Source organism: Enterococcus sp. ZJ1622, assembly GCF_011038845.1.
Lineage (GTDB): Bacteria > Bacillota > Bacilli > Lactobacillales > Enterococcaceae > Enterococcus_B.
This window is the reverse complement of the sequence record NZ_JAAKDW010000006.1, coordinates 62,672-178,014: the sequence shown is the minus strand read 5'-3', so window position 1 is coordinate 178,014 and position 115,343 is coordinate 62,672. Positions and strand designations below refer to the sequence as shown.

104 protein-coding genes, 1 tRNA gene, 1 pseudogene, 1 riboswitch and 1 other annotated feature (2 of these 108 running past the window's edge) are annotated in these 115,343 nt (G+C 41.6%); of the genes and pseudogenes, 26 read left to right on the top strand and 80 right to left on the bottom strand.

Translation table 11 applies throughout. From position 1 onward, the window contains the following. Together G7Y42_RS07675 and G7Y42_RS07670 are read right to left on the bottom strand one after the other, a co-directional pair. Nucleotides 1-375: the 5' portion of a hypothetical protein gene (locus G7Y42_RS07675; RefSeq protein ID WP_165005295.1), read on the bottom strand. It extends 186 nt beyond the left edge of the window; the window shows 375 of its 561 coding nt (coding positions 1-375); its start codon is at nt 373-375; its stop codon lies beyond the left edge, outside the window. A gap of 519 nt (nt 376-894) precedes the next feature. After that, complete coding sequence (locus G7Y42_RS07670) at nt 895-1,629, bottom strand: hypothetical protein (RefSeq protein ID WP_241161930.1); 735 nt, start codon at nt 1,627-1,629, stop codon at nt 895-897. 574 nt (nt 1,630-2,203) lie between these two features. On the opposite strand from G7Y42_RS07670, the gene G7Y42_RS07665 reads away from it, so the two are divergent. The 3 genes from G7Y42_RS07665 (at nt 2,204) to G7Y42_RS07655 (ending at nt 6,701) form a co-directional block, all read left to right on the top strand. After that, complete coding sequence (locus G7Y42_RS07665) at nt 2,204-2,767, top strand: hypothetical protein (RefSeq protein WP_165005296.1); 564 nt, start codon at nt 2,204-2,206, stop codon at nt 2,765-2,767. 1,890 nt (nt 2,768-4,657) lie between these two features. After that, entirely contained in the window at nt 4,658-6,010 is a 1,353-nt protein-coding gene (locus G7Y42_RS07660; RefSeq protein WP_165005297.1) for a Mur ligase family protein, read from the top strand. Next, nucleotides 6,003-6,701, top strand: a complete 699-nt coding sequence (locus G7Y42_RS07655; protein ID WP_165005298.1) for a type 1 glutamine amidotransferase — start codon at nt 6,003-6,005, stop codon at nt 6,699-6,701. The genes G7Y42_RS07660 and G7Y42_RS07655 overlap by 8 nt, the downstream gene beginning before the upstream one ends. Nucleotides 6,702-6,783: 82 nt before the next feature. Here G7Y42_RS07655 and G7Y42_RS07650 read toward each other — a convergent pair whose 3' ends face one another. The 3 genes from G7Y42_RS07650 to G7Y42_RS07640 are packed head-to-tail and all read right to left on the bottom strand — an operon-like array spanning nt 6,784 to nt 10,183. Then, entirely contained in the window at nt 6,784-7,935 is a 1,152-nt protein-coding gene (locus G7Y42_RS07650) for a mannitol-1-phosphate 5-dehydrogenase (protein WP_165005299.1), read from the bottom strand. A 13-nt stretch (nt 7,936-7,948) separates the two neighbouring features. Continuing rightward, nucleotides 7,949-8,386 carry a PTS sugar transporter subunit IIA gene (locus G7Y42_RS07645; protein ID WP_165005300.1) on the bottom strand — a complete coding sequence of 146 codons (438 nt, stop codon included), beginning with the start codon at nt 8,384-8,386 and terminating at the stop codon, nt 7,949-7,951. 12 nt (nt 8,387-8,398) lie between these two features. Further along, on the bottom strand, nt 8,399-10,183 hold the full coding sequence (locus tag G7Y42_RS07640) for a PTS mannitol-specific transporter subunit IIBC (RefSeq protein WP_165005301.1): 1,785 nt from the start codon (nt 10,181-10,183) through the stop codon (nt 8,399-8,401). A 276-nt stretch (nt 10,184-10,459) separates the two neighbouring features. On the opposite strand from G7Y42_RS07640, the gene G7Y42_RS07635 reads away from it, so the two are divergent. The 3 genes from G7Y42_RS07635 to G7Y42_RS07625 all read left to right on the top strand — a co-directional run bounded on the left by G7Y42_RS07635 (nt 10,460) and on the right by G7Y42_RS07625 (nt 12,689). After that, a complete protein-coding gene (locus tag G7Y42_RS07635) occupies nt 10,460-10,780 on the top strand; it encodes a hypothetical protein (RefSeq protein ID WP_165005302.1) in 321 nt (106 codons plus the stop codon). Nucleotides 10,781-10,881: 101 nt separating this feature from the next. Continuing rightward, the gene (locus G7Y42_RS07630) at nt 10,882-11,559 is read left to right on the top strand and encodes an ATP-binding cassette domain-containing protein (protein ID WP_165005303.1); all 678 of its coding nucleotides are present in this window, start codon (nt 10,882-10,884) and stop codon (nt 11,557-11,559) included. 2 nt (nt 11,560-11,561) lie between these two features. Continuing rightward, nucleotides 11,562-12,689 carry an ABC transporter permease gene (locus tag G7Y42_RS07625; RefSeq protein WP_165005304.1) on the top strand — a complete coding sequence of 376 codons (1,128 nt, stop codon included), beginning with the start codon at nt 11,562-11,564 and terminating at the stop codon, nt 12,687-12,689. A 195-nt stretch (nt 12,690-12,884) separates the two neighbouring features. On the opposite strand, the gene G7Y42_RS07620 is transcribed toward G7Y42_RS07625, so the two are convergent. The 9 genes from G7Y42_RS07620 to G7Y42_RS07580 all read right to left on the bottom strand — a co-directional run bounded on the left by G7Y42_RS07620 (nt 12,885) and on the right by G7Y42_RS07580 (nt 25,156). Then, entirely contained in the window at nt 12,885-13,325 is a 441-nt protein-coding gene (locus G7Y42_RS07620) for a PTS sugar transporter subunit IIA (protein WP_165005305.1), read from the bottom strand. A 13-nt stretch (nt 13,326-13,338) separates the two neighbouring features. Beyond that, on the bottom strand, nt 13,339-15,366 hold the full coding sequence (locus G7Y42_RS07615; protein WP_165005306.1) for a BglG family transcription antiterminator: 2,028 nt from the start codon (nt 15,364-15,366) through the stop codon (nt 13,339-13,341). Further along, on the bottom strand, nt 15,320-17,074 hold the full coding sequence (locus tag G7Y42_RS07610) for a PTS transporter subunit EIIC (protein WP_165005307.1): 1,755 nt from the start codon (nt 17,072-17,074) through the stop codon (nt 15,320-15,322). Before G7Y42_RS07610 ends, G7Y42_RS07615 begins: the two co-directional genes overlap by 47 nt. A gap of 502 nt (nt 17,075-17,576) precedes the next feature. Then, a complete protein-coding gene (gene manA, locus G7Y42_RS07605; RefSeq protein WP_165005308.1) occupies nt 17,577-18,527 on the bottom strand; it encodes a mannose-6-phosphate isomerase, class I in 951 nt (316 codons plus the stop codon). Nucleotides 18,528-18,565: 38 nt separating this feature from the next. Beyond that, the gene (locus G7Y42_RS07600; protein ID WP_165005309.1) at nt 18,566-19,591 is read right to left on the bottom strand and encodes a serine hydrolase domain-containing protein; all 1,026 of its coding nucleotides are present in this window, start codon (nt 19,589-19,591) and stop codon (nt 18,566-18,568) included. Between the two features lie 171 nt (nt 19,592-19,762). Then, nucleotides 19,763-20,647 carry a VOC family protein gene (locus G7Y42_RS07595; protein WP_165005310.1) on the bottom strand — a complete coding sequence of 295 codons (885 nt, stop codon included), beginning with the start codon at nt 20,645-20,647 and terminating at the stop codon, nt 19,763-19,765. 229 nt (nt 20,648-20,876) lie between these two features. Next, nucleotides 20,877-22,769, bottom strand: a complete 1,893-nt coding sequence (locus tag G7Y42_RS07590; protein ID WP_165005311.1) for an ABC transporter ATP-binding protein — start codon at nt 22,767-22,769, stop codon at nt 20,877-20,879. Beyond that, a complete protein-coding gene (locus tag G7Y42_RS07585; protein WP_165005312.1) occupies nt 22,766-24,493 on the bottom strand; it encodes an ABC transporter ATP-binding protein in 1,728 nt (575 codons plus the stop codon). Before G7Y42_RS07585 ends, G7Y42_RS07590 begins: the two co-directional genes overlap by 4 nt. 15 nt (nt 24,494-24,508) lie before the next feature. Continuing rightward, complete coding sequence (locus G7Y42_RS07580; protein WP_165005313.1) at nt 24,509-25,156, bottom strand: TetR family transcriptional regulator; 648 nt, start codon at nt 25,154-25,156, stop codon at nt 24,509-24,511. Nucleotides 25,157-25,362: 206 nt separating this feature from the next. Here G7Y42_RS07580 and G7Y42_RS07575 point away from each other — a divergent pair, with 206 nt between their 5' ends. Both G7Y42_RS07575 and G7Y42_RS07570 read left to right on the top strand, forming a co-directional pair. After that, a complete protein-coding gene (locus G7Y42_RS07575; RefSeq protein WP_165005314.1) occupies nt 25,363-25,659 on the top strand; it encodes a rhodanese-like domain-containing protein in 297 nt (98 codons plus the stop codon). A 791-nt stretch (nt 25,660-26,450) separates the two neighbouring features. Further along, nucleotides 26,451-27,071: an NAD(P)H-dependent oxidoreductase gene (locus G7Y42_RS07570; protein ID WP_165005315.1), complete on the top strand. Its 621-nt coding sequence runs from the start codon at nt 26,451-26,453 to the stop codon at nt 27,069-27,071. Between the two features lie 94 nt (nt 27,072-27,165). Here G7Y42_RS07570 and G7Y42_RS07565 read toward each other — a convergent pair whose 3' ends face one another. Next, a complete protein-coding gene (locus G7Y42_RS07565) occupies nt 27,166-28,332 on the bottom strand; it encodes an AI-2E family transporter (protein WP_165005316.1) in 1,167 nt (388 codons plus the stop codon). A gap of 15 nt (nt 28,333-28,347) precedes the next feature. Beyond that, nucleotides 28,348-28,701, bottom strand: a complete 354-nt coding sequence (locus G7Y42_RS07560) for a PTS glucitol/sorbitol transporter subunit IIA (RefSeq protein WP_165005317.1) — start codon at nt 28,699-28,701, stop codon at nt 28,348-28,350. Between the two features lie 133 nt (nt 28,702-28,834). Between G7Y42_RS07560 and G7Y42_RS07555 the strand changes: the two genes are divergently transcribed. Next, nucleotides 28,835-29,863, top strand: a complete 1,029-nt coding sequence (locus G7Y42_RS07555) for a lactonase family protein (protein ID WP_165005318.1) — start codon at nt 28,835-28,837, stop codon at nt 29,861-29,863. 15 nt (nt 29,864-29,878) lie between these two features. Next, nucleotides 29,879-30,040, top strand: coding sequence for a hypothetical protein (locus G7Y42_RS07550; RefSeq protein ID WP_165005319.1), 162 nt, complete (start codon nt 29,879-29,881; stop codon nt 30,038-30,040). 575 nt (nt 30,041-30,615) lie between these two features. Here the strand turns inward: G7Y42_RS07550 and G7Y42_RS07545 are convergent. From G7Y42_RS07545 to G7Y42_RS07520, 6 genes are all read right to left on the bottom strand, one after another. Beyond that, the gene (locus G7Y42_RS07545; RefSeq protein ID WP_165005320.1) at nt 30,616-31,050 is read right to left on the bottom strand and encodes a hypothetical protein; all 435 of its coding nucleotides are present in this window, start codon (nt 31,048-31,050) and stop codon (nt 30,616-30,618) included. Nucleotides 31,051-31,168: 118 nt separating this feature from the next. Then, nucleotides 31,169-33,025, bottom strand: coding sequence for an LTA synthase family protein (locus G7Y42_RS07540; RefSeq protein WP_165005321.1), 1,857 nt, complete (start codon nt 33,023-33,025; stop codon nt 31,169-31,171). A gap of 131 nt (nt 33,026-33,156) precedes the next feature. Next, a complete protein-coding gene (locus G7Y42_RS07535; protein WP_165005322.1) occupies nt 33,157-34,314 on the bottom strand; it encodes an NAD(P)-dependent oxidoreductase in 1,158 nt (385 codons plus the stop codon). 386 nt (nt 34,315-34,700) lie between these two features. Then, nucleotides 34,701-36,125, bottom strand: a complete 1,425-nt coding sequence (gene araA, locus G7Y42_RS07530; RefSeq protein ID WP_165005323.1) for an L-arabinose isomerase — start codon at nt 36,123-36,125, stop codon at nt 34,701-34,703. A gap of 16 nt (nt 36,126-36,141) precedes the next feature. Further along, complete coding sequence (locus tag G7Y42_RS07525; protein WP_165005324.1) at nt 36,142-36,840, bottom strand: L-ribulose-5-phosphate 4-epimerase; 699 nt, start codon at nt 36,838-36,840, stop codon at nt 36,142-36,144. 18 nt (nt 36,841-36,858) lie between these two features. Beyond that, on the bottom strand, nt 36,859-38,460 hold the full coding sequence (locus tag G7Y42_RS07520) for an FGGY-family carbohydrate kinase (protein WP_165005440.1): 1,602 nt from the start codon (nt 38,458-38,460) through the stop codon (nt 36,859-36,861). Between the two features lie 219 nt (nt 38,461-38,679). Between G7Y42_RS07520 and G7Y42_RS07515 the strand changes: the two genes are divergently transcribed. Next, nucleotides 38,680-40,080: a sugar porter family MFS transporter gene (locus G7Y42_RS07515; RefSeq protein WP_165005325.1), complete on the top strand. Its 1,401-nt coding sequence runs from the start codon at nt 38,680-38,682 to the stop codon at nt 40,078-40,080. A 58-nt stretch (nt 40,081-40,138) separates the two neighbouring features. Here G7Y42_RS07515 and G7Y42_RS07510 read toward each other — a convergent pair whose 3' ends face one another. The 3 genes from G7Y42_RS07510 to G7Y42_RS07500 form a co-directional block, all read right to left on the bottom strand. Further along, a complete protein-coding gene (locus G7Y42_RS07510) occupies nt 40,139-41,209 on the bottom strand; it encodes a GntR family transcriptional regulator (RefSeq protein WP_165005326.1) in 1,071 nt (356 codons plus the stop codon). A gap of 116 nt (nt 41,210-41,325) precedes the next feature. Then, nucleotides 41,326-42,567 (bottom strand): oligosaccharide MFS transporter, encoded by a 1,242-nt coding sequence (locus tag G7Y42_RS07505; protein ID WP_165005327.1) that lies wholly within the window; start codon nt 42,565-42,567, stop codon nt 41,326-41,328. Between the two features lie 17 nt (nt 42,568-42,584). Next, complete coding sequence (locus G7Y42_RS07500) at nt 42,585-43,586, bottom strand: family 43 glycosylhydrolase (RefSeq protein WP_165005328.1); 1,002 nt, start codon at nt 43,584-43,586, stop codon at nt 42,585-42,587. A 201-nt stretch (nt 43,587-43,787) separates the two neighbouring features. Here G7Y42_RS07500 and G7Y42_RS07495 point away from each other — a divergent pair, with 201 nt between their 5' ends. Next, nucleotides 43,788-44,678: a helix-turn-helix domain-containing protein gene (locus G7Y42_RS07495; RefSeq protein WP_165005329.1), complete on the top strand. Its 891-nt coding sequence runs from the start codon at nt 43,788-43,790 to the stop codon at nt 44,676-44,678. 73 nt (nt 44,679-44,751) lie between these two features. On the opposite strand, the gene nadE is transcribed toward G7Y42_RS07495, so the two are convergent. From nadE to G7Y42_RS07460, 8 genes are all read right to left on the bottom strand, one after another. Then, on the bottom strand, nt 44,752-45,576 hold the full coding sequence (gene nadE, locus G7Y42_RS07490; RefSeq protein WP_165005330.1) for an ammonia-dependent NAD(+) synthetase: 825 nt from the start codon (nt 45,574-45,576) through the stop codon (nt 44,752-44,754). A 36-nt stretch (nt 45,577-45,612) separates the two neighbouring features. Further along, nucleotides 45,613-47,085 carry a nicotinate phosphoribosyltransferase gene (locus G7Y42_RS07485; RefSeq protein ID WP_165005331.1) on the bottom strand — a complete coding sequence of 491 codons (1,473 nt, stop codon included), beginning with the start codon at nt 47,083-47,085 and terminating at the stop codon, nt 45,613-45,615. 220 nt (nt 47,086-47,305) lie between these two features. Next, on the bottom strand, nt 47,306-48,334 hold the full coding sequence (locus G7Y42_RS07480) for a DUF916 and DUF3324 domain-containing protein (RefSeq protein ID WP_165005332.1): 1,029 nt from the start codon (nt 48,332-48,334) through the stop codon (nt 47,306-47,308). Nucleotides 48,335-48,739: 405 nt separating this feature from the next. Then, nucleotides 48,740-49,378: a hypothetical protein gene (locus G7Y42_RS07475; RefSeq protein WP_165005333.1), complete on the bottom strand. Its 639-nt coding sequence runs from the start codon at nt 49,376-49,378 to the stop codon at nt 48,740-48,742. 30 nt (nt 49,379-49,408) lie between these two features. After that, a complete protein-coding gene (locus tag G7Y42_RS07470) occupies nt 49,409-49,981 on the bottom strand; it encodes a hypothetical protein (protein WP_165005334.1) in 573 nt (190 codons plus the stop codon). Continuing rightward, nucleotides 49,971-50,300 (bottom strand): hypothetical protein, encoded by a 330-nt coding sequence (locus G7Y42_RS07465; protein WP_165005335.1) that lies wholly within the window; start codon nt 50,298-50,300, stop codon nt 49,971-49,973. Before G7Y42_RS07465 ends, G7Y42_RS07470 begins: the two co-directional genes overlap by 11 nt. 87 nt (nt 50,301-50,387) lie before the next feature. Beyond that, complete coding sequence (locus G7Y42_RS14985; RefSeq protein WP_241161929.1) at nt 50,388-50,777, bottom strand: hypothetical protein; 390 nt, start codon at nt 50,775-50,777, stop codon at nt 50,388-50,390. Then, a complete protein-coding gene (locus G7Y42_RS07460) occupies nt 50,778-53,168 on the bottom strand; it encodes a hypothetical protein (RefSeq protein ID WP_241161928.1) in 2,391 nt (796 codons plus the stop codon). Nucleotides 53,169-53,605: 437 nt separating this feature from the next. Between G7Y42_RS07460 and G7Y42_RS07455 the strand changes: the two genes are divergently transcribed. After that, entirely contained in the window at nt 53,606-55,138 is a 1,533-nt protein-coding gene (locus G7Y42_RS07455) for a helix-turn-helix domain-containing protein (protein WP_165005336.1), read from the top strand. 158 nt (nt 55,139-55,296) lie between these two features. Here G7Y42_RS07455 and G7Y42_RS07450 read toward each other — a convergent pair whose 3' ends face one another. Next, on the bottom strand, nt 55,297-55,662 hold the full coding sequence (locus G7Y42_RS07450) for a DUF1827 family protein (protein ID WP_165005337.1): 366 nt from the start codon (nt 55,660-55,662) through the stop codon (nt 55,297-55,299). 211 nt (nt 55,663-55,873) lie between these two features. Between G7Y42_RS07450 and G7Y42_RS07445 the strand changes: the two genes are divergently transcribed. Beyond that, nucleotides 55,874-56,626, top strand: coding sequence for a MerR family transcriptional regulator (locus tag G7Y42_RS07445; protein ID WP_165005338.1), 753 nt, complete (start codon nt 55,874-55,876; stop codon nt 56,624-56,626). Nucleotides 56,627-56,712: 86 nt separating this feature from the next. Here the strand turns inward: G7Y42_RS07445 and G7Y42_RS07440 are convergent, their stop codons facing one another. The 5 genes from G7Y42_RS07440 to groES form a co-directional block, all read right to left on the bottom strand. Next, entirely contained in the window at nt 56,713-57,636 is a 924-nt protein-coding gene (locus G7Y42_RS07440; protein ID WP_165005339.1) for a LacI family DNA-binding transcriptional regulator, read from the bottom strand. Between the two features lie 14 nt (nt 57,637-57,650). Continuing rightward, entirely contained in the window at nt 57,651-57,923 is a 273-nt protein-coding gene (locus G7Y42_RS07435; RefSeq protein WP_165005340.1) for a hypothetical protein, read from the bottom strand. Between the two features lie 101 nt (nt 57,924-58,024). Beyond that, on the bottom strand, nt 58,025-59,431 hold the full coding sequence (locus tag G7Y42_RS07430) for a PTS sugar transporter subunit IIC (protein WP_165005341.1): 1,407 nt from the start codon (nt 59,429-59,431) through the stop codon (nt 58,025-58,027). A 330-nt stretch (nt 59,432-59,761) separates the two neighbouring features. After that, complete coding sequence (groL, locus tag G7Y42_RS07425; protein ID WP_165005342.1) at nt 59,762-61,387, bottom strand: chaperonin GroEL; 1,626 nt, start codon at nt 61,385-61,387, stop codon at nt 59,762-59,764. 60 nt (nt 61,388-61,447) lie between these two features. Further along, nucleotides 61,448-61,732, bottom strand: coding sequence for a co-chaperone GroES (gene groES, locus G7Y42_RS07420; protein WP_165005343.1), 285 nt, complete (start codon nt 61,730-61,732; stop codon nt 61,448-61,450). 201 nt (nt 61,733-61,933) lie between these two features. Here groES and G7Y42_RS07415 point away from each other — a divergent pair. Continuing rightward, nucleotides 61,934-62,586: pseudogene (locus G7Y42_RS07415) on the top strand (type II CAAX endopeptidase family protein). 57 nt (nt 62,587-62,643) lie between these two features. Here the strand turns inward: G7Y42_RS07415 and G7Y42_RS07410 are convergent. Then, nucleotides 62,644-63,897 carry a PTS transporter subunit EIIC gene (locus G7Y42_RS07410; RefSeq protein WP_165005344.1) on the bottom strand — a complete coding sequence of 418 codons (1,254 nt, stop codon included), beginning with the start codon at nt 63,895-63,897 and terminating at the stop codon, nt 62,644-62,646. A gap of 184 nt (nt 63,898-64,081) precedes the next feature. Here G7Y42_RS07410 and G7Y42_RS07405 point away from each other — a divergent pair, with 184 nt between their 5' ends. Continuing rightward, nucleotides 64,082-64,711 (top strand): NAD(P)-dependent oxidoreductase, encoded by a 630-nt coding sequence (locus G7Y42_RS07405; protein ID WP_165005345.1) that lies wholly within the window; start codon nt 64,082-64,084, stop codon nt 64,709-64,711. 91 nt (nt 64,712-64,802) lie between these two features. On the opposite strand, the gene G7Y42_RS07400 is transcribed toward G7Y42_RS07405, so the two are convergent. From G7Y42_RS07400 to G7Y42_RS07370, 7 genes are all read right to left on the bottom strand, one after another. After that, a complete protein-coding gene (locus G7Y42_RS07400; protein WP_165005346.1) occupies nt 64,803-65,612 on the bottom strand; it encodes an MBL fold metallo-hydrolase in 810 nt (269 codons plus the stop codon). A 54-nt stretch (nt 65,613-65,666) separates the two neighbouring features. Beyond that, a complete protein-coding gene (locus G7Y42_RS07395; protein ID WP_165005347.1) occupies nt 65,667-66,539 on the bottom strand; it encodes a two-component system regulatory protein YycI in 873 nt (290 codons plus the stop codon). Further along, nucleotides 66,540-67,847 carry a two-component system activity regulator YycH gene (gene yycH / locus G7Y42_RS07390; RefSeq protein WP_165005348.1) on the bottom strand — a complete coding sequence of 436 codons (1,308 nt, stop codon included), beginning with the start codon at nt 67,845-67,847 and terminating at the stop codon, nt 66,540-66,542. Then, the gene (walK, locus tag G7Y42_RS07385; protein WP_165005349.1) at nt 67,844-69,679 is read right to left on the bottom strand and encodes a cell wall metabolism sensor histidine kinase WalK; all 1,836 of its coding nucleotides are present in this window, start codon (nt 69,677-69,679) and stop codon (nt 67,844-67,846) included. Before walK ends, yycH begins: the two co-directional genes overlap by 4 nt. A 4-nt stretch (nt 69,680-69,683) precedes the next feature. Then, nucleotides 69,684-70,388, bottom strand: coding sequence for a response regulator YycF (gene yycF, locus G7Y42_RS07380; RefSeq protein WP_165005350.1), 705 nt, complete (start codon nt 70,386-70,388; stop codon nt 69,684-69,686). A 233-nt stretch (nt 70,389-70,621) separates the two neighbouring features. Continuing rightward, the gene (locus G7Y42_RS07375; protein ID WP_165005351.1) at nt 70,622-71,482 is read right to left on the bottom strand and encodes a DegV family protein; all 861 of its coding nucleotides are present in this window, start codon (nt 71,480-71,482) and stop codon (nt 70,622-70,624) included. Then, nucleotides 71,469-72,038: a DUF1836 domain-containing protein gene (locus G7Y42_RS07370; protein WP_165005352.1), complete on the bottom strand. Its 570-nt coding sequence runs from the start codon at nt 72,036-72,038 to the stop codon at nt 71,469-71,471. The genes G7Y42_RS07375 and G7Y42_RS07370 overlap by 14 nt, the downstream gene beginning before the upstream one ends. A gap of 386 nt (nt 72,039-72,424) precedes the next feature. Here G7Y42_RS07370 and G7Y42_RS07365 point away from each other — a divergent pair. Further along, nucleotides 72,425-72,497, top strand: a tRNA-Lys gene (locus G7Y42_RS07365). A 316-nt stretch (nt 72,498-72,813) separates the two neighbouring features. Here G7Y42_RS07365 and G7Y42_RS07360 read toward each other — a convergent pair. From G7Y42_RS07360 to G7Y42_RS07335, 6 genes are all read right to left on the bottom strand, one after another. After that, the gene (locus G7Y42_RS07360; protein ID WP_165005353.1) at nt 72,814-74,541 is read right to left on the bottom strand and encodes an ABC transporter permease/substrate binding protein; all 1,728 of its coding nucleotides are present in this window, start codon (nt 74,539-74,541) and stop codon (nt 72,814-72,816) included. Next, entirely contained in the window at nt 74,534-75,727 is a 1,194-nt protein-coding gene (locus G7Y42_RS07355; protein ID WP_165005354.1) for a glycine betaine/L-proline ABC transporter ATP-binding protein, read from the bottom strand. Before G7Y42_RS07355 ends, G7Y42_RS07360 begins: the two co-directional genes overlap by 8 nt. A 200-nt stretch (nt 75,728-75,927) precedes the next feature. After that, nucleotides 75,928-76,560 (bottom strand): GntR family transcriptional regulator, encoded by a 633-nt coding sequence (locus G7Y42_RS07350; RefSeq protein ID WP_165005355.1) that lies wholly within the window; start codon nt 76,558-76,560, stop codon nt 75,928-75,930. A gap of 137 nt (nt 76,561-76,697) precedes the next feature. Further along, nucleotides 76,698-76,832: a FeoB-associated Cys-rich membrane protein gene (locus G7Y42_RS07345; RefSeq protein WP_165005356.1), complete on the bottom strand. Its 135-nt coding sequence runs from the start codon at nt 76,830-76,832 to the stop codon at nt 76,698-76,700. A 1-nt stretch (nt 76,833) separates the two neighbouring features. Continuing rightward, on the bottom strand, nt 76,834-78,972 hold the full coding sequence (feoB, locus tag G7Y42_RS07340) for a ferrous iron transport protein B (protein ID WP_165005357.1): 2,139 nt from the start codon (nt 78,970-78,972) through the stop codon (nt 76,834-76,836). Further along, nucleotides 78,969-79,442, bottom strand: coding sequence for a ferrous iron transport protein A (locus tag G7Y42_RS07335; RefSeq protein ID WP_165005358.1), 474 nt, complete (start codon nt 79,440-79,442; stop codon nt 78,969-78,971). The genes feoB and G7Y42_RS07335 overlap by 4 nt, the downstream gene beginning before the upstream one ends. A gap of 408 nt (nt 79,443-79,850) precedes the next feature. Here G7Y42_RS07335 and nrdH point away from each other — a divergent pair, with 408 nt between their 5' ends. From nrdH to nrdF, 3 genes are all read left to right on the top strand, one after another. Beyond that, nucleotides 79,851-80,075 (top strand): glutaredoxin-like protein NrdH, encoded by a 225-nt coding sequence (nrdH, locus tag G7Y42_RS07330; RefSeq protein ID WP_165005359.1) that lies wholly within the window; start codon nt 79,851-79,853, stop codon nt 80,073-80,075. 162 nt (nt 80,076-80,237) lie between these two features. Further along, a complete protein-coding gene (nrdE, locus tag G7Y42_RS07325) occupies nt 80,238-82,397 on the top strand; it encodes a class 1b ribonucleoside-diphosphate reductase subunit alpha (RefSeq protein WP_165005360.1) in 2,160 nt (719 codons plus the stop codon). A 53-nt stretch (nt 82,398-82,450) separates the two neighbouring features. Further along, nucleotides 82,451-83,416 carry a class 1b ribonucleoside-diphosphate reductase subunit beta gene (gene nrdF / locus G7Y42_RS07320; RefSeq protein ID WP_165005361.1) on the top strand — a complete coding sequence of 322 codons (966 nt, stop codon included), beginning with the start codon at nt 82,451-82,453 and terminating at the stop codon, nt 83,414-83,416. A gap of 143 nt (nt 83,417-83,559) precedes the next feature. Here nrdF and G7Y42_RS07315 read toward each other — a convergent pair whose 3' ends face one another. The 10 genes from G7Y42_RS07315 to nagB all read right to left on the bottom strand — a co-directional run bounded on the left by G7Y42_RS07315 (nt 83,560) and on the right by nagB (nt 93,877). Continuing rightward, a complete protein-coding gene (locus tag G7Y42_RS07315; protein ID WP_165005362.1) occupies nt 83,560-84,180 on the bottom strand; it encodes an HAD family phosphatase in 621 nt (206 codons plus the stop codon). Between the two features lie 3 nt (nt 84,181-84,183). Beyond that, complete coding sequence (locus G7Y42_RS07310; RefSeq protein WP_165005363.1) at nt 84,184-86,931, bottom strand: sigma 54-interacting transcriptional regulator; 2,748 nt, start codon at nt 86,929-86,931, stop codon at nt 84,184-84,186. A gap of 143 nt (nt 86,932-87,074) precedes the next feature. Beyond that, entirely contained in the window at nt 87,075-88,031 is a 957-nt protein-coding gene (locus G7Y42_RS07305; RefSeq protein WP_165005364.1) for an SIS domain-containing protein, read from the bottom strand. Between the two features lie 45 nt (nt 88,032-88,076). Further along, nucleotides 88,077-88,892 (bottom strand): PTS system mannose/fructose/sorbose family transporter subunit IID, encoded by an 816-nt coding sequence (locus G7Y42_RS07300; RefSeq protein ID WP_165005365.1) that lies wholly within the window; start codon nt 88,890-88,892, stop codon nt 88,077-88,079. A gap of 12 nt (nt 88,893-88,904) precedes the next feature. Next, complete coding sequence (locus G7Y42_RS07295) at nt 88,905-89,672, bottom strand: PTS sugar transporter subunit IIC (protein ID WP_165005366.1); 768 nt, start codon at nt 89,670-89,672, stop codon at nt 88,905-88,907. A gap of 20 nt (nt 89,673-89,692) precedes the next feature. Next, nucleotides 89,693-90,163 carry a PTS sugar transporter subunit IIB gene (locus G7Y42_RS07290; protein ID WP_165005367.1) on the bottom strand — a complete coding sequence of 157 codons (471 nt, stop codon included), beginning with the start codon at nt 90,161-90,163 and terminating at the stop codon, nt 89,693-89,695. After that, the gene (locus tag G7Y42_RS07285; RefSeq protein ID WP_165005368.1) at nt 90,160-90,576 is read right to left on the bottom strand and encodes a PTS fructose transporter subunit IIA; all 417 of its coding nucleotides are present in this window, start codon (nt 90,574-90,576) and stop codon (nt 90,160-90,162) included. The genes G7Y42_RS07290 and G7Y42_RS07285 overlap by 4 nt, the downstream gene beginning before the upstream one ends. Before the next feature lie 281 nt (nt 90,577-90,857). Continuing rightward, complete coding sequence (locus G7Y42_RS07280) at nt 90,858-91,970, bottom strand: AI-2E family transporter (protein WP_165005369.1); 1,113 nt, start codon at nt 91,968-91,970, stop codon at nt 90,858-90,860. Between the two features lie 236 nt (nt 91,971-92,206). After that, nucleotides 92,207-92,920, bottom strand: coding sequence for an MgtC/SapB family protein (locus G7Y42_RS07275; RefSeq protein ID WP_165005370.1), 714 nt, complete (start codon nt 92,918-92,920; stop codon nt 92,207-92,209). Nucleotides 92,921-93,175: 255 nt separating this feature from the next. Further along, the gene (gene nagB, locus G7Y42_RS07270; protein ID WP_165005371.1) at nt 93,176-93,877 is read right to left on the bottom strand and encodes a glucosamine-6-phosphate deaminase; all 702 of its coding nucleotides are present in this window, start codon (nt 93,875-93,877) and stop codon (nt 93,176-93,178) included. 235 nt (nt 93,878-94,112) lie between these two features. Between nagB and G7Y42_RS07265 the strand changes: the two genes are divergently transcribed. Further along, nucleotides 94,113-95,648, top strand: coding sequence for an ABC-F family ATP-binding cassette domain-containing protein (locus tag G7Y42_RS07265; RefSeq protein WP_165005372.1), 1,536 nt, complete (start codon nt 94,113-94,115; stop codon nt 95,646-95,648). Between the two features lie 149 nt (nt 95,649-95,797). Here G7Y42_RS07265 and G7Y42_RS07260 read toward each other — a convergent pair whose 3' ends face one another. The 6 genes from G7Y42_RS07260 to rplK form a co-directional block, all read right to left on the bottom strand. Continuing rightward, a complete protein-coding gene (locus G7Y42_RS07260) occupies nt 95,798-96,988 on the bottom strand; it encodes an MFS transporter (RefSeq protein ID WP_165005373.1) in 1,191 nt (396 codons plus the stop codon). Nucleotides 96,989-97,069: 81 nt separating this feature from the next. Continuing rightward, on the bottom strand, nt 97,070-97,759 hold the full coding sequence (locus tag G7Y42_RS07255; RefSeq protein WP_165005374.1) for a VTT domain-containing protein: 690 nt from the start codon (nt 97,757-97,759) through the stop codon (nt 97,070-97,072). A 108-nt stretch (nt 97,760-97,867) separates the two neighbouring features. Beyond that, nucleotides 97,868-98,236: a 50S ribosomal protein L7/L12 gene (gene rplL, locus G7Y42_RS07250; RefSeq protein WP_165005375.1), complete on the bottom strand. Its 369-nt coding sequence runs from the start codon at nt 98,234-98,236 to the stop codon at nt 97,868-97,870. A gap of 52 nt (nt 98,237-98,288) precedes the next feature. Beyond that, nucleotides 98,289-98,792, bottom strand: a complete 504-nt coding sequence (gene rplJ / locus G7Y42_RS07245) for a 50S ribosomal protein L10 (RefSeq protein WP_165005376.1) — start codon at nt 98,790-98,792, stop codon at nt 98,289-98,291. Nucleotides 98,793-98,912: 120 nt separating this feature from the next. Next, nucleotides 98,913-99,039, bottom strand: a sequence feature (ribosomal protein L10 leader region). Between the two features lie 77 nt (nt 99,040-99,116). Further along, entirely contained in the window at nt 99,117-99,806 is a 690-nt protein-coding gene (rplA, locus tag G7Y42_RS07240) for a 50S ribosomal protein L1 (RefSeq protein ID WP_165005377.1), read from the bottom strand. Between the two features lie 99 nt (nt 99,807-99,905). Further along, nucleotides 99,906-100,328 carry a 50S ribosomal protein L11 gene (gene rplK, locus G7Y42_RS07235; protein WP_165005378.1) on the bottom strand — a complete coding sequence of 141 codons (423 nt, stop codon included), beginning with the start codon at nt 100,326-100,328 and terminating at the stop codon, nt 99,906-99,908. Between the two features lie 330 nt (nt 100,329-100,658). Here rplK and sdaAB point away from each other — a divergent pair, with 330 nt between their 5' ends. Continuing rightward, a complete protein-coding gene (gene sdaAB / locus G7Y42_RS07230) occupies nt 100,659-101,327 on the top strand; it encodes an L-serine ammonia-lyase, iron-sulfur-dependent subunit beta (RefSeq protein ID WP_165005379.1) in 669 nt (222 codons plus the stop codon). Nucleotides 101,328-101,341: 14 nt separating this feature from the next. Further along, nucleotides 101,342-102,214 carry an L-serine ammonia-lyase, iron-sulfur-dependent, subunit alpha gene (sdaAA, locus tag G7Y42_RS07225; protein WP_165005380.1) on the top strand — a complete coding sequence of 291 codons (873 nt, stop codon included), beginning with the start codon at nt 101,342-101,344 and terminating at the stop codon, nt 102,212-102,214. 119 nt (nt 102,215-102,333) lie between these two features. Here sdaAA and G7Y42_RS07220 read toward each other — a convergent pair whose 3' ends face one another. The 5 genes from G7Y42_RS07220 to rpmG all read right to left on the bottom strand — a co-directional run bounded on the left by G7Y42_RS07220 (nt 102,334) and on the right by rpmG (nt 105,629). Further along, a complete protein-coding gene (locus G7Y42_RS07220) occupies nt 102,334-103,434 on the bottom strand; it encodes a lactate oxidase (RefSeq protein ID WP_165005381.1) in 1,101 nt (366 codons plus the stop codon). A 104-nt stretch (nt 103,435-103,538) separates the two neighbouring features. Beyond that, the gene (locus G7Y42_RS07215) at nt 103,539-104,432 is read right to left on the bottom strand and encodes an alpha/beta fold hydrolase (RefSeq protein ID WP_165005382.1); all 894 of its coding nucleotides are present in this window, start codon (nt 104,430-104,432) and stop codon (nt 103,539-103,541) included. A gap of 210 nt (nt 104,433-104,642) precedes the next feature. Continuing rightward, the gene (nusG, locus tag G7Y42_RS07210; protein WP_165005383.1) at nt 104,643-105,188 is read right to left on the bottom strand and encodes a transcription termination/antitermination protein NusG; all 546 of its coding nucleotides are present in this window, start codon (nt 105,186-105,188) and stop codon (nt 104,643-104,645) included. A gap of 99 nt (nt 105,189-105,287) precedes the next feature. Beyond that, entirely contained in the window at nt 105,288-105,458 is a 171-nt protein-coding gene (gene secE, locus G7Y42_RS07205) for a preprotein translocase subunit SecE (RefSeq protein ID WP_165005384.1), read from the bottom strand. An 18-nt stretch (nt 105,459-105,476) separates the two neighbouring features. Further along, nucleotides 105,477-105,629, bottom strand: a complete 153-nt coding sequence (gene rpmG / locus G7Y42_RS07200; RefSeq protein ID WP_002294578.1) for a 50S ribosomal protein L33 — start codon at nt 105,627-105,629, stop codon at nt 105,477-105,479. A gap of 161 nt (nt 105,630-105,790) precedes the next feature. On the opposite strand from rpmG, the gene cbpA reads away from it, so the two are divergent. Next, on the top strand, nt 105,791-106,432 hold the full coding sequence (gene cbpA, locus G7Y42_RS07195) for a cyclic di-AMP binding protein CbpA (protein WP_165005385.1): 642 nt from the start codon (nt 105,791-105,793) through the stop codon (nt 106,430-106,432). Between the two features lie 305 nt (nt 106,433-106,737). On the opposite strand, the gene G7Y42_RS07190 is transcribed toward cbpA, so the two are convergent. Next, on the bottom strand, nt 106,738-107,241 hold the full coding sequence (locus tag G7Y42_RS07190; RefSeq protein WP_165005386.1) for a QueT transporter family protein: 504 nt from the start codon (nt 107,239-107,241) through the stop codon (nt 106,738-106,740). A gap of 12 nt (nt 107,242-107,253) precedes the next feature. Then, nucleotides 107,254-107,300: riboswitch (PreQ1 riboswitch) on the bottom strand. Nucleotides 107,301-107,794: 494 nt separating this feature from the next. Here G7Y42_RS07190 and G7Y42_RS07185 point away from each other — a divergent pair. Beyond that, nucleotides 107,795-108,790: a diacylglycerol kinase family protein gene (locus G7Y42_RS07185; protein ID WP_165005387.1), complete on the top strand. Its 996-nt coding sequence runs from the start codon at nt 107,795-107,797 to the stop codon at nt 108,788-108,790. Nucleotides 108,791-109,393: 603 nt separating this feature from the next. Here G7Y42_RS07185 and G7Y42_RS07180 read toward each other — a convergent pair. The 4 genes from G7Y42_RS07180 to G7Y42_RS07165 all read right to left on the bottom strand — a co-directional run bounded on the left by G7Y42_RS07180 (nt 109,394) and on the right by G7Y42_RS07165 (nt 114,303). After that, nucleotides 109,394-111,982 carry an ATP-dependent RecD-like DNA helicase gene (locus G7Y42_RS07180; RefSeq protein WP_165005388.1) on the bottom strand — a complete coding sequence of 863 codons (2,589 nt, stop codon included), beginning with the start codon at nt 111,980-111,982 and terminating at the stop codon, nt 109,394-109,396. 18 nt (nt 111,983-112,000) lie between these two features. Further along, on the bottom strand, nt 112,001-112,660 hold the full coding sequence (locus G7Y42_RS07175; RefSeq protein WP_165005389.1) for a histidine phosphatase family protein: 660 nt from the start codon (nt 112,658-112,660) through the stop codon (nt 112,001-112,003). A gap of 49 nt (nt 112,661-112,709) precedes the next feature. Then, nucleotides 112,710-113,213, bottom strand: coding sequence for a tRNA (uridine(34)/cytosine(34)/5-carboxymethylaminomethyluridine(34)-2'-O)-methyltransferase TrmL (gene trmL, locus G7Y42_RS07170; protein ID WP_165005441.1), 504 nt, complete (start codon nt 113,211-113,213; stop codon nt 112,710-112,712). 232 nt (nt 113,214-113,445) lie between these two features. Next, nucleotides 113,446-114,303, bottom strand: a complete 858-nt coding sequence (locus G7Y42_RS07165; protein WP_165005390.1) for a methyltransferase domain-containing protein — start codon at nt 114,301-114,303, stop codon at nt 113,446-113,448. Between the two features lie 108 nt (nt 114,304-114,411). Between G7Y42_RS07165 and G7Y42_RS07160 the strand changes: the two genes are divergently transcribed. Further along, nucleotides 114,412-115,053: a copper homeostasis protein CutC gene (locus G7Y42_RS07160; RefSeq protein ID WP_165005391.1), complete on the top strand. Its 642-nt coding sequence runs from the start codon at nt 114,412-114,414 to the stop codon at nt 115,051-115,053. A 70-nt stretch (nt 115,054-115,123) separates the two neighbouring features. Here G7Y42_RS07160 and mgtE read toward each other — a convergent pair whose 3' ends face one another. Continuing rightward, a protein-coding gene (gene mgtE / locus G7Y42_RS07155; protein ID WP_165005392.1) for a magnesium transporter crosses the window boundary here: on the bottom strand, nt 115,124-115,343 show its final stretch. Its footprint extends 1,142 nt past the window's final position; the window shows 220 of its 1,362 coding nt (coding positions 1,143-1,362); its start codon lies beyond the right edge, outside the window; the stop codon is at nt 115,124-115,126.

Below are 115,343 nucleotides of genomic sequence, written 5' to 3'. Positions count from 1 at the left end.
CTGCGTCAATATAAAAATAGAAATCAAACAGAAAGTAAGAGACAATAGCAACAACGATAGATTTCCATCTTTTGTAAATAATGCAATTATAAATATCGCTATCATCCCTATGAATGAACCGACTAGAGCAGTCATTTGAAGTTTGTATTTGAAGTCACTATTAAGATATAGTTGCTGATAGTTGCCTATTTTAATTTGACGATATTGTAAATCTTTCTTTGTCAGTTCAGGAAATTTTTCCTTTATATATTGTTTTTTCCTAAAGTTCAATCTGTGCTGTACTATTGTAAATTTCATTATCATAATAAAACTAATAATCATAGTAATTAATATAGCCAGAGAAAGAATAGAAAAAATCAATTTAATGAATGCCATTTGTTCACCTCAGTATTTTTATAGAAATCAATTGTAACACTTTTTATACTAAAACATCTGAACCTTAAAAAATTCATAGGAATAACCCAATTCAATTGCTATAATGCATTCATCTACTTGCCTCATTGTTATAAAAACATTTACATGCTATAAACTGTATTATTTCATTTGTCCTATTTAGCTGCACCCTCATCCCTTTTTGTATGTCTGTATCTACAAGGTCACATCTTTTCTGAATATCGATCTTACTTTAGTATTTTTGGCGAAAATGAAAGAGTATTTGACTAATCACCATAAAAATAATCTGAGTGCTTCTATTGACTCAAAATCATGTTTTGATAATGCATAAAAGAAACGAATCAGTCAGGAATTACCGCTATATTATTAGTTTTATTTTTACTATCTTTAATTCCTATTATCTAGAAATATGTTTTGCTTACTACAAATCGTGAAAACATTCATTACATAATCTAGATTTACAAGAAGATCAGTAAAATAAATAGTCCATTCACTCATCTATTAATTCAATATTTGAGAAGCTGTGGTCCCAATATATCGTGCGCTTTCTTCATCGACCATGGCTATCGCTTCATCAAAGTCAATCATGCCATAATAGTTAAGGAATGCTGTTTCATTTTTTCCCGGGTCCACTAGGTACTCTTTTATGAGTGATATCCCTTTATCATTCATCTTATTCTTATCAAGCTTAACAAGTGAAAAAGAGTTCAACCCCGGTTCTTCACTACCATTATAGTCTATGATTACTCGCAGTTTATCGTTTTCCTTGCTTGCATATAGCAAAGGGGCGGCTGCCTTATTTTCACCAGATAATTCAGCAATGCTAGACCAGTAGATAGGTCCTTGACCAAATACAGATAAATGATCCAATAATTTATCTGGTGCTTTGTTACTTAGTTCATTCGTCAAAGCATCATAAGAGTCACCAGCCAATGTGGAAGAATCAAGCGTCAGATACGTCATATTTGCTTGTGGTGTTTCTGAAGCTTTTGGATAAAATTTTTGTATTCTAAAAAAAACAAGCTGTTTTTCAGAAACGCTGCTGGCTACTTTCGTAAATCCTAGATAATACCCATCTAATTGGGAAAAATTAATCGTCTTTGTTGCGACACTCTCATTTTGTAATGTATCCTCTTGCTTTGTTCCATTATAAAAAAAGAAAATACTTCCTGATAGTAAAATAATCAATAACACCAGGAATAAATAAATAGATTGTTTTTTGACTTTATTTTGCATCACATGGACTCCATTCTATAGTTTAAATACTTGTACTATTTTAACGCATGTTACAGTACTTGTGGAATCTAATTGCAAATCATAGCCACCCTTCAAATTGGATTCAATTATTTCAATCATGTTAATCAATTCGGACTGGCAATAATATAAAAAGGATGGAATATTAAAACTACCCAAAATAACGAAATAAAGACCCCAGTACAGTATCCAGCCTACAGGAAAAAGATCTTTGCTAGAACCCCCATCGAACATTTCTCTTTATTGAAGACTAATGGAATTGAGGGAGTTAACTTATATTTACAGCTAGTTTTTTCTAGAGTTAGGTAAGCGTTTCAATTAGAAAAAACCAATCAATCCGAATTGTTTTTGCTGGAATCAATACTAGTGAAAGTCGATATCCACTCTAACACTCAGCTTCACTGGAAACGTTCCGACAATCATTAAGTAATCAATTATTACTTGGCTTTTCAAACTCTAGCAGCTAGGAGGGAGTTAGAACCTTCTTGTTCTCTTTTCTTTCAATTCGTATAACAGATTATTCAACTTTTTAAATTTTTTGAATCGAGGTATTTTTATGCAGACAATATTTTCCCAAATAATAATTAATATTTTCCTTTTTCTCTTGATTGTAGAGATCATTCTGTCAATTTTAGATAGAGTCATAGTTAATATCTTGAAAAAAGAAAAATCTAGAAGTATACAGGCGATTTTCCCGGAATTATCAAAAGAAGAATTAAAGTTCAGAAGAGAAAGCCTTGCTTCCTATTACAAAATCAATTCTAATAACTCATTTAGAATCAAAATTGGGTACTTTTTTATGATAGTACTACTAATCGCAATTGTAGCGACGACGATATGTGCATTTTCTGATAATTATTCTGGAATATGCTTTGGCTTAGCAGCTCTCTTCATTTCTATGGGAATGATTTCCTTAAGCGCACCTACTTATCAAAATGCACAGGCTTTTTGGAAAAAATATCTTATAGAGAATCCAGATAATCCTTTAAAGTTTGTCCTTCTCCCTGATAAAAAGGATCTTAAGTATGTCAAATTTTCGACAATCAATTCTTATTTTCGTATTTTTTGTGGACTTTATTCTCTTTTAGTTGCTATCATGCTCTTCCAACAAAATCTATAAAGTTATGATCTTGCGAAAAGTAAGACAAAAAAACTCCTTGTTAATAGATGACTGATTAGAATCAGTGTTAATCTATATTAACGTAATCTAATCAACTACTTTTGATCGTATGCACGCGATAATGAATATTGCCTTTATCTACTTTGATGTAAAGCATATCATGTTTACTAAATGGGATACCTGCAAACCCAATCGAATCTACGTTGTTAAAGTTAGTGACTTCACTTAATCATTCTCCTCCAAGAACGTGCAAGCTATAACAGAAATCCGTCGAAATAGAAACTGGTTTAGAAGGAGCAGAATAAACAGGATCTTCAGACGTTCTCCACACTTCGTAGTAATAGAATTCACCGGCTAAGTAATTGGCATGGAGCAGTAGTTCTTGAATAGCCGTATTTACTTCTCATTTCGTATAGTAGCAGGTAGATGTGATATTCTTGCCACCACTAATATAACCAATAACCATAGTATGACCATCGGAATCAAACATGGACGATCCGCTTGTTAAGAGAATAATATCTTCGCCCTGAATTTGATCGAAGTTTGAACTACTAGAACTTTCGGTTGAACCCAGACTATATCCACATCGTGCTGTATAAGTAATTATACGGAAGTGCCTGTCGATACATAGACGCTTGTGTGATACTTCTGCTACAGTACGCTGTTCAATCTATATTAATCAGTACGTTTTTTGTTAAAATGATACCACACCACTCAACCCTTACTTCTCTTTCTTCCATTCTTTTCAACAAAAAAAGCATGCAGTCGCATACCTTTTTTGTACTTATTTTACTTTCACTTCTTCATTCAATTATTTATTAATTTATTTTTCCAATACTCTAGAAGAAATAATATCCTTAAGATAATTTTTATTTATCGAGAGCTTTTTATACGATTAATTCGATCTTCATTTTGAAAAAAGAACCAAAGTGTCCCCAGTATTATACTTAAACGTAAGGTAAATTTTAACCAGTCAAATGTCACGACTCTAACTGCAGTCGCATCTTTATAATATAGAAATGTAAACACTAGTAAACCCATTGCTATTAATATTTTTATGTAATTCCTTTGTAAGAACCCTTTTATTAATGTTTGGATACTTGAAAAAATAAAAACTGCTGGAATAAAAAAGACGCTTAATCCTATGACAAGAAAAAAATTATCCATAGACGACTTAAAATAGGAGATAGCTATAGAAAAGAAGTAAGGATTATTCCAATAAAGGATTCCAAAAATCCAAAAACTATATTTGATTTTTGGTTTTACACTTATAAAATAAATTAGTGGTAATATAAATATAATAAGTATGATTAATATCAACATAACAAGCATTTCCCATCTAAAAGTCTTTTATGGATTTATTTTAACAACAAACTAAAGGTCACAGCTATATATAACTGTGGCCTTATGAAATTTATAAGTTATAAAATACTGATTATCAGCGGTTGCTAAATAAATCATTTTATTTTTAAAAGCTTTGCGGAATGTTGTGAGAATGGGATTATCTGCGAGGGGACTTAAAAGTGTCTCTTGTGAACGCCTTAGAATGTTGTTCTCTGAAGCAACATACCTTGTAGCAATGAAATTAGTATATCAATAATTTTGTAGTTAAGCAGTATGTATAACAAAAAAATGACGATAGAGATATCTCCTTCGTCATTTTTATGCAAGATCTTTCATTCAATCCTCAGATAGAAGATAACACAAATAGGACACTACCCGCCTTGTTGTCCCACACTGCATTCCCATTTCCATATATTTTCATCTCTATCTTCATTCTCTCTGACATAACCTTTTCTTAAGAAAAAGAAAAGCAATTTAACCTTTTTTTCAACATATGGTATGATTAGTTGAATTTACTCTTCGCAAAACGTTTTTGGAGGTTACATAATGGGAATACGCAGTCAATTCGCGATTGCAGTCGGAAAAACATCACAATGGGCATTGAAAACTTTTTTTAAAGGCGGGTCTAGCCTACCAGGGAAACTAGCGCTTAAAGTTGATCCGCATATTTTAGATAGTTTAGCCAAAGACTACCAGGTCGTTGTAGTTACTGGTACCAATGGGAAGACCCTTACCACTGCATTGACCGTTAATATTTTACGTCAGCAATTCGATGAAGTGCTGACAAATCCTACAGGCGCAAATATGGTTCAAGGGATCGTTTCTACCTTCTTGCAGGCAAAACCGAAAAAAGGACAGAAAAAATTTGCTGTTCTTGAAATAGATGAAGCAAGTCTAAGCAAAGTCACAGAGTACATGAAACCGGAATTGTTCTTGTTCACGAACATCTTCCGTGATCAGATGGACCGTTATGGAGAAATCTATACTACCTATAAAATGATCGTGGACGGCGCTGCAAAATCACCCGAAGCAACGATCATCAGCAATGGGGACTCACCGATCTTCAATTCAGTCGAGACAGTCAATCCCCGAAAATATTACGGGTTCGATCACGAAGAAGACCACGAACAAATGGCGCATTACAATACAGATGGAGTCCTCTGTCCAAAATGCCACCACATCTTGCATTATAAAATGATCACGTACGCCAACTTAGGGAAATACTACTGTCCAAACTGTGATTTCAAGCGTCCTGCACTTGATTACCGTTTGACGGATATGGTTCGAATGGATAACGTTTCAGCGGATTTTGTGATCGATGGTCATGAATACGGGATCGAAGTCGGCGGGATGTACAATGTATACAATGCACTTGCTGCGACAGCTGTTGCTGAATACTTCAATGTAGAACCTGAGAAAATCAAGCAAGGATTAGGTTACGACGAGAAAGTATTCGGTCGACAAGAAGTGATCGATATCAACGGTAAAAAATGTACCTTGGTACTTGTCAAGAATCCTGTTGGTATCAATCAGGTGATCGATATGATCGGTTTAGCCCCTTACCCATTTTCACTTGTGGCTTTATTGAACGCGAATTATGCAGACGGTATCGATGTCAGCTGGATCTGGGATGGGAATTTTGAGAACTTTGCTGAGATGGATATCCCAGCGGTCATTTCTGGTGGAGACCGTCATTCAGATATGACTCTACGGATGAAAGTTGCAGGAATCCCTGAAGATAAATTGACAGAGACCAAAGAACTGACAGAAGTGATCGACAAAATCAAAGAACTGCCAACGGAGCATGTTTATATCCTAGCTACCTACACGGCTGTCTTACAATTGAGAAAAGAGCTGGCAGCACAAGGATTTATCAAAGGAGGAATGAATCGTGCCTAAATACGAACTCAACATTGCACATCTTTACGGAAATTTGATGAATACTTATGGAGATAACGGCAATCTGCTGATGCTCAAATACGTAGCAAAGAAATTAGGCGTTACTTGTCATACAGAAATCGTCAGCATCCATGAACCTTTTCAGGCAGAGAAATATGATTTGGTCTTTTTCGGTGGTGGACAAGATTTTGAACAGCTGATCATCTCTAAAGATATCCAGGAAAAAAAAGAAGATCTGATCGATTATATCGAAAACGATGGGGTCATGCTGGCGATCTGTGGCGGATACCAACTTTTAGGCCACTATTATATGGGCGCTAACGGAGAAAAGATCCAAGGAATCAGTGCATTGGATCATTACACATTGAGTCAGGAAAACAATCGTTTTATCGGAGACATCGTGATCCATAACGAAGAATTCGATGAAACTTACTACGGATTTGAAAATCACAACGGCCGGACATTTTTAGGAGAAGGCGAACGTCCTCTTGGGAAGATCGTGCAAGGACAAGGAAACAATGGAGAAGATCAGTCAGAAGGCGTGATCTATCGAAATGTCTATGGTTCTTACTTCCACGGACCGATCCTTGCCAGAAATGAAAAGCTTGCTGAACGCTTGATCCGCTTGGCTTTAGAACAACGTTATGGAAAAGATTTGGATCTGCCAACTATCCAAGAACAACCCGCATAACTAGATCATAAGAATCCGATTGATTGAGAGCAAAAAGAAACAGCTGACTGTTCGCAGCTGTTTCTTTTTGGCTTCATTTATCTTATGCGACTTGTTTTGCATAGCGATCGACGTTTTGTTTGATATTGCCGATCGTTTTCGGATCGTTGATTCCTGTTACTTCCTGTATCAGCTGTTCTAAGTTTTCGTGGATCTTCATTTCGTGGAGCTGACGGCTTTGTTCATCATTTGGATCATAGTAATTGAAGATGATCCCCATGGTTGCTGTCAAATGCGGACACACCAAGTTATGTTCTTGCAATTCTCTGACTGGACGCGTGAACCGTTCTTGATACCCTAGTTTACGCAATGGAGTACGCGCTACGCGAGTGATTGCATCTGAAATATATTTGTTCTGGAAGCGATGGATGATCTTTTCGATATATTCGTCATGCTGCTGCGGATCGAAACCCCATTTCGCAACGAGCAGACTACCAGTTTCCTGCAATACAGATTTCAATTGCGCAACGACTAATGCATCCTGCATCGCTTCATCGATTGTCTGATAACCGAGCAATGCACCGGTATAGGCAACTGTCGCATGTCCTGTATTCACACTGAACAATTTTCGTTCGATGTAAGGTTCTAGGTTTTCTACATATAGTACGTCATTCAACGTGATTTCTTTATTCTTTCGCTGACTATTGTCGATGACCCATTCTTTAAACGGTTCGACTTGGACAAACAAAGGATCTTCATGCTGTTGTAATGGGACGATCCGGTCGACTGCGGCATTCGGAAATCCGATATGCTGGTCTGCAAAGGCTTTGTCAGATAGATATTTGCAGACTTCTTTTTCTAAAAACTCGGAGCCGCCGATCATATTTTCACAAGCAATGATATCTAGAGATGCTGTATTTCCCATTAATTTTCTTTGTTCGATCCCTTTTGCGATCAATTCGGCGATAAATGGCAAGATGTTTGGTCCGATCGCTGTTGTCACTAGATCTGTCTTCGCGATTGCTTCGATCACTTTGTCTGGATCTGTTTGGTTATTGATCCCTTTTACGTTTTTCACTGTGATTTGCTTCTTTGATTCGTCGGCCAGTTCGATCGTGTAAGATGCTCGTTCGTTCAAGGCATCAATAATCGTTTTGTTCACGTCCACGAATGTGATCTCAAATCCGTTATCTGCTAATACTTCTCCAATAAATCCGCGTCCGATATTCCCTGCTCCAAAATGTACTGCTCTCATTGTTTCTCTCTCCTTAAGCGATTGCTAGATTTTCTGTTACTTCTTCTTTGCTCAGCGCATCCGCAAGCTGGACTACGTTATCCATATCACTGCAGTAAAGTGCGATTTGCTGTACGAGCTGCAGATGGTCTTCACCGACTCCTGCGATCCCGAATAGAACTGTGGCGATTTTTTCATCTTCTTCTGTACCGAAGTTCACACCGTCAGGCACTTGTACTACACAAATACATGATTTTTTCACATATTTTTTTGCTTCATCTGTCCCGTGTGGAATCGCAATGAAGTTTCCCATATATACAGATAACATGGCATCTCTTTCCACCATGGCATCGATATAGGCTTCATCGACACAGCCTGCCTCTACCAGTTTTTTGCCGCAATAGCGGATCGCTTCTTCTTTTGTGGTAAATGACTGATTCAACTCGATCATGTCGAAAGATAATTTTTGCATGTCCTTTCCTCCTTAAGCTGTTTTTTTCAAGTATTGAGCAATCGATTCGTATTTTTGCGGGTTGACCATGCTGTTGACCGATAGATGGATCGATTTTGGTGAGGCGAGACGTACTTTCTCTGCCAAACTTGCTTTTGAAACGACCAATGAATCCTCACGCCCTTCCAAATCTTGGATACTGACTTTTTTCAGTGGGATATTCAAATGATTTTTTTCTAAGATCTCCTTCAATACCGTCATTCCCATCGTGGCAGAACCTGCTCGATCATCATGTACAAGTAAAATCTCTTTGATCGTTTTAGGACTAGACGAATCAAATAGACTTTGTTCTGTTTGTTTCTGTCCAAATTCGTTCTTTTCAGCGATTGGCTGATCCGTTGTCTCGTTTCTTAACTGCTGGATGATTTCGTCATAACGAGGTGAATTCAAAAAGTTTTCGACAGCGACAAATTGTGCACTTGGTGACTTTTGTTTTGCTCGTTCCTGTAATTCTACTTGCGTGACGATCAATGTGTTCGGTTCATCAGACAATTGGCTGATCGCTTGATTTGTGACTGTTTGCGGTAAGTCGGATTCCTGAACTTTCTTGCGCAAAATCGAAGCCCCCATTGCACTTGATCCCATTCCGGCATCACAAGCAAAAATGATTTTTTGAACGCCGGCTAATGCTGGTTGTCCTGCAGGGCTGTTTTTCCCTTTTGCTGCTTGTTTCGCTGCTTTCGTTTCTTGTACTGATTTTTCAAAATCTTTATTTGTTTCGTGAGCATCCGCTTTCAAAATCACTGATGAGATACCAAATGAAACAGCAGCTGCTGCTAAAACCCCTAAAATGACTGGCAGATAAGAACTAAGTGGCGCCATCGCTAAAATCGCAATGATCGACCCTGGAGAAGCTGGTGCTCTTAAACCTGCATCCATCAGTTGGAAGATAAAGCTTCCAGACATTCCTCCACCTATAACTGCCAAGAATAATAACGGTTTCATCATGACATATGGGAAGTAGATTTCATGGATCCCACCTAGAAAGTGGATGATCATCGCACCTGGTGCAGAAGATTTTGCTGCGCCTTTTCCAAATAACGTGAAGGCAAGCAATACGCCAAGTCCTGGCCCAGGATTTGCTTCAAGCAGGAACAAAATGGATTTTCCTGCAGTTGCTACTTGTTCCGTTCCTAAAGGTGTGAGTATGCCATGGTTGATAGCGTTATTTAAGAACAATATTTTGGCTGGTTCGATAAAAATACTTGTCAATGGGATCAAATGTGCGTTCAAGATGATCTCTACACCTTTAGCCATTGCTTGTGTCAATGCATCGACGATCGGACCGATTGCTGAAAATCCGAGTAATGCTAACGCGAAACCGATCAATCCAGCTGAGAAGTTATTCACCAGCATCTCAAATCCGGATTTGATCCGTTTCTGGAACAATTGATCGAACTTCTTGATAGCATATCCGCCAAGAGGTCCCATGATCATCGCACCAAGCATCATCGGGATATCTGTCCCAACGATTACCCCCATCGTGGCGATTGCCCCAACGACCGATCCTCGATCTCCTGCGATCACTTTCCCGCCGGTATATCCGATCAGAAGTGGGATCAAGTAAGTCAGCATCGGACTGACCATTTTGGCAAATGATTCATTCGGCAGATAGCCGTCTGGGATAAAAAGCGCTGTCAAAACGCCCCAAGCGATCAGTGCGCCGATGTTCGGCATCACCATACTGGATAACGTACTTCCTAATTTTTGGACTCTCGCTTTAAGCGAAACTTTATTCTTGGGAGTTGTCTGTTCCATTTTTCTCTATCTCCTTCTCTTCTTTTGATACTCAAATTGTATTCGCTTTCTAAAACTAAAAAAAGTCGTACTTTGGCACAAAGCATTGTGCCAAAAGATGGAAGGCTATAAAAATTGGAAGAAATGGGCAGAACTAGATTAGGAAAGAAACACACAGAAATATATAAATTTGTTATTAAAAGAGTTTTTTTATACTTTAAAGATAACCTTTGTAATAGCTTTCTTTTGATCTCTATATGTTTTATTATGGTATCGTAATCAAATATGAAAGGACGTATGACAGTGAAAAAAACATTGATTTCCATCCTTCTTCTTGTTGTCCTTGTCAATTGCTTATTACCTACTACCACTTTTGCCGCAGAGAATCAATATGAAGAAATAGACTTATTTAGACAAAGAGAAGCAACCGTTCGAAATACTGGCAGACAGTCTTTTTATCGTGATCCTTCTATTGGCTGGGGAACAGTCACTGTTTTAACTTGGCGTTCTTACTGGTTTACAAATAGTTTACGCGAAAGCAATCGCAGAACGACCAGAATTGATAGAGGATTTAGTTTAGATACCTATTACTATGCATGGGAGTATCAGGCACGTTAGTTAGTTTCTTTCGCGAATAGTGTTACTTGTATGGCAATGATGATAAAAACTGTGTACTACCGCACAGTTTTTATTATCTAATTAGTATTGGAGGCCTAATTATGTCAGTATTGATCCAAAACATGAGTATGCGCCGCGGGAAAAAACGTGTCATCCAACAATTAGATCTTTTAGTTGAAACTGGAGAAGTAGCGGCTTTGATTGCCCCAAACGGTTATGGGAAAACTACTTTGCTGAATGGGATCGCCCAGTTATTACCAGCGGCTTATGATCGATTATCACTTTGCGGCATCTCTCCTATTTCTTATAAGGATTACCGCCACTCGCTGTTTTTTTTAGAGTCAACAGCTCAATTATCCGACTATTTATCAGCATTTGATTATTTAACTTTGATCAAACATTATTGGAAAAGTAAGATGGACTGTCAGACTGTTTTTCAGAGATTGAAAATGACTGAATATACCACTTTGCCAATTGGGAAAATGTCTTTAGGGATGAAACAGCATGTACTGCTTGCTGCTTATTTGATCAGTGATACACCTGTGATGTTGTTTGATGAACCTTTGAATGGGCTAGATCCGGGAAGCATTGCTATCTTTGATCATCTGATCAGTCAGTGGCGTGCAGAAGGGAAAACGATCCTCCTCTCTACGCACGCTATCGCGAACGTTCAATCCATTTGCTCAAGAGCATTCTTCCTGAAAAATGGAAAAATCATCGTAGAATCTTCTGATATGAAAGAGATTTTGCCGACTTACCACAGATTATATGAGGTGTAGCCATGGTTTTATTTGAATTCGAACGAAATCTGTTATTAAAAAATAAAATAAATTATTTATTTCCGCTACTTCTGACTCTTCTGTTCCTATTCCTCCTCTTCTTTGATTACGAACTGGCCTACACAGAATTCGATGAATTAAATCACAATTATACCGAGAACCAGCGTTTGATCGAAATCTTGAAAGAGGATGAAAATGAAAAAGAATTTGTAGAAAGTTTAGAAACAAGTACTAAACTGATCGAAGAAATCTTACATGCGAAAAATGCAAATGATGCACACCGGATTGTTGAAGCAACGTATCATTATGAAAAAGATTTGCTAGATCGTCTGACCTCTGGGCAAAGACAAGGAATACCAATTATCGAACAGCAAAAACGAGTGGAATTGCTCAGTTATCTGAAGGAACACCAGATCCGAAGATATTCTATTTTCGATCTTCCAGCAAATGTCCCTTTGGCGAATTATTATGAATCTATTTTTTCAGGAATGATTTCTAGTTTTCTGATTTTATGTATAAGCGCATTATTTCTTTCATCGATCATTTCTTATGAAAAAAGAAAACGCGTCATTCCACTTGTCAATCTTTTACCAGATAGTATCCTCAAAAAACACGCCATTCGCTTTTTCAGTTATTTTAGTGCCACAGTTTTATGCATGATTTTTCCATTGATCGTGGTTTCTGTGATCATAGTCATGAAAAATGGGCTTGGGGATTTTCGCTATCCTGTGGGGACGATCATCGATCAGGAGATCCGAATTCTTCCGATGTATGTCTATCTTCTCCAAACTTTTCTGTTCTTAGTATTCTGGTTATTGTTTTTGACTACGATCAGCTTTCTTCTTTCTGCGCTCTTCGAACACTATCTAGTCAATCTTTTGGGGACACTTCTTTGTCTTTTTTTAGCAGAATATCGATTATTTTCTTCGATCGGGTTCATGGAAGAGATCCGCCATTACTTACCGACTTCTTATGTTGATTTTCAACACGTGATCATAGGAGGAGATCTGTTCGAACCATTAGCTTCGGGAAAAATCACTTTTACTAACGGGATCTTGACGCTTAGTACATGGAGTGCCTTGCTATTAGTCATATGTATTGTCGTTATTCGCCGAAAAAAATGTTATTGAACGCGAAAAAAGAGAGTATGACAAAATCTTGTCATACCCTCTTTTTCTAAATAAACGGTATTCCACTGCCAGCTTTTCGGTGGTAAACCAGATTTATGCAAAAATATGAGAAGCTGTTTTTATCTGTTCATTCTTACTGCTTGACGCAGAACAGCTTCTTCACAACCTCTCAATCTTTCTTTGGATCGCCTTATTCTATGTGTGTGCTTGTGCAAAGATCATTTGGATCTCTTCTACTGTATTTGCATCACTGAGTGCCATGACTTGATCGATGTCCGAGCAGAAAAAAGCCAATTCCTGCAGCACGGAAAGCTGATGCTCTTTTTTAAGCGCAGCTGCAAATAGGATCGTAGCGATTTTCGGTTCGTCTTTCGTGCCAAAGTTGATGCCATCGGGTACTTGGATCAGGAAGATGCCTTCTTCGATCACAGATTCGTCCGTTCCTTCAGCATGGGGAAGTGCCACGAAATTCCCGATGTACACACTCATCCGTTTTTGTCTATCGATCATTGATTGGATATAGTCAGGTGTGACATTTCCTTTTACAACCATCCACTCGCCGATCTTTCTCAATGCGTCCTCCCAATTCTGGAAGGATCGATCCAGCAAGATTCTTTCTTTCGGCAGTTCGATCATCTACACCGCTCCTTTACTTTTTGATTTCTTCGATCAAGATTTTTGCTAGTAACTGGTAGACGATCTCTTTATTTCCAGAACGAAAAATCTCTGTATTCAGGTCATTCATGATGATCGCTCCGCTGATTTTTCCTAGGAGTTTTTTATCTGTCTCATCGATCGGCGAGGGAGCCAGCATGACGAGCATCCGTGATAAATCGATCGTTTGTTTGTCCATACTCTCGATTTTTAACGCGTTTTTTAGATTGAAAATACAAAAAATCGGTTTTGAAACAGCTGAACTTGATGTATGGAACAAACCCATATTGGTGTGCGGAATACCGATTGGCGCTTGTTTATATCTCTTCATCAGCTTGTAACGGACTACTGATTGGTCATTTATCACTTCAGGAAAGTACGCGAACAATCCATCTATTGTTTCTGAGATAGTTGATGGATTATCGATTGTCTGGATAAAAAAACTACTCAGCAAGATATTGATCCGATCCATGACAGACATGGTCTGTTCATATGTATCTTCAATCAACGAGGCCGGCTTTTCGTTTTCCTTGGCATGACGATGCTTTTTTGTGATATGAGAAAACTCTTCTCTCAGCTGTTTGACCTCGTCTTCCAATAGTAAAGGTGAGACTAGAATATATTTGCCATCATAACCTGGTAGAATAGAGGTCGAGATGACAAGGTCATAGTTATCCTGCAGATCGATTTTCTTCAAATCGGCGATCCGGTAAAAATGGATCTGCTGGATAAACGGGAAATATCTTTTCAATCTCATCTCGAGCATACTTGTCGATGCAAGTCCACTAGGTGAAAAACCGGCAATACTGATGGTACTTTCTTTTGGACTTTTTTCTAATGAATTGGCAAAATGAAGCACCATATAGGCAATTTCTTCTTCTGACAATTTCTTTTCTTGGAAAATATGTCCGACTGCATGCCGTAGCGCTTGTGCAATCTCTTCATACTGCACCATGATTTTTTCTAAAATCGGGTTAGATAACACTTCTTCTTGTAAAACTGCTCTTGAAAACACACCAGATAGATGCGTCAAAAGCATTTTATATAATGTTTCGTCTTCATAAAAATGGACATTGGTCTCATCGCTCACTTCTTGGATCAGCTTTTTGACTAGGTAAGCCAATTGCGTATCAAAGGTTTCTTCAAAGAAATTCTGGTCGAAGGAATTCGAGAAATCATTCAATAGACTGGCAAAAAACACGATCTCATTGACTGGATACAATTGTTTCGTCTCTGCTCCGATTTTCGAAAACAACTGTTTGGCTGTGCCTAGCAGGTCTTTGTTGACTAAACCTGTATAGGTCTCATTCGTCAGTAAATGGTTGTTTGTGACCCGATCCATTGTGATAGCCAGCATCAGCACCAGATGTTCGAGTTTACGATCACTTAGATCTGTTTTTTGCTGGACTAGTTCTTCTCCTACTACTTTTTGGGCCAGTGCCAAATGCTGTGTTGCCACAAATCTGAAAAAATAATTGGAAGAAGGATCGGATTCTGAGTGATGAAAAATTTCATATTCATTGATTTCAAGTTCGAGGACGTTTGCAACGAGTAGTCTTCGATATTTTTCCGGTCCAGTGACCTCATACCCGCGATTACGGATGATCTCTAATGGAAGCTGGCTGATACTTGCTTCCAGCTGTTTGATATCTGCATAAAAAGTGGTATTGCTGATGAGATACTTCTCTAGAAAATAGGTCAAGCTAAGCGGATCATCTGTCAAAAGCAATTCAGCTAATATCGCGTGCTGTCTTTGGGCGGTGGATAACTCCTCGCTTTTTTCCTGGCCTTCTTCCTGTAGTTTCTTTCTTATTTCTTCTGTTGCGTTAATGACAAAAGCCCCTCTGCCAACTTTTTGCAGATGTGCCCCTTCTGACTTTAGCGACAACTCCAAATTATCCAGTTCTCGGTAGACGGTCCTTCTGCTGACTTTCAGCAAATTCATCATCCGTTTGATAGAAACTGGTGATGGACTGTTAATGAGTTCTGTCAGCAGCTGTTTCTCTCTTGGTGACAAATACACTGCAGTCTTCTCCTCTCAATAACTTTTCATATTCCTGATTGATGACTAGATGATCGACAACGATCAAACATTCGAGCTTTTCTGCCAATTGATAGCGTGCGGCGATGTTTTTCGTTGTGATATAAATAGTATTTTGATCAGGTCTGATTTGCTCCACAGGTTTTTTCTCGACAAACAATGACTGATGATATTTTTCTGCCAATTGTCGAAACACAGTCATTCCCATCGTTTGTGAACCTCTTCTGTCTTTTTCATACAGGAAAACCACTGCAGCTTTTTTTGAAGCCTGAGCTCTCACTGTTTGGTTGTGTACTGGATCGACTTCTACTGACTGATGGATTCTTCTTTTGATTTCAGGAAGATAATCCTCGATCTCCAAAAAATGGTCCACTGGCAAAATCTCATTGTCTGACACTTTTTCACGAGCCAAGCTTGCCAGTTCTTTTTGTACGATTATCAGCTGATTTTGCCGTTTTTCTAATGTATAGATAGAACCATAGTCTACTGGGATCTCTTCTTGGAGGGCTTTTCTCAATAAGGCCGCCCCCATCGCACTGGAGCCCATCCCTGAATCACAGGCGAATATGATATGATTGATCAATGGTTTTTCCACGACAGCCTTCCTTTCATCAATTAAGAGTTGTTTTTCTGTTTTTTTCGATTTTTCTGGCAGTTTCATCAAAAGAGCGGCGCAGACAAACATGACTGCCGTACTGATGAAAATCCCCATAGCCACTCCTAACAACTGCGCACGAGGTGTATTAGCAAAAATAACAAGCAAAGACCCTGGCGAAACTGGCGCAGTCAACCCTGCATCTAGCAATTGGAACACTAGCGTTCCGGCCGTACCACCTGCCATTACTGCTAAGAACAAACGAGGCTGCATCAGTACAAATGGAAAGTATATTTCGTGGATACCGCCAAACGCCTGGATCATGAGAGCACCACCTGCGTTTACTTTCGCTGACTTCTTTGCAAAAAGGATGTTAGCAAGTAAAATACCGACACCAGGACCAGGATTCGCCTCCATCAAAAACAGGATCGACCGTCCATTTGTTCGGGAAAATTCGATACCTAACGGCGTCAATATGCCATGGTTGATCGCGTTGTTGAAAAATAGGACTTTCAAAGGTTCGACGAGTAGATTAACGAATGGAAGTGCATTTCGCTTGATCAGCCAGAAGACGGCATCGGCTAATTGCTGATGGATGGTTCCAATGAGTGGCTCGACCGCTACGATTCCTACAATACAGCAGATCCCACCGATCATACCAACCAGCAAATTACCGGCAAGCATCTCATATCCAGCTTTTAATCTGGGAGAAAGCCATTTGTCACTATAGGAATAAACCGCTCCTGCCACAGGTCCTACTAGCATTGCCCCTACGATTTGCGGGACATCAGAAGCTGCGATGATCCCTAGTGAAGCGATTGCTCCTGTTATAGCACCTTTTTGTCCGCCAGAAGCTTTTCCGCCTAAATAACTGATCAATATCGGTAGCAGAAGTCTGATCATCCAGTCGCATACTTCGGTCAATGTACGATGGAGCTCCCCCGATACGTGATTCGCTAGTAAAGATAACAGCCCCCATGCAATGAAAAGGCTGAGATTTGGCATGATCATTTCATTCAAATGATGACCAAATTTCCGTAACTGCTGGATAGTGATCAGACGATTGATAGAAAACGCATCCATTTTCTGTTTCATTAGTTTTTGCTGCAATGTTTTCACCACACTTTGGTAACTCTCAGATTTTTTTCCTCTGCTTGTTTGTCTCTAAATGTCTAAAAGAGGTTGTGAGCCTGCCGTTTAACTCTGAGGCACAAGGAACAATTTCAACAAACAGCTTCTCATGTTTGTTGAATATTGTGACTTGTGCCCGAGGAGTTGGCAGGAGAACACCGTGAATCAGAGGTTGTGACAACTGCGTTCTGCTTTAAGGAATAAGGACACTGAGCAGAAAATAGCTCCTCATATTTTCTTGTTCAGTGAACTTATTGCCGAGAAGCAGCAGTTGGAACACCGTTTATAGAGGTTGTGAAAATGCTGTCCTACATCAAGTAACAAGAATAGCCAAACAAAAATAGTTCTCCATATTTTTCGTTTGGTTGGGCTTATTACCGCAGATGCAAGCTTTGGAACACCATGTATTCGGAAAAAGGAGCTGCAGTCACAGCTCCTTTTGAATCACTTCATGACAAACAACAACTTATTTGCCAGGTTCAGAAGCAATGATTGCTAATTCGCCTTGTACGGTCCATTCTTCCACACCATCTGGGATAATACAGCTTGTTCCTTTTTCTAGTGTGTAGGTTTTTCCTGCAACGACAAGTTCGCCAGCCCCGTCAATAACAGTCATCAATGTATAAGGTGCTTGTTTTTTGAAATTCGTGATTCCTTTGATATCCCACTCGTAGACATTGAAAAATTCTGTTTCTAAATAGGTAACGATCGATGAATTTCCTTTGCGTACTTCTTTGACTTGCAACTCAGGCGTTTTTGCCGGAACAGTCGTCACATCGATAGACTGTTGGATGTGCAATTCACGTGTTTTTCCTTGATTGTCTTTACGGTCATAATCATAAACACGATAAGTAGTGTCAGAGCTTTGCTGTGTTTCTAAGATCATGATCCCTTTGCCGATCGCGTGGATCGTTCCACTTGGTACGTAGAAGAAATCTCCTTTTTTCACAGGCACTTTCTTCAGCAGATCATCCCAACGTCCATCTTCGATCATTTCTGCTAGTTCTTCTCTCGTTTGCGCATGGTGACCATAAATGATCTCTGCACCTGGTTCTGCATCGATAATATACCAGCATTCTGTCTTTCCAAGCTCTCCTTCGTGTTCCATGCCGTAAGCATCATCTGGATGGACTTGTACGGAAAGTTCATCTTCTGCATCTAAGATCTTGATAAGCAAAGGAAAAACGGGTTCTGAAGGATGTCCGAACAATTCTTTATGCTCTGCCCATAGATCATCTAACTTTTGACCTTTGAATTCTCCGTTTTCTACAACACTTACGCCATGAGGATGTGCACTGATTGCCCAATCTTCCCCAATTTTATCATTTGGCAAGTCAAAACCGAAGACAGAATGCAGCCGATTTCCTCCCCAAATCTTTTCTTGAAAAACTGGTTTTAAAAACATAGGTTCTTGCATGACTAAAACTCCTCTCAATTTTCATAGCTATTATAGCACTATTTCTGTAATAACGCTTTCTCTTTCAAAAAATTTTCAATGATTTCGTCTCGATTTTGAATATACACTTCTCGATGATCGACTGGATGGATCCGATTGGACAGGAATACGAACGCTTCTTGATCAATGATATCAATAAGGAAGAACGTTCCGGTATACCCTGTATGAAAAAGTATGGGATGCTGATCATTATAGTTCCTCTTCAAATCCCATCCTAACGAACGATCCCCGTTTTTTTCTGGTGTCTGATCCTGCAAAAGAGCTTCGATCGTTTGTTCTTCAAAAAAACGTCCGTCCTTGACAAGTCCTTTATTCAAATACATTTCTATGAATGAAAGACTGTCTTTCAAATCAATGAAAAGTCCCGCATTGCCCGCATGTTCTGCCAGTACTCGTGCTTTTGGATCATGCGTGATCCCTCGCAGAACTTCGCCAGTCGGCAGCTGTTCTGTTGGGACGATTTTTTTGGATGGAAAGGGAAGGAACAAACTGTCCATCATCCCGAGAGGTTCCAAGACCTGTTCTTGGAATACTTCGACAAGCGGTTCCTGATAGATCTCTTCTAACATCAAACCTAACAAGATCGTTCCGGCGTCTGTATATTTCACCGTTTTTCCCAATTGATCTCCCGGCTGTAATTTCAAATACGCAGCAATCAATTCTTCCTGAGATAACTGGTCACGATCAGGGATCCAAGTTTTGATATCAGAAGTATGCGTCAGCAGATGTCTCAAGGTGATCGTCCGATTCTCAAATGCTGGTAAATATTCATGCAAAGACTGGTCTAAATCGATCTTCCCGTCTTCCCATAACCGCAGGATCAAGCTCGTTGTCGCGATGACTTTTGTAAGAGAAGCCGCATCAAAAAGAAGGTCTTCTTCCATCAGTTGCTTTTCGGGGACAAGTTGAGCGAAGCCGGCTGAAAATGACTCGGTTTCCCCTTGACTGACAAAAGCCGCGACTACCCCGGGATAAACGCCTTCTTCTAGTTTTTTCAAAATCAGTTGTTTGGTTTCTGGATACATCTTTTCCTCCTTCTGTCATGAAGAAAATCATTGCATTTCTTCTTGCACTATCAGCCCAAGCATATAGCTTTCTGCAAAAGGAATCAATAGTTTTATCAAAAAGAACGGAGGTCACTCAGAAAAATTCTGAATGACCTCCGCCCTTAGAAATGACATCAAGTACAACTATCGTTAAGAAAGAAATGGTTCATCGTCACACTTGATATCTGTTCTACTTTTTTCATTTGGCTCACTGACAAACCACCATTCGATCCCGATCGAATCATAGATCGTCAATACCGTGTGTTTTTTATCTAAAAAGAAATCGATCGCTAACTCTTCCAAGTGAGTGATCAGATTTTCCATGCTATCTGGATCGATCACGAATTTCAGGAAGTCCAACCCGATCACTTCGTCTGTCGGCAAATTGAGCGCCTCGCCTTGTGCTTCTGTCAGACCGACATGAAAGTCGCCTTCATTCAATACGTAAAGTTTGTTTTCTTCATTTTGTACCTTCAAACCAAGGACGTGCTCAAGAAATTTACGTTCTTTCGTCAAATCCGTCACATTCAAATGGATCTTTTCGAAATAAGAACCTGCGGACAATTTACTGAATTTTTCTTCTGATTTACGCAGCAAAGCTTCCTGATCCATTCTCTCTGGTGTTTCTTTCTGGTCATCTTTGCGCTCTTCATGATAGATCTCGATCTCGTTTTCTTCCGGATCACTTAGTAAAATCCCTAAACGACCATGATCTTCTAACGCATCTTTAATCGGATAATTCGTTTTTCGGATACGGCACAAGATGTCTGCCATTTCCTCTACGCTAGGAATGATCAGTGAGAACCGATTCAGCTTTTTGATCTCCCCGATGTGATCATTTGCTCTTGGGCTTTCTTCCAACAGCAACATTTCGCTTCCGTTTTCTTCTGTTCCTAAAATCGCCAGTTCATTTTCTTCCCGTTTCAAGTCAAAACCGATCGTGTTTTTGTAAAAATCGATCATCTTATCCCGGTCTTTGACCCGGATCGCCACACTTTTCAAAGAGGTGGCAGCCCCCAATTTAAAATCTTTCATATTCTTGCTCCCCTCCACGTCAGCTTTATTTTAACGATGCTTCTCTCTTCTTTCAAGCAATAACACAGTTTTTGTTAAAAAAAATGTGAGAACCTTCGCATTTACAGGGAAATACGTCTAAAAACAATCAAAAAACAAAAAAAAACGAACAGGGAATGTCACATCACTTTGTTCCATTCCCTGTCATTTTACTTGTTCGAAGTAATACCTATTGTCCTATGCTCGGTGTTCAGACCGCTTCTTCTTCTGAAAACTGGCTATTATAAAGATCGGCATAAAACCCGTCTTTTTCCATCAATTGATCATGGTTGCCGGTTTCCACGATCGATCCGTGGTTCATTACGATGATATTGTCTGCATCACGTATCGTTGACAAACGGTGAGCAACGACGAAGCTTGTCCGGTTTTCCAATAAACGGTTCATCGCTTTTTGGATCAGGATCTCCGTACGTGTATCCACACTAGAGGTTGCTTCATCAAGAATCAGTACGTCAGGATTTGCTAAGAAAGCGCGAGCGATCGTGATCAATTGACGTTGTCCTTGCGAGATATTGCTTGCTTCTTCATTTAATACTGTGTTGTAGCCATCTGGCAATTTACGGACAAATTCGTCCACGTGAGCGGCTTTAGCTGCTTCAATCACTTGTTCTTCCGTTGCGTCGTCATTTCCGTATTTGATATTGTCATAGATACTTCCTGTAAATAACCAAGTATCCTGCAAGACCATCGAGAATTGGGCGCGCAGTACATCTCGAGAAAGGTCACGGGTATCTACGCCATCATAACGAATACTTCCACCTGACACATCATAAAAGCGTTCTAGCAAGTTGATCAAGGTCGTTTTCCCTGCACCAGTCGGACCAACGATAGCGACCATCTCTCCCGGTTTGACATCAAGATTGAAATCAGTCATCAACAGGTTATCTGGTGTATAGCCAAATTGGACATTTTGAAAACGGACTTTATATGGTGTATCTTTTTCTACTGGAAGTCCGGATTTTTCTTCTGTCATCTCTTCTTCATCTAGCACTTGGAATACCCGTTCTGCCGAAGCCACTGTTGATTGGATCGTATTCATCAAGCTTGCCAGCTGAGTGATCGGTTGTGAAAATTGAGTCGTATATTGTAAGAAAGCCTGTACGTCCCCAAGTGTCATATTCCCATTTGCGACTTTTACCCCGCCTAGTACAGCTACAAAGACATAGCCCAAGTTTTTGACGAAGTTCATCAAAGGCATGATGATCGCTGAGATGAATTGTGCTTTCCAGCCTGCAGCATACAGCTTCTGGTTTTCTTCTTCAAATACTTCCTGGTCTTTTTCTGTATGGTTGAACGTTTTGACGATGGTATGGCCGCCGTAGGTTTCTTCGACTTGGTTATTCAAAAGACCAAGGCTCTTTTGCTGATCAGCAAAGAATACTTGCGATTTTGGCGCAATGATCATAACGATGATCAAACTCAATGGGATCATCAATAAGGCTACGAGCGTCAATTGCCAACTGATAGACAACATCATCACGATCACACCGATCAGTGTGACTGCGCTGGTGACAAATTGCGTAAGGTTCTGCTGCAGTGTACTTGCGATATTATCCATATCATTGATTGCCCGAGACATGATGTCCCCGTTCGTATGTGTATCATAATAAGAAATCGGCACCCGATTCATTTTTGCTTCTAGGTCATGACGCAATTCATAAACGGTCCGTTGTGAAACACGTGTCATGATAAATTGCTGCAGGAAATTGAACACTGCCGAGATCAGATACATGACGATCACGGTAAAAATGATTTGCGCGATCTTATCGAAATCGATCGGTAATTTCGTGATCTGCTGTCCCTGCTGCATTTGCTGTGCACCAGTCATCACACCTTTGAAGATCTCTGTTGTTGCTTTCCCCAAGACTTTCGGTGTCTGGATCTGGAAAACGACTGCGGCAATCGCCAGTACGAAAACTGTAATGATCGCTACCAACCGTTTTGACATATAACCGAACAATCGACGGACAGTTCCCCAGAAATTTTTAGGTTTCTCTCCTTTGGCACCGATATTTCTGCCTGGTCCGCCATGTCCTGGCCCAGCTGCTGGTCCATGAGAGGTTTTTGTGTTTGTTTTACTCATGCTAGATCCTCCTCTCTCAATTGTGAATGAACGATTTCCTGGTACGTTTCATTTGTTTCAAGTAATTCATCGTGTGTTCCTTTGCCGACTAGCTTGCCTTCATCGAGAACTAAGATCGTGTCAGCATCCATTACGGTACTTACTCGCTGTGCGACTAAGACTGTGATGCTTTCTTTCATATTGACCTTCAAGGCTTGGCGCAGTTTCGCATCCGTTTTGAAGTCCAATGCTGAAAAAGAATCATCGAATACATAGACATCTGCTGGTTTGACTAAAGCACGCGCAATAGCTAAACGTTGTCTTTGTCCACCGGAGAAGTTCCCTCCGCCTTGTTCTACATGACTGTCCAGTCCATCTTCAAGTTCTGAAACAAAGTCTTTTGCCTGAGCGATCTCCAAGGCTTTCCAAATCATTTCATCTGTGGCATCAGATTTCCCGTACTGCATATTGTCGCGGATCGTTCCAGAAAACAGCATCGACTTTTGAGGAACGAAGCCCATCAGTTCGCGTAGATTGTGCTGTGTCATCTCACTGATACTTGTTCCATTGATCCTGATTTCTCCAGATTCGATATCATATAAACGAGGGATCAGATTGACTAAAGTCGATTTCCCTGACCCTGTTCCACCGATGATTGCCACGATTTCGCCGGATTTCGCCGAAAAATCGATGTCTTCAAGTGCAAGTTTTTCTGCGCCACGATAGCGGTAATTGACATGATCGAATACTAAAGAAGCCTCTTTTCCAGCTAAAGAAACAGTTTTCGGATCTTTTGGATCATTGATACCGATCTCTTCATCCAGTACTTCGTTGATCCGATCAGCAGATGCTTGCGCACGCGGCACCATGATAAATATGGCAGAAAGCATCATAAAACTGATCAGAATCTGCATGGCATAAGTCATAAAAGCAATCAGGTTCCCAACTTCAAGCGTCATATCAGCTATGTAGTGTCCGCCAAACCATGTGATTGCAACGTTCGTTCCACTCATGATCAATGTCATTACTGGCATCATCAAGGCAACGATCGTGTTTACTTTGATTGCTGTGTTCGTATAATCTTTGTTCGCTAGATCGAACCGATTTTCTTCAAAACGTGTTTTATCAAATGCCCGGATCACACGGACACCTGTCAAACCTTCACGAAATACCAGATTCAACCGGTCTGTTTTCTTTTGCATGCTCTTGAATAGCGGCACGGCAAAATACATGATCCCGCCGACTAATACCAGCATCACAGGAATCACGACTAAGAAGATTTTCGTCAGCTGATGATCCTTCTGATAAGCTAAAAAGCTGGCACCGATCAATGTGATTGGTGCATTGATCATCATACGCAAGAACATCTGAGTCACCATTTGGATTTGAGTGACATCATTCGTCGTACGTGTGATCAAAGAAGCTGTACCATATTTGTCAAAAGCATCATTCGTCAAGCTTTCTGATTTTTTGTAAACATCCGTACGCAATTGTTTCCCTAATTTTTGAGATTCTCGTGTAGCGAAAAATGTATTAGCGATCGCTGCGAAAATGCTGATCAAAGAAAATCCGATCATCACAAATCCAGTTTGCCAGATATAATCGACATCTCCTTGTGCGACCCCTTTATCGATGATGTTAGAGGTAAGTGTCGGCAAATACAGGTCTGCGAATACTTGGATAACCATGAAAACCGCAGCTGCAATAGCCGAAGTCAAGGAGATCCGTTTTACGATTTTTAGCATCTTATTCCCTTCTTTCTATTTATATGCTCCGTTTTTTAGCCAGGAGAGCTTTAATTTGAATTCTTTGATTGCTTCGTCCGCCGAGTAATCCTCAGATGTAGAAAAAGATTTATAAGAATGAGCGATCGTTGTGAATACCGTATTCATGACTAATTGGATCAGTAATTCCAATTCATGGGAATCATTGACTTTCAACTTTGTCTGATCGATCAATTCGATCAATTCCTTGGCATCTTGCTTGTGGTTCTTATGCGGACTTAGTCGATGATCCTTTGATGTATGAGGAACGACTTTTCGAGAAGCTCGATAGTCCATATTCATAAACAGATTTCGATAAAAAGAAGCATTCTCGCCTTCTAATGTATCGCGGATCATCTTGGTAAAATACAACTCGAATCCTTTGAATAGATCGCCTTTTGCTTCTTTCATCAATTGAAGCATGTCCTTAGAGCTATCTCTTCTGACTGTTTCAAAATAATAAAAGTAAAGATCTTCTTTATCTTCGAAATACTGATAAAAGCTGCCACGGGGAATATCTGCTAGTTTCACGATGTTTGCGATCGAAGCTTCATTCAATGGCACTCTGGAAAATTCTACCCGAGCGGCTTCTAAAAGTCGTTTTTGCTTTTCTTCAGGTAAATGAAAAAATGTTTGAGTCGGCATTTTTTTCCTCCTTTCTGTCGATTTATGACACCTTGTCATATGACGCTATGTCATTATAACACCTTGATGATGTTTTGCAAGATATTTGCAACATTTTTTTCAGTCGGGCTACATTACTTAAAAAAAGTGTAAGACCGATCCTTCTATTTGAATAAATACAAGCGTACCTTTAGAATAGCTCCATACTAAACAAAGGATGACGATAAATGGCCAAATCAATTACTGTCCAAGACTTCAATCAGCTGACACTAGGAACAGATGCAGTTGTCCTGGATACTCGAAATACATTGGATTATACAAAAAAACACCTTAGTCACTCACTCTCTATCCCTGCTGCTCACTTGCCGAAACAATTGAAAAATCTAGATCCTTTTAAACACTATTACATCCTCAGCTACACGGGAAGACGTTCTGAAATACTTGCAGATCAGCTGACCGAGCAAGGATTCCATGCGGTCTACATCGTTGGAGGGATGGAAGCGTTACAGGGGAGTGTGGCGTAGGAAAAGGTTGTGACAACTGCGTTCTGCTTTAAGGAATAAGGACACTGAACAGAAAATAGCTTCCCATATTTTCTTGTTCAGTGAACTTATTGCCGAGAAGCAGCAGTTGGAACACCGTGTATGAGGTTGTGAAAAAGCTGTTCTGCATCAAGCAGTAAGAACAAACAGATAAAAACAGCTCCTCATGTTTTTCATCTGTTTGGGCTTAGTGCCGCAGATGCAAGCTTTTGAACACCGTGTAGAAGGTTGTGAAAGCAGCGCTTTGACCTGAGTATTAGAGAAGAAAAATGTAAAATAGCTCTTCATATTTTGTATTTTTCTGAGCTAATATCGAAGGTCAGCTGATTGAACACCGTAAATCAGAGGTCGTGAGCCTGCCGTTTAACTCTGAGGCACAAGGAACAATTTCAACAAACAGCTTCTCATGTTTGATGAATATTGTGACTTGTGCCCGAGGAGTTGGCAGGAGAACACCGTGTGTGAGGTTGTGAAAGCAGCGCTTTGACCTAAGCATTAGCAAGGAAAAATGAAAAATAGCTTCCCATATTTTGCATTTTTCTGAACTAATGCCGAAGGTCAGCTACTTGAACACCGTGTATGAAGTTGTCACAACTTCGCCCTGATTTGAATGCAGATAATGACGCTTTATCATCGGATCACTTTTCTTCTTCCGGATACCACCATAACCACCGTCAATGGAAAAAAACTTGATAGCCTTTTCTTTTTCAAGTAAACTAACCTTGTTGGTCTTAGACATAACAAACAGGCAAAAAAAAGGAGAAGGTAGGATTATGGCATCTGTATTAGTAATCAAAGGACATCCTTTAACTGCTCAAGAATCACGTTCAGTTAAAGCATTAACTACATTTTTAACAAGTTATCAAGAAAATCATCCTAATGATGAAGTCACTCTTTTAGAACTTTATCGTGATGATATCCCAGAAATCGATGAAGAACTTTTATCTGGCTGGGAAGCGCTTCGTGCAGGAGCAGAGTTTTCTTCATTATCAGAAAGCCAGCAGCAGAAAATCTCCCGCTTCAACGAACTGACAGAGCAGTTTCTTGCAGCCGATAAGATCGTTATTGCAAATGCATTGTGGAATTTGAATATCCCTACAAAATTAAAAGCATGGTTTGACACAGTCAATGTTGCCGGCAAAACCTTCCGTTATACCGAAAACGGACCAGAAGGATTAGTTTCAGGGAAAAAAGCATTGCACATCCAATCAAATGGCGGTGTATATAACGGACAAGATTTTGCTTCTCAATATGTAAAAGGGATCTTGAACTTTGTCGGAATCGATGACGTACAGCAATTATTCATCGAAGGAATCGACTATGCGCCAGACCGTGCAGATGAACTGATGCAAGCGGCTTTGGATCAAGCAACAGAACTAGGAAAAACTTTCTAGAACAGATATGTTTCGATCGTGAAAAAGACAAAAAGACCAGGGCAGAAACTGCCTTGGCCTTTTTGATTTTTGTCCACGGACGTTTTCGCCCTCTTTATTCTTTATGCTGATCCGGTGTCTTTTCTTCATAAAGCGTCGAAATCGTCGTATACCACTCGAAAATATGCGTAATGACTACTTTTGCTGCTGCATATACTGGTATCCCAAGTATGACACCGATAATACCGAACAATTTTCCTGACGTCAGCAATACGAGCAAGATCGTCACTGGATGAATCGATAGCTGGTTGCCCAAGACTAACGGCGAAATCAGTCTTCCTTCAATCGTCTGCTCTGCCGCAAATACGACTAGCACCTTGATGATCATGACGGGTCCGGCAACGATGGCTAAAAACAAAGCAGGAATCATTGCCAAAAACGATCCTAGATAAGGGATCAAATTCAAAAAACCGGCAATGATCCCAAGTGTGACCGCATAATCTAAGCCAATGATCGCAAACCCGATCATGAACATGATCGCTACCGCAAATGCGACCGTCAACTGCCCTCTTATATAAGAAGAAACTTGACTGTTCATTTCACTCAATACCTTCAAAGTCGGTTTCCGCATACGCGTCGGCAGGAATTTCACGAAATAAGGCGCTAACTGCTTCCCGTCTTTCAATAAATAAAACAAGATGAACGGCATCGTCAATAAAGCAACGAGGATCGTCGCGACTGCTCCGACAAAACTGCCTAGACTCTGGACTGTGCTTTTCGATATATCTTGGATCATGTCTCCCGCAGAGCTCATAAAACGATCGCCTGCGGTCTCTAGCTGTTCACGGAATTGGTTGAACAACGGATCGCGTAAGATTTCCGTTAATTTCTCATCGATCGTGTCGACGTATTGCGGAAAATTACTGATAAAGCTCACGGTCTGTTCCTGGATCTTCGGAATGATCACAAACGATCCCCATACGATCAAGGCAACGACCACAACGAACAGCCCAATGATACTGTATAACCGAGGGACCTTTCTTTTTTCTAAATAATCCACCACCGGATTCATCAGATAATATAAAATCCCCGCTAAAATGATTGGCAGTCCAACGATCGCCAAAAATTGCCATACCGGCTCAAAAAGATAAGAAACCTTGGTGAATAAAAAGACGATCAGCAAGATCAAAAGGACGACCAGTAAAGAGGTGACGACTTGATTATTTAAAAACCACCGCCAAAACCAGGAAACAGGTCTTGGCTTCTTGTTCTTCCCTTCCATCTGTGATCCCTCCTTTTAAGAATAACTGATTTGTGTACCTACTTGGAGCTCAGGAAGTTTGTACGGAGATAGATATACCCCATTGACGATTCTTCCTTCTTCCGGATATTGATCAAAAATCAGCGTAACATGCCCTACTGTATCAAGGTTTTGATTCGCTGTTGCGCCGACATATTCGATTTGGTATTCTTGTTCATCAAAAGTAATCTTTCCGCCTGGTTGAAGCGAGAACGCTTTTTTCGTGTCGATTTCTTGAATGACCGAATACTTTCGCAGTGCGTCTGTAGCTGTTTCATTGAATAGGATCACCATCGGCTCTTCTTCATTCACAGCTTCCGGCCCGATCTCTGTTATAGTTGCATGAATCATATTATTCTCTCCTTTACTGCTTTAAACATCGCTTTCAAAACAAGTATAACATATTCTTTTTCTTTCACCTTCATGAACGGTTGTATGTTAGAATAAAAAAGGAATCTAGAAATCGATCTTTAGGAGGGATACAATGATTGAAACAATCATTTTAGGAACATACACCAGACGCGAAAGCGAAGGCATCTACACTATCCAGCTCGACACTGAAAAAGAAGCATTGACCAATCTTTCGCTAGCTACCAAAGAAACCAGTCCGACCTATCTTGTCAAGAGCAAAGCTGGAAATCTATATACGGTCACGAGCATAGATGGTTTAGGCGGTGCAGGAGCGTATGATCCTTCTTTTCACTTTTTGAATGCGGTAACAGAGTCCGGTGCACCCTTATGTTATGTAGCAGTGGATGAGCCCCGCCAGCTTTTATATGGTGCCAATTATCATAAAGGTGAAGTGAATGTCTATCATATTCTCAAAGATGGCGAATTAGAAGCGGCAGACGCTGTTTTCCATCAGGAACCTACTGGACCTCACAAAAACCAAGACCATGCACATGTCCACTATACGGATCTAACTCCTGATCAGCGCCTAGCTGTCTGCGATCTAGGGACAGACCGCGTATATACGTATGATGTCTCAGAAAACGGAAAACTAACTGAAAAAGCCGTATTCATAGCAGAACCCGGCACTGGGCCTCGTCACTTGGTCTTCCATCCGAATAATCAGATTGCTTACTTATTCGGTGAATTGGATAGTACGGTTCGTGTACTTTCTTATCAAAAGGAAGATGGCACATTCCAAGAGTTGCAGAAAATCTCCACTTTACCAGAAGAATTCACAGAAGAAAATGGCGGAGCTGCGATCCGTATTTCTACTGACGGTCGTTTTTTATACGCATCGAATCGCGGACATAATTCCATTGCGGTTTTTGCTATTTCAGAAGATGGTACGCACGTAGAACGTACGCAGATCATTTCCACAGAAGGAGACTTTCCGCGTGATTTTGCTTTGAGCTCAGATGACCGCTATGTCGTTTGTGCAAATCAAAATACAGACAACCTGTCTTTATACCGCAGACATCCGGAAACTGGATCGTTAGAACTGGTGCAAAAAGACGTCTATGCTCCAGAGTGCGTGTGTGTTTACTTCGATCAAATCGATTAAAGCGAGGTGCAAAAAATGGACCAACAAGAAGTACTCGATCGTTTACGGGAGGAATTAGGTATCCCGTTTTTTGAAGGAAAGCTCGAAGAAAAAAACTACAGTGAAGAAGAGTATCAAAAATTGAAAACGGATCTGGAAAACTATTTCAACGACTATGTCCGAAATGTAGAGAACTGATTCGTCATTATAGGAAAAAGAGGTTGTGAGCCTGACGTTTAACTCTGAGGCACAAGGAACAATTTCAACAAACAGCTTCTCATGTTTGATGAATAGTGTGACTTGTGCCCGAGGAGTTGGCAGGAGAACACCGTGTATGAGGTTGTGACAACTGCGTTCTGCTTTAAGGAATAAGGACACTGAACAGAAAATAGCTCCTCATATTTTCTTGTTCAGTGAACTTATTGCCGAGAAGCAGCAGTTGGAACACCGTTTAGTGGAGAGGTTGTGACAGAAGTGGGCGGCTTCAAGAAATAAGAAGGAATTTACGAAAATTGCTTCTCAAATTTTTGTAAAATTTCGGCTTATTTTTCGAAGAAGCTACTTCTGGCACAACTTTTTTCTTCCAAACAAAAAAACCGCCTAGCTGGTTAGACTTGGCGGAAAAGGAGTATCTACTCATATTGAGTCTTTTTTAAGGTGGTTGTTGGTTATAGGTTGTACTATTATCATAAAGCATCTAGAGACATTTAACATAAAAATAATATGATATTTATATTAGATAACTCTAGTTTTCAATAGGTATACGTTTTCTTCTATCTTTTCAATAACATGTTTGTCATTTTTTGGATCGCAGAAGAGATATCTTCCGTTGCCCGATCCTGCTTTTGCTCAGAAGCATCAAACAGTTCAGCATCTACTCCATTTACAGGATCGATGCTTTGGATCATTTCTTCGCAACCTGCGATATAAGAAAGGTATGCTTTTTCAAATTTCTTATGGATTCCCATCGCTTTTGCCGGCGGACGCAATGTCCCGATTTTCTTCAGCATCACATGGTATTTTTTCGTGCCTTCTTCAAAAAGCTGGACGATTTCTTCCAGTTCTTCTTTTGATAATTCAGCTGTCTTTTTCTGATCGATTGCTTCTCTTATCGATTCATATTTCGGATGCATCTCTTCGCCGATTTTTTCTGTTTCTTGCACGATCGTATCAACGGATTGTACGTAGTAGCCAATATTCGGTAACATGCTTCTTTCCTACTTTCTTGTTTTGTCTGGTTCCTATTTTACCTTTTTTATCGCTTAGGTGACAAGCTCTATCAAAGATAATTTGTTATTTTCCAATTGATTGAAACAGTTTTTTCACTTACTGCTCAAAAAAATGATTCGCTAAACTGTATTGCTTTCCTGAAACGATGTCGTATTGAAGCAGCTTGTATTCTTCGTAGATTTCCTGCTGTGCCGCGTTCAATTGTGCCTCTTTACGCCATTGGTCGCTTTGGTAGTACAGATTCCGCTCAAATGCAGGGAGTTCCTGTTCAAGGGCTAATAAAAGCTGATAGAATCCGCTTGTCTTTTGATTGGTCTGCTCTAACAAATCTGCGGCGAAATAAAAAGGACTCGTTACCGCATCTTGGGTGCCGCTCTTTTCTAACTTCCCTGCACTGTCGAACATCAAGAATTGGGTTTCATGCAGTGTCTGTTTGTCATTTTGCGCCTGGATCTCATCTGAATAGATCCCAGGAAGATGATCGCCCCAAAAGACGACGAGAGTTCTTCGAGACAACTCACTCAATCCTTTTGTAAATTCTTTTAGCGCTTTACTGCTGTATGCGATATCCTGCAAGTAGTTATCTAGACTCAGTGTGTCGCTGTTATCACTTGTTTTTGCAGAATAGTCTAGCTGAGAATATTTGCCGTTATAGGGCATGTGCGTCTGCATCGTGACTAAATGAACGAATTGAGGTGTCTCTTCCTCTTTTAAAAGATCCATGACTTCTTGATAAGCTGCGTCATCTGATATATAAGGATTATCATCGATCGTATCGGTGTGCGTCATGGTCCGTTCACTGATGAACTGGTCAAAACCAAGTGTTTGATAAACATCCTCTCTTTTATACATAGAAGTATTATAAGGATGGATGGCTGTCGTCCGATAGTCTTGGGCATTCAGCATCGAGACGATCGAAGGCAATCGATCCATTTTTGGCACAAGCATCGTATACGGTGTGGTAAGCTGTGCATTGAATAAGGACATTGAAAAACCGGTCAACGCTTCAAATTCGATATTTGCTGTCCCCCCACCATAATTTTGAGAAAGCATATTGCCGCTGTAGGTCTGGTCTGCTACTGCGTAATAATCGGCTAATGGATCTCCAGAAATGTCGACACCCTTCAAGCGACTTGGATCTGAGAAGCTTTCACTCATCACATAGATGATATTCGGTTGTTCTTCATCTGCCGTCTTGTTCTTCTCATCGGCGATCTTCTGATACTTCTCAGTGATTTCTTTGATTCTTGCTTTAGAATACCCTTCTGGCTGCTCCATCGGGTCGACTTTCAAATTATAGAGGAATCCGCCGATGAATCCAGTGTTGTAATAATTCATTTTCTGACTATAGGGAATCCATAATGCTGTTTTATCGTATGCTTTACGAAGAAGATTGTCTGGCTGATTGAAATTACTGATGTAACTGAGCGTAATGGCAGTGACAGCTAAAGTGACAACTCGCAGTATTTGGAAATGCCGTCCTTTTTTCAAACTGCGAACCATTCCCCAAATAAATAATCCCACCGCCGCTGCGATCAAACCGGCAAGCAGCAGGAACAGTCCTGTCCCTGTCATGTCTTTCAATAAACCGAATTCCGTGATCATCTTTAGATCATCGGGATAAATCGGCTCTTGCCGGTAACTCATTTTCATATAATCAGCATATCCCAGTACTCCGATACTAATCATATAAAATAAAGTGCCGAAAATAAATGAACCGGCTACAGCGATAAAAAACAGCAAGACGACTAGCAAAACCAAACAAGCGAGCAGGAATTTCTCTGTGTGCCATGAAAAAGCGAATTTCAATGCTAAATCAACGGAAAGCTCATTTTGGCACCATTGCAAATACAAATTACTGAATACGACAATAAAGACAGCACTTATCGTGATAGCCGTTATTTTTAAAATCTTTTTTTGCTTTTGCGAGAGATTGTTCAGATATCTTTTCAAACGACTGCTCCTTCATTTATTTCTTTGATCAAGACAATTTTATACTGTCTTTTTTATTGTAGTAGCCCCGAATTCGAAAGTAAAGAACTGTCGAAAGAATTAAGGAAATCAAAATGATTCGCTTTGTTTTTTTACGAATAAGGATTCTTCAGTAGACGTACGCGTTTGACTCCTGTGATCTGTTCGATCTGTTGCTTTATCTGAGTCAGAAGCTTTTTGTCCGTATTTTCCACATCGATCAGCAAATACTGGTATCCCTCTTTATGACTGCGGGTGAGATCACCAATCGAGACTTGCTGGTTCTTCAAAATGGAGAAGATCTCTGCTAATATATTTACTTTTTTCTGATAAAAAACAGTGATTCGAAAAGGTGCCTGGAATAACAATCGCACAGAAGGATAATTGACCGATTCGGTGACGGTACCAAACAACAAATAATCCTCTAATGCTTGGACAGCTAGTCTACTCCCGTCAGCCAGTGCTTCTTGTGTAGAACCGCCGATATGCGGAAGCATCATAATCCGCTCATTTCCTAGAAATTCTTCTTCCGGAAAATCGGTTATGTATCTTGCAAGCTTTCTTTCTTCCACTAATCGTAAGACGGCTGATTTTTCTACGATACCGTTACGTCCGACATTGATCAGTACAGCACCTTTTTTCATTTTTTCCATCTTTTGCTTATCTAGAAGATTCATTGTTTCTTTTGTCAGCGGAAGCATGACTACGACAAAATCCGCAGCGGATAAAACAGCTTCCAAGTTGGTTTGATATACATAATCCAAATGAGAATCATTTTGTGCGTAGCCTAATACATTCATCCCCAGATCGTAACAGCTTCTTGCTACCGCTTGACCCACAGCACCCAAGCCAAGTAATCCGACTGTTTTTCCCGATAATTCCTGACCGGTATAATCGCCTCTTTTTTCCTCTGCTTGCGTCAAAATATCTGGACCTTTCAATTGCTGGACCATCTGACTTGCTTCATTTACTGGTCGAACTGAGAGCAGCAGGCAACATAACACAAGTTCTTTTACTGCATTGGCATTGACGCCGGGTGTATTCATGACAATCGTTCCGTTCTCAGTGGCTTTTTCAACGTTGATAGTATTGACTCCGACTCCTGCTCTGGAGATCGCCAAGAGTTCTGGTACGATCCATTCCTCTTTGACCACTGTACTTCGAACGAGGATACCTTGTGCAGGTAAGTCTTCTGTGATTTCAAATAAATTTTTAGGTATTTTTTCCATCTCTTCTTCTGTCAGTAAATCTAGCAAATGGATACGGTACATCGCGTCTCCTCCTTTTCTATCCTAGTGTTTCAACCGATATTTTTCTCTGATCGTCGTTACTGCCTGATGCAGAACAGCTTTTTCACAACCTCATACACGGTGTTCCAGAGATAGCCTATCGGCAATAAGGCACGATTTTGTAAAATATGGGAAGCTATTTTTCAAAATCGCTTCTTATCGCTCAAGACTGAACATCTCTGTCACAACCTCTATCCCAAGTATCTCTAATTATCAAAAATTAGACAAATGTTTGCTTTGGCTCCGTGACCTCATCGGCTTTTCTAGGAAGGTTGGATGAAAACGAAAAAACAGCTGAAACAAGATGACTGTCTCAGCTGTTCTATTTGATTAGTGATAACGAGCCTTCAAAAGGATCGAATGGCTCCTTATCTGATCACTACATATTCCAATCCCACTAATTTTGCCCAAGTCTCGATTTGATCTGTCGTTAGTTTGAGAGAGACCACGGTATGATGACCACCGCCTGCTTGGATCCATGCATGGATGCCTTCGTGGAAGTTTGGCTTCACTTCCCAAAGCACTCGCGCTACTGGCAAGTTAGGTGCTTCAACGGTCGGTTCGAATGCTTCGACTTCATTGATAAGTAATTTGAAGTGCGTGCCGAAATCTGCCATAGAAACAACGACTCCGTTCCCGGCTTTCCCATCAAAGACCAAACGTGCCGGATCTTCTCTGTCTCCCATCGATAGTGGAGAAACGACGATGCGTGGCTTGGTCGAGGCAAGGGTAGGATCTACCTCCATCATGTGGGATTCCAAGATTGCTTCTCTCCCGCTAGCCAGTTCATACGTATAATCTTCCATAAATCCAGTGCTTTCGCCGCGAGCCATGATTTTCATCAATCGATCGATCGCTGCTGTTTTCCAGTCTCCTTCTCCGGCAAATCCATATCCTTCTGCCATCAAACGCTGTACAGCTAAACCAGGAAACTGTTTCATCCCGTATAAATCTTCAAAGTTCGTTGTAAAAGCTGTATAGCCGCCTTCTTCCAAGAACCGGCGAATACCGATCTCTTGTCGTGCTTGGACTTTCACGTGTTCTTCCCACGTTTTTTCTTCATAATCCCCATAGTCGAAGGTGTATAACTTTTTGTATTCATCAAATAGCGCTTCGACCTCTTCTTTTGAAACAGCATCGATCACTTGGACAAGATCTCCGATACCAAAATAGTCAACTGTCCAACCGAATTGGATCTGTGCTTCTACTTTGTCGCCTTCTGTCACGCCGACATTACGCATATTGTCGCCAAAGCGAGCCACTTTGATAGAAAAGCTTTCATTATAAGCGACTGCTGTATCCATCCATTCCGAAATCTGCTTTTGGACTTCTGGACGCTTCCAATAGCCGACGACGATTTTATTTTGTTTGTTCAGTCGCGCATTGATAAAGCCGTATTCGCGGTCGCCGTGTGCTGATTGGTTCAAATTCATGAAGTCCATATCAATCGTCTGCCATGGAATACTTTCGTTATATTGGGTTGCTAGATGGAGTAAAGGTTTCTGCAACAGTTTCGTTCCTCGTATCCACATTTTTGCTGGTGAGAATGTATGCATCCAAGTGATTACACCCGCAACTTCATCTCGATAATTGACTTCTTTCATGATTTTTGTGATCGTATCCGCTGTGACTGCTAGTTCCTGAAGCCGGATCGGATAAGGCAATCGTCCTTGACTATTCAACTCATCGACCATTTCTTGTGCATGTTTCTTTACTTCCTGTAATGCTTCTTCACCGTATAAGTGCTGTGACCCTACGACAAACCAGAATTCTTTTTCGCCGATTTTTAACATAACTATCTCGCTCCTTTTATTTTCCTTGTCCGTAATAGGCATCTTTGCCGTGTTTTCTCAAATAGTGCTTATCCAAAATGCGTGAAGGAAGTTCTTCCGCAAAGGTATTCAACTGCCGGGTAAAGAGATTCATTTTGCAGACCTCATCCAATACGACGGCATTCATTACTGCACTAGCAGCATCTTTTCCCCAAGTAAAGGGGCCATGACCGTGCAACAGCACACCTGGTACTGCCAATGGATCGATGTCGCGTTCTTGGAAGGTTTTAACGATCACATTCCCTGTCTCATGCTCATAGCCGCTGTCGATTTCCTGCTGTGTCAAAAAACGTGCACAAGGAACTGATCCATAAAAAGTATCCGCATGCGTCGTTCCCATTGCAGGAACATCTAAACCTGCTTGTGCCCAGATCGTTGCCCAAGTGGAATGAGTATGGACGATCCCACCGATCTGCGGGAATTTTCGGTACAAAACCGCATGAGTAGGTGTATCTGAGGAAGGATTCAGTTCTCCTTCTATGATATGGTTGTCCAGATCAACAACGACCATATCTTCTGCTGTCATCTCTTCATAGCTGACGCCACTTGGCTTGATGACAAAGTAGCCTGTCTCCGGATCAAAAGCGCTCACATTTCCCCATGTATATTTGATCAGTCCGCGTTTCGGCAATTCTAAGTTTGCCTGAAATACTTCTTCTTTCAATCGTTCTAACATTCCGACGCACTCCTTTATTCAACGCAGCTTCGTAATAGCTGTTTTTTCGATCTCGATTCCTTCGCGATAACGTTCGATGAAGACCTGATAACCCGCTAACTCTTCCTTGCTTGGAGAAATCGTTGTCCCTGTATCACCTGCAAACACATCATTGGCCAGAAATGCTTCCAACGTTTGTCCGCTTTGATCTAGCATATAGGCTGCTAACAACGCGATCCCCCAAGCACCGCCTTCTCCTGCTGTTTCCATCACTGTCACTGGTGCTTCCATGGCAGAAGCTAACAGTCGCTGACCAACTTCTGGTGTTTTGAAGATCCCACCATGTCCGACTAACCGGTCGATGTGGACAGCTTCTGATTTCAAGATGTCCATACCGATCCGCATGGCACCGAATGAACTAGCTAGATGGACACGGATAAAATTAGCTAGCGTGAATCGGCTTTCAGGAGTCCGTACGAATAAGGGTCTTCCTTCATTCACACCCATGATATTCTCTCCGGAAAAGTAACCGTAAGAAAGCAATCCGCCACAATCGGGATCTCCTTCCAGCGACTTTTCGAACAAGACAGAAAACAGTTTTTCCCGGCTGATCTCCATCCCTAATGTATTCGTGAATTCCTCAAAAAGATTCATCCACGCGTTGATTTCTGAAGAACAGTTATTTGTATGCACCATTGCGACTAACTCACCAGTCGGGGTCGTCACTAGATCGATTTCTGGATGCACTTCCTGTAGTTCTTTTTCCAGCACGATCATCGCAAAAGCAGAAGTACCTGCTGAAATATTCCCTGTTCGTTTGGCTACACTGTTCGTGGCAGTCATGCCGGTCCCTGCATCTCCTTCTGGGGGGCAAATCGGGATACCAGGTTTCAAATTGCCTGTCGGATCGATGAGATAGGCACCAGATTCTGTCAGTTTCCCGCCTTCTTCCCCAGCAAGTAAGATCTTAGGCAGGATTTGGTTCAAATCAAGATCGATATGCTCTTTTTCAATCAGCTGATCAAAGATTTCTTTCATTCCTTGATGATAGTTTTTTGTAGCGGTATCGATTGGAAACATGCCAGAAGCATCCCCGATACCAAGGACTTTCTCACCTGTCAGCTGCCAGTGGACATAACCTGCAAGCGTTGTCAAAAAAGTGACTTCTTTTATATGTTCTTCTTTATTTAAAATCGCTTGATAGAGATGTGCGATGCTCCAGCGTTGCGGAATATTATAATGAAAGTTTTTCGTCAGCAGCTGTTCTGCTTCTTGGGTCATGGCATTTCTCCATGTCCGAAACGGCGTCAATAACTGATCATCCTTATCAAAAGCTAAATAACCATGCATCATGGCGCTGAATCCGATCGAACCGATCGTTGTGATCGTCTCGCCATATGTCTCGAATACTTCTGCCGCCATTCTTCGATAACTGACACGCAGACCTTTCCAAACATCCTCCAGAGGATAGGTCCATATCCCATTCTCCAATTTGTTTTCCCATTCATAGCTGCCTGATGCAATAGGCGTGAATGATGAATCGATCAGTACTGCTTTGATTCTTGTCGATCCAAACTCGATCCCTAAAGATGTACGTCCATCTATGACATCTAGCATACTTTGTGCATTAATCTCACTCATATTGATCATATTCCCTCCTTTTCGACAAACTAATCAAATCGCTCTTCGTTTTAGTAGCGCTTGCAAGAATTATTTTATACTTTTGTACGTACATGTCAAGGAGAAATTTTAAATAAGCTTAAAAAAACGCTTGTTTTGTACGTACATAAGTTATAGAATGAAATTGCTTACAACAAACAAATCAAATCGCCTTCTTGAATAAGAGGGAGACAGTTCTATATGAAAAAAGAAAAAAGAGTTTCTGCATCGTTTATTTATTTTTTCGGCGCGTTTGGCGGCATTTTATTCGGTTATGATATTGGTGTGATGACAGGTGCACTACCTTTTTTGCAAAATGATTGGGGACTGGCCGGGAATGCTTCATTGATCGGTTGGATCACTTCTTCAGTCATGTTGGGAGCGATTATCGGCGGTTCTTTGTCAGGGCTTTTATCTGACAGATTAGGTCGTCGAAAAATGATTCTGATCTCAGCGATCATTTTTATGCTCGGCTCCCTTTTATCTGCTGCGGCACCTCATAATGGATCTTATTTCTTGATCGCATCAAGGATCTTACTGGGACTAGCAGTAGGCGCAGCTTCTGCTTTGGTCCCTGCCTATATGTCTGAAATGGCTCCTGCACATCTTCGCGGACGCTTGTCAGGCATCAATCAAGTGATGATTGCTTCCGGTATGCTGCTTTCTTATATCGTCGACTATTCCTTAAAGGGACTGCCCGAAACGATCGCTTGGCGCTCCATGCTTGGACTGGCAGCCGTCCCTGCTTTGATTTTATTCTTCGGTGTGCTAGCTTTACCAGAATCACCTCGCTTTCTCATCCAAGCCGGTCGACTGGAAGAAGCTAAACAAGTACTGCGTTATATCCGGACTCCAGAAGAAGCGGAGCAGGAATTTACTCAGATTTCACAAAATACTAGACAGGAAAAAACGACTACTGCGTCTTGGCATACCCTGTTTTCCGGAAAATATCGTTATCTGGTCATGGCGGGGATCGGTGTGGCTGTATTTCAACAGTTCCAAGGGGCAAATGCTATTTTTTACTATATTCCGCTGATTGTGGAAAAAGCAACGGGACATGCAGCGAGCAATGCCTTGATGTGGCCTGTTATCCAAGGAATCATTTTAGTTGCTGGTTCTCTGCTCTTCTTAGTGATCGCCGATAGATTCAATCGCCGGACGTTACTGAAGATAGGCGGCAGTGTGATGGGGATCTCCTTCATTTTACCTGCTCTTTTAGGAACTGTTTTGGATGCTCATACGAATTCGATCCTGATCATTTTCTTTTTGTGTCTTTATGTCGCTTTTTATTCTTGTACTTGGGCACCATTGACCTGGGTACTGGTGGGCGAGATTTTTCCATTAGCTGTTCGCGGACGTGCTTCCGGTCTAGCTTCTTCATTCAATTGGATCGGTTCTTTCTTAGTCGGGCTATTGTTCCCTATCATGACTGCTTCTATGCCGCAAGAATTCGTCTTTGGTATTTTCGGGATCATTTGCTTTTTAGGTGTCCTATTCATTCAAGGGCTGGTGCCGGAAACTCGCGGGAAATCTCTAGAAGAAATCGAACAACAGACAGTAAGAAACCACGCTCCTCATTCGATTTTTGCAAAACATTCTTGAAAAAAAGTGTCAAGCAAAATAGGATGGAGCAAGCGCTGAGCGCTTGTTCCATCCTATTCTATTTTTCTTTGACTGAATCCCGCTCAACCAATACTGGTTCATAAAGAATATTAGGTTGTGCGTTCCCTTCTTCGATCGTTTTGACGATCCAATCAGCTGCGTCACTTCCCAGTTTTTCTTTTGGATGAGTCAATGTGGTCAGTTTTTTGTTCCCTATCTGGCTTAAAGAAGAGTCATCTGTTCCCATGATCGACAGGTCTTCTGGTATCTGATAGCCGTTTTCTGTTAATTCGTCCACTAATAAACTGGCGATCTGATCATTATAACAAATGATTCCGCTTAATTCTGGCTTTTCCTTTAACCGCTGCAATGTTTTTCCAATGATCGTTTTTCTGGTCTCTGTAGTAAAAGTGATGACATCTTCCGGTAAGAAGTGCACGTTATATCGTTCGCAGGCACTGATGAAGCCTTTCATCCGATACTTCCCTTGAAGGTCATCGATCTTTGTGATGAACAGCAAGTGCTGATGCCCTTTTCTGATCAAATGTTCTGCAGCCATGAAACCGACTTTCACATCATCTAGGCAAATATAAGAAGCATTCAATTCTTCATATACTGCATTGATCATCACCATAGGAATCTGTTCGCGCAAACGGACATAAAGTGCGAGATTCGGATTATACTGACTGCTTTTTGTCGGTTCGACGATCAATCCGTCTACGCCGTAATCGATCATTTTCTCCAAACATTCTTTTTCTAATTCGTGGTCATTGTTGGTACTTGCCAGAAGCAGCGAATAACCGTATTTCCGCAGTTCATTTTCGATCCCACGGATGATTGACGGAAAAATATAATCCGAGAGATATGTCGTGATCACACCGATCGTTTTATTTCTGTTTTGCATCATCTTTTCTGTTTTATAACGGTCATCTACATAAGTCCCTGAGCCTTTTTCCTTACGTAAATAACCCTCGTTTACCAGCACCGCGATTGCTTGACGGATCGTATGTCTGCTGACATTGTATATTTCCTGTAATTTGAACTCTGACGGGATCGTCGTATTTCGTTCATATTCATTTCGGAGAATTTTTTGTTTGAGCTCTTCTGCGATATCTTGATATTTTGCCATTTGCCTTACTCCTTCTGATCTGTACGTACATATATAGCTCATTATACACAAAAAAAGACAACTTGGATATTTCCAGCTGCCTTTTTTGCTTATTTTCATTCTCTATATCGATAAAATTAGACGCCTTTTTCCAACCCAAGAGCGATCTCTGATTCTTTCACTGGATTTTTCAGTCCTAAAGCACCTATCACTGTCACGATCAGTACTATGACCGCTAAAAAAATATAAGTTTCTTTGAAGCCGATGCTGTCATACATTCTGCCGGCAATCGTCGAAAACGCAAAAACCGAGATCTGCTTGGAAAAATTGAAGCCCAGAAGATACACAGTCGCTGAAAGCCGCCAATCGAAAGCACCAGAGATATATTTCATCACAGAAACAAGCAATAATGGCATCTCAACAGCCGCAAGAAGCCGAGCACCAGATAAGACGATCCAATTCGGCGCAAGTGCACTAAGCATCACTCGAATGAAAATCAGACAGCCGAAAAAGATCATTCCTTTTTTTGCACCGATCTTATTGATTACACTTGGCATCGGCACCATGATCATCGCTTCTAGCGCGACCTGTATAGAAAGCAATCGACTGTAGATGATCGTTCCTTGAGAGATATCATGAAAAAAAGTACGGTAATAAATGGCGAATTGCTGGTCGACTACGTCATAGATTGCTGCAGTCCCCACGAAGAACAAACATAAGAGCCAGAAATTTTTGCTTTTGAACAATGTAAAGATTTCTTTTCGAGTGACTTCATTTTTTTCTTCTGTCAACTGCTCGCGATCTTCAAGGTTCACTTTGTCCCCAAAGATCACTAGTGCCGTCAATACGACAGACATGAAGGAACATAACCAGAAGATGGAATAAGGATTTTGCGTGAAGATGATCCCTCCCACAAACGCTGCAACCGCTCCGGCGATCGAACCACCAAGCCTTGAGTGTCCATATTCGAATTTATTCACTAAACTAGCTCGTTCGACATATGTTTCGACAACTCCGACACCGCCATTTAAAACAAACGCTAAATAGACGCTGCCGATAAATGCACCAAAGAAAGTATTGATCGTCAATAGAGGGATGAATCCCCATTGGAAAAACGGCCCGATGAATACCCCCGCTACTGTAATCGCTATCAAAAGACTTTTCTTGAATACCAACTTATCGGATAGCACGCCGAATATCGGCTGATAGAACAATGAAACAAATGCCATGAACGAAAAGATGATACCCGCTTGCGTTCCGTCAAGTCCTGCAACCTGTTGCAGCCACAGAGACAAGAAACCAAAAATCGTCGCCCAGATAAAGAAGTAAGTGAAATGTGTCCCGGCAAAACTCCAAAAATGATTCGTTCCTTTTTTCATGATGATCCTCCTATCTCTTAGTCGTTTGTATATGGCAGTGGTTTACCGAAAACTGGAAATCCGCGATCATCCCAGCCGAACGCCTGTACTTTCGTATGTCGATTCGGATCATACAGAGGATCTCCTTTGATTTCCGTATAATCTCGGCAATGATAGACTAGGATATCTGTTTCACCGTCTTCTGCCACGGTGAACGAATTGTGTCCAGGCCCGTACTGTTTCGTCGCAAGGTCGCTTTGGAAAACAGGCACTTCGCTTTTGGTCCAGTTATCTGCATCCAGAAGATCCGAATCCAGATCAGCATAGATCATTCCCATACAATAGTTCTCATCGGTAGCGCTTGCAGAATATGTGATGAATATCTTGCCATTTCGCATCAGGACTGCCGGCCCTTCATTCACCATGAATCCTTTGCATTCCCAATCATATTCCGGTTTCGTCAACATGACCGGTTCTGTTTTCAATGTCCATGGATTAGCCATTTCCGCAATATAAAGATTCGAGTTCCCTTCGATTTCATTGTCTTTTTGTGCCCAGACATAATACAGCCGATTTTCGTGCTCAAATACGGTCGCATCTAAGCAAAACGTATCTAAATGACTGACCACTTGTCCTTTTTCCTGCCAATTTTCATCTGACATCGGGTCTTCGGCCTCACATGCCAAACAATACATCCGGTGAGTGAACAAACCGTCGATGATTTCTGCTGTATGTGTCGCTGCGAAATAGACATACCATTTTCCATCGACATAATGGATTTCTGGTGCCCAGATCAGTTTACTCATCTCACCAGTATCATGTTTGCGCCAGATCGTTCGCGGTGCAGCATTCGCTAGACCAGCAATCGTTTTCGACCGTCTCAACTCGATACGGTCATAGGAAGGGACAGAAGCGATAAAGTAATAATAGCCGTCCGTGTGTTTATAAATGAATGGGTCCGCGCGCTGGATGATCAGCGGTTTCTGATACGCCTCGTTCATTTGTTTGATTTTTGCTTCTTCTTTCAATGCTACAGTCATTTTGTTGCCTCCTTCATTAATTTATGTATAAATCATACCCCTTAAAGAAAACGCTGTCAATAATATATATATTAATTATTTTTATATAAAAATAATAAGTTAATAAAAACATTAACTATAACTTTGGTTTCAATTAATAACATTGACTACATTAACTAGTATGTTAAGATTAGAATATACATGAAATAGGTGAGGATAATTATGCAGATAGATATCACAGAGGAATCACTCCCCGTTTACGAAGCACTAGCTAGCAAGGTACGGATCAGAATCATCCAGCTGCTTTCCAAAAATAAGATGAGCGTCAAAGAACTCGCGCAAGCGCTTGGTATCAGCAGCGCAATCACGACGATGCATGTCAAAAAACTAGAAGAAGCGAATATCATCAAAACGGAAAAGATCGGACAAAAAAAAATCTCCAGTCTCCGCGTGGACAAGATCAATATCAGTTTTCCTGAAAAAATATTCAACGCCTTCGATACCAAAGAAACGTCCATCCCAATTGGACATTATACGAATTATGCGATCGAGCCGACTTGCGGATTAGCGACGATCCATGATTTCATCGGTACAGTCGATGAACCACGTTACTTTGTCGATCCTAGAAGGATGGATGCACGGATTCTGTGGTTCACCAGCGGATTTGTCGAATACCAGTCACCGAATTTTTTGAATAAAGAAGATACATTGGAAATGCTGGAAATTTCCGTGGAACTTTCTTCCGAATTCCCTTTTTCGAATGATAACTGGCCGTCAGATATCACTTTCAGTCTGAATGGTGTAGAGTTAGGCACATGGACAAGCCCTGGGGATTTTGCTGATATCCGCGGCAAATATACACCTGCCTGGTATCCGGATAACCTCAATCAATATGGTTTGCTAAAAACGATCAGGATCACGAAACACTTGACGAACATCAATGGCGAACCGCTATCTAAGGTGACGATCGGCGATATACCGAGTACAGAAGATACGTGGAATCTGCGGATCGAAGTCAAAGAAGATGCGAAAAACGTAGGAGGATGTACGTTATTCGGTAAAGGATTCGGTAATTACGATCAGGACATCAAACTAAAAGTTTACTATAGCTAAAAAAGCTCTTTCTGGTTTATCGAGCAAAAAAAAACAGCCACCTCTTGGAAATGAGCGGCTGTTTTTTGATTTCTTATTTCCAAAAATCATCGAATACCGAGATTGGCAGATGACGTTTATGCTGCGTTTTGTTCCACCATGCTTCGATTTTTATCTGGGCATCTGTCGGGATCTCTTTTCCTTCCAGATAATCATCGATCTCATCGTAAGTTACTCCTAAAGCAACTTCATCTGCGATCATTGGTTTACCATCTTCAAGATCTGCTGTAGGGATTTTTGTGTATAGCTTTTCTGGTGCGTCCAGTGCTTTCAGCAGTTGTTTCCCTTGCCGTTTGTCTAAACGGAACAACGGCAGGATATCTGCACCGCCATCGCCGAATTTGGTAAAGAAACCTGTGATGTTTTCTGCTGCATGGTCTGTCCCTAATACAGCTCCTGCTCTTTCGCCAGCTACTGCATATTGCGTGATCATTCGCTGACGTGCTTTGATGTTGCCTTTGTTGAAGTCGCTCACATCTACACCTGCTTCGTGCAAGGTTTGGACTTGTGCATCAACAGCCGGTTTGATGTTGACCCTCAGACTGACATCAGGCTGGATGAAATCCAGCGCAGCTTTTGCATCTTCTTCATCAGCTTGTTCGCCGTAAGGAAGGCGGACAGCGATGAACTGATAACTGTCGTCTTGTGTTTCTTCGCGCATCTCTTCCATCGTCAATTGCGCTAGACGCCCAGCTAATGTAGAGTCCTGACCGCCGCTGATCCCTAGAACGAATGATTTAAGAAATGGATATTTTTTCAAATAAGCTTTCATGAAGTCGATACTTCTGCGTATTTCTTCTTGGGGGTCGATGACGGGTTTTACACCTAATGTTTCGATTATCTCTGTTTGTAAACTCATTTTTCTCTCCTCCTAAGCTCTTATCTAAGCCTTTATCTAAGCTTCTGTATTCAATTCTGCCACGCTTTTTTTCATGCGTTCCATGATTGCCATTTTGTGGTTCCAGCAGTCTGTGGACAAGTCGACTGGATATTTTTGCGGATTCAAGTCACGTTTGTACTCTTCCCATAGAGAATCCAGATTTTCTCGTGTGTATTCTTTTATTTCTGGCAACGAAGGCAGGTCATATACGCGTTTCCCCTCGATGAAAATGTCCTGTAAGACGGGACGTGCTGTGAAATCACGGACGATTTTATTGATGAACGTATGCACTGGATGGAACATAAAGATCTCTGCTTCTTCACGAGGATCTTCATCCCAAAGCGTGACATAGTCTCCTTCTGATTTTCCATCTGAGTTGCGCGTGATCCGCCATACCTGCTTTTTGCCAGGGGTCGTCACTTTTTCTGCGTTACTTGAAAGCTTGATCGTGTCGACCATCTCTCCTTTTTCGTTTTCGATCGACACAAGCTTGAAGACAGCACCTAATGCAGGCTGATCGTAAGCTGTGATCAGTTTGGTTCCGACACCCCATACATCGATTTTAGCTTTTTGCATCTTTAGATTCAAAATTGTTGCTTCATCCAGATCATTGGAAGCATAGATTTTTGCTTCAGTAAATCCAGCAGCATCCAATTGATCCCGGACGCGTTTAGAGATGTAAGCCATATCTCCGCTATCGATACGTACGCCTTGGAAATTGATTTTATCGCCAAGTTCTTTCGCTACCCGGATTGCGCTAGGTACTCCGGATTTTAAGGTGTCATATGTATCTACTAAAAATACACAGTCCTTATGCGTCTTGGCATAAGCCATGAATGCCTCATAGTCGTTCCCGTAAGATTGGACAAGGGAATGTGCATGCGTCCCACTTGCTGGTATCCCGAAGATTTTCCCTGCACGGACATTGCTTGTCGCATCAGCCCCGCCGATATAAGCAGCGCGAGTTCCCCAGAGTGCTGCATCTAATTCTTGGGCACGTCTTGTCCCGAACTCCAGTAAAGGATCGTCACCGATGACGGATTTGATTCGTGCGGCTTTCGTTGCGATCAGTGTTTGGAAATTGACCATATTCAATAAAGCTGTTTCTACTAATTGGCAATGTGCCAACGGACCTTCTACTTGGATCAATGGTTCATTTGCAAAAACTAGCTCGCCTTCACGTGCTGAACGAACGGTCGCTTTGAATTCAAACTCTTGCAAATAAGTCAAGAACCCTTCTGGATAGACATCCAGCCCTCTCAAATAGTCAATATCCGATTCACTGAATGTCAGCTTTTCCAAGTAGTGGACCAAACGTTCCAGCCCTGCAAAAATCGCATAACCATGGTTAAAAGGCATTTCCCGGAAATAACATTCAAAAACGGCATGTAGATCGGCACGACCTAGTTCCCAGTATGTCTGCATCATATTGATTTGATAGAGATCAGTGTGCAGCGTCAAACTGTCATCTGGGTAAATTTTATTCATCTCTTTATTACTCCTCTTGGCAAGATTTCATTTCTTCCCCATTATATCAAAAAAAATCGAGAGGAAAAGAAATCTTCATTATTTTCTGAAAAAGTGCCTTTCTGATAGACTCATTAGGTCGAAACCTATTCGGATAAGCAAAAACCATCCTTTCCTATTAGCAGTTCGTCTAACAGAGAAAAGATGGTCCTTTTATTTCATACCTTTGAAGTAGAAACAGTCAAGTTCTTCTATTTTTTCTTATTCGATAGAAGGAATAACCTCCCCCTACGACAACAAGTGCTGCCAAAATACCAATGATTGCATACAACCACGGATTCGTATGATCTTCTACCGTAAATACTTCACGATTGACTGCCATCGCTTGTTCTTTAGTGATCGAGAATTCTTCCGTGAACAGCCATTCCCGTCCTTCTTCATCTGTTGCTTTCATGGAAAGCTGATAATCTCCTGCTTCGAGCGGCTTTGTATTCCCTGCTTCTCCATGGAAGATATTCATAGCAAAAACAGATTGAGGCGCGATTCCGCCGTTTTCGATCATTCGCGTCATGACTGGTTCCTCCGAGCCTTTTGCACGGATATCTGCTTCGATTTCTACCCCTTTGATATTGATCGGCTGAGGATTTTCCAGCACGGCTACTAATCCTGCATTGTTCGTGATGACTTCTGATTTGACTTCATTCAATTTCAGTTCAGGTGTCACTTCTGTATCATTCTCGCTTAGCATCAGGCCAATCACATACGCATATTCGCTGAAAATCTGACCGGGATTTTCTTCTTGTTCTTTCGTGAAATCTTTTTTTATCTGGATACCTCCGAGCAGTATTCCGTCAAAAGAAGTAGCAGGTGCATGGATATCCAATGAGACCAGACCTGCTTTTTGCGCGGGGATCGTCACTTCTTCCGGATAATCGACGAATTCACTAATCGGATAATTGATGATATGTTCCTCCGGTAAAGTATCTTGTCCATAATCGATGACGACATTCCCATTAGTCTGAGCAGTATTTATCTTGATATGATAGGTTTGTTCTTCATCCGAGAAATTATTGATCTGGATTTGGATCGTTTGTTTCCCGCCCGGATTTACGCGCAAGTCAAAAAACGAACGTCCTGTATCTCGCTGATTCTCCGGTAAAATCGGTTTGACACTGTAGTTTGCGTTTGAACTTTCCTGCGCTTCGGCGGAGATCGAAAAGCCTAGACCTGCAAGTATTCCGATAAACACGATGATTCGCCAATTTTTCATTCTCTTCCTCCGTTTCATTTATGTAAGAGGAGGTGTGACAAAAGTATCTTCTTCGAAAATAAGCCGAAATTTCACAAAAATTTGAGAAACAATTTTCGCAAATCCCTTCTTATTTCTTGAAGCTGCCCACTTCTGTGACAACCTCTCCACTAAACGGTGTTCTCCTGCCAACTCCTAGGACACAAGTCATAATATCCACAAAACATGAGAAGCTGTTTTTTGAAATTGCTCCTTGTGCCTCGGAGTTAAACGGCGAGCTCACAACCTTTGATAAACGGTGTTCCAACTGCTGCTTCTCGGCAATAAGTTCACTGAACGAGAAAATATGAGGAGCTATTTTCTGTTCCGTGTCCTTATTCCTTAAAGCAGAGCGCCGTTGTCACAACCTCTTCGCGAATGATTCTTTTACACGATCGCATTCATTGCTGTGTAAGTGATGGTACCGTTGTATTCTCCTACTGGTGTGTTATCTACAACAGTCAATTTTGGTGACTCCTCACTGATTGCTTCAATATGGTCAAATGTCCCTACAACGTAGTCGATCCCAAACGTTGCAGAAGCCGACAATACATCCTCTCCATTGATAGTCAGCGCAGAAGCGATGGCTCCAGCTTCTAGATTTGATGCCCGAACTTCCAGACTCCAGTCACCAGCAAGAATCGCATTCGTCCACGCCGCTTCTAGTTCGGACACTACAGATGGATCTTCTTCTCCTACATAATCACCAATGATCTGTAGTGCTTCTGCTTGGCTTTCTTCTATCGGACGGAAGTCAGACGCTTCTAATGCCCCTTCATATGTTCCTTCTACTGTTGCATTCGTATTGATTGCTTCTAATGTATGCACCCCGAAATCGATATCCGGTACTTCAGTCAACGTGAATTCGCCTGGTGCTGTCGGTAAGCCATCGATTACTTCAAAATCAACGATCTCTACTCGCGTATTTCCTTCTGCCGGTTCGCCAAAAGCAGCAGATACTGCTGTCGGTGCGAAAACTGTACATAATGCGATCCCTGTTCCTAAAATCCCTAATGTTTTTTTCATTTTGTTTTCCTCCAATTTTTGTTTTAAGTTTTATAAGTCTGCATTTACTAGCCGCCAAGAATGAGTGGCGTAATAATGCCCGCTAACTGTCTTTTCAGGAAAATTGATCATCGATCGTTCGCTGGGAATCGTGTACGTCACCAGTCCCCGCTCCACCTTCCCAGTGGATCTGATGACAGTCCGATACTCCTCGCCAGCGTCTTTCTTACGATACTCAAATGCAGTCAATCCTGAAAGTTTTTCTGTACTTGTGCCAAGAAACTCCCCTTTGCCCAGCTCATATGCCGGTTTCAGTACTTGTCCGCTTTTTCTGCAGATGAAATCTGCTGTTTTTAACTGCAATTCCCAATCTTGCGGTTCTTTTCTCGAGTCAAGAAATGTAATCGTCAGATCGTTGCTTTCGAAATGTTCACGATCATATTCATCGGTATACCGTGAGACAAATTCCAGATTATCGATAAACACCACTCGAGGAAATTCTTCATCCAAGGGAACTACTTGCAACGTCGTTTTTCCTTCGGAGCTAGCAGCTGCCGTTTGGGATATCCCCATTATCCCAATTCCGCCAATCGCTAAAGCAGACAGCAAGAATTTATTTTTCATTTTTCTCGCCTCCACGCTTTTGATGCCAATAGACCAAGTAACAGCTAAGAATAACTAGCGCACCTATAAATGAGGTGAGGCCAGCCTTGATCTCATTTGTTTTAGGAAAACCAGACTGTCCGATTTCTGCTTGTCCTTTCCCCGGACTTCCAATCGGATCTGTTATCTGCTTTTCATCTTGTGCCCGTTCATTGATCTGGATAACTGCGTGTGTATCTTCAAGATCTACTTGTGCAGATACTGTTGTAAAAGAGGTCGCAGTTCCCATGATCAGTGAGATGAGCACAATCCATGTCATATTAAGGAGTTTAACTTTCATGTGGATTCTCCTTTCACTTTTTGATTGAGGTGTATTCAATACTCCATATGACCGCCTCCTTTCAATTTATCCAACCCAATCTTCATTTTATAATGCGTCTTCTATACTCCACGTTACGATCCCTTTGTATACTCCGACATCATTTTTATTATTCAATTTCAATAACAATCCTTGATTTTCATCGAATTCATAGATCTCATCTACGTTCAGTGCAATCGAACCAAGCCCCGATTCTGCTGCACCCTCTTTAAAAACTAACCATTCTTCATCGATCACATGGCCGCTTGTTTCATGAGTCAGTTCTGAAGCCGAAAGTTTTACTTTGTATGAATCAGAATCTGCTAACGTAGTATTTCTTGTGACGAGCTGCATTTTATCTTGACGCGGCTGTGATTCTCTATTTGCTGGCAATTGTGTATTAGCATACCTCCATCGATGATTTTGGGTCACAAATTCAAAGCCCAGATAGCCTTCCACTTAAAAAGTTGTTTCCAGCATAAGCGGTTCATCGATACGATTATCAGTAAGTGTTACGGTAAGCGTATTTTCCCCTATTTGGAAAATCCCGTCTGCATCTTTCAAATCGATATTGAATCTAGCTGATCCAAACGTTTGAAGCTCTTCTCGCGCATTGAGGATCAATTGATTTTCAGCTAAAATCTCTCCATTGATCCACACACTGTAATACAAACGGTCCAAGTCCCCATCCCCATAATCGAATGCAAAACGGAACGGGTCTTTAAAATCAGTAAATAGTGTTGTTTCTATTGATTGGCTATTTACTGTTCTTAGATTCTCTAATTCTGGTGGCGTATTCGGATCGCGCTGGATTGCATACTGCACAGCCTGTTCCACTTGTGCATCATAAAAACTGCCTGTTGTCGAAAGACTTCTTCCTCTAAACGCGACACGTTCGTACACATTGAAATCCGCATAGGACTGAAATTCTGATAGGACTTTTGTTTTATAGTTCAATCTCAGTATGGTTCCATTAAGAATTTCGATCGTGCTTACCGGATAGAAGCGTTGTAAGACTTGATCATATATCGCTTCCACTTGATGCTCTTCGATCTTGTCATCGCTATTGATGGTCTGATAGGTGAAATAAGGATGATAATCTTCATCTAACGGCACCATCTCAGTAAAATCAAATGGATTGGACTTGCTTTCTTCCAACTCAGAAGTTAAGATAGTGAGCCCATTTTCACTATTAGGTGTAAGGAATATGCTGCCGTCTCCATCGTCATTGTAAAAAGTAACAGTATGTTCCAGCTCTGTATCCGCAGGAACGGTGTGCCCGTGCACATTTTCTGCGCCGGATTGCCCTTGTACCGTGATTTCATGGACTAATTCACCTTGAATATCAAAATTTGGATTCGTCATAAACAATGTCGTTTGATTATCTCTAGCATATGTTGCTGTTGCAGCAAATCCCCAAAACAATTTTTTTGATCGGAACTCAGGATAATAATCACCGATATTGATATCCCCTGTCGTTGTTCCATGTCCTCCTTCTCGTAAATCTGTCATCGAAAAGTGGAGAATTCCTGTCGGGCTGATATTGACATTCAATTGCCACCAGCTTCCTGTCACAAAAGCATTGTTCGTTCCAAAGTCTTTTTTAAAGCTTTTAGCGGTAGGATCTTCCGAAGATGCAACTGCTATATGTGCACCGGAAAATTCGTTGTCTCCATATTTATCCCGATTGAGCAGGGGACCTGTGGAGACTTGATTATCGAACTCAAGGACCATCGCATTTATCATATGCCGGTCGATATCAAACACGCCTAGAGGATCTTTATGTCTATAGGCACCCAAAGCTTTCGTATCATGGTTTGTTACTACAGACGGATCATATTTGTTATGGATCCCTCGTCGACTATAGAAAAGACTTGTAGGATTCCCATCATGCAGGAAAAATGAGATTCCTTCTGTATACGTATCAAAATACATGTAAGTAGTAAATCCGATATCACTTGTCATACTGGAAAACTCGATCGTATTTTGATTCTTCGAGACCATGTGACCTCGATTGTAAAGTGCAGTTAAAAAATCGCTCGGGGTGATTTCGATTCTCTTGTTCTCGTCCAAAAATTTGGGTACATTCCGTACAAGCGTCAAGTAATCAGGAACCGTGAACAGACTCTTTAACGAGATCGCATCATCGTAAGCCCCATTTAAATTGGGATCTGACATATTCGGAGCAGCATAGACTTCAGCTTCTTCCATTTCTTTTTGATCCTCTTCCAACGTTTCTTCTCTTGATTCCTCTAGCTCTTTAGAGATCTCCGTCGAATCTTCACTTGTTTCTGCTGTTTCAGATACAGCGGTATTTTCTGGCAAAACAACTGCGACCATATATTCTTCCTGATCACCGATCAAGATTTCTTCTGATCCTTCTTCAGTTTGTTTCATCAACCTTGGTGTGATCTTTAGATGATATTGCTCAACTTCTTCTACTATATGGCTTTTAAAAGCGATTTCGACTTTTTCATCTTCAGTAGAAAAATCGCCTGCATAATACCACTCCTCATCGACTTGACCTACTTTCCCAAAAGTCCGCTCGATTTCCTGGATACTTTCTCTCATCAACAATTCTTCGTGTTCAGCGATTTCAAGTTTGAACTGCATTTGATAATCAGCTTCATCGAATACATGCTTCTCGTATGTCATGAGCCATTGTATCTGCTGCAGCTCCTCATCGATCTCATAATCGATCATGATCTTTGCTTGTCCATCTGTTACGACTTCTTCAGGCCCTTCCTTGGCAAACGTGATTTGCGACAGTCCCGTGAAATGTGACAAAAGCAGTACAGCAATCATAAAAACTACACTGCCATAATGAGAGACAGTTTTCGTTTTTTTCATTTTGTTCTCTTCCCCCTTCTTGGCTATTGGTTTCGTTTCTTTTTTCAAAAAGCTTAGGTATTTTCGTTTCCATCATTTCCCTTTCGATTCCACTCTAACTTAATTAAATTAAGATTACAAACAGGTTAAAAATATAGCGGAACAAAAGTTTAATAACGGTACTATCTTATAAAAATGGCAAAATAACTGTATTTATAAATAATCAAAAAACATTTTTTATAAAAAAACGATATATATTTCTCAAATAAATTGTATTTTCCAACTAAATTTGAGACAATAAAATTAAAAAAAGAGAATTAAAAAGCCGTATAATGAGAAAAAACAGTATTTTATGTGAATATAAGAATTGCATGAGAAAATATTCAAGGATGTCATGACAGATTCCCGATTTATGTATGTGTCTGTTTCAGAGGAATAAACGATCAAAAGGAGGTCCTATGTTTTTCAATATTGTCTTTACCCAAAAAGAACGTCGAAAGTTGGCCATTTTCCATTTGCTTGAAGAGCAGCATGAACTAACTGTCAAAAAAATCAGTGAAAAACTTGATTTATCTTCTAATCATGTAAAAAATCTGTTGCTTGAGATGGAAAATGAATTTGCTGACTTTTATTATCCTGGATTTCAATTGCTGACAAAAAAAGAAATCAGCCAGAACCTTCCAGCTGATTTAAATTACGATTATTATTATTCTTATCTGATCCAGCATAGTATCCCTTATCGGGCGGTCAAGTCTTCTCTTTTTCATCCGAAAAAACGTTTGGATGAATTTTGTCAGGAAAATTACATCAGTCGTGCTTCTGCCATGCGTCAGTTGCAGTCCTTAGCCGATTATGTACAAGAATTCGGCGTGACCTTCAACCGCAGTCAGCTTGCGTTCAAAGGGGATGAACGTTTGATCCGCTTGATCTTATTCAATATCTTATGGGCAGCTTCACGTGGGAATGATGATTATCCATTTGAGCTCTCAGAATCGGATCTATTGAAAAAATTAGCTGATCTCACCAGGCACACTTCCCTAAATTGGAGTTTCGTAGGAAAAAAGGAAGTTTGTCTTTTTGCCGGGATTACTTTCCAACGGATCGCTCAAGCGCACTATGTGTCGGACGATCCTCGCTATAAGGAAGCCTTTTTTAATAATGACCACCAGACAAAACGACTTTTTAGCGAACATTTTTCTATCCCTTACGCTCATCAAGAGGATGAATTCCGATTTGCTCAATTCATGGTGTTTTATGCGCCGACTTTTCAGTATGAAACGGAGATTTCCAATGAAGAAGTAGACTTCCTTGATGGACAGGGACAACTTCTTTCTTCTTTATTGAAGGAACTCGACAATTACTGGCAAACGGAGATTTTTCCTGAGGATACTGTTTTTCAAGATAATCGGACGATCCATACTCGTTTATTCAATATTCTTTTCTGTTACTATCTGTTCCCGAATCGGATCCCTACACTATTTTTCTTGATGAATTATTTTCATAAAAAGAAACCTGCTAGCTATTACTACTTGAAAGACCACTTTACATTTTTCTTGAACAAAATGAGTCGGCGGCACAAGTATCAATGGCTTTCGGTTTGCTGCGGTGATCTAGCTGAATTATTTGCATGGCTGACATTGGACTGTGGTGAGAATCATCAAAACTTAGAAAAGCTCCAGGTTTCTTTGGTCATGGAAACAAATTATTTTTTTACCCAAGAGATCAAGATCTTTTTGAAAGACTTATCGTTCGTCCAGCTGAAAGAATTATCTCAGGAAGAAACACAGCCAGTGGATTTTCTGATCGTCTCCTCTGCACATCTTGTTCCAGAAGAATCAGAAGAAAATTATTATGTCGTGAATTTTTTTGAAGGAAAAACGGAGTATGTCAAATTATATCTTTCATTGAAGAAAGCGTACGAGAAAAAACGATATCACTTTCTTTTAGAAAGACAGAAAAAGAAAAAATCTGCTGTAACGGGCGAACTTTAATATACGAACAGCGGCGCAAAAATCTTCAGTTTCTAAAGACTTTTACGCCGCTGTTCATTCGAAAAAAGGAGGGGATGACAGGAATTTTTTGTCAATCCCTCTTTTTTTATTTCGTCCATGGCGATCTCGGTTTACACCACTAAAAAAACGAACCAGGACTAGCGAATAGAAGTTACAGTATTTTTCTCTTCTATGATGACGATATCCTTGTTCGGACGTTTGAATTGGATCCCCGCGCGTTCCAGCTCCTGTTTCACACCGACATGGACTTTGACATCATCGCGACTCAGTTTCAAAATATGACGTACCGCGTAGTCGATTTCCTGTTTGGTGATTTTCTTCTTCGTGTTGATCATCACCACTTGTACTTTTTCGTACGTATCAACTAACAAAATCTGTGTCCGATCTAATGAGAACAGTTTGTAGTACTTGATCGCCGTGTTTCCGAAAAAGAAATCTACGACTTTCGGATAAAATGTTTTGATGTTCAAATTGTTGTTGACAGGTGTCTCGATTAATTTCATCTCATTCCTCTTTTCCATCATAGTTTTTTTAATGAAACGACCCTTTCCAGCCGACAAGGAATCGTTTACAATTTCTTCGTATAAAAGCAGTTGCTCTCGCCTTCTGCTACTTAATAGTATAACATAATCTTATAAGAGAAAAAAATATTCATTTGCCCTTGACCTTCACGTTACGTAAAGGGTTATGCTGGTTTTGTCAGGAGGGAAACACATGGAATACACGATTAGAAAAATGGCACAGTTATCCGGTATCAGCACTAGGACACTACGCTTTTATGACGAAATCAGCCTCTTGCGTCCTGCACGGATCAATTCTTCTGGCTATCGGATTTACGGAACAAAAGAGGTGGATCGTCTTCAACATATTTTGTTTTACCGATCGCTAGGATTCAAACTAGAAGACATCAGAGAAATTCTAGATAATCCAGACTTCGATCATCAAAAATCATTGCGAGAACATCGCCAAATGCTTTTAGACAAACGTGCCCAAATCGATCTTCTCTTGGCAAACGTCCAACGAACACTCGATACCTATGAAGGAGGAAGTACAATGAATGACCAAGAAAAATTTGACGGATTCAAGCAACAGAAATTACAGGAAAATGAAACAGCTTTTGGACAAGAGATCCGACAGAGATACGGAGAAGATACTGTTGCAGCATCGAACGAAAAATGGTTAGGCATGGATGAAAGAACTTATCAGGAAATGCAGGAGACCGAGAAACAGATGCTGACAAACTTATCTCTTTACTTGAAACACCCTTTTGATGAAGCACTAGCCGATCAGATATTTGCTGCCCATAAAAAATGGCTATCCTACAGCTGGCCTTCGTATCAGCCTGAAGCTCATAAAGGATTAGGAATGATGTACGAAGCGGACGAACGATTTGCAGCCTATTATGATGAAAGAAGCGGGAAAGGCGCTGCACACGCACTGAATGAAATCATCCAAAAACGGACGTGAAAAAGCTGCTCGGCTTTTCCACGTCCATTTTTAGTTCTTGAAGTTCCTCTGTTATTTTTGCTGAATGACTGTTTCGACCACTTTTCTTAACGACGAATAAAGGTGTACGGGATCTTCACTTGTTCAAACTTGCTCTCAAGAAATAAACGAAAAGCTGTTTCACCACAAGTTGCCAAATGATGATCGATCGTTGAAAAGCCAAGCAATTCACTCATCAGCAAATTCTCGCGCCCCACGACTAGGGGCTTTTCATTCTCCTGATAACTTTGCAGGATTCCTGCTGCAACCATATCAGAATTCGTGAACACGCCTTCTATTTTCTGTTCTTGGAAAAACATGCCTGCTTTCTTTCCTTTTTCTGCATCGATACACTCCCAATACACTTGGGACTCGTCGAATCCTGGAAAGTACTTTCGGCAAAGCTGCAACGTGATCTTGGAATTATAGCTCAGTCGGCCGCTTCGGCCCAATGTTACGCCTAAGCGTCTAACTCCTTGTTCTTTCAAAAACAGTAAACCTTCTGCGATTGACTGTTCCCGATCAATGAACACACAACTTGCTTTTTGCTCTTTTAACTCTTCGCAGAAAATCAGCGGACCATACTTCTGATATTCCAGCAATATTTCCAACGGATTCGCACGTGATGTAACGATCAATCCGTCGAATGCTTTTGCAGCAAATTCATCTAAATACTTTTTTTCGCGTACTGCCTGATAGTTCGTCGGCAATAGTGTCACTTTGTAGCCCGCTTCAAAAGCAGCTTCGATGATCCCACTGATCAGCTGATCGAAATACGGATGGTTGGTATACGGAAGAATGACGCCTATATTTTTCGTTTGACCAGAACTCAGTTGCCTTGCATTCGCATTAGGAATATAATCGACTTCTTTCATCACTGCCAGTATCTCTGCCCGTTTTTCTTCATCTACATAGGGATGCCCGTTGATGACGCGTGAGATGGTTGAAACAGAATAACCGGTCAGCTTTGCAATATCCCGAATATTCGCCATGGTTGTTTCGCCGCCTATACAAAAAGATTTTCTTGTAAATAGTCTACCACAGCTGGCCCGCATTCAAAAAACTGATAGATCGTGCCTTGATGACTGAAACTGATCCGCTGCCCTCCCCAATAGGTGTCTTTGACTAATCCTGTGATTTCATCCAAATTGATTTTTTTGACTACAGATTGATTCAGACCTTGAAAACTGGATAAGACTAACATGGATTCCTTGAATTCAACAAAAGCATAAAAATAATTGGTTTTTGCCCCGTTTGTTACTTCGATATAGGTGTTCATCGAAAGCCCTCCTTTTTGATACATTCAGTATAGCGTGTGGAACGCGTCTCATAGCAAGGAGTTTGTTCGGCTTTTTCTGAAACTTTTTTCGCTAGACTGCTTTATTCCTCCGGCTCCCCTAAATTAGGGTCTAATTTATTTGCAGCTAGAATAAATGGTGCCCAGATCAATGCCGCAACGATCAGATTGATGATCGTCAGAACGATCGCCCGCCAATCTCCGGCAGTAGCTAAAAACCCGCTGATGATAGTCGGCATGACCCAGATCACATTCACGACGACCGGACGAACTAGCCCTGCCATTGTAGCAAAATACGCAATCGTTGCAGTGGCAAGAGGCGCTAAGACGAACGGGATCATCAAGAGCGGATTCAAAACGACTGGCAGACCGAACATCACTGGTTCATTGATGTTGAACAGCCCTGGTGCGATCCCCAGTTTCCCGACTGTTTTATAATCGGCACGTTTGGATAGAAATAAAATCATGATGATCAATACTAGTGTGACACCAGCGCCACCAGGCCAGACAAAAGCTTCGAACGAACCTGCGACCCATTTGAACGGGATCGGCTCATTGTTCTGGAACGCATTCGTATTCTCGACCATAGCCGTCCCATATAAAGTTTGCAGGACAGGAGACATGATATTCGTGCCATGAAGACCGAAGAACCATAGGATATGAACCAGCAAGACAATAATAAATACGGCTCCATACCCTTGAGACAAGTGCATCAGCGGTGACTGGATTGCTTCAGAAATCCAGTCGATCAAAGGGACACCTGCCGTTTGTCTGAAGAGATAATTGATCGTTCCTACTACGTATAGTGAAACAAGTGCAGGGATGATTGCAGCAAAAGCTTTCGAAACAGCTGGCGGAACAGAATCGGGCATTCGAATAATAATGTTTTTCCGCATCAAAAGTGCAAAAATAATGACAGAAATAAATCCAAAAATCATGGCAGTGAATAGTCCTGAACCACCCATATACTTACCAAAATTGAAATATCCCCACGCGCCCGTTGAGACTGTCTGTCCGCCATCACCTGTATCAGCAAGGATCCCACCTGCTGAAGAAATCAGATCTGCCGCATCTTGAGAAAGCTTTTCCGGAAGCGTCAACACGGCAGTCGCCGCATCTGGCAGCCCGATCATGAAAGCCACTAACGACACGATACTTCCTGATACCGGGTCCACCTCATATGCTTTTGCCAAATTCGCACCTAATGACAAAGCGAACACAACAGCCATGATCGCTAATGTGCCATTCCAAATCAATCCATTCACTCCGATGACTGGCGTGAAAAAATTCGTGATCGCATTTCCTTCCCCCAAATAGGTATTAGGAAAATCACGCATAAACGCATTCAGCAAAACAGCGATTGCTCCTGCCATGGTCGCAGGCATCGTTCCGATAAACGCGTCCCTCAAAGCGACCAGATGCTTTTCTGATCCGATTTTTGTTGCGACCGGCAAGATATACCTTTCCATCCAACTCATTAATCTGTTCATTTTCTTCCTCCTGATTTATTTTTTGACTGAGCGACAACAACTTATGAATGCGCATACATTATAATGATATTATAAATATAGCACATATTTCTGTCTGTGCCTATCGGTTTTGAGCATCCCCGACTTAAATAACATCAAAAATAATGATGATCATAGCTACCCTATATTCAGTATAGATTATGGAATGATCTATAAGCAATTAATAACAAATAAATAACAACAGTTAGATAAACAACACAAAAAAAGAGGCTGTGACAAGATTGTCATAGCCTCTTTTTCTATTTTTCTACTACTTGCCTATGAGTAGTCCATCAGCTAGCGAGCTGCTTTCTACATCATGCCGCCCATCATCGATGGATCCATTGCAGGAGCTGCTGGAGCTGCTGGTTCTGGTTTGTCAGCAACGACTGCTTCTGTTGTCAAGATCAAAGCAGAAACAGATGCTGCGTTTTGTAAAGCAGAACGTGTTACTTTTGTTGGATCTACGATACCTGCTTCGACCATGTTCACCCATTCGCCTGTCGCAGCGTTGAAACCAGTTCCTAATTCAACGTTCTTCAATTTGTCCACAATGACTGATCCTTCATAACCAGCATTTTCAGCAATTTGGCGGATTGGTTCTTCCAATGCGCGTACGACGATCTTGATCCCTGTTGCGGCATCTCCTTCTGCTTCGACAGCAGATACTTTGCTGATGACGTTGACTAACGCTGTACCACCACCGGATACCATTCCTTCTTCTACTGCTGCACGAGTAGCATTCAATGCGTCTTCGATACGCAATTTCAATTCTTTCAATTCTGTTTCAGTTGCTGCACCGACTTTAACGACTGCAACGCCGCCTGCTAATTTAGCTAAACGTTCTTGCAGTTTTTCACGGTCAAAGTCTGAAGTTGTTTCAGCGATTTGGTTCTTGATCAATTGAACACGTGCTTCGATCGCTGTTTTTTCGCCTGATCCTTCAACGATTGTCGTGTTGTCTTTGTCAACGACTACTTTTGAAGCATTCCCTAAGTTTTCGATCGTTGCATCTTTCAATTCCAAACCAAGATCGTCAGTGATTACTGTACCGCCTGTTAGGATAGCGATATCTTCAAGCATTGCTTTACGACGGTCACCGAATCCAGGTGCTTTTACAGCGACAACATTGAATGTTCCGCGGATTTTATTCAATACAAGTGTTGGTAAAGCTTCACCGTCTACATCGTCTGCAATGATTAGCAATGGACGAGATTGTTGCAAGATTTGTTCTAATAATGGCAAGATATCTTGGATGTTTGAGATTTTCTTGTCTGTAATCAGAATGTAAGGATTGTCTAAGACTGCTTCCATTTTATCGTTGTCTGTTACCATGTATTGTGACAAGTAACCACGATCAAACTGCATTCCTTCTACAACATCTAATTCTGTTTCGATCCCTTTTGATTCTTCGATCGTGATAACACCGTCGTTACCTACTTTTTCCATTGCGTCAGCAATCAGATGACCTACTTTTTCTGAACCAGAAGAAACAGCAGCTACTTGTGCGATCGCTTCTTTTGAATCGACAACTGTTGAAATATTGTGCAATTCTTCGACTGCTACTTTTGTTGCTAATTCGATCCCGCGGCGAATGCCTAGAGGATTAGCGCCAGCCGTCACGTTTTTCAAGCCTTCACGGACGATTGCTTGTGTCAAAACAGTAGCAGTCGTTGTACCGTCACCGGCGATATCGTTAGTTTTTGATGCCACTTCTGATACTAATTTCGCACCCATGTTTTCGAAATGGTCTTCTAATTCGATTTCTTTTGCAATCGTTACACCATCATTCGTAATCAATGGAGAACCGTAAGATTTTTCCAATACGACATTACGGCCTTTAGGTCCTAATGTTACTTTCACTGTATCTGCTAATTTATCTACCCCGCGTAACATTGCTGCGCGTGCATCTTCTGCAAATTTCAATTCTTTTGCCATGATTTCTTCACCTCATTGATTATTTTTGTTTATTTCATCTTTGTTTCGTAGTTTTTACGCTTATTCAACGATCGCCATGATATCTTTTCCTGCAACGATCAAATATTCTTTTCCTTCAAATTTCACTTCTGTACCGGCGTATTTTTCAAACATAACTTGGTCGCCTGCTTTGACATCGGCTGGAACTTTTTCTCCGTTTTCCAACAAACGGCCTTCGCCGACTGCAACAACTGTTCCGGTTTGCGGTTTTTCTTTAGCAGATGAAGCTAAAACGATTCCTCCGACAGTTTTTTCTTCTTCTTTTGCGACTTCGATGATGACGCGATCACCTAATGGTTTTAACACGATAAATCCCTCCGATAACTCTTTTTTGAATTTGTTAGCACTCTAACACTTAGAGTGCTAACCTACATTTTTAATAATACTCATTCTCTTCCTTTTTTGCAAGCTTTTTAGGTTAAAGCCACTGATTTTTTATTTCACCTGTGAATCCCCGCTTCTATGCTATAATTAAAAGCAGCTCTTTAATTTGGAAGGAGGAATCTCATGTCATTAAAAAAATACAGTTTCGCTAGCATTTTTTTCTACGGATTGATTTTTATCTCGCCGCTGATTCTGGCTTCTATCGGGCTTGTTAAAACAACGCCTGATTTGATCACCGCTACAGCTGTTGCGTATATCCTATGTTGGCCTTTTTTTATTTCAAGCAAAAGGAACCATTAGCAATCGAGGCAGCTGTGCCCAAAGCTTCTTTCCCAAAAATCATCGTTTATGGCGTGCTCGGCATCTTTGTAGCATTGATCCTGCAAAGCTTAGCAGTCATGTTAGAGACCGTTCTTTTTGGCGAAAGCTCTCCATCAGAAAATACGCAAAATATCGTCCAAATGATTCTAGAAGCTCCGGCCTTCATCTTGGCGACTACGATTGCCGGTCCTATCATGGAAGAATTTGTTTTCCGCCGCAGTATCTTAGGGATCATCAGTCGATATTCGAACTTTTGGGTCGGCGCAGTCATCAGCTCGCTGCTGTTCGCATTTGCCCACAATGACGGGCATTTGCTGATTTACTTTTTCCTTGGTTTTTTCTTCAGCTTGGAATATAAAGTAACAGGGAGAATATGGACATCGATGATTACTCATGTAGGAATGAATACACTAGTGATCATTGTGCAGCTAGCTGTGCAAAAGGGAATGATCTGATCAGAAAGAAGCAGCCGCAGTTTTGCAGCTGCTTCTTTCTATTTTCTTTTCATTACTTCATCGTTGTTTGAGGTTCAAATCATCTATTTTTTTCAGGAATGGCAGATAAATGAAAAATCCTAAGATCAGTACAATCCCTTGTAACAGTGCAGCTGGTATTCCGCCCACTAAAAAACCGGACAGAATCGGCGGTGTCGTCCATGGCACCTGGACAGCTGTAAACAAAGGGACCCATTCAAAATAGAGTGCGGTATAAGTCACTAGACCAGAAAGGACCGGTGTCAGAATAAATGGGACGGCCATCATAGGATTCATCACGATCGGCGTCGAAAAAATAATCGACTCATTGATATTGAAAATCGCTGGAAAAACTGAAAGCTTCCCTAATTGACGAAATGTTTCTGATCTTGCAAAACCGACCATGAAACACACGATTCCCAAGGTGAGTCCTGCTCCAGTCACGGTCATAAACTGATCCAGAAACTGCTGTGTCACGATATGACCCCCATTTTCCACCGTCAGTTCTTTACCAGAAGCAAGGAGCTCTGCATTCGCTAGCGAATTCGCCTGCAAGACTGGGCCAACTAAGCCATTGATCATCGCGGATCCATGGACTCCGAACAGCCATAAGAAGGGGATAAAAAAACCTAACAGTATGACCCCGATCAGAGAATCAGCAAATGACTGGACAGGTAATTGGATGAATTCATGAATCAGTTGAATCATTGGTTTATGCCATATTTTTTGGCTACCTACAGAAACGATCAGAGAAAGCAGAACGATCATAAGCGCCGGAATTAACCCCACAAAAGATTGTAGGACATTTTCCGGTATATTTTTCCCTAGTTTCAGACGCTTCCCGTATTTCAACATTTTGGAATACCCCCAGCCAGCAAGAAGCCCGACGATAACCGCTCCTAGTATCCCCTGTCCACCTGCCAAAACCAGCTCGAATCCCCCATCTTCTACAGGCAAGATGAGCAATAGATACGCGACAGCAGCAACTATTCCTGCTGACAGTGTTTCGACACCTTCTTCTTTCGTATACGCATACGCAACAGCAGATACGATCCAAAACGACATGACTGCAAATGTTCCTTTATACACTTGATCGAGATAGATAGAAACTCCTGTGCTTGTGATCCATTCTGAAATCGATCGGATGGGGAAATGTGCAAGCAGAAAAAAAAGAGAGCCTGCGATCGTCACGGGGATCGTATACGTCATCCCGTTACGCAAGGCAACAAGAGGCTTAGCATTAAAAAAAGATAAAAAAAGCGGTAACATTTTTTCATTCAGCCATTCTTTCATTGATTCTCTCCTTCTGAATCTCCCTCGAGGCATCCAGTATTTTTTCTTTTACTTAAACTATACCGAAGATGGAATGAATACGAAAGAAATGCGCTTTTCCTGTTTTGCTAAAGGACGGAATTTTTGACGGATACCCTGTAAATTTCTACAATGAACAAGAAAGATGGAAAAGGAGGTTTTTTTGATGAAAGTAGCGATTATCGGTGCAACCGGACATGCCGGTTCACTTATTATGAAAGAAGCAATGGCACGAGGACTAGACGTCACTGCCATCGTACGCAATCCAAAAAAATTGAGTGAAAACATACCATTTTTGGAGAAAGATCTATATGAATTGACTGGAGAAGACCTACGCCCATTTGACGTAGTCGTCGATGCCTTCAATGCACCACGAGGAAAAGAAGAGATGCACCAAAGTTCATTGAAGCATTTAACACAATTATTATCTGGTACAACTACTCGTCTACTGGTCGTTGGCGGCGCCTCTTCGTTATTTATAGATCCAGGAAAAACTACTCGTATGATCAATCGAGTCCCAGAAAATGCGCCATTCTATCCAACCGCCCATCATATGTATCAAGCTCTAGTGAACTTGAAACAAACAGAGAACTTGCGCTGGACATACATCAGTCCTGCCTCGATCTTTGATCCAGCTGGCGAACGCACAGGCAGTTACCAACTGCATGATGATTCTTTGCATCAGAATACTGATGGAAAAAGCATGATCAGCATGGCTGATTACGCCATCGCTATGGTCGATGAGATCCTTCAAGACAAGCATGAAAACCAGCATATCAGCGTTGTTTCCGATTGAAACAAGAATCGATAAACAATCAAATCAAAAAACAAAAAGAAGACTGGGCGGAAAATGCCTCCCAGTCTTCTTTTTCTCATTCGCTTTGCTTTTAAATCGAGAACAGCTCAGTTGCTTCATCAGGATCTGTATCATAGATCTCAAAATCGTGCCCGACACCTAAGTCTTTTTCTTTCAATATGTTCTCCATCGTCAAATGAGCCAGTTCTTTCATATTGTTTTCTTTACTCAAATGGCCTAAGTAGATTCGTTTCGTCCGGTTCCCGATCACATCAGTCATGACCAATGCCCCGTCTTCATTTGAGAGATGACCACGATCACCTAAGATCCGCTGTTTCAGATTCCAAGGATAAGGACCCATCCGCAGCATCTCGAGATCATGATTGCTTTCCATCAGATAGCCATCTGCATTCTCTATGATCCCGCGCATATAATCACTGCAATAGCCCGTATCAGTAAGCATCACGAATGACCGGTTTTCTTTGTGGAAACGATAAAACTGTGGAGCTGCCGCATCGTGGGAAACACCAAAACTTTCAATATCAAGATCACCAAAAGTCTGGACTTTGCCCATTTCGAACAAATGCTTTTGTTCGACAGGAACATTCCCGATCATCGAATCCATCGCTTCCCATGTTTTTTCATTCGCAAATACATCTAAATGGTACTTACGCGCTAAAACACCTACGCCATGGATATGATCACGATGCTCATGTGTCACAAGTATCCCATCTAACTGATCCGGTGTCCGATCGATTTGAGCCATCAAGGAAGTAATTTTTTTCCCGCTAAGTCCTGCATCTACCAGAAGCCGCTTTTTATCACTCTCGATATAAAGCGAATTCCCGGAACTTCCACTCGCTAGGATACTGATTTTAAAAGCTGGGTTTTCTTCAGCCATTTTACTACTACTTCCCTTCTTACACTGTAAACTTTTTTCATTATACCTGCTTTTTTAATGATCTTCCACCTTTGGGACTGCATTATTTGTGACGATCGTATTACTAAACGCATTCACTGTCTCGACCTGGACCGCTTTATCAGCCGTCTCGATGGCTACATGCCATACAGGGACGTAGACATTTTTTTCTCGGACTTTTAAAATACAGGAATAAGCCAACTGCCGCCACAAGATTTTGGATCCTCTAGGTATCTTGTTATTGACATACAATGTCTTGATTGCTTCTTCTTCTGTACATAACTCCATTTTTTCGCGAAGCTGTTCGATATGAGACAAGTGCGTTTGAGTGTATTTGGTAATGAGATATTCTCCATCTGATTTATCCATAGACAAAATGATCTTTGCAGTATCATCATTGAACGGGATCCCTTCATAAGACTGGCTTGCTTGGATTTCATACGAATCATCATCTAAAGCAGAAAAATTCTTCGTATATTCGTATTCATTGCCAAATAATACATTCTCGTTCTTACGCAAGAATTGAGAGAGAGAGCTTCCGATTTTTTCTGGATTGATCACACTATCTTCTGACTCCGAAGAAGATAACGTCTTCGTCAAGAGATTCCCATCTAAAACGACATTGCTATCGAGCAACCCGCTTTTTTGTGCTGAGCGCCGATAAGTCGACAGTGATTGCCTCAGATCCGTCTCTTCCGCACTCAGGTAATAGCCTTGTCTGCTTTCTGAAGAGATTTTTCCGGTGTAGGAGATATCGTCGCTTGCCAATCGCTTCTGGATCGATTCCGTCTGGTCCGACCGAATCACATTGTTTTCCTGATAGACCGCTTCGTGATAGCTACTGAACAAAAAGACATTCAGTCCTAAAAATGCGACGAAAAAAATCCATTCAATTTTTTTGAAATCCAATTATTTCGCCTCCAATCCAGGTAACTGATCCAGTAGCTCATTGGCAGAATACCATTTATCCTGATATTTGACATACCACTCCGGCAAAAGATCGACTACACGATTCGTTTCTTTGATATTCTGCCAAGTATAACCGACGATCACCGATTCGATCGCTGTTTTTTCAGCGCCTTTGCTGACTAACTGTTGGATGATTTCCCCCGTACTTGCTAGTTCAACTTCTTCATCAGACGGGATAGGTACTTGGATCGTATTCAAACTGGTTTGGATATTTACTTGCGGTAAGCCGCTTGCTTCTTTAGCCACTTCGATACCGACCTGTCCTTTGCTGTCGGAGCCGAATACCGGGAAGCCTTCAACGAATATCCGATAATCCACCTTGTTGTTCTCACGGTCAAAATACCGTAGATTGCCTAACGCACTTCCTAATTTGCTGATATAAGGGAAGCTTGCAGAAAACACACTTTGTTCTTCTTCGGTTTCTGCACTTTCACCGCGAAAGTCAACGACTTGGTTCTCTGAGTGGATCGACATCGTTTCGTTGTCGCCGTAAAAAATCAGTTCATTGCTTTCCGCATTGTTCTTCACTTTATCAGGCTTTTGGAAAAAGGCATTCCGGAATAGCGTATACGGTTGTTGCGACAGAATATAACTGTACTTTTTCAGCTTTATCGACTGCTTCGTATTGTACTGATTGTTCAATTCCGATGGTTCATTTGACATTTCTGTCCATTTTATGCCAGTGACATTCAATTCTTTATCAAGATCTTCCCAGTTGATCGACACGTTTGCTTCATAAATGACCCGGTTCGGGTAATTTATGAAGCGGATCTTGTTGTTTTTCTTGTCGAATTGGATACGAGTGAAATTATTGTTTTTCATCGAATCAGAAAGGTCTAGGTTCAACTGGAAAGCTTCTTGGTATTCACTTAACAAAAAAGGAGCATTATAAGCAAATTCAAAACCGGAAGTAAGCTTTCTGACTTGGTCGAATTTTTCATGATCTCCAGCCACGACTTCTGAGAGTTTGCCGAATCTGGCGTTTTCTACAATTGTCTGGAGCCTCGTGATCAGATTCTCACTGTTGGTCTCTTTGATCGTACCCTCTTGAAACCAAGTCACATGAAGCGGCAGGAACACTTCGGAGGCTTTTCGATAGGATTGTGATTCGATGACTTGCGCGTTTGATTCATCCATATTGATCGATGTCTTACCTGCTGGGCTCAGCCAGATCGCATAGGAGAAATACAAACTCAATGCAACCATCAGAATCAATCCTATCCGAATGAATTTTTCAGAGATTCTCATTCCCACCATTCCTCCTCATAAGGTTCATACGGTAAAGAAATGTAAAAAGTCGAGCCTTGCCCCTCTTTACTTTCTGCCCAAATCGCTCCACGATGTGCCTTGATAACTTCTCTCGATATCGCAAGTCCAAGTCCAGTACCTCCTTGTGCCCTTGCTCGTGCTTTGTCTACTCGGTAAAAACGTTCAAATACACGGTTCAAGTCTTTTTTAGGGATCCCCAATCCTTGGTCAGTGATACTCAAAATCACGTTATTATGTGTTTCTAGCAATCGGCATGTGATCGTACCGCCATCTGGAGAATACTTGATCGCATTGTTCATGATATTGTCGACCACCTGGATGATCTTGTCTGTATCGATCTCGACCCACAGATCTCTTTGCGTGAATTCACGTCTGATCGTATAATTTTTTTCCTGATTTCCGACCATCATGTCAAAACGATCGAGAACAAAATTGACCAGCTCGTTGAAGTTGACATATTCCAGTTGAAGCTGCGTATTGCCCGTGTCCATCCGCGAGAGATTCAGCAGATCATTGATCATCCGAATCATCCGGTCGGTTTCATCTAACGTGACTTTCAGGAAATTAGGCGCTACTTCTTCATCTTTCCATGCCCCTTCACTCAATGCTTCGATATAGCTGCGCATGCTTGTCAATGGTGTACGCAATTCATGCGAAACATTCGAAACGAATTCACGACGTTCTCGCTCGGTTTTTTCCTGCTCCGTGACATCGTGCAGCACAGCAACTAGTCCGCTGATGAATCCGGACTCTCGGCGGATCATCGAAAAATCGACGCGAAGGATCATTTGATCGCTCTCCATCAATCCTGTGGAACGATCAAGGATCATTTCATTGGGATCTTCCAATAATTTTCTCAATGTATATTCTTCTTCGATGTCCAATAAGGTCAAGATCGATTGTCCGATCGCCTCTTCATTTTTCACATCTAACAGCGAGACAGCCATATCATTGATCGTGATCACTTTTCCTCTTCGATCCGTTGCGATGACACCATCTGTCATATGGGAAAGTACGCTGTCCAGCCGATTTCGTTCTGCTTCCATCGTATCTTGCGCTTCTTCGATCCGCTCTGCTAACTGATTGAAGGTATCTGCCAGCTGACCTAGTTCATCTTGCCCATGCACTTTGACCTTGCGACTATAGTCACCTCGTGCGATCCGTATCGCCTGCTCGCGCATCTCGCCGATCGGTTGCGTGATGGATCGTGCGACGAGGACTGAGACGATCATGGAGATAAACGCAGCAATCAACGAAGCAGTGAAGAAGATGATGGCTGTATTGTTGATTTCAGAATATTTTTGTTCGATATTGCTTTTGACGTAAAGAGCCCCGATGACGGCATCGCCGGTCGGGGACAGGATAGGCTGGATATTGATATTCACCCGCTTATCGTCATTATCTAAAGCCACATAACGCTTAGTCGTAAAATCGTTGATATCAACATAATCGTTCTTCTTCCCGACGGAGCTCTGTTCATTCACATCCGTTGTTGCGCGAATGATCCCTTTTTCATCTACTACTCGAATCTCGATAATATCGCTAGAGGCGCTGTTTTCGATGAATCGTTTGATATTTGCATTTACTTCATCCGCATCCGCATTGTCTTTTCGATTCAGCTCAGGACTGACCGTAGAAGCTAGCGATTCCACCGTCTGATTCATGTCTTTGATGAACGTATTGATGGTCGAACGCTCTAGCCCTCGGATAAAATACGCGCCAATGATTTCGATTGAGATCAGCAAAATCAGGATAAACGTGATGGCGATCTTAAAATTGACTGATCGAAAAAAACGGACTTTTCTTTTCATTCAATTACTCCTGTTCCGGGTTACGCAAATAGTAACCGACACCCCGACGTGTCACTAGATAATTAGGATGGCTCGGGTTGTCTTCGATTTTTTCTCGAAGGCGCCGTACAGTAACATCCACTGTCCGCACATCGCCAAAATAATCGTAGCCCCATACCGTTTGCAGTAAGTGTTCGCGTGTCATGACTTGACCGATATGCTTTGCCAGATAAAACAGCAATTCGAATTCACGGTGTGTCAATTCGATCGTTTCTCCGCGTTTCGTCACCATGTACGCATCAGGATGGATCGTCAAATCTCCGATATTCAGTTCAGAAGGCGTTACTTCTTCTACTTCTTTTGAAGCAGTCGCTCCTCGACGCAGATTGGCTTTCACACGCGCCACTAATTCTCGGTTTGAAAACGGTTTGGTCACATAGTCATCTGCGCCAAGCTCCAAACCTAAGACTTTATCGATCTCTGAATCTTTCGCTGTGACCATAATGATCGGCATGTCATACGTTTTTCTTACTTCACGCGCAACTTCCAGACCATCCATTTTTGGCAGCATCAAATCTAATAGGATCAAATCAGGCTCGACCTCTGCTACTTTTTCCAAGGCTTCTTCGCCGTCATAAGCAGTATACACATCATAGCCTTCTTTGGCTAAATTGAATTTGACGATATCCGAAATCGGCTTTTCGTCATCGACAACTAAAACTTTCTTCATAAAGAGCCACCTCTTTTATATTATTGTCATACCTTTTCATTATACCGTATTTCTGAGTTTGTTTCATCTTTACCTGTTGAAACAAAAGAGAAAATTAACATGACATCCGCAGAACCAGCGCTGCCGGACTGTCAGTACATGCTAAAAGAGACGGGGAACAGCATTAGTCCTGTCCCCGCCTTCTTTGATTCATGCTAGTCGATCTATTTTTTATTTCTTCTGCTTTCTTTTGCTTATTGTTCCAGGATTTGCACTCCCACACCTAATAACCCGGGCCCTGTGTGCACCACTAAAGCTGGGGAAATCTGACCAAAATAGATCTGATTTGCTTGAGGGAATTCTTCTTTCAATCTGGCTTCCATCGCAACTGCTTCGTCTTCAGCTGCACCGTGTGCAACAGCTAGGTTGAATACTTTTGCAGATCCGATCTTCTCTTTGACATACGAAACTGTTTTATCCAGACTTTTTTTCCGACCGCGTGATTTTCCGACCGTATAGTAAATGCCTTCTTCATTGCAGGAAATGATCGGATTCAGCTTCAGCGCATTTCCAAGGATCGAGGCAACTAAGCCGATCCGTCCACCCTTTTGCAGATATTCCAAAGTCGCTACATTGAAGAATACCTGTGTCTGTTCTATCAAGTGATTCAATTTTTCGATCAGTACAGACCATTCTATTCCTTGATCTAACCACTTTGCTGCTTGTATAGCTGAAAAACCTGCTCCGATCCCGATATTTTTCGTATCTAATACATACGCTTCCAATTCATTCTGCTGCTCTGCGATCAATCGCACCACATTGTACGTCCCACTCAGTCCGCTAGAAATCGTCACAGCAAGTACTTTTTCATAGCCATCTTCTTTGATTTGGTCGAAGATGTCAGTGATTGATTCGCCGTCCGGCAGAGAAGTGCCTGGGATTTCTTCGGGTAGACGCTCATAAATTTCTTCTGGCGTAATGTCGATTTTATCTGTATACACGTGATCTTTATAAATGATTTTCAAAGGGATCATATACATGTGATATTTCTCGATCAGTTCTTTCGGGACATCTGTACCTGAATCTACTAAAATAGCAACTTTATTGTTTTTCATTCGTTTTCTCCTCATGTAGATATTCTGTTTCTAAGATAATCGTTTTTTCTGCAAGCAATCTCATTGCAAAAGACAACGTGGCTGACCTTACTGCGATATATTCCACTGACGTTTCCTGATGCAGGAGCTGCGGATAGGCTTTTCCCTGCGCCAAGCTGCTGACCATTCGGATAGCTGCTTCCTGCTCGTCGCAAAACAGATTGTATGCTTCTCGTATACCGATCACTTTTCCTTGGAATAAAATCCCTTCTTTGATCTCCGGGATTGTTAACACTTGTTTCAATGTCGTGATGGCAATCAAAAAAGCGACATGTTCTTTATTGTATCTTTTCTTAATCGGAGCCGGTATCAGCCCGAGTTTCACGTAATTGTTCACCATCGACGAAGTGAGCAATGGATGCTTATCCCCTTGGATCACTGGCGACAAATACCGATCGACCAGCGTTCTTACCTGATCCATATAAAGGTCTAAATCTGGGAGATCTTCCCAATGGGGTAATCGAAAAGTTTCTAATTCTTCTCCCCATTCGACTAACTGCTGACGCATTTTTTCCATCATTTCGGCTCCTTTTTTTCATTTCATTAACATTGTATCAAAGTTATCACAATCATTCAATCTAGTTATCTTAACTAGATGTATTTGTTAATGAAATATTAAAGAAACAAAAAAAAGACAAGTAGGATTTGAAACCTTACTTGTCTTTCTTTTCGTTAAGAATGGGAGACCCGCCGAGGAGACGGCGGGAAAGGAGTAAAAAATGAAAAAGTGTTAGGGTTTGTCCTTTTGCAAGAACTTTGTTGGTATGCTTATATAGTAAGGAACAAATATGAATAATATATGAATGATTTACTATAAGGAGGTAAAGATTTTTCTGATTTTCTTTAAACACAGACTTGCATTTTAAAATTCTTAGTGCTAATATAATTAAGTACTTTTCGTACGGGCCGTTAGCTCAGTTGGTAGAGCAGCTGACTCTTAATCAGCGGGTCGCGGGTTCGAGCCCCTCACGGCCCATTGGGTGCCAAACCCACGAGAATGGTAGTTTGTCGGCGTCTTAGGACGTTTGGAAGATGAACTGCGCATTCTCTTTTTTTTTGCAAAAATATAGAGGAGGTTGTGAAAGAGACGTTCAGCCTTGAGCGATAAGAAGCGATTTTGAAAAATAGCTTCTCATGTTTGCTGTATATTGTGACTTGTGCCCGAGGAGTTGGTAGGAGAACACCGATTATTCGGAAAAAGGGGCTGTGACAATAATTTTGTCACAGCCCCTCCCTCTTTTTCTAAATAAAGATATTCAAAAGCTTGATGCGGAACAGCTTTTCACGACCTCTTATTTCTTCCAGCTTTCAACTGTTTCTTTGTTGTCCTTGATCCAGTCTTTTGCTGCTTGCTGCGGATCTTTCCCATTGTTGATTTCTAACATGACTTTTTCCATGTCTTTTTCTGTCCAATGGAAGTTGTCCAATACTTTGTAAGCTTCTGGCTGATCTTCTTTCAGTCCTTTGCGTACCATCGTATGGATCTGCTCTTCGCTTCCCATGCCGTTTTTCGGATCTTTTAGATATTTCAGATCATATTTCGCGAACATCCAGTGTGGTGTCCAGCCAGTCACGACGATTGGTTCATGATTTTTAATTGCTTGACCTAATGCGACAGTCATCGCTCCTGATGAAGAAGTTTCAATCGTCCAGTCGCTCAAATTATCATATTTTTGGATCGTGTTTTCTGCAGCATTCACTACTCCAGCTCCAGGCTCGATCCCGATGATCTTTTTACCTGCTTGATCTGTCAGATCGGCAATAGAATTGACATCCATATAAGATGGAACAGCAAGACCGACCTTAGCACCTGTCAAATTGGCTCCTAAGTCTTTTACCTGATCTTTATATTGTGCATATTGGGAACCATGTGTTTTAGGCAACCATGCAGATACCATCGCATCAGATTCACCATTGGAAACAGATTTCCACATGATCGAATTGTCCAGTGGCGTCATCGTCACATCGTAGCCCATTTGTTTCAATACTTCACCTACTACGTTCGTTGAAGCGACTTCGGTATCCCATTCCACGTACGAAAGATTGATCCGTTTGGTTTCTTTTGCAGAAGAGAGACTTCCTAGACCAATCGCACCTAATAAAACGACGACGACTGCTCCGATGATCACACCTTGACGTTTTCGGCTTTTTTGTGTTGCTGCGCCTTTTGCTTTTTTGTCATTTGGCTGATTCAAGTGCTGTGTAAACCGGTCGATGATAATTGCCAAGATAACTAATGCCACCCCGTTGACAAATCCATTACCGACTTGTGCACGTTGTAAAGCAGACAGCACGCCACGTCCTAATCCAGGAGCACCGATCATCGATGCGATAACCACCATGGAAAGCGACAGCATCGTCGTTTGGTTGATCCCTGCCATGATCGTCCCTTTTGCTAAAGGCAGTTCTAATTTGAACAGCTTCTGCCAACTCGTACTACCAAATGAATCCGAAGCTTCGACCAGTTCTGTCGGCACTTGGCGAATCCCCAAGTTTGTGAAACGGACAGTTGGCGGTAAAGCAAAGATAACAGAGGCAAATACCCCTGGCACCATACCGATACCAAAGAAAGCAACTGCTGGGATCAAATAAACGAAACCAGGCATTGTTTGCATGAAGTCAAGAATCGGTTTGATGATACTTTGTGCTTTACTGCTTTTTGCCATCAATATCCCTAGAGGAACACCGATCACGATAGAAATCACACTTGATAACAACACGAGCGTGACTGTATTCATCAAATCGTTCCAAAGCCCTTGATTGTAAATAAACCACAGACCGATCAATGTGAATATCGTCAGTCCCGGACGTTTTTTGGAAACAAAGAAAGCAATCACTGTCAGCAACAGGATAAACAACGGTGCTGGGATCACGAGTAAAAGATTAGTGATCCCTGTCATCACGGCTTGTCCGATCGTCTGTAAGAAAGAGAACAGTCCAGCAAATGTCGATGTGAACCATTCCGTGATATTTTCTACCCAGTCTGCTACTGGTAATTGATAGTTTAATAGATTATTCATGTTCACTCACCTCACTTGTTTCTGCTAAAGCTTCAATCACACTGCCTCGAATAACGACGCCTTTTAATTTCCCGTCCTCAACGACTGCCAGTGGTGTAGGCGAATCATAAATAATATTGAAAATATCACTGACGACCATATCTTTCCCGATGACTGTGACATTCTCATCTAAGAAATCGATCAAAGGACGTTTCTGGCGTCTAGCTTCCAACGCTTGATCCGCAGTGATGATCCCTTTCAGATGACGTTTTCTGTCAACTGCCATCAGCATGCTGACTTCTTCATTACGCATTCTTGTCAGTGCGACGTTCGGGCCATCAGATTCGATATTTGTCGTCAAGGCTGGTACCATGATGTTTTGGGCTGTCAGTACTTTCGAACGATCGACTTCTTCTACGAATTCACGTACATATTCATTTGCAGGATGAGTCAAGATTTCTTCACCTGTCCCGATCTGCATGATTTCGCCATCTTTCATCAATGCGATACGATCACCGATCCGCAATGCTTCATTTAAATCATGGGTGATGAAAATAATCGTTTTTTGCACATTTGCCTGCAGATCCAATAATTCATCTTGCATCTCGCGGCGGATCAGCGGATCGAGTGCGGAGAATGCTTCATCCATCAGCAAGATCTCAGGATCGTTCGCTAACGCTCTTGCTAACCCGACACGTTGCTGCATCCCGCCGGAAAGCTGACTTGGGTATTGATCTTTAAAGGAAAGCAGACTAGAGTTCTCTAATGCTTGTTCTGCTTTTTGCTGGCGTTCTTCTTTTGGAACACCGCGGACTTCCAGGCCGTATTCTGTGTTTTCCAAGATCGTTCGATGTGGAAACAGACCAAAGTTTTGGAAAACCATATTGATTTTGTGACGTCTGACTTCACGCAGCTCTTCTTTACTCAATTGCGATACATCTTCTCCATCGATATAGATATTTCCAGAGGTTGGTTCGATCAGGCGGTTCAATAAACGGATCAAGGTCGATTTCCCACTCCCGGAAAGACCCATGATGACGAAGATTTCTCCTTCTTTCACGTCAAAGTTCACGTCGTATACGCCGACGGTTGCGCCTGTTTTCTTCAATATCTCTGTTTTCGACTGATGATCTTTTATCATCGATAAAGCAGCTTGCGTCTTCTTACCAAATATTTTCGTTAAATGTTTTACTTCAACTTTTACCAAACAAATTCTCCTTTTTTATGTAAATTCATTTTTCTTTCTGAAAAAAGTGACCACACTATAGTATCATCGTGTTGTCACTTTGTCAAAAAAGGGGATGGTTCTAGAGAAGACCAAATAAAAAAATGTGCCCTTAACCCTCGAAATCTCAAGGATAAGGCCACATTAAAAAATTTTAATTTTTAGTTTTTCATTTTCCAAAATCAATTTTCCGGATAAAAAAAGTTGGTCATCCGCTGCAAAGTATATTCGTTCCCAATGAAGTGAACCGTATCTCCTGCGGTGAATTTAGCATATGGACCAGGAGAGACGAGCAATTCCTCTTTGTGAGAGATCGCGATCACTGTAGCACCGGTTGCTTGCCAAATATTCAGTTCACTGATGGATTGATCCAAATGGACGGCCTTTTCTGTCAGAAGCAGTTCAAAAGGAAGGAGCGGATTCATCTTATGTATTCGCTTTGTCTGACTGACCAGCTGATCAAGCAACTGGGAAAAATGATTGAGTTCTTCTTGCTGCTTCTCGACACTTGTCATGATCTCTGCTTTTGTTTCCTGAATCGACTGCACATCCTGATATTGCAAAAGAAAATCTTTTGCTTTTTCCTTTGAGGCAACGAATGCGCCACTTCCATGACGGACTTCCATGATACCTAAGTCTACGAGCACATTGATTGCTTTTCGCGCCGTTTCAGGCGAGGCGTTGTATGTACTTGCTAAGGTTGACCGGGCATGTATCTTCTCACCCACTTTATACCGATTCTCAACGATCCGTTCAGCTAGATCAACGGCAATCTGCTGATAACGCGGGCGAACAACTTTTTTCTTTCCAGCCATTTCTACTTTCCTCTTTCTTTTTTATACTTATCGGTCCTATCTTACTATGGACGATGAAAATAAGCAAAGAGAGGTTGTGAAAAAAGAAGATGCGACAAGAAATCTGTCACATCTCCTCACATCCTTCTATCGAACAATCAGTGTTTCTCCTGCGCTTTTTTTACTGGACAGGCAGTCTGGCATTCATCACAGGTTTTGCCTGATTTTATCCGGGAATAGACAATATAACCTGCACTGCCGAAAATCAATACACCTAAAATAATCGTAGCCATTTCACTTCTCTCCTTCAAATGATAATGAGACCAAAAGCGGTTCTTTTGCCTTCGGTTTTCTTGCCACACCGTAAATCCCTGCAGCTAAAACGAGCACAGCCGCATACGTACTGACTGTTAAGTGGCCTCCTTCAAATAAATGTCCGATTTGATAAAAAACGAAACTGACTAGATAGGCAAGCCCACATTGATAACCAATCGCTAGCCACGTCCATTTTTTGTCATTCATTTCCCGATGGATCGCACCGATCGCTGCGAAGCAAGGCGCACAAAGCAGATTGAAAGCGAGCAATGAATAAGCAGCAGCTGAGGTGTATGTCTGTTGTAATGCAGACCAGATCTCTTTCCCGTTTTCCGATACTTCTGCATGGCCAAAGAGAATCCCGAAAGTGCCGATGATATTTTCTTTCGCTACTAAACCAGTGATCGTTGCCACCGTCCCCTGCCAGTTCCCCCATCCAAGCGGCTGGAAAAGAGGTGCGATGATCCGCCCCATAGATGCAAGAATACTTTGATCTTCCGGAACTGCCTGTGCATAAAAATTATAAGAAGAGCTAAACCAGATAACGATACTTGAAACAAAGATGATCGTTCCTGCTTTCTTTACAAACGATTTGCTTCGATCAAAAGTTTGCCGTGCGATCGTTGTTCCTTGCGGCAGATGATAGGCAGGAAGCTCCATGATGAATGGGGCTGTCTCACCGGCGAATAACGTTGTTTTTTTCAGCATGATCCCGGACAAAACGATCGAAACCATACCCAAAAAATAAGCAGACGGCGCCACCCAAGAAGCATGCGGGAAAAAAGCACCTGCAACTAACGCAATGATAGGAAGCTTAGCGGAACAAGGCATAAAAGTCGTGACCATGATCGTCAGCCTGCGATCCTGCTCATTTTCGATCGTACGGCTGGCCATCACCCCGGGGACGCCGCAGCCAGTGGCGATCAGCATCGGGATAAATGATTTCCCGGAAAGACCGAATTTCCTGAATAAACGATCCATCACAAAAGCGATCCGAGACATATAACCACAGTCTTCCAGAAAGCTCAAGCAAAGGAACAATACGATCAGTTGAGGTAAGAAGCCTAACACGGCACCCACTCCGGCAATGATGCCATTCAAAATCAGCTGCTGCATCCAGTCAGCTACTTTCCAGCTTTCAAGTAGACTGCTGACTGTTTGAGGGATCCAAGTCCCGAATAAAGAATCATTGATCCAGTCTGTTCCCATGGTCCCGATGGTCTGGATTGCAAGGTAATAGATTAGCCACATCACAAGAGCAAAGATCGGGAGCGCTAACCAGCGATTCGTCACGATCCGGTCGATTTTGTCGCTGATCGATAATCGAAAGGAATCAGCAGCTACGACGCATAACGCAGTCAGCTGTGTGATGAATTCATAGCGTTCATTTATCAGGAGCGTCTCACTGTCTTCATCAAAAAGTTTTTCCGTCAATCCGACCAGCTGCTCGATTTCTTTCTTTTGTGTCAGCTGAAGGGGACGTTCAAGCACTGCTTTTTCATCACGTTCGAAATATTTCATTGCATACCAGCGGCTTGTCGCGCTCTGTGTGTCACCTAATACATCTTGTATCTCATGTAATGCTGCCTCTAAACGATCATCATAGGCGCATGGTACAGGCGGAGTTGCTGGAGAAGCAGAAATACGCAGCACGTAGTCGATCAGTTTTTCGACTCCCTGGTTTTTCAAGACACTGATGGGGAAAACAGGGATACCTAGTCCATAGCTCAGTTTTTCGGTATTGATCTTTTTGCCTTCTTTTTTGACTACATCCATCATATTCAGTCCAAGAACGACTGGGATACCTAAGTCCAAAAGCTGTGTGGTCAGATAGAGATTCCTCTCCAGATTCGACGCATCCACGATATTAACGATCAGATCGGGGCGTTCATGCACTAAGTAATCTCTTGCGATCACTTCTTCTGGTGTATATGGCGACAAGGAATAGATCCCTGGAAGATCCTGTATCTTGATGTCAGAGTGACGTTTCAATTTCCCTTCTTTTTTCTCCACTGTCACTCCCGGCCAATTCCCGACGTATTGATTCGATCCAGTCAATGTATTGAATAAACTCGTTTTTCCGCTGTTCGGATTTCCAACTAAAGCGACCTTCGTCATGCCTCTTCCTCCTTTTGGACTAGGATGAGCGCTGCTTCCGATTTACGCAAAGTCAGCTCATACCCCCGCAAAGTTAACTCGATTGGATCGCCTAAAGGAGCTAGTTTGCGGATCGTCACGCGTACATTTTTCGTCAGCCCCATATCCATCAGCCGACGTCTGACAGCGCCTTGCCCATGGATCGCCACCACGGTCCCACTTTGTCCAACAGACAAATGATCAAGCGAAGTCCAGCTTTCAGCGGTAGTTTCACTTTTTTTCACCCAGATCTGACTTAATATCTCACGGCTTACGGCGATTCGATTGTTTTTCAGCAGCAAGATCGCATTGTTCCCCGTACGATTGATGACAACCACTCGGCTTCCTGCTACGACGCCGAGGTTTTGCAAATGCAGTTTAGTCGAGTCTGCTGCCTGGATCTTTTCGATTTGATAGACGAGATTTTGTTTTGCTTGTGTTAAGGTTTCCATCTAGTTTCCCTTCTTGTGAAAAAAATCTTCTGGCGATTTTCCCACCATTTTCTCTCTGCGGTTCTGCTATATACAGCTGACTAGCAATTGAGAATCATTCTCACAAAGAATACCGCCTGTAAATGAGAATGTCAACGCTTCTTGTGAAATTTCGAGCGAATATTCATTTATTAAGAATTTTGGATTAAAAAAAATCTTTTCCAGCAGTTTTCCACAGCTTCCGAGCACGAGGAATATCTGTTTTTCCAGTCAACGCTTGTTTTCAAGTACTTTTTCAAAAAACACAAAACTTAGTATTCCACAGTTTCCACAACACAATATGTAGTGTCTGTTGTTTGACTTTTTTACTAAGAGTTTTATACTATCTATTATAGACAACAAGAATGTGTTCTAAAGGAGGCATTTACGATGAACGTTAAAATCTTTTCAAAAAACAATTGTATGCAATGTAAAATGGTGAAACGCTTTTTAGCAGACAACCAGATTGAATTTGAAGAAGTCAATATCGATGAACAGCCAGAAGCAATCGATTGGCTGAAAGCACAAGGATTCCAAAGTGTACCGGTCATCACGTCAGATGCAGCAACTGTTATCGGATTCCGTCCGGACCAATTGCGTAATCTTGCTAGCTGATTCGATTTACCCGTCGGAAAAAAATGAACGTGCAGATGGATTTGAAGGGATTGAGACAGTAGTCAGTCATGTCGCGACCTCCCCAAATCCTTTTTTAAAGCAAAAAGCACCAGAATGATCGATCATGCATCATCAAATTTGAAATGAAGGTTGGGCGTACTTATGAGTCTTAAAAACTTGAAAGATGTCAGCTATTTTAAGCTGAACAATGAAATCAATCGGCCAGTAGATGGTCAAATCCCTTTAAATAAGGACAAAGAAGCATTAGCCGCTTTTTTTGAGGAAAATGTCAAACCAAATACAATGGCTTTCCCATCGGTTATGGAAAAAATCAGTTATTTGATTGATCAGGAATATTTAGAAGCAGAATTCATCCAACTCTATTCTGCTGAATTCATCGAGAAACTCTATCAGTTTTTAAATGAACAAGATTTCCAATTCAAATCATTTATGGCAGCGTACAAATTCTATTCGCAATATGCATTAAAAACGAATGACGGTTCCGCTTATCTTGAAACGTATGAAGATCGCGTCGCTTTCAATGCCCTTTACTTTGCAAATGGCGATGAAGCACTTGCGCTTGCCTTAGCGGATGAAATGATCCATCAGCGTTATCAGCCAGCAACTCCTTCCTTCTTGAATGCTGGACGTAAACGTCGTGGAGAATTAGTTTCATGTTTTCTTACACAAGTAACAGATGATATGAATTCAATCGGACGTTCGATCAACTCTGCCTTGCAGCTTTCTCGTATCGGCGGTGGCGTCGGAATCACGCTTTCCAACTTGCGTGAAGCAGGTGCACCGATCAAAGGATACGAAGGAGCAGCCAGTGGTGTCGTTCCTGTCATGAAATTATTCGAAGACAGCTTCAGTTATTCAAATCAGCTTGGTCAGCGTCAAGGTGCCGGTGTGGTTTATTTGAATGTCTTCCACCCAGATATCATCACGTTTTTATCTGCTAAAAAAGAAAATGCCGATGAAAAAATCCGAGTAAAGACACTTTCACTCGGCGTCATCGTACCGGACAAATTTTATGAATTGGCCCGTAAAAACGAAGACATGTATCTATTCAGCCCTTACAGTGTCGAAAAAGAATACGGCGTGCCTTTTTCTTACGTCGACATCACAGAAGAATATGACAATCTCGTAGCCAATCCGAAGATTCGCAAGCAAAAAATCAAAGCGCGTGATCTAGAAAACGAAATTTCGAAATTACAGCAAGAATCCGGTTATCCCTACATCATCAACATTGATACGGCGAACCGCGAAAACCCAATCGACGGAAAAATCATCATGAGTAACTTGTGTTCAGAGATCCTGCAGGTCCAAACACCTTCTGTGATCAACGGGAAGCAAGAATATGAAGTATTAGGGACAGATATCTCCTGCAACTTGGGGTCGACAAACATCGTGAACTTGATGGATAGTCCTGATTTCGGCCATTCTGTTCGTACAATGACTCGTGCATTAACTTATATCACAGATGCGTCAGACATCGACGTCGTCCCTCCTATCCAGCACGGAAACAAATTGAATCATACGATTGGTTTAGGTGCGATGGGCTTGCATACGTATTTTGCAAAAGAAAAAATGGAATACGGTTCGGAAGATTCACTCGATTTTACAAATATCTATTTCATGCTACTGAACTATTGGACACTTGTCGAAAGCAATAATATCGCTCGTGAACGCAAACAAGTCTTCCATAATTTTGAAAAATCAGCATATGCAGACGGCTCTTATTTTGATAAATATGTGACTGGCGAATTTCAGCCAAAATCAGAAAAAGTAAAATCATTATTTGAAGGAATCTTCATCCCGACGGCAGAAGATTGGGAAGAATTGAAGCAAGCGGTGATGAAAGATGGACTATATCATCAAAATCGTTTAGCTGTTGCTCCAAATGGCTCGATTTCTTATATCAACGATACCAGTGCAAGTATCCATCCGATTACTCGTATGATCGAAGAACGTCAAGAAAAGAAAATCGGAAAAATCTATTATCCAGCACCTTATTTATCAAACGAAACGATTCCTTACTATACTTCTGCCTATGATATGGACATGCGTAAGGTGATCGATATTTACGCTACTGCACAAAAACACGTGGATCAAGGAATGAGCTTGACGTTATTCTTGCGTTCTGAAATTCCAGAAGGTCTTTACGAATGGAAAACAAATACGAAACAATCGACGCGCGATCTGAATATTCTGAGACATTATGCATTCCATAAAGGCGTGAAATCAATCTATTACGTACGTACTTTCACAGATGACGCAGAAGAAATCGGCAGCAACCAATGTGAAAGCTGTGTGATCTAATCCTGTTGGGGAAAAGTTCAATGATTCGTATTTTTAAATAAAGGAGCATTCTCATGTCAGAAACTTACTATGAAGCAATAAACTGGAATGAAATCGAAGACATCATCGACAAATCTACTTGGGAAAAATTAACCGAACAATTCTGGCTAGATACGCGTATCCCGCTTTCGAATGATCTGGATGACTGGCGTACGCTTTCACAACTGGAAAAAGATACAGTTGGTCATGTGTTCGGCGGATTGACTCTACTAGATACTGTTCAATCAGAAAGCGGAATGGATCAATTGCGAAACGATGTCCGTACGCCCCATGAAGAAGCGGTGCTGAACAATATCCAATTCATGGAATCTGTCCATGCAAAAAGCTATTCTTCGATTTTCAGTACGCTGAATACAAAAAAAGAAATCGATGAAATTTTTGAGTGGACCAACACCAACCCTTATCTGCAAAAAAAGGCAGAAAAAATCAATGAGATCTATAAAAACGGTACACCTTTAGAAAAGAAAATCGCTAGTGTGTTCTTGGAGACTTTCTTGTTCTATTCTGGTTTTTATACACCTCTTTATTACTTGGGGAACAATAAATTAGCGAACGTAGCTGAGATCATCAAACTGATCATTCGTGATGAATCTGTCCATGGAACATATATCGGCTACAAATTCCAATTAGGCTTCAATGAATTGCCTGAAGAAGAACAAGAACGCTTGAAAGACTGGATGTATAACTTATTGTATGAGTTATATGAAAATGAAGAACGCTACACAGAAGAATTATATGATCCAATCGGATGGACCGAAGAAGTGAAGACTTTCCTTCGTTATAATGCAAATAAAGCATTGATGAACTTGGGTATGGACCCACTCTTCCCAGACACAGCTAATGACGTCAATCCGATCGTGATGAACGGTATCTCAACAGGTACAAGCAACCATGACTTCTTCTCACAAGTCGGAAACGGCTATCTGCTAGGACATGTAGAAGCGATGCAAGACGACGATTATTTGATCGGCTTGGAATAAATTCGTTAAACGATCCGTCCAAGTTCCTCTCTTAAAAAAGATGCCATGACTATTTCATTCGGAATAGCCATGGCATCTTTTTTTATAATATAGCTCATTGTCTGACTGATGAATGAGTCAATGGATACACACGATGCTTCGCTTCAATCCAGCCAATTGGCGATCTCCCATAATGTCTTGATCTTTTGATCTGCTTGTGTCTGGTCTACTTCAAAAGGCTGCTCCAGCGCAAAAGTAAAGAGCCCTGCTCTTTTTGCCGCAGTGATCCCTACGACAGAATCCTCTACAGCGACAGCTCGTTTCGTTCCTAATACTGCTTTTGTCTTTTCATAGATCATCGGGTTCGGCTTGCTCTCTTTTAGTTCTGCACCACTTACGATCACATCGAAATAGCTAGTCAGCACACACTCCTCAAGCATTTTTTGGATTTCCTTCAATGGTGAAGAAGAGGCGATTGCCAATTTCCGTTTTCGCTGTCGTATTTCCTGCAAGAGTTGTTTTACCCCTGGCTGAAGGACACTCGGATAATCGATTGGGTGTGCTTTCCTATATTCCACATACTGATTCCTCAATTCTTTGCGCTGTGTTTCGTCACGGACAAGCGTCGTCCAGATCCCTTCTTCGGTTTTTCCCAAACACTCATTGATTCCTGTCGCATCCGGTTTTACGCCTATTTCTTCAAAAAAAGCCATTCTCCTTTTGAAATAAAACACTTCCGTATCGACTAATACGCCATCCATATCAAAAATCACACTATCAAACATCTGTTATTCTCCTTCTCCTAAAATGATTTCACTCAGCAGCCTCAATTCAAGATCTGAAAGAGTGATTGTATATTCTCTTTCGATCTCGTTAAAAGAATAGCTGATTGCTTCAAGCGTTGTTTTTTCCTGTTGCATGTATTCTTCGAGATCGTCTTGAGGATCGATTTTTTCTTTACGCAAGATCCGTTCGATCATACAACAAGAATGGAGGTAGAGCAGGAAACGACGATTACTGCTTAAATGGATCTGTAACATTTTTTCCAGCCTGCCTACTGCTTTTTTTACTAGCCCTAATACTTTTTCTGCATCTAAGATCACTAGATTCTCAACGATTTTTTTCAAAGAGAAATGGAAAACGAGTTCTTCTTTCAGCATTCCTGCATTGATCGGTAATTGTTTTTCTAGCAATTCTATGAACTGTTCGACTTTTTCTCCTGAAACTAAATGATCCAAACCAATATACAAAACACCGTCTACTTCGGGATCTTCTGTCCCCACAATCGCTAAAATGTCATACAACTGGAAGGGCATCTCCTTTTGCTTACGTGTTTTCAGCTTATGATAATCGTAAGGGATGATACTCAGGTCTTTTCCGGCTTCGCCAATGCTCTTAGCTAAGATTTCTTGTATTTGTACGGCACTGCCCATTCCGGTGTAGCAACAGGTCAAAATCGCTTTTCGTTTCTTTCGCTGCGGTAAGACAAATTGTTTGTGGATCCGGTCCTCTAGTTGGATCGTCTGATAGATCTCGTCTAGTGTTTGGTCTTTAAGTAATGCTTCGCCGATTTCCAAGACAATCGGTGTGGAAACAGAATCAATGATCAGTAGCGGACCGCTTAAATAACGCGACAATCGGCTGCTCAGCTGATTGAGCGAGCCCATATCGACAAGCAAGATCAGCCCAGCTTGCGTACGATAATTTTCTATGTAGCGCAGCACTTGTTCTTCGACCTCTGCCAAAGAGATATCGATTGGCATATCGAATGCTTGAAAAAGATTCTTTTTCAATAGTCGATTCGCTACATTTGCAAGGCTGCTGGCTGTCGAGTAACCATGTGCCAGTACGACTGCCTTGATTTTACTCGTGATTTTAGACGGACTGAAACTATGCAGATAAAAAGTCACGAAAATCAGATCTTCTTCTAAAAAAGGGCGTTCCATCCTGCTGGACAACTGTTCTAACAATTGTTTCCCCAGCCAAAGCGTTTCTTCCATGTATTCATCCAGGAATTGAAGCAATCGCTTTTTGGACGTTTGCCATTGCAGGTGTTCGCCAAAAAGCATCTGGTCATCTTTTAGATACAGATACGTAGCGATGGCAAGTACGCGGTTCCCGTCTTGTTCAAATCCGTAATTCTCTGCCATATAAGAAAACGTCGAACGAATATGATAAGTCAGAAAGGAAAAAGCAGATTCCTTCTGAGAAAACACGGGATGAAAAACAAATTCATCCATCAATAAGACAACTTCTCTTATCGTAGAATCGATAAAATACGCTGTGGTCAGCTCTTTATTCTCAAATGAGCGAAAATTATCCAGCAGATCCGTAAAAAAACGCGAAAGCCTGACTAGCTCTTCTGAATGCAAAAAAGTACCCAGATCCATGTTTGGTGCATAACTCCGCATTGGTGCAGACCGATATTGATCGGTATAACTCTCTTTTGTTTTAACAAAACAGTCATGTGGCAGATCATTGATCGTAACGGTTATTTCCGTGTGCTCTTTTTTTCTTGCGTACGCACTAGCGCAAGTATATTTGACGATATTTTTGATTTTCCCGACGTTCCCTTCAAAATCTGCGTGCTGCAGATACTGGATCACTTTTTTAGAAATATGCAATTCTCTTTCTAAAATCGCGCTTTCTGCCAAGAAAAAACTGTCGATCAAACGCAGCCTTTCCGAATGAGAACGATCCTGGAAACTGGGCAAGCCGATGATGACGGGCAGTCTTCGCAAAAAAGTAGGCAAAAAGGTCATTTGAAGATCTTCTGTAGTCGCAAAAATGAATCGAACGGTGGCTTTTCGCTCATCACCGTCATCGCCTACAGGTGTGTACTTCCCCGTATCCATGAATGAAAAAAGTTTTTCCTGTCCTTCTTCAGTCAGACGATGGACCTCATCAAGAAATAATACTCCCTGATCAGCAGCAGCTAAAAGTCCAGGTTTATTTTGTTCAGCGCCAGTAAAAGCTCCTTTTGCATAACCGAATAACAAGCTGGATAACAATTCTGGGTTATTGAAATATTGCGCGCAATTCAAGGACAAAAACGGTGCATCTTCCTTCACTACTTTTTCATAAACTGCGTACTCATAAATTTTTCTGGCTAAATAGCTTTTCCCTGAACCACTTGCGCCATGCAGCATGATCGGCAAGCCATTTTCCGGATATAAAACAGCTGTTTTGATTTGTTCAATCTGTTCTTTCAGACTCCCTTTCGCACCAATCACGTTTTCTAAAGGCGATTCTTCTTTTTTTCCAGATTCCTCCATCAATTCTTCCAATGAATCGTACGCATTTTTTTTTGGAGAGAAAAAGCAGTTCGCAAAGGTTTCCCGATGTAAAAACAAAACAGGATATTCTTTGATTTTTATCAATTCTCCTGCTTTGTAACCTTGATTCAGATAGCCACTAACCGTACTGCGATTGAGTTGGATCGCTTCAGAGATCCTTTGTGCTGAAAAAACAGCAGGGTCTACTGCTGCATACTCCTTTGTTTTCTGTTTGAGATAATGAAAAACTGCCTCATTCATTTCATCACCACTTTCTTTTGGACTAATTCTATCAGATTCTCCCCTTTCAAAAGATCCTGGACAGGAAAGAGCGCCTCACAGCTTTTTCTTTTCTGTCCAGAGATCAACGAATCACTCACAAGTAAATGGTTCGACTGATTTGGTTAATAGGTCAGTTTCCACATGTAACGGCGTTTTGTCAACGGATGTTCTCTTGCCAGCGACAGCTCTTCTGCATATACTCTGAAGACTGCTGTAATGAGAAATGGATTGAAATAATCGATCACTTCCTGCCCGATAACACTCGACAGACCATGATCAAGCGCATCGACTACTGTTACTTTTGCATCGAAACGCTGTAAGAAAGTCAGTGCACGACTATCGATTTTCCTTGTTTTCCCATCATTCATCAGTAGGATAAACGGCACGTCTTTATCCACGATCTCAAATGGTCCATGGAAAAATTCACCGCTATGGAAGGTGCCGGAATGGATCCACTGCATTAGACAAATGGATGTAGAATACGCCACTTCATGGGTCGCTCCACTGCTCATCACATAGATGACAGGATCTGCTTTGAATTTCTCAGCGAATTTCTTTGCGTCCAGACGTGCTTCTTGCGCAGCTTCTTGGCATAACTGGTAAACCTTCGGAAAGCTTTCGATCATCTGGTCATAATGGTCGTACCCTTCTGTCTGTTCTAAGATTTCCACAGCCAGTTGTAGGGCATAACCGGTTTTTTCAAGTTTTGCAGCGTAGCTTTCAGCAAAGCCATGGTAAATGACGAAATCAGCCTCTTTTGTCAATGGAGAATCGACTGATCTTGTCAGACTGATGACATGTGCCCCTTTTTCTTTCGCTACAGCATTCGCTTCTACTGTTTCCGGCGTCGTCCCTCCCAGTGAAGCCGTGATGACGATTGCTGTATGGTCAACAGCAGTAGGTGTCGCAAAATTGAATTCATTTGCCGTGTAATGATGGACTCTAAGCTGAACTGCCTCTTGCTCTAAGAAATATTTGGCGGGATACAGATCTGCTTTCGATGCCCCGCACCCGACAAAAAAGACAGAACTGATCTTGTTTTCCTTTGTGATCGTTTGGATGATTTCTTTTGGATTCATGAATGAATACCCTCCTTATTTATAGTTAAGCAATAATGCTTATCACTAATTGAAAAGACCTAAAACACTCAATAACACGCCGCCTGCTATACTGATGAACAGCATCCAGCCAGTAGGCACTTTCTTTTTTAACAGCCAGTACATGAAAAAAGTGAGCAGCAAAGGAACGATCTGCGGCATGATGTTATCTAATACATCTTGTAAGACAAAAGATTTCCCCATATGGATAGGCGTAGTGATGTTGATCATGCTTGCGATCATCGAGCCGATGACCATCAACCCCACGATAGAACAGATATACATGACTTTTTCCATCAGACCTTCCTGGTATAGCTTGTGGAGATATTTGTTCCCCATGTTATACCCGATCTTCCCGCCGTAGTAAGTGATCAATGCAGACGGGATGAACGAGATCAGCATGGCTAAGATCGGTCCAAGTATGCTTCCGTCTTGTGCTAGATTGATTCCTAAGCCAAAAGCAAGTACACGGATCGTCCCTTGAAAGAAGGAATCGCCAATCCCCGATAACGGTCCCATCAAACTTGTCTTCACTGCACTGACTGCTTCTACATTGAAATTCTCCTGATCTTCTGCGTACTGTTCTTCCATTGAAGCTGCAAGTCCCAAAATAAACGCACTTGTTTGCGGTGTACAATTGTAATAAGCCATGTGGCGCTGATAGGCAGCTTTTTTCAGCTCATCATCTTTCGGCTCTTTGTAGATGGCATCAATAATAGGCGCCATCCCATACAAAAAGCCCATGTTCATTTGTCTTTCATAATTCCAAGATGCTTGGATCGCCCAAGAACGCCAGAAAAACTGACGGTATTTCCAGTTATTGGGATCTTTTCCTTTTTCCATAAAACGTCCTCCTTAATCATCCAGCAGATCGGCAGTCGTCTCCTGATTGCCGGATTTGAATGTTAGTTCAGCCATCAAGAATGCCAGAATACAGGCAAAAGCTGCAATCCCGATGATACTCAAACCAGAATAAGCGGTGATGAAAAATCCCAACAGCAAAAATGGGATCAGTCGATTCGTCAGCATCGTATTCAAAAGTAGTGCGAACCCGTACGCTGGTAAGATTTTACTAGCCAAGGTCAAGCCATTGGTCAACCATTCTGGGATCGCTTCTACGATCTGTTTGACTAGGTCCGTCCCAAAATAGATGGCTAGAAAAATAGGGACAAAGTACATCGAAGCATACAAGCAAGTCCCCCACAAAATATGGATTCGGCGGGCTCTTCCGTATTTTCCTTCCAGGATCAGCGTGTCCGCTCGGTGAGTCAGGTTCGATAAAACGGTGCGCATCACGATCCCCAACATCTGCCCCAATACAGAGATCGGGATAGCGATCGTCAATGCTGTTTCCGCATTCGCATTAGAAAGGATCGCAAAAGCAGTCGCAATGATCGAAGCCATGTTCATATCTGGTGGAGCTGCTGCGCCGATATTCACCAGCCCCAATGACATCAGTTCAAGAGAGGCGCCGACGATCAGTCCTTTTTCCAAATCGCCTAATGCAAGACCGACAAACGTGCTGACAATCAATGGACGCTCGAAATTCAAACGGCCTAATAATCTTGAATCTAAAATACAGACAATACCAATGAGACCAAGTATGATTGCTTGAAATAACATGACGTTCCTCCTTTTTCAACTCATATTTTCTCGTTCAGCTCTTCTTTTCTTGACGTGGGTACCTGCTGCATAAACATACGAATACCTAACTCCTTCAATGCTCTTGAGTCTGCTAATTCCTCCTTCGTTAAAAAGACCGCATTGCTATATTGCTGGGACCCTTCTTTTTTTGCGATCCCGCCATAGTTGATCTCTGTGATCTCCGGACAGTGCTGACAAACCTTGAGTACACTGGAAGTATGCCCGAAAATCAGCATGATGTTGTCCTTCAATTGTTTGATTTTCGGCATTTTTTCTAGCACTTCTTCTACGGTGAAAATATTGAGATGGATACCGCTTGGCTTTGACAGATTCAAGGACATCCGTTTGAATTCGTCCTTTGCAGCCAAGTCATCCACCACGATGATCCGTGTGATATTCAGCGCTTTGCTCCAGGAAAATACGACTTGTCCATGCAGTAGACGGTGATCGATACGGACTAATTTGATCATAATTCTTCCTCCTTTGTTTTTTCTTTGACTAATCTGGTGCAATCCAAAACTGCTTGTCTGCTTTCTTCTAGCAACTCTTCTAAACGTTTATCAGAAATTTTTTCAGACTGTGTTGCCAGTGAAAGAACTAACGGCAGATTCATCCCTGTCACTATCTGGATGTCAGGATAGTCCCTCAGTAGCTGCATGACTTCGGTATTCACGCTCCCACCTAGGATATCCGTCAATAAGTAAACGTCTGTTTGTTCATTTGTCCGACTGATCACTTTTTCTATTTTTTTCTTAATGGACTGTTCTTCCTCTCGATAAGCCCCAAATGCATAAATTTGTTTCGTATCACCGATGATCATCTCGGCAGTATGTTTCATGCCTTGCGCCAGCTTTCCGTGACTGGCTAAAATAATCAGATTCATTTTTTCGCCTCCTTGTCGTCACTTTTATATGAGCAATTTACGTGCCAAAAAGTGTGGAAACTACTGGAAATACGGCTGACAGCCTATACATGACAACTTTCAACACTGATTTTTTCCCGCTAGTCATTGTTGAACGAAGTGTTGCCTATATGCTCACTACAAATCCACCAGATACTAAAATCAGGCAAAAAAAAAGACCCGGATGACTGATCCGCGTCTCTTAACTCCAAAATGGTTTATGATAAATTGTTTTTAGTCAACTTGCGAAGTGAGACTGATGTTCAAAGCCTCTCTGTCTCCGTTACTCCCTCAAATTTTTTCAACATATAGATTTTTCGGATGTTCAAGATCAATGTTTTGATGACTGCATATACTGGGATACAGATCAGCATGCCTAAGATCCCGGCAACACTTCCTGCACCGATCAGAACGAGAATGATCGTCAACGGGTGGATATTGAGTGATTTACCGAATAGGAGTGGCTTGATGAGATTCCCATCCAGCTGCTGGATGACCAAGATCGATGCTGCCATATAAAAGGCCTGCAAAGGCGAGACGAACAACCCGACGATCATCGCCGGTACTGCCCCGATGAATGGACCGACATACGGGATGATATTGGTGATCCCGCAAATCACCGCCAGCAACAAGCTATACGGCTGCTGGAAAATCGTCATAGCGATAAAACTCATGATGCCGATGATCAGTGCATCAAGGATCGTACTACTGATGTACGCAGACAATGTTTCATTCAATTCTTTGACAGTTTGACGCAATTCTCCCCGGATCGTTTTCGGGAAAAACTTGGATAGCGCGTCGATGAATTTATGCCCGTCTTTAAACATGAACAGTAGAATAAACGGGACTGTAAACAATAAGATCAGGAATTGCATCATAAAAGAGATGATTTTGGACACACTGGATGTCAAACTGACCAATGCCAGATTGAACAGATTGCTAAGAGAGAAATTCGCTGAAGCAAGCTGCTCCTCCAAATTGAAATTCTTGAATTCTTCTCGTTGCGCTAATTCATTCAGCCACTTGCTGGTTTCATCTGCATAGACAGGAAGGCTTTGCGTCAGTTGAACGGTCTGCTCTGCTAATTGAGGCACCACATTCATCAAGGTCAAAACCAGTACGATGATCAAGAAAAGAAACGTCAAGATAAACCCTACGACTCTGGGTACCCGGCGCTTTTCTAAAAAAACAACGACCGGGTCAAACATATAATAGATGAACCCTGCCACTAACAACGGCAAAAAGACCGCCGAAAGCATTTTCAAGATTGGGCTGAAAACATTCGGCATCTGTAAGATAAAATACACGCCGATAATCGTCAGGACAAGTTCCACTGTCCAAAAAAATAACTTTGATTGTTTAAAACGTGAATGCATACATCTCCTCCAACTCTATTTGATACTTTGATTCTATCATTTTTTTTAAGGGAAATTGAACTATTTATCAAATGCTTAATAAAAACAAAATGAAAATCATCGAGACCTTTTTTAAAAAAATAAAAATAAAAGATCTGAGACAAAAGACTTGTCTCAGATCCTGTTTTTCGAATAAACGGCGTTCAAAACGCAGTTGGCACAACCTCTTTTCGTTCAGTGATGCGATTGCTTGTTTTTTATTGTGCAATACTGACTAGATGTAGTTTTGTAATATTTTTGTGTACGGATAGTTCTTCGATCACATCTGCATAGGTCAATCCTTTTGGCAGATCGATCGTATAAATATTTTTATATACGCGATAATCATCAACGAATTTCACATCGAAATTGACATCCTCGATCACGATATTTTTCTCTTCAAAATAATCCGTGAGAAAATCTTTGGTTTCTTTTCGGTGGATGAACTGGATCTCCAGCTTTTTCGTTGTCGGCACATGGATGACACGCTTCACCACAGTCAATGCGATCGCAATACCGATAAAACTGATGATTGCAATCGAATAATACCCCATGCCGATCGCGATCCCTAGTCCTGCGATAGCCCATAAAGAAGCGGCAGTCGTCAATCCTGTGACAGACTGTTTCGTCACGATGATCGTTCCAGCACCTAAAAATCCGACACCGCTCACCACTTGTGCGATCAACCGAGCTTCATCTGAACGGATCGTCCCGGCAAGCTGCGGATATTCCAGTGCATCTCTTAAGGCGCCACTGGCGATCTCGACCTGGATCAATGCAATGATACACGCGCCCATACAGACAAGGATATGCGTACGCATCCCAGCCGGTCGATTTTTATATTGTCGCTCAAATCCGATCGCCCCGCCAAACAGCATCGCGATCCCTAGTCTCAAAATAATCTCTGGAACTGTCAATACCATATCATTCATTTCAACACCCTCCAATCCAATATATCACGTCTAGATGGAGCAGACAAAAAAAGTGCAGTTTTTAGAAACACAGAAAAGAAAAGCTGAGATCAGCGCCTTTTTTTATTGCCTTAGCGTAACATTTCTATAATAATACATCAAAATGCCATAGACTCTTGCTGAGCCCTACTGCAACATATTTCTATTCATTTGTTCATTTTATCAAAAAACACCCAATCATTCGCATGATTGGATGCCTTACGTTATTTTTGAAAATTACAATTTACTTGCTGCTTCTTCGTCGATGATCACGACCACGTTGTCATGGTTTTGCAGTACACTTGCTGGTAAATGATTCGTCACAGGTCCGTCGATCATTCCTTTGATTGCATCTGCTTTGCTTTCGCCAAATGCCATCAGGACGATTTCTTTGCTTTTCATGATCGAGCCAATCCCCATTGAGACAGCTTTTGTCGGTACATCTTCTGCTTTTTCGAAGAATCGTTTGTTTGCATTGATCGTTGATTCTGTCAAATCGACTACGGAAGTCGTTCCGTCAAATGAGGCACCTGGCTCGTTGAAACCGATATGTCCATTTTGACCGATCCCTAAGATTTGGATATCGATCGGATGTTCGTCGATGATCTGATCGTACTTTTTGCATGCAGCTTCTAAATCTTCTGCTTTTCCATCTGGAACGAATGTTTCTTTGAATGGTTTTTTATCGAATAACTGGACATCCATGAAATGACGGTAGCTTTGTTCATCTGAACCGCCTAGACCAACGTATTCATCTAAGTTTACAGAAGTCATTCCACTGAAATCCAAGTCGCTTGAAGTCATTTCTTTATATAAAGTTACAGGTGTGCTTCCTGTTGCCAATCCTAGTACTTTCGCGCCTTTGTCCATACCTTCTTTGATAATTTCAAATGCTTTTTTCCCGCCTTCTTCAGCGTTTTTTACACGAATGATTTCCATAGCGATTGCTCCTTTGTGTTTTGGTATAGCCCAATTATACCACTCTTTTACGCTATTTACAATAATCAGTATAGACCAAATCCCATTTTCTTTCATTTTCTTGACAAAAAAAGGCAATCCGTGTTAGGTTTCATAAGACAGTTCAACCAGACAATCTATGCTGTATGAAAACCAAGCGATTTGTTCACTGTGGACACTTTATGTCTGCAGTTTTTTTATGAAAAAAGGAGTTATTATGAGTATACTGACATTAAGCAACATTACCCAACAATTCGGCGACAAAATCCTCTATGAAGGGGTCGATCTGCAATTGAATGCAGGCGAGCATCTCGGGCTGATCGGCCAAAACGGTGCCGGAAAAAGTACACTGATCAAAATCATCACAGGCGAGATCCTGCCAGACGACGGGCAGATCCATTGGCAAAAGAACATCCATAAAGGGTACTTGGATCAATATGTAGAAGTCGATGAAACGCTGACGATCGAAGAATTTTTAAAAACTGCGTACGCCAAAGAATACGAAAAAGAAGCAACGATTGCTTCTCTTTATCAAACCTATAGCGAAACGTTCGAAGATGCCTTGCTTGAAAAAGCCGGAAAATTACAAACTGAATTGGACCAAGGAGTTTTCTATCAAATCGATACTTTAGTGGCTGAAATGAGTACCGGGCTAGGTATCGACGTGTTAGGTCTGGATTCACTGCTGAAGAATCTCAGCGGCGGGCAGCGTTCAAAGGTCATCTTAGCCAAACTGCTCTTGGAAAATCCAGATGTCCTGATTTTAGATGAACCGACGAACCACTTGGACGATCAGCATATCCAGTGGCTGACACAGTTTCTGCAAAGCTTTGAAGGTGCTTATATCGTGATTTCGCATGATCAGGAATTCTTAGACCAGATCACTACGCACATTGCTGATATCGAATTTGGCAAAATCACAAAATACACGGGGCATCTGAAACAAGCGCTGAAACAAAAGGAACAAAACCGTGAAAGCTATTTGCGACAATTCCATGCACAGCAAAAGCAGATCGAAAAAACCGAAGCTTACATCCGGAAATACAAAGCAGGTTCACGTTCCACCATGGCAAAAAGCCGCCAAAAGCAACTGGATAAAATCGAACGCTTGACCCCTCCAGCTTCAACGGCAAAAGCTGTCTTTGATTTTCCTTTTTCACCTATCGTTACAACGTTAGCAGTAGAAACGACTGACTTAGTGATCGGCTATGACAAACCATTGCTTTCACCTATCAATCTGACGATCCGTTTCGGAGAGAAAGTCGCGATCCGCGGCTTCAACGGGATCGGAAAATCGACACTGCTCAAAACACTGATCGGAGAAATCAGTCAAATAAGCGGAGACTTCCATTTTCCTGATAATACAGCGATCAATTATTTCTCGCAGGATCTTCATTGGGAACATCCGCTAGAAACGCCTTTACAGTATCTGAGCAGTCAGTTTCCGAAAGCTACGATCAAAGAATTACGCAGACAACTGGCAAAAGCAGGCTTGGTCAATCAGCTTGCTAGTGAACCCTTGTCTACATTGAGCGGTGGCGAACAGACCAAAGTCAAACTTGCCCAATTGACCATGAACCAAGGAAATCTACTGATTTTGGATGAACCGACGAATCACATCGACCATGAAACAAAAGACAGCCTGCAAACTGGTATCCAGAAATTCCCGGGAACTGTTCTTATCGTTTCCCATGAGCAAGAATTCTATCAAGATCTGGTGCAGCGAGTCATCGAGATCGAACCGAAGCAATGAGATGAAAAGGAACTGTGACAAAAGTCTTGTCGCAGTTCCTTTTTCCGAGTAAACGGGCATAAATCACAATATTCATCAAACATGAGAAGCTGTTTCTTGAAAATCGTTCCTTGTGCCTCAGAGCTAAACAGCAGGCTCTCAATCTCTTTTTAGTTTTCTTTTTTCTCTCGAAAAACAACGAATTGAAAGAAAAATGCACAAGCTTGAAAAGCAAGCCCACTCAAGGTCACACCTAACCAGCCATACTGCTGCCACATCGTCGTGCCCAGCAACGAACCAGCGGCTCCCCCGATAAAGTACATAAACATGAATACCGTGTTGTTCCGGTTGCTCGCTGCTTCTCCTAATCCTTGTACACGTGTCTGGTTTGCTACTTGCCCGAATTGATTACCGACATCCAATAAAATGATAGCTAAGAGCAAGAAAACCAAATGGCTTCCAGCAACCAATAAAGCAATGAAGCTGATCGTTTGCATCACAAGTCCCATCGCGACGATCTTTCTTTCCGAATAAGAATCAGCCAATCGACCGACAATCGGAGCTGCGACTGCACCTGACAAACCAAAAATCGCTAGAATCCCTGCCTCGAATGTCCCCCAATGATAGGCGGGACTGCTGATGTAAAAAATCAGTGTCGACCAAAAAATCGAAAAAGTGCCGAACATGAAAAAACCGCTGATAGCTGCTTCCCTCAAAAGACGTTGAGTTGCGACAAGCTTAGGTAAACTTTTCAGCGAATCAAGATAGGAAACCGTTGGAGCAGTTTGATTGACTGTTCGCGGCATTTTCCAGTACAGAAGCAGTGTCAAGATCCCTACCGCACATAAAGCGATCAAGTAGATCATCCGCCAAGAAAAAAGACTGGCAACGATCCCTGAAATCGTCCGAGACAGCAAGATCCCCACAAGTAGTCCGCTGAGTAGCGTCCCCATCACTTTCCCTCTCGCAGACGGACCTGCAAGTACCGCCCCATAAGGAATGATGATCTGTGGCACGATCGAAAGCAACCCGATAAGAAAAGACGCACACGCAAACAACGTGAATGATGGCGCAAAAAAAGCGGCTAACAATGAGATCGCAGACAAAGCAGCCATTCGAATAATCAGTTTTGGCCGATCCACTACATCCCCGAGAGGAACTAAAAACAGTAATCCTAACGCATAGCCCAATTGCGTCAGCATCGTTAAGATCCCTATCGCACTTGTATCGACAGACAGACTTGCAGCTACCTTTGTCCCGATTGGCTGGATATAATACATATTGGCAACCACTACACCGCAAGTGATCGATAATAATAAAATAAGTGAAGTCGTCAACGGTGTTTTCTCTTTACTTTCCATTCATTTCCCCCATTTCCTTTCTTAGTTTACAACTTCTAAAAAAGTTTGGGAATAGAAAAGTTCACTGATTCGTTACTTCAGTCATTTATTTAGCCGTTTCGAGTGGCTGTTCTTTCGATCTTTCACAATAAAGACAACTAAACCGATTAATACAGCTACACCCGCAATCAACATAACAGCCGTTTTATTGTATCCATGGAACAATGCTTCCCCTCCGCACGCATATAATACAGAAGAAGGGATCACGCCGAAAATAATGGATAACACGAGCTGCCGAAGTGGCAATTTGATCGTCTCTGCTGCAAAATTCACCATAGAAGAAGGAATGATCGGGATCATGTACCCTAACATCACGCCGATTTTCGGATGCTTCATTTGCTGGATCGCTTGGACCCAGTGATTTCTTTCAGTTTTTTTATCTAAAAACTTCAATCGGTGCATCAAAAAAACAGCGGAGATATTGCCCAAAGCATTCCCTAAAACATTGATACCTGCCCCAATGAACGGACCAAAGCTCAACCCTGCAATAACACCAATAACCGACGTAGGGATGCCGGGAACGGCACACATCACTGCCGTCAATACGACTAAAAGAAGCGCTGCGAAAAATCCGTGAGAACGGATGTGAGCCAATAGCTGCGTCTTACTTGCTTTCGGATCCAAAAGCAAGCGGATATCCGTTTGGTATTCTAAATAAAGGCGATACCCCACGAGACCGATCAAGATGAGCCCAAGTCCAATCAGAATGAATCGGATGTTTTTCTTTTTCATAGTTCCTCCTGCTGTGATTTCACATCTTAATATGTACTAGTTTATCACAAAAAGAAAAAAACACCGAGAACCAAAACAGGCTCTCGGTGTTCTAAACATTCGAATGAATTATTTAACAGTTACAGATGCGCCAACTTCTTCAAGTTTAGCTTTCAATTCTTCAGCTTCGTCTTTAGATACGCCTTCTTTAACTGGTGCAGGTGCGCCGTCAACTACAGCTTTAGCTTCTTTCAAGCCTAAGCCAGTTGCTTCACGAACTGCTTTGATAACTTTAACTTTTTGGTCTCCAGCTGCAGTTAATTCTACAGTGAATTCTGTTTGTTCTTCTGCAGCAGCAGCGCCACCAGCAGCAGCTACAGCTACAGGAGCAGCAGCAGATACGCCAAATTCTTCTTCAATAGCTTTAACTAGGTCGTTAAGTTCTAGGATAGTTGCTTCTTTTAACTCAGCAACGATGTTTTCAATGTTCAATGCCATTATAATTTCCTCCGTTTAAATGTTCTTTTTTTATTTATACACTATGCGGCTCTTAAGCTGCATCTCCATCTTCTTTGTCTGCCACTGCTTTGACAGCGTAAGCCACGTTGCGGACTGGCGCTTGTAGTACAGATAACAGCATAGATAGAAGACCTTCGCGGTTTGGCAGTTTTGCCAATGCTGTGATTTCTTCCAATGAAGATACTTTACCTTCGATGATACCGCCTTTGATTTCTAGTGCTTTTGCTTCTTTAGAGAATTCGTCCATGATTTTCGCTGGAGCGACTACGTCTTCGTTACTGAATGCAACGGCTGTAGGGCCAGTGAATACTTCGTCCAAACCTTCTAAACCAGCTTGTTTTGCTGCACGTGAAAGGATTGAGTTTTTGATAACTTTCATTTCAACGTTTGCATCACGTAGTTGTTTACGTAAACGTGTTACTTCATCAACAGTCAAACCACGGTAGTCAACTACGACTACAGATGCTGCTGCTGTAAATTTTTCGCTTACTTCATCAACGATTGCTGCTTTTTTTGCGATAATTGCTTCACTCATTTTTGAGTTTCACCTCCTGAATTTTGATGGAAGAGTTTTTAATCTGATCGTACGGCTTATTCAACTAAGAATAGGCAGTCGCCAAGTATTGTTCATCATCTATTCACTCCGTTCACAGTGATTCACAATAAAAAAACTCTATGCCACCGCAGACATAGAGGGACTATTGAATATATTCAATAAACGTCCTCGGTAGGAAATTAAGGCTCTCGCCACCTACTGTCTTCGGTACAAGTTAATTATTAACCTCAACTAGCTTAGCACGCTAAACTAGTTGAGTCAAGAATTATTTTTCAGTTGGATCAATCAACGTTCTAATCTAGATTAGAAAGAAGCTTGGTCTACATGGATACCAGGTCCAAATGTTGTTGTAACAGTGATGTTTTTCATGTATTGACCTTTAGCTGCTGATGGTTTAGCTTTCACTAATACATCGTGGATTGTTGCAAAGTTTTCAACAAGTTTTTCGTTGTCGAATGACACTTTACCGATTGGTACATGGATGTTCCCAGCTTTGTCGACACGGTAAGTCACTTTACCAGCTTTTACTTCGTTGACAGCTTTTGTCACGTCCATTGTAACAGTACCTGTTTTAGGGTTTGGCATCAAGCCTTTAGGACCTAATACACGTCCTAGACGACCAACAGTTGCCATCATGTCAGGTGTTGCAACAACTACGTCGAAATCAAACCATCCGTTTTGGATTTTTTGAACCATGTCGTCGTCTCCAACGAAATCAGCACCAGCTGCTTCAGCTTCTTTTGCTTTTTCGCCTTTAGCAAAAACTAAAACAGTTTGTGTTTTACCAGTTCCGTTTGGTAATACGACAGCACCGCGGATTTGTTGATCTGCTTTTTTAGGATCAACATTCAAACGGTATGCAACTTCAACTGTTGCATCGAATTTTGCAATGTTTGTTTCTTTTGCTAAAGCCACTGCCTCGGCAACAGGATAAACTTTATTTGAATCAACTTTTTTTAATGCATCTTGCATTTTTTTGCTCTTTTTAGCCATTTTGGTTCCTCCTTGATTGTGGTTATAACGGTTGTACCTCCCACGTGTTCTATATCTTTCAATATAGAGCCAACTGAGAAGCTACTTTCTTAGGGAAAATTATTCTACAGTGATCCCCATGCTTCGTGCAGTTCCTTCAACCATGCGCATTGCTGCTTCTACATTCGCTGCGTTTAGGTCTTCCATTTTCAATTCAGCGATTTCTCTTACTTGATCGCTGGAAACTTTCGCAACTTTGTTTTTGTTTGGTTCGCCTGAACCTTTGTCGATCTTAGCTGCTTTTTTCAACAATACTGCAGCTGGCGGTGTTTTTGTAACGAATGTGAATGAACGGTCTTCGTATACAGAAATAACAACCGGAATGATCAAACCTGCTTGATCAGCTGTACGAGCGTTGAATTCTTTTGTGAATCCCATGATGTTGATACCCGCTTGACCTAGTGCAGGACCTACTGGTGGAGCTGGAGTTGCTTTACCTGCAGGAATTTGCAATTTAACGATTTTTTCTACTTTCTTTGCCACGAGACATACCTCCTTAAGTCCGTGATGTGGTTAATTGGAGATGCATATTTCTCCTCCCACGTTTTACTTGTCAAAAAAAAGCCAGACAAATAATGTGCAAAACAATGCACACTGGTACAGTATAGCAAATTTCTTTGGTTTTTCAAGATTTTTTTCTTATATTTTTTCATTTTTAAAGACATTTGATTAAATTCTTTTTTAAAAACAACAATTTCTTATGATTCTCTTTCCTCTTTTGTGCTACACTTACGCTAGAATTAGCATTGTCCGGAAAATGGGCATTTCACACTATATTTTTTTACATATTTTAACGTCAGATGAGGTGGAAAAATGAAGGAATTAAGATACAGAAGTGTATTTGACATCATCGGACCTGTCATGATTGGGCCAAGCAGCTCCCATACAGCAGGTGCGGCAAGGATTGGTAAGATCGTCCGCAGTATTTTCGGTGAACAGCCTGATTCAGTAGATATCTATCTTTATGAATCCTTTGCCAAAACTTACCGTGGTCACGGGACAGACATTGCGCTAGTCGGCGGTTTATTAGGAATGGAGCCCGACGATGAGCGTTTGGCCGATTCACTGAAACTTGCCTACGAGGCTGGAATGGAAGTCCTCTTCGTCCCTAAAAGCGAAAAAGCTGAACATCCGAATTCGGTCAAGATGCTCTTGAAAAAAGGCAATCGCAAACTCTCGGTCACAGGGATTTCGATTGGCGGCGGCAATATCCAGATTTCAGAATTGAATGGGTTCAAGATTTCTTTGAGCATGGGCACCCCTACCCTGATCATCGTGCATCAGGACTTACCTGGGATGATCGCTAAAGTAACGAACATCCTTTCTGAAACGAATACCAATATCGGAACGATGACCGTGACGCGTGAATCCAAAGGCGAAAATGCCATCATGATCATGGAAGTAGACGATCCGCAAGTAGAAGACACGGTCAAAAAATTAAAACAACTGCCTCACGTTGACAGTGTCAATTATTTTGATTAAAGGAGACTGCGCGTATGTTTTTATCAATCGAAGAATTAGTCGAACAAGCAAAGAACTATCCGAATGTAGCAGAATTGATGATCGCAGTTGAGATGGAAATGAGCGGTCGTTCCCGCGAACAGATCATCGAACTCATGGAAAAAAACCTTTCTGTCATGGAACAGTCCATCAATGAAGGAACAGAGGGCGTCACATCTGTCACAGGAATCACTGGTGGCGATGCCAAAAAACTAGATGATTATTTGAAAGAAGCAGATTTCTTGAGTGGTGAAACGATCTTGAACGCTGTACGCAATGCAGTGGCTGTCAATGAAGTAAACGCAAAAATGGACTTGATCTGTGCGACGCCAACAGCTGGAAGTGCCGGAGTCGTTCCTGGCGTACTGATGGCGGTTCGTGATCGCCTTCAGTTGACGCATGAAGAACAGATCAACTTTTTATTCACAGCCGGTGCTTTCGGATTAGTCATTGCAAACAATGCCTCTATCAGTGGTGCAGAAGGTGGCTGCCAAGCCGAAGTCGGTTCTGCCAGTGCGATGGCGTCTGCTGCTTTAGTTTGTGCGAAAAACGGCACCCCGCATCAAGCAGCACAAGCAGTGGCGATCACCTTGAAAAATATGATGGGCTTGATTTGTGATCCAGTAGCTGGTCTGGTAGAAGTCCCTTGTGTGAAACGCAATGCACTTGGTTCTTCTCAGGCATTCATCTCTGCTGATATGGCGTTGGCTGGGATTGAGAGTGTGATCCCGCCAGATGAAGTCGTAGCTGCCATGTATCAGGTGGGACGGCAAATGCCTTCTATCTTCAAAGAAACGGCGGAAGGCGGATTAGCCGTAACACCGACAGCGAAGCGATTGACGAAAGAAATATTGGATCAGAGATCATGAGAAATCACTGTATTTTTCGATTCGTTCGAAGATCACTTTTTGGCTGTAAAAGTATGCTCCTTTGATTTTCCAGCAAAAAAAGCGAGGAAAGACGTCAAGTCCTTCCTCGCTTTTATTACTTAATCCATCAATTTCGTGTTCTTTACTTCATCGATTGTTTTTGTTCCTGCAAGTTGCATAGTGATCGACAATTCTTTATTCAAATGTTCGAAAACAGAAGTCACGCCTTCTGCTCCGCCCAAGTTCAATCCATAGATGACTGGACGACCGATCGCAACCAAATCTGCCCCACTTGCTAGAGCTTTGAAGACATGTTCACCACGACGAACGCCTGAGTCAAAAATGACTGGTACTCGTTTGTTCACTACTTCTGCGATCTTAGGCAGTACTTCAAAAGAAGCAGGACCGCCATCTAATTGACGTCCCCCATGATTAGAGACCCAAATCCCGTCCGCTCCAGCTGCAATCGCCACTTCTGCATCTTCAGGTGATTGGATTCCTTTGACAATCACAGGCAAGTTCGTGATATCCTTGATTTTTTTGATATCTTCTGGTGTCAATCCTTGTTTTGCTGCGGCGTAGATTTCTGCGATCCCTTTACCTTCGCCGTTTCCGCTAGCACTTTGCTCGCTGTAAGCTGCTAAGTTAGGCATTGGTAGAGGGAATTGGAAGTTATTGATCACATCTTCTTCGCGGTAGCCACCTAATGTGGAATCAGCAGTCAAAATGATTGCTTTTGCGCCAGCTTCCACTGCTTTTTTCAAGATGAATTCATTGAACCCATCGTCTTTGCTCATATATAATTGGAAAAATTGAGGAGCGCCTGGTGCTGCATCGGCTGCATCCTTGATAGTTGTATTTGCATACGTACTGATTGAAAAGATCGATCCGGCAGCAGCTACACCTTTTGCTGTATCGGCTTCTCCTTTTTCATGTGCCAGACCTTGAGCGGCAGATGGTGCTTGGATAATCGGTGTTTTTAAGTCAATGCCGAAAACGGAAGTATGCAGATCAGCTGAATCGATTCCTCGAAGCACTCGAGGCATGATTTTTTTTGTGTTGAAAGAAGAAGTATTTTCTTTCATCGTCCATTCATCTTCAGAACCTCCGCGTATATAGCCGAAAGCCCCAGCTTCCATGCGTTCTTTTACGCGTCCTTCTAATGAAGCGATGTTCACGATTTCGATTGGATGTTCTTCTGTGCTTGCTTGATAACTCATGGTAAATCCTTCTTTCATCTTCTTGGTATGATGTTATCTTACTCCACTTACAAAAAGTAAGCAAATATTTACACTCGAAATCTTTCCAACTTTTATAGATTTTTTTATGTCAGCTCATCCGTCCAAATAAATCGAGTAACGAGCTGGTCGACTTGTGGGTTCTCATGCAGCATACTATGTGCAGCATTATCGCCTGTGACGATTTCTTCTTTTACCTCGTTCCCATTTTGTTCCAATAATGCATAGACAGCCAAAGCGCTATTCACCGGCACCGTACCATCACTTAGATCTGTCTCATTCAACTGCCCAGCTATCAGCAAAAATCGCGTCGAAGCAGATACGTTTCCGATCATCTGCTGGTAATCCTGGTATCTGCTCGACACCACTGCTGGTCCATCAGACAATTCAGCCGTCAAACTTTGGGCGCTGTCATCTACAAAATCATTGAAAGGTGCACCGATCGCCACAAATCTCTGGACCTGAGGCAGTGACTTGTCTTGTCCATAGGTCCCTAAATATCTCAAGGCACTGACGCCTCCCATCGAATGCCCTACGATATTCACTTGTTTGACTCCATATGTTTCCTGTAGATAGACTAGGCTTGATTTTATCCATTCCGCTTGGTTCCATTCATTATTCTTGTTATCTGAAAATAATACTTGGACCATAGGATTATCTGCTTTTTTGGATAAAGCCCCCTCTGCTTCTATCTGACCATTTGGATCGACTGTCAGAATCAGTTCTTTCTTTCCAGCCTGATTTTCCTCTAACCGTTCCAACATCCCCCCGAAAGAACGGGCTGTTCCGCTATATCCGTGAAAAAAAAGCGTTGGTACAGCCGTTTTTTCAGCTTTCTTTTCCTTCGATGTCTCTGTCGTGCGCGTGTTTGTCTTGTTCGCGTCTGTTGTCTGTTTGTTCTGGCATCCGCTCATAAACAGCAGTCCAATCATCAGACTCAAACTGACAGCTAACCATTTTTGTTTATCCGATTTTTTCATAATGACTCCTTTCTGATATAAAAAACCCGAAAAAGGGCTGTGACAAAAGTCTTATCACAGCCCCTCTTTCCAAATAAACGGTGTTCAAAAGCTTGTATCTGTGGCACTAAGTCCGCTCAGATGAAAAATATGGGAAGCTATTTTTCTCTGATCGTTCTTACTGCTTGATGCAGGTCAGCTTTTTTACAACCACTGATTCACGGTGTTCCATCAATCGATTTTATCTACTTGATCAAAATCAAGTTCTGTACTTGTTTCTCGACCAAACATATCGATATTTACTTTCAGTTTTTCTTTTTCTTCATCTACTTCAGTGACTTGGCCTTCTAATCCGGCAAAAGCTCCTTCGATGATCTTGACTACTTCGCCTACTTCAACTTCCAATTCGCTTTGACGCAAGCTCATACCGATCGAACGCAAGATATGGTTGACTTCTTCTGGCAATAGCGGAGCTGGCTTGCTTCCTGCACCATGAGAGCCGACAAATCCAGTTACACCAGGTGTGTTACGGACAACATACCATGAAGCATCTGTCATGATCATTTCTACCAATACATAGCCGGGGAATGTTTTATGAACGATTTCTTTTTCTTTTCCATTTTTCACTTCAGTTTCTGTTTCTTCAGGAACAACGACGCGGAAAATAAAGTCAGCCATTTTCATACTTTGTGCACGTGACTCGATGTTTGCTTTTACCTTGTTCTCATAACCAGAGTATGTATGCAGTACATACCAATTTTTTTCAAAAGATTCCATTAACGGCTCCTCATTTCGTTGTAAAATAAAAAAACCTCAGTTGCCCGAAGTTTTTCCTCACATTGATTATAGCACTGATTCGCTATTTTTACTAGTCGCTTATTTTAAGATCCAGCCAAACAAGCTTTGGATCGCGGTGTCCATAATGAAGAACATCAGACCAAAAATAATCGAAGTTTCGATGACGACTAATGTATCTTTGCGTAGTTGTTTCTTATTTGGCCAAGTCACTTGTTTGATTTCTTCTTTTACGCTTTTAAGAAATTTCATTTTTGTCCTCCCTTTCCTTTATTTCGTTTCTTTATGTAATGTATATTGATTACAATATTTACAGAATTTGTTGATTTCCAAACGTTCGCCGCTCTTTCCTTCGCTAACCGACTTGGTATAATTACGTGAACCGCAAACGGAACAAGCTAATGCCGCTTTTTTCTTTGCCATTCGCTCTTACCTCCCTACTGAAAATCAAATTTATACTTAATAACAGTATCATGTAATAACCTGCTTGTCAATTTGTGAAATAAACTATCTATTGTTTTGTAAAAAATTATGATATGATTAATTTGAAATTAAGTAAAAATGAGATAATTGGAGGTATACTTATGCTGTTAAAAACACTTGTATATAAGAAAAAAGACCTGACGACCGTTACAGAAACAAGCACATTAGAAGAGGCTTTAGAGATTCTGGAAACTTCAGGTTATCGATGCGTACCGATCTTGGATGCTTCGGAGAACATCTTCCGCGGGAACATCTACAAGATGCACATCTATCGCCACAAAGCCAATGGCGGGGATATGACACTGCCTGTCACCCATCTATTGAAGAATGCCACGAAATTCATTTATCTGGACACATCCTTCTTCAAAGTCTTTTTCACCATCAAAGAACTTCCTTACATCGCTGTATTAGACAATGAGAACCACTTCTACGGCATTTTGACTCACAGTACATTGCTGAACATGCTCTCTCAGTCATGGAGCGTCGAGCAGGGAAGCTATGTATTGACGATTGCTTCTACGGGAAAACAAGGAGATCTGGCGGCTATCGCAAAGATCATTTCAAAATACAGCAGTATCGCCAGCTGCATTACTTTAGATATTGAAAAAGACGAATATATCCGTCGTACGCTCATCACTCTTCCTGCGCACACGGAGCAAAAAGTCTGCGAAACGATCGTCAACCATTTGGAGAAGAAGAACTATAAAGTGGTCGAAATCGAAAATCTCCAAAATGAAGGGTAAAACAAAAGGGGGCTATGACAGAATTTTGTCACAGCCTCCTTTTTTTCGGATAAACGGTGTTCCAACTACTGCTTCTCGGCAATAAATTCACTGAACAAGAAAATATGAGGAGCTATTTTCTGTTCAGTGTCCTTATTCCTTAAAGCAGAACGCAGTTGTCACAACCTCATACACGGTGTTCAAAAGCTTGCATCTATGGCACTAAGAACGATCAGACGAAAAATATGGAGAGCTATTTTTATCTGGTCGGTCTTACTGCTTGATGCAGAGCAGCTTTTTCACAACCTCTTTTTCAATTTATCGTTCTATAGTCTTTTTTCAAAATCCAACGCCCGATCCAAGTAAAACATCAATGGCGCTGAAATTGCCATAATCACAAACTCACTCAATGCTAACGTGCCATAGGTTGTCCAAAAGGCCGTCCCGCCTGTTGGAACAAGCATATAAGCAATCAATCCCATGCTGATCGTGAAGAAGATCGTATTCAGAGCCAACCGTAATTTCACACTCTTCACTTTGTTCTGCAAGAGAGCCGTCAATCCTAAAGAAAGCAAGGTCTGACCGCCTCCGAAGATCACGTCAAGAATCCCGTATCCAAAAAAGGCATTATAAACGATTACGCCACCTAATACACCCCAAAGCAATTTTCGGTTGAATACGACTAAATGATTCAAACTTTCAGAAATACGGAACTGGATCGGACCTGAAGATACAGGTGCCACCAACACCGTTAATGCTAAATAAAGAGCCATGATGATCCCATTGACGACAACCACCGTCAATCGCTGACCGCTTTTTGTTTTTTGCATGATACTCCCTCTTTTCTCCTAGTTTTTTTAACGCGGGATGGTTGATGAACCGCGGTTTTATCAAACAAATACTTATTATAACAGATAGTGGCTGCTTTTCAAATCTTTGTTGAACGCCCTTTTTGGTAACCGCTTGCAAACATAGAGCAGATATGCTATAAAATAAGTGTAAGGGGTCATAAGAATTCCCAGTAAAGCAGACGATGCAGGTTCTGCAAGAACAGAATTGTTGTGAAACTAAATGAGACAAAAAAAGGATGTGGGAATTTGAGCTACCTCTTACTAATGGAACGTCTAGCAAGCTGCTGAAGAACTAAGTGGACATTTCGAACCTTAGACTTCTTCTCCGTACGTAACGGATCATGCGCTTGCTAGATTTTTTTGCCTTTTTTATGCTTAAGCCCTTTTTCATTTGAGATATCCTCTGCTATAATAACCAAGAAACTGAAACGTAACACTAGTTTTTTTATAAAGACGTGTTGCTATACCGTGTATCGGCAATGAAAAGACAGGAAGGCAAACACCTGAACGTCTCGGGCCGCAGGAGGCAGAAATGAAATTCCATTATCATCTATTGATCAACCAGGCTGCAGGTAGCGGCGCTGGAAAAAAAGCGGCGCAAAAAATCTTGCCGCAATTCGAAAAGAAAAAACTGGCGTATTCTGTTTACTATAGTGAATACCAAGGACATGATTCTGAAATCGCTGAACGACTGGCCAAAGAAACTTTAGCTTCTTGGACAGAAGAAAATCGTGAGACTCTCGATCCTTTTCCCCTGCTAGTGATCGTGGGCGGAGACGGTACACTCCATCAGGTGCTAGATACTTTCTATCAGCTCGATGTAGAATTCCCTGTTGCCTATATTCCAGCAGGTTCTGGGAATGATTTTGCTCGCGGGATTGGATTGTCTCGTGATGTTGAAAAAGCATTGGACAGTATTTTGACTGCCACAGCCCCTCAAGAAATCAATCTTCTGACATACGATGAAAAAGTAAGTGAGAAAAGAGGGATCGTAGTGAACAATTTCGGGATCGGTCTGGATGCTTCGATCGTCCATGCTACCAATCATTCCACTGCAAAAGAACGATTGAATAAATATAACTTAGGTTCCTTTTCGTACCTTTTTTCGATCTTGCGTGTCTTTTTCAAACAGAAAGGCTTTCCTATATTAGTGGATGTCGGCGGCAAACAGATGGACTTTGAGAAAGCTTTTCTCTGTACAACAACCAATCATCCGTATTTCGGTGGCGGTGTGGCGATTGCGCCGACTGCAGATGCGTTTAAACCAACGATCGATCTAGTGGTCGTAGAACGTATCAACCTCTTCAAAATTCTATGGATCATCTTTTTGCTCCTGCGAAAGAAGCAGCTGCGATCCAAAAACTTCCACCATTATACATCAAGCAAATTGCGTATCGTCACCACTGTCCCTCAATACGGACAAGAAGATGGCGAAGATATCGAGCCACAATCATTCGACTTGCGTTTCAGTATCAAGAAACAGCTATTTTGGTGTCAGGCTGGCTTGCGTCGTGCGAATAAAGAATAGATTCAAGTCGAGTATTTTTTCGATAAACTATTGAGTTGTATCTATGAAAAAGAGGTTGTGAAAAAGCTGTCCTGCATCAAGTAATAAGAACAGACAAACAAAAATAGCTTTCCATATTTTTCGTTTGGTTGGGCTTATTACCGCAGATGCAAGATTTTGAACACCGTGAATCAGAGGTTGTGACAACTGCGTTCTGCTTTAAGGAATAAGGACACTGAACAGAAAATAGCTTCCCATATTTTCTTGTTCAGTGAACTTATTGCCGAGAAGCAGCAGTTGGAACACCGTTTATAGAGGTTGTAAAAAAGCTGCCCTGCATCAAGCAGTAAGAACAAACAGATAAAAACAGCTCCTCATGTTTTTCATCTGTTTGGGCTTAGTGCCGCAGATGCAAGCTTTTGAACACCGTTTAGCAGAGAGGTCGTGACAGAGATGTTAGCCTTGAGCGATAAGAAGCGATGTTGAAAAACAGCATTCTACTATTTTACAAAATCGTGCCTTATTGCCGATAGGCTATCTCTTGAACACCGTTCCTTCGAAAAGAAGAGGTTGTGACAAAATTTTGTCGCAACCTCTTCTTCTATTTATCTAAGAGTCACATCCTTATTTGGCATATGGTGTGATGTTTTCCATTCCTATCATCGGATCAATTTGGTTACGTTCGATCGCAGCTGCGGTCAGTATGAATGATTTTGGCTGAGCTGCCTGCTGCTCTTTTGCATAGTCAGTAATTTCAGGCTGTTCTTCAGCAAGCGTGAACAGATTTTCCGAGTCTGGTGCTTTGGTCGCAGTTTCTGTTGTTTTTTCCGACTTTTCAGCAACTGTCTCTGATTTCTTGGCTTCTTTCTTCATCGGAAGCGTGTCGTTTACATAAGCCCCTTCGTCAAATGCAGCTCCTGCAAGCGAATCTTCATATGCTGCAAGCTTCGTACGTGTCGTGATGCTCATGCTTTCATTGTCTTCAATTCTTTTTTTGAGTGTCGTCAATCGGCTAGCAGATTCGTTCGCTACGCAGGTCTGGTAAGCTTGTTCTTCTCCCAATAATATCAGTAGTTCTTTGCTTCGTGTCACAGCAGTATATAAAAGATTCCGTTGGAGCATTCTCTGGTATTGATGCACCATAGGCAAAATGACCATCTTGAATTCACTGCCTTGGGATTTGTGGATGGAACAGCAGTAAGACAGCGTGATTTTGTTCCATTCATTTCTTTTATAAGTCACTTCGTTTGCATCGAACTGGATAACAAGCTCATCGACTTTGTCCTCTGAATCTTTGGCTAAAATAATCCCTGTGATCTCACCCATATCCCCATTGAACACATTCAATTCTGGTGTGTTGACCAGTTGCAGTACTTTGTCTCCGATCCGATAGACTGTTTCATTCCAATGCACTTCTTTTTTTCCAGGACCTCCCGGATTGAAGATCCCCTGCATCATTTTGTTCAATGCATCGATCCCGGCTGCACCACGATACATGGGCGCGAGCACTTGGATATCTTGTGCCTTGAATCCTTTGTTCTTCGCTTTTTCTACGATCGTTGAGATCAAAGGCTCGATTTGATACGCATCACTTCGGAAAAACGAACGGTCCTTTTGGTTTTTCGTAAAATCTTTAGGGAGACGCCCTTCTTTTATCTCATGAGCTAACGGAATGATGCTCGACCCGTCGCCTTGCCGATAGATCTCATTTAGTTCCATCTTAGGGATCTGCCTGATTTCCAGTAAATCATGTAGTACTTGACCGGGACCGACAGATGGCAATTGGTCTTTGTCCCCTACCAAAATCACTTGCATATTCGTCGGGATAGCTTTAAATAATGTATTAGCAAGCCAAGTGTCTACCATGGACATCTCATCGACGATCAGTAGACCGCCGTCTAACTCTTTCGTACTGATAGAAGGTGTTTTTTCCCGTCCATTCAAGCCTAACAGTCGGTGGATCGTACTTGCTGGCAGCCCAGTTGTTTCATTCATCCGTTTTGCTGCTCTTCCAGTTGGTGCTGCAAGCAGGATCGGAAAGACTTCCTGTGTGTATTTTGAGGGATCCAATTCGATCCCATTCAGCTCGGCGAACAAATTGACGATCCCGTTGATCACTGTGGTTTTTCCTGTACCAGGTCCGCCCGTCAGAATAAAAAGCGGGGAACGGATAGCTTCTGCGATCGCTTTTTCTTGTGAATCGCCATATTGGATACCGAAAATCTTTTCGATACGGCGAATATTTTTTTTGATCTCTTTTTCCGGATAACTGATTTCCTTTTTTCGGCTAAGAAGGCGCTGGATCGAGTTTCCGATTCCCCATTCAGAAAAATACAAGCTGTTTTCATAAAGATTCGTTTCTTCCTGCTGGATTTTTCCTTCTTCGACCAGTTGGATGATCACTGTTGCTACTTCATCTGGGTCGATTTCGATCGGACGACTCGTTTCCAAGAGACGGATGGTTTGCTGTAATAAAGCTTCAGCTGGTACATATGTATCTCCTGTTTGGACAGCTTGCTGGAAAATCTGATGCAAGATCGCAGCGCGGATCCGTCGAGGTGAATCTGCAGCAATCCCGATCTGCTCCGCCAGATTATCTGCCCGTTTGAACCCGATCCCTTCGACGTCTTCGACTAGCTGATAAGGATTTTCCTGGATGATATCCAATGCTTCATTCTTGTATGCCTGATAAATACTAAAGGCTAGCTGGCTCCCGAATCCATAACGGTTCAGCCCCATGATCACCTGATCCATGCCGTGGTTGAGCCGGATCGTTTCTGCGATCATCTCCCGCTTCGGTTTCGTCAGTCCGCTGATCTGTTCTAATACAGAAGGATCTGCGATGATTTTTTCGATTGCATCTTCACCTAACAGTTCGACGATTTTCTCTGCGGTTTTTTTACCGATCCCCGGAAATTTTTCACTGGAAAGATAGGCCACGATCCCGTTGGCAGTTGTCGGTTTCTCTTGTTCATAACGTTCGACTTTCAATTGCCGTCCATATTTCGGATGGTCTACTAGTTCGCCGTAGAAGCGATAAGTTTCGTTTTCTTGGATTTCGCCAAAGCTTCCAGTCACAACGATTTCCTTTTCACGGTAATCTGCACTTGTTTCATTGATATGGACTAGCAGCACCTTATAAAAATTACTTGGATTCTGGAAAAAAATCGCGGCAACTGTACCAACGAAATAGGGCATTTCTTCCGGCTGCATAGAAGCCGCCTCCTTTATCTATAATAACGGTTCTGGTTTTGTGTCATTCCCTAGAAAATCTGTCTCATTCCACACCTTCAATTGATATGGGAGCAATTTGCATGGTTCCCCGGTCTCCACGATAGTCAAGCTGCTGTTGAATAAACCGCCCATTTCCCGCAACTGGCTCAATTCTTTTCCTGTCATCCACTGGATAGCTGCGGTCAAAGAGGCACCATGCCCCACAAATAAAAGCGGGCCTTCTGTATGTTGCGAAACAGCATCGGCTACGACTGTCTCTATCCGAGTGATCGCTGATTCGATCGGTTCTCCGTTGAAAGGCGTTGGATCGTACCGATCCAAGTGATTCCGCAAATTAGGGAGATTTTCCGGATATTTTTGATACATTTCGTCGATCGACTGACCTTCCAGCGTACCCAGACCTAATTCTCTTAATTTATCAGTATAGATGATCTCAACAGGATGAGCCAATACGCGATTGATCCCTTCTGCTGTATCTCGAGCGCGTTTTGCTGTACTAGAATAGATGGCTTTAAAAGGGACATATTTCACTTTTTGCCCAAATGCTTTGATTTCTTCGTAACTTTGAGGCAAAAGCGCGGAGTCGCCATTGCTTCCCTGAAAACGCCGTTCGAGGTTCCATTCTGTTTTTCCGTGTCTTGTAAAATATAGCTCCATATGCAGCAAACCCTCTCACTATCTTCTTGTTTTCGTTCATTTTTATTCTTTAGTCTAGCTTATCATGTTCATAGTGATGTGTTAACTCTAAATTAGGAAAACCTTGCTGGCGCAATGCTTCATAAACGATCATTGCGGCAGTGTTCGAGAGATTCAATGAACGGACATGTTCATCGTTCATCGGGATACGCAAACATTTTTCTTCATTTTCCCGCATGAAAGCTTCAGGTAAACCAGTCGTTTCTTTTCCGAATAAAAAGAAATGATCTTCGCCGTCAGCAAAATTCTCATCACTATATACTTTGTGCGCAAATTTAGAGATCAGATGGAGCTTGCGATCCCCTAAAAAAGTTAAAAAGGCTGCTAAATCACTATGATAAGTAATATTTACATCATTCCAGTAATCCAGTCCAGCCCGTTTCAGATGTTTGTCATCGGTCGAAAAACCCAAGGGCTCGATCAAATGCAGCGGCGTGTTCGTTGCTGCGCATGTTCTGGCGATATTCCCAGTGTTTGCAGGGATCAATGGTTCAAATAAAACGATGTGGTTCATCAGGATCATTCCTTTCATAAGTGGTATCCGTTTTGATTTCTTTTGATTAGTTGATTTTTGCATAAAAAAAAACGTATCAACTCGGTGTCAGTCACTGCGAGTCGTTACGTTAGTAAAGCTCTTTTCACTAACTTTTATCAGAACAGGAACCTGATAAAAACCAATGAAAAAACAACTTGTCGTTACTATAACACCCTACAATTCTTTTTGCAACCGATACTCTAGAAAAAACTCACTGCAACCGTTTTCTCTTATTTCCTTTTAATAATTCTATGTCAATTGTAATTTTTTTCAAAGGTTCCTTGTACAACTGCGCTTTGATCGGTTCTTCGACTTGCCATTCAAGCGGAGACATCGCTAAGAGATCCTGACGATTTTGTTCCGGGATGACGAATTCGTAAGTGACACGGCGACGTTTCGTCAGTTCCATGGATTCCGCAAACTTGGCTACGACTCGTTCATTGGAATAGTGCTGTTTTTCAGGACGATCCGGGTAAAAAGCCTGACGCAGTTCTTTTAGATAATTTTCTTGCGGAACGATTTTCAGTACTTCCCCATCATCTGACAGCACCCGCTGGAATTCTTGGTAATGTGATGGCGAGAAAATATTTAAAATCGTCGTGAACTGCTGATCACCAAATGGAAGATTCGTCAAATCTGCTACACACCAGAAAGCATTGACTGCTTGATCTGTTGCTGCATATACGCCTTCTTTCGAGATATCGAATCCAACCGCTTTTTCCAATGTCTGCAATTGCGCAAGTTCATTCAAAAAACTGCCTTCCCCACAGCCAACATCGAGGACAGAAGCTTGCTTTGGCAAATATTCCGCGAGAAGCTCTATGACCGGCTGATACATCCCTGACTGGATCATTCGCCTTCTAGGTGCGAACATCGTCTGATCATATTCCGTCTTGACCGCATGGGAAAGAAAATAAAGTGTTCCTTTCTTTGACAAATCAAAACGATGATTGTTCTGACAAACCAGACCATTTGCTGTTGCATTAACTCCTTCTTGACATATCGGGCAGCGAAACATCTGATTATTTTCTGTTAAAAATCGGCGACCCCGATCTATTTTCTTTTGCATAAATCCCCCTCATTTCTGTTTTATCTTACCGTTAGATGAATGCTTTGGCAACCAAAAAAAGTATGTTACAATTCCTTGTAAGAGTCGAATATGTAAAGGAGCAATCACATGATTAGAGAATTTTGCGCAGAAAATTATACATCGGTCCCTTTAGCAATCGCTAGAGGCGCCAACCGCATCGAGTTATGCGACAATCTGGCAGTAGGCGGTACAACACCAAGTACTGGCGTAATCGAAGAGGCATTGAGCTATGCCAGCGAGAAAGAAGTCCCTGTGATGACAATCATCCGTCCACGAGGCGGCGATTTCGTCTATAACGATATCGAACTGAAAATCATGCATACGGATCTGATCGAAGCAAAGAAACTCGGGACAGATGGCGTAGTGATCGGCTGTCTCACACCTTCAGGCTGGCTAGATGAAGAAGCCCTTGAATTATTGATCGAAACAGCAGAAGGACTGCAGATCACCTTCCATATGGCATTTGACAGCATTCCGAAAGAACGGCAATTCGAAGCGATCGACTGGTTAGCAGAACATGGCGTTGATCGTATTTTGACCCATGGTGGTGTAGCAGGAACACCTATCGAAGAAAACCTTGCTCACCTGAAAGAATTGATTGCTTATGCAGCTAATCGTTTGATCATTTTACCCGGTGGCGGGGTAAATGTGATGAATGCTGAAAAAATCGCAGCAGAACTGAAAGTAAGCGAAGTGCATGGAACGAAAATCGTCGATCTGAATTCGTAACTTTCCACAAAAAAACATTTGCAGAAGCTAAGTACTTAACTACTTAGCTTCTGCAAATGTTTTTATTTTTCTACATAAAATATCCCATGAACAACGAAGCGATATTGAAATAGATCAGCACACTGGTCAAATCGCTAAGGGTCGTGATGAACGGACCACTGGCAACTGCCGGATCAAAACCCAATCGATCCATCAGCATAGGGATCAAGCTTCCCGCCAGATTCGCTACTGTGATCGCAAAGAGCATCGCCATGCCGATCACGAAACCCAAAATAAAATTGTGTTTCCAA

Coding starts and splice junctions, on each gene's coding strand:
- G7Y42_RS07670 (WP_241161930.1), bottom strand. CDS start 1,629: ATGCAAAATAAAGTCAAAAAACAATCTATTTATTTATTCCTGGTGTTA.
- G7Y42_RS07665 (WP_165005296.1), top strand. CDS start 2,204: ATGCAGACAATATTTTCCCAAATAATAATTAATATTTTCCTTTTTCTC.
- G7Y42_RS07660 (WP_165005297.1), top strand. CDS start 4,658: ATGGGAATACGCAGTCAATTCGCGATTGCAGTCGGAAAAACATCACAA.
- G7Y42_RS07650 (WP_165005299.1), bottom strand. CDS start 7,935: ATGAGAGCAGTACATTTTGGAGCAGGGAATATCGGACGCGGATTTATT.
- G7Y42_RS07645 (WP_165005300.1), bottom strand. CDS start 8,386: ATGCAAAAATTATCTTTCGACATGATCGAGTTGAATCAGTCATTTACC.
- G7Y42_RS07640 (WP_165005301.1), bottom strand. CDS start 10,183: ATGGAACAGACAACTCCCAAGAATAAAGTTTCGCTTAAAGCGAGAGTC.
- G7Y42_RS07635 (WP_165005302.1), top strand. CDS start 10,460: ATGACAGTGAAAAAAACATTGATTTCCATCCTTCTTCTTGTTGTCCTT.
- G7Y42_RS07630 (WP_165005303.1), top strand. CDS start 10,882: ATGTCAGTATTGATCCAAAACATGAGTATGCGCCGCGGGAAAAAACGT.
- G7Y42_RS07625 (WP_165005304.1), top strand. CDS start 11,562: ATGGTTTTATTTGAATTCGAACGAAATCTGTTATTAAAAAATAAAATA.
- G7Y42_RS07620 (WP_165005305.1), bottom strand. CDS start 13,325: ATGATCGAACTGCCGAAAGAAAGAATCTTGCTGGATCGATCCTTCCAG.
- G7Y42_RS07610 (WP_165005307.1), bottom strand. CDS start 17,074: ATGAAACAGAAAATGGATGCGTTTTCTATCAATCGTCTGATCACTATC.
- manA (WP_165005308.1), bottom strand. CDS start 18,527: ATGCAAGAACCTATGTTTTTAAAACCAGTTTTTCAAGAAAAGATTTGG.
- G7Y42_RS07600 (WP_165005309.1), bottom strand. CDS start 19,591: ATGTATCCAGAAACCAAACAACTGATTTTGAAAAAACTAGAAGAAGGC.
- G7Y42_RS07595 (WP_165005310.1), bottom strand. CDS start 20,647: ATGAAAGATTTTAAATTGGGGGCTGCCACCTCTTTGAAAAGTGTGGCG.
- G7Y42_RS07590 (WP_165005311.1), bottom strand. CDS start 22,769: ATGAGTAAAACAAACACAAAAACCTCTCATGGACCAGCAGCTGGGCCA.
- G7Y42_RS07585 (WP_165005312.1), bottom strand. CDS start 24,493: ATGCTAAAAATCGTAAAACGGATCTCCTTGACTTCGGCTATTGCAGCT.
- G7Y42_RS07580 (WP_165005313.1), bottom strand. CDS start 25,156: ATGCCGACTCAAACATTTTTTCATTTACCTGAAGAAAAGCAAAAACGA.
- G7Y42_RS07575 (WP_165005314.1), top strand. CDS start 25,363: ATGGCCAAATCAATTACTGTCCAAGACTTCAATCAGCTGACACTAGGA.
- G7Y42_RS07570 (WP_165005315.1), top strand. CDS start 26,451: ATGGCATCTGTATTAGTAATCAAAGGACATCCTTTAACTGCTCAAGAA.
- G7Y42_RS07565 (WP_165005316.1), bottom strand. CDS start 28,332: ATGGAAGGGAAGAACAAGAAGCCAAGACCTGTTTCCTGGTTTTGGCGG.
- G7Y42_RS07560 (WP_165005317.1), bottom strand. CDS start 28,701: ATGATTCATGCAACTATAACAGAGATCGGGCCGGAAGCTGTGAATGAA.
- G7Y42_RS07555 (WP_165005318.1), top strand. CDS start 28,835: ATGATTGAAACAATCATTTTAGGAACATACACCAGACGCGAAAGCGAA.
- G7Y42_RS07550 (WP_165005319.1), top strand. CDS start 29,879: ATGGACCAACAAGAAGTACTCGATCGTTTACGGGAGGAATTAGGTATC.
- G7Y42_RS07545 (WP_165005320.1), bottom strand. CDS start 31,050: ATGTTACCGAATATTGGCTACTACGTACAATCCGTTGATACGATCGTG.
- G7Y42_RS07535 (WP_165005322.1), bottom strand. CDS start 34,314: ATGTACCGTATCCATTTGCTAGATTTACTGACAGAAGAAGAGATGGAA.
- araA (WP_165005323.1), bottom strand. CDS start 36,125: ATGTTAAAAATCGGCGAAAAAGAATTCTGGTTTGTCGTAGGGTCACAG.
- G7Y42_RS07525 (WP_165005324.1), bottom strand. CDS start 36,840: ATGTTAGAACGATTGAAAGAAGAAGTATTTCAGGCAAACTTAGAATTG.
- G7Y42_RS07520 (WP_165005440.1), bottom strand. CDS start 38,460: ATGAGTGAGATTAATGCACAAAGTATGCTAGATGTCATAGATGGACGT.
- G7Y42_RS07515 (WP_165005325.1), top strand. CDS start 38,680: ATGAAAAAAGAAAAAAGAGTTTCTGCATCGTTTATTTATTTTTTCGGC.
- G7Y42_RS07510 (WP_165005326.1), bottom strand. CDS start 41,209: ATGGCAAAATATCAAGATATCGCAGAAGAGCTCAAACAAAAAATTCTC.
- G7Y42_RS07505 (WP_165005327.1), bottom strand. CDS start 42,567: ATGAAAAAAGGAACGAATCATTTTTGGAGTTTTGCCGGGACACATTTC.
- G7Y42_RS07500 (WP_165005328.1), bottom strand. CDS start 43,586: ATGACTGTAGCATTGAAAGAAGAAGCAAAAATCAAACAAATGAACGAG.
- G7Y42_RS07495 (WP_165005329.1), top strand. CDS start 43,788: ATGCAGATAGATATCACAGAGGAATCACTCCCCGTTTACGAAGCACTA.
- nadE (WP_165005330.1), bottom strand. CDS start 45,576: ATGAGTTTACAAACAGAGATAATCGAAACATTAGGTGTAAAACCCGTC.
- G7Y42_RS07485 (WP_165005331.1), bottom strand. CDS start 47,085: ATGAATAAAATTTACCCAGATGACAGTTTGACGCTGCACACTGATCTC.
- G7Y42_RS07480 (WP_165005332.1), bottom strand. CDS start 48,334: ATGAAAAATTGGCGAATCATCGTGTTTATCGGAATACTTGCAGGTCTA.
- G7Y42_RS07475 (WP_165005333.1), bottom strand. CDS start 49,378: ATGAAAAAAACATTAGGGATTTTAGGAACAGGGATCGCATTATGTACA.
- G7Y42_RS07470 (WP_165005334.1), bottom strand. CDS start 49,981: ATGAAAAATAAATTCTTGCTGTCTGCTTTAGCGATTGGCGGAATTGGG.
- G7Y42_RS07465 (WP_165005335.1), bottom strand. CDS start 50,300: ATGAAAGTTAAACTCCTTAATATGACATGGATTGTGCTCATCTCACTG.
- G7Y42_RS07460 (WP_241161928.1), bottom strand. CDS start 53,168: ATGAAAAAAACGAAAACTGTCTCTCATTATGGCAGTGTAGTTTTTATG.
- G7Y42_RS07455 (WP_165005336.1), top strand. CDS start 53,606: ATGTTTTTCAATATTGTCTTTACCCAAAAAGAACGTCGAAAGTTGGCC.
- G7Y42_RS07450 (WP_165005337.1), bottom strand. CDS start 55,662: ATGAAATTAATCGAGACACCTGTCAACAACAATTTGAACATCAAAACA.
- G7Y42_RS07445 (WP_165005338.1), top strand. CDS start 55,874: ATGGAATACACGATTAGAAAAATGGCACAGTTATCCGGTATCAGCACT.
- G7Y42_RS07440 (WP_165005339.1), bottom strand. CDS start 57,636: ATGGCGAATATTCGGGATATTGCAAAGCTGACCGGTTATTCTGTTTCA.
- G7Y42_RS07435 (WP_165005340.1), bottom strand. CDS start 57,923: ATGAACACCTATATCGAAGTAACAAACGGGGCAAAAACCAATTATTTT.
- G7Y42_RS07430 (WP_165005341.1), bottom strand. CDS start 59,431: ATGAACAGATTAATGAGTTGGATGGAAAGGTATATCTTGCCGGTCGCA.
- groL (WP_165005342.1), bottom strand. CDS start 61,387: ATGGCAAAAGAATTGAAATTTGCAGAAGATGCACGCGCAGCAATGTTA.
- G7Y42_RS07410 (WP_165005344.1), bottom strand. CDS start 63,897: ATGAAAGAATGGCTGAATGAAAAAATGTTACCGCTTTTTTTATCTTTT.
- G7Y42_RS07405 (WP_165005345.1), top strand. CDS start 64,082: ATGAAAGTAGCGATTATCGGTGCAACCGGACATGCCGGTTCACTTATT.
- G7Y42_RS07400 (WP_165005346.1), bottom strand. CDS start 65,612: ATGGCTGAAGAAAACCCAGCTTTTAAAATCAGTATCCTAGCGAGTGGA.
- yycH (WP_165005348.1), bottom strand. CDS start 67,847: ATGAGAATCTCTGAAAAATTCATTCGGATAGGATTGATTCTGATGGTT.
- walK (WP_165005349.1), bottom strand. CDS start 69,679: ATGAAAAGAAAAGTCCGTTTTTTTCGATCAGTCAATTTTAAGATCGCC.
- yycF (WP_165005350.1), bottom strand. CDS start 70,388: ATGAAGAAAGTTTTAGTTGTCGATGACGAAAAGCCGATTTCGGATATC.
- G7Y42_RS07375 (WP_165005351.1), bottom strand. CDS start 71,482: ATGAAAAACAATAAAGTTGCTATTTTAGTAGATTCAGGTACAGATGTC.
- G7Y42_RS07370 (WP_165005352.1), bottom strand. CDS start 72,038: ATGGAAAAAATGCGTCAGCAGTTAGTCGAATGGGGAGAAGAATTAGAA.
- G7Y42_RS07360 (WP_165005353.1), bottom strand. CDS start 74,541: ATGAATAATCTATTAAACTATCAATTACCAGTAGCAGACTGGGTAGAA.
- G7Y42_RS07350 (WP_165005355.1), bottom strand. CDS start 76,560: ATGGCTGGAAAGAAAAAAGTTGTTCGCCCGCGTTATCAGCAGATTGCC.
- G7Y42_RS07345 (WP_165005356.1), bottom strand. CDS start 76,832: ATGGCTACGATTATTTTAGGTGTATTGATTTTCGGCAGTGCAGGTTAT.
- feoB (WP_165005357.1), bottom strand. CDS start 78,972: ATGACGAAGGTCGCTTTAGTTGGAAATCCGAACAGCGGAAAAACGAGT.
- G7Y42_RS07335 (WP_165005358.1), bottom strand. CDS start 79,442: ATGGAAACCTTAACACAAGCAAAACAAAATCTCGTCTATCAAATCGAA.
- nrdH (WP_165005359.1), top strand. CDS start 79,851: ATGAACGTTAAAATCTTTTCAAAAAACAATTGTATGCAATGTAAAATG.
- nrdE (WP_165005360.1), top strand. CDS start 80,238: ATGAGTCTTAAAAACTTGAAAGATGTCAGCTATTTTAAGCTGAACAAT.
- nrdF (WP_165005361.1), top strand. CDS start 82,451: ATGTCAGAAACTTACTATGAAGCAATAAACTGGAATGAAATCGAAGAC.
- G7Y42_RS07315 (WP_165005362.1), bottom strand. CDS start 84,180: ATGTTTGATAGTGTGATTTTTGATATGGATGGCGTATTAGTCGATACG.
- G7Y42_RS07310 (WP_165005363.1), bottom strand. CDS start 86,931: ATGAATGAGGCAGTTTTTCATTATCTCAAACAGAAAACAAAGGAGTAT.
- G7Y42_RS07305 (WP_165005364.1), bottom strand. CDS start 88,031: ATGAATCCAAAAGAAATCATCCAAACGATCACAAAGGAAAACAAGATC.
- G7Y42_RS07300 (WP_165005365.1), bottom strand. CDS start 88,892: ATGGAAAAAGGAAAAGATCCCAATAACTGGAAATACCGTCAGTTTTTC.
- G7Y42_RS07295 (WP_165005366.1), bottom strand. CDS start 89,672: ATGTTATTTCAAGCAATCATACTTGGTCTCATTGGTATTGTCTGTATT.
- G7Y42_RS07290 (WP_165005367.1), bottom strand. CDS start 90,163: ATGATCAAATTAGTCCGTATCGATCACCGTCTACTGCATGGACAAGTC.
- G7Y42_RS07285 (WP_165005368.1), bottom strand. CDS start 90,576: ATGAATCTGATTATTTTAGCCAGTCACGGAAAGCTGGCGCAAGGCATG.
- G7Y42_RS07280 (WP_165005369.1), bottom strand. CDS start 91,970: ATGCATTCACGTTTTAAACAATCAAAGTTATTTTTTTGGACAGTGGAA.
- G7Y42_RS07275 (WP_165005370.1), bottom strand. CDS start 92,920: ATGAATGATATGGTATTGACAGTTCCAGAGATTATTTTGAGACTAGGG.
- nagB (WP_165005371.1), bottom strand. CDS start 93,877: ATGGAAATCATTCGTGTAAAAAACGCTGAAGAAGGCGGGAAAAAAGCA.
- G7Y42_RS07265 (WP_165005372.1), top strand. CDS start 94,113: ATGAGTATACTGACATTAAGCAACATTACCCAACAATTCGGCGACAAA.
- G7Y42_RS07260 (WP_165005373.1), bottom strand. CDS start 96,988: ATGGAAAGTAAAGAGAAAACACCGTTGACGACTTCACTTATTTTATTA.
- G7Y42_RS07255 (WP_165005374.1), bottom strand. CDS start 97,759: ATGAAAAAGAAAAACATCCGATTCATTCTGATTGGACTTGGGCTCATC.
- rplL (WP_165005375.1), bottom strand. CDS start 98,236: ATGGCATTGAACATTGAAAACATCGTTGCTGAGTTAAAAGAAGCAACT.
- rplJ (WP_165005376.1), bottom strand. CDS start 98,792: ATGAGTGAAGCAATTATCGCAAAAAAAGCAGCAATCGTTGATGAAGTA.
- rplA (WP_165005377.1), bottom strand. CDS start 99,806: ATGGCTAAAAAGAGCAAAAAAATGCAAGATGCATTAAAAAAAGTTGAT.
- sdaAB (WP_165005379.1), top strand. CDS start 100,659: ATGAAGGAATTAAGATACAGAAGTGTATTTGACATCATCGGACCTGTC.
- sdaAA (WP_165005380.1), top strand. CDS start 101,342: ATGTTTTTATCAATCGAAGAATTAGTCGAACAAGCAAAGAACTATCCG.
- G7Y42_RS07220 (WP_165005381.1), bottom strand. CDS start 103,434: ATGAGTTATCAAGCAAGCACAGAAGAACATCCAATCGAAATCGTGAAC.
- G7Y42_RS07215 (WP_165005382.1), bottom strand. CDS start 104,432: ATGAAAAAATCGGATAAACAAAAATGGTTAGCTGTCAGTTTGAGTCTG.
- nusG (WP_165005383.1), bottom strand. CDS start 105,188: ATGGAATCTTTTGAAAAAAATTGGTATGTACTGCATACATACTCTGGT.
- secE (WP_165005384.1), bottom strand. CDS start 105,458: ATGAAATTTCTTAAAAGCGTAAAAGAAGAAATCAAACAAGTGACTTGG.
- rpmG (WP_002294578.1), bottom strand. CDS start 105,629: ATGGCAAAGAAAAAAGCGGCATTAGCTTGTTCCGTTTGCGGTTCACGT.
- cbpA (WP_165005385.1), top strand. CDS start 105,791: ATGCTGTTAAAAACACTTGTATATAAGAAAAAAGACCTGACGACCGTT.
- G7Y42_RS07190 (WP_165005386.1), bottom strand. CDS start 107,241: ATGCAAAAAACAAAAAGCGGTCAGCGATTGACGGTGGTTGTCGTCAAT.
- G7Y42_RS07185 (WP_165005387.1), top strand. CDS start 107,795: ATGAAATTCCATTATCATCTATTGATCAACCAGGCTGCAGGTAGCGGC.
- G7Y42_RS07180 (WP_165005388.1), bottom strand. CDS start 111,982: ATGCAGCCGGAAGAAATGCCCTATTTCGTTGGTACAGTTGCCGCGATT.
- G7Y42_RS07175 (WP_165005389.1), bottom strand. CDS start 112,660: ATGGAGCTATATTTTACAAGACACGGAAAAACAGAATGGAACCTCGAA.
- trmL (WP_165005441.1), bottom strand. CDS start 113,213: ATGAACCACATCGTTTTATTTGAACCATTGATCCCTGCAAACACTGGG.
- G7Y42_RS07165 (WP_165005390.1), bottom strand. CDS start 114,303: ATGCAAAAGAAAATAGATCGGGGTCGCCGATTTTTAACAGAAAATAAT.
- G7Y42_RS07160 (WP_165005391.1), top strand. CDS start 114,412: ATGATTAGAGAATTTTGCGCAGAAAATTATACATCGGTCCCTTTAGCA.